The following is a 93,213-nucleotide window of genomic DNA, read 5'->3' on the forward strand; positions in this document are numbered from 1 at the left end:
CCGGTTGCCGGAATTTCAAATTTGGAAATTGAGATTTGGGATTTTTCTCCCGGCTCCCGGCTCCCGGCTCCCGGCTCCCGGCTCCCGGCTCCCGTTTTATCTTTGCGGGTCGAAGATGCCTTGTGGTTCAGGGATCGCCTGCTGTCTCGATTTTTGGATCTGCGCTTCGATCGTCTCTGCGTCCAGGCGACGCTCCGCTTCCGCGAGCGGGGTCTCGATGAACTTGAACAGGAAACCGTACCGCGACATCCGCACGTCGACGGTATTGTCCTCGGGTGCGATCACTGCATCGGTGCTGATGTCGTTGAAGTTGCTCTCCACTTCCATGTCATCGACGCTTGCCGCCAGGCTCCCATCGCGGGTGTCGATCGCGAGCAGGTCCATGCGTTTTACCGGCTTGCCGGCGTTCGGGTACGAGCGAGCGGCTCGAGTCAGGACCAGCAGCGGACCACCGCTCGGCTGCGAGCGGGTAACGCCCCACGCTCCGTCCAGCTCGTAACTCCAACGCAGCGAGCCATCCTCGAGCGAGATCGAGTGGATCGGACCGTCGGTCTCCACATGTTGTTCGCCCCAACCGTAATCCATGTTCGCTGCGTTGTTCGGATCGACCGTGCGATCGTCGCGGCGGGTGGCGGTGATCAGCAGTTGATCGCCCCACAGCAATGCGTTGATCCCCGAAAGCCGTCCGCCAGTCTCGACGGTGGTGTCGGCGATCTGAAGGCCTCGATACAGATCCCAGACGAGCACGCGTCCCTGGTCGGTCATTACCGCCATGATCCGGCCATCCAGGATCCGGGCAAACGCGGGAGCTGGCTGCGGTTCCGCGGCGGGACGTGGCGTAAACTCCGGGGCATCCCCCTCGGCCGCCCCGGACCTCGCTGCCTCCGACTCTGGCTCATTCGACTCCGGTTCGATCTTTGCGGTCAGGACATCGCGGCCGGTGATCGGGTCGTGGAGCCGAATGACCCGTTCGGTCGGCGGCTGGTCGGCAGCCGTCTGGCGCAAGTGGCTGGTCAGCAAATGCGGGCCAGCGGCAAGATGGATCCGGTGATTCGAGTCCCACGGTTCGCTCCGCACGAGCTGCCCATCCTCGCTGCGGAGCACCTGGACACCGTCGCGGAGGGAGACGACGGCGACATGTTCGGCGTCGGCGACGACGTGGGCGTCATCGGCGTAACCGCTCGACCGCCAAAGTTCCTCATTCGTCAACGCGTCGATGGCAATCAGCTCGTTGCCTTGCAGCAAGAAGAACCGCTCCCCGACGATCGGGCCGAGCCGCATCACGCCAATCATCCCCGCTCCGCGCTGGCCCGTCAGATAGACATAGTTCTTGCGATTGTCACCGAGGAAGTCGGGAGCGCTGCGGCTGCGAACGGTGTCGTTGCCGGTCTGCGACCTCCAGGGACGCCGCCAGAGGACCGCATCGATCCCGTTTTGGCCGAGCGAGAAGAGGTCGATCGCGACCAATTCCTGGGGCATGAGCAAGATCATCAGCCCACCGTCGACCGTGGCTTGTTTGAGATCCTTGTCGATCTGCCCGCCGTCGAATGCGATCGCATGGTCTTTGCCTTGGGGGTCGCGAAGCACGATCGAGCCTGTCGCGTCGATCTGCGGTACCCAGCCCGCCATGGTGGCTCCGCGGCGGGAAACCACTTCGATCGGTTCGGGGCGGTTGCGGGCGAGCTGCTGGCGATTCAGTTCATCGCGGGCGGTCACCCGCACGCCCGCCGGCCACGAGTGCGGCGCGGTCAACTCGGCGATCCGCCGTTGCAACTCCCGCAGTTCGCCAGTCGCGGCACCCGCGGACTCCGCTTCCTCGCTGGCTCCCGTTTCCGGTGCGGCGTTCGGACGGCTGGCCGCCACAGCGCGGGCGGCCAGGAGGTGAGCGTCTTCGGCAAATCCGGTGCGGACATACAGTTCCGCTAGCCGCCGGCTCCACTCGATCGTTCGCGCACGATCCGACTCGGCAGGCTCTCCGCCCCCCGGATTTGCTTGGCGGCTGGCTTCGAGAGCGGTGAGGGCGTCGAGAGCCAAGCGTTCGGCTTGGACCGGCAGCCCCTCTTCGAGAGCGGCGTCGAACAGCCCGCGTCGGATCGGATCGGTCGCCGCCGACCGGCCGAACTGGTCGAGCAGGCGGCGGCGGACGATCGGCGTGTCGTTGGTCAGCGGTTCGACATGCGCGACAATCTGCTGCTCGATCGTCGTTTGCTGGGCGGGATCGGCGAGCTCGAGAGAGACGCGCAGTTGGGCAGCGATCCAGCCGTCGAGCGAGGTTCGGGAAGCGGGACCGGTGTCGATCTGTCGCGGTGCCCGAGCCCGCATCGTCTGTTCTTCTCGCAGCACGACCGAGGACAGAGCGACCAGATGCTCGACCGCCGCGACCGGTTGCTCGGCGGCGATCGCCCCACCGGCCTGCAGCCGCAGCAACTCGATTCGCTGGGGAGTCAATTCAATCAGTCCTTCGAGCAGCTCAGCGGCTTCCGGATTCGGCGTCTCGCCTTCGCGGATCGTGGCGAGCATCGCATCGATCAGCAGCACGCGGACTTCCTCATCCTGGGGGTCTTGGCGACGCGCCTTGAGCAGCCACTCGATCGCCTCGCTCCGCTCGCCTTGCTGAAGGAGCAACTCGCCGCGGCGGATCATGGCCCAGTGGTCGTTCTCGTTCGCCGCCAACCGGGCTTCGACGATCGGCAACAACGGTTCTTCGGCGTAGGCGACCGCCAGCGTCGTCGCATCCTGGGAAACGATGCTGTCGGCAGTTGCCAAAAGGTTGCCGACGGGGAACTCGGTTTCGCGGCGGCGGAGCACTTTGCCACTCTCCAAGTCGATTTCGAGGATCGCATTGGCGGTGGTCGGCAGCAGGTACACGCCGTCCCCGAACACGCCAGTCCCAGCGACCACTTCTTCGATCGGCAGGCTGACGGGGGTGGACCAGGTCGCGAGCCCCGTGCTGAGGCTGTAGGCCTGGACCCGATTGGTCGAGACCAGCAGGAACTGGCCGTCGCGGATCCCGGCGACGTATCGGTAGTCCTTCCGCGCGATCGGCGGCCACAGCGGTTCACCCGTCAGCAGATCGAAGCCGTACAGCGAATCAGACTCGACTGGGCTGACCAGCACGCGGCCGTCGGCGATCATCGGCGTCCCGTCGAGCCAGCGGCGGAGCAGCATCGTTTGCTCGGGAACTCCGCGGCGACGGCCGCGGATCATCTCCATCGCATCGCTCCGCTGAAACTGGGTTCCCCAGAGCAGCGTGCGGCTAGCGAGATCGAAGGCCACGATGGCACCGGCCGAGGTGGGGCAGATCAGAACCCCGTCGCTGTAGGCGGGCATCGCTCCGCCGACCCGGCGAACCGGGTCGTTCACGATGCCTCCCCCTTCGTTGGCGAGCAATTGCTGTCGCCACAACTCGCGGCCGGTCAACGGATCGAGGCTCAGGAGATAGATGTCGCCGGAGAGCTCGACCATCTGGTAGAGCGCGCCGTCGACCGGCAGCGGGGGCCCGAGGAAAAAGGCTTCGGCCAGACTGTTCTCTTCCGGCTCCTGCCCCTCCTTGCCACGCATCCAGAGAAGCTTTCCTTCGGTCGCGAGATCGAGAGCGACGAGCGTGTTCGACCCTCCGCCGTGGGGTTCGGCCATTCGAAATCCAGGCACACCCAGCGGACCGATGCTCGACATCTCCAGCTCGCCGAGGTCCGAGAGCAGAAAGACGCGGCTGCCATCGCTACTGATCCGGCCATACGGCAGATCGTTCCAGACCCGCTGGACCAGCAGGTCGCGGGCGGCGCTGTCGTTGCCCATCTGGTCGACTTCGATCTCGTCCGCCTCGAGGCTGTCGGCGGCACTGAACCAGGGGTACTCCCAAATCCGTTTGCCGGTCGCGAAATCGACGGCCACCATCCGCTCGGTGGTTCGCATCAGCAGCTGACCGTCGACGACGATCGGCTGCCAGCTCGGCGCCGGTACGTCGCTGCTGTGAGCGGCTGCCTCGATGAATTCATCGAGCGTTCGTTGCTGCCGTTGGCTGCTAGTCGTCGGAAGGAGCCAGCGGATGCTGCTCAGCGGCAAATGTCCGCCGCCGGCACCGCGACGAGCCGGCCCTCCGGAAGCGATCCTCGTCTGCTCGGCAGTGGCGGCCCGTCGATGGCTGAGGCTGCCGAACATCTGCTGAAACCAGGCTGCGTCGGGGCCACCCCGAGGGACATCGACTCCGCGGCCCCCGACGTTCACCGCGGTGCTGCCGAGCCCGGGACCATCGGCCGCCGGTTCGAGGCCGGCGAGATACTCGGCTTCGGCCAGAGCAACCTGCGGTGCGTTGCCAAGGCTGGCGGTGGCCCGGGGCTGCGCCGTCAGACGCCGCAGGATGGCGACCGCCGCCACCGGTCGCCCCTCGGTCAGCTCCAAGTAACCGAGCAGCAGTGTCGCTTCGTAGCCAGCGGTGGTGTGGAAATAGCGCCGCGAGACCTCCCGCAGGCCCGCTCGATCCCGTGCCCCGCCGGCTTCGTCCACTAACCGCCGCGCCTGAGGGCCGTACCGCGCCTCGTAGATGTCGAGTCCTTCGGGAGGAAGTTGCCCGAGCATCGCTTCGGCTTTTCGAAGCAGGCTTTGCCGCGTTCGTGGATTGCCCTGATCGGCGTCGAGGAAAAAATCCTGCCCCGTTAGGTCGGCGTCATCTCCGTCGACCGGTTCGCGGGCGAGCAGATCTCCGAGGGCCACGACCGCATCGCTGTACCGCTGCGTCGCGACCGCCCGCTCGGCTCTGGAGAGCGTTTGGGCGATCGAACGCGGCGGCTCGATGAACCGTCCGGGAGGCGTGCCGACGCTCATCCCAAAATTCTGAGCCGCCGCTTGGCCGACAAACGCTTCGGGGACGAGGGCTGCTCCCACCAGGAGGCTCAGCGCGACCGCGCCCCCCGCGACGGAACCCGCTGCAACGGAGCCCGCTGCAACCGGGAGCTGCAGCGCTAGCAACATCTGGACGCAGCCGAGAAGCGACGAACGGGGCGACCAACAAATGGTCGGGCGGGTTTTACACATAAGGCAGACAGTATCCTGAGCCGCAATCCGAGCGGGAGCCGGTGCCCGAGGTGAAGGAGCACCAGAGGATGCGAAGAAGCTTCATGCTAACGATTGTAGAGGCTGTGCGCGGGAGCAAACAATCGCCGACCGCCGATCGGCCGAGTCGCCCCGGGGAAATGGATCGGGACTCGCCGGTCGCGAGCGGCGGGGCGAGCCGACGAAAAATTCTCCGAGCACGACACTTTGGCACGGCACCTTGGCTTTCCATGTCGCGACTTGCGTTCCGGCTGTCGAGTGCTTGCCATTGTCCGAGTGAATCGGCAGGCCCCGCGTCTTGGTGGCGACGTTCCGGCCGCTTGGGGAGTTGTGACGGCAAGCACCTCGGGGCGGGGTTGCGGTCGATTGTCGCGACCCGCGGCATGCCCTTGCGATGATCACGGGGTGAGGGCGATACTGCCCGAACGGCGAACGTTCATCACTCCTGGTCGTGCTTCCCACAGCGGATGCAGAGTCCTAACCGCTCGATCCCCACAGTCGCAATGGATCGCTTTCTCTTTCCACGTTGGGTCAACCGTTTCCTGGTGCTGCTCGGCGGCTTCGTTGTCGCTGGGGCAGTCTATGCCGGAGCTCTAGGCGGTTTTTTGACCGATCCTCAGACGCTGAATGTCGGCTACCAGCCGGAGCAGCCCGTGCCGTTCAGTCACGCGATTCACGCCGGCGAGCTCCGGATGGATTGTCGGTACTGTCACAACACGGTGTTCGATGCGGCTCATGCGGCGGTTCCGCCGACGGCCACGTGCGTGAATTGTCACAGCCCCTACGGCGAGGACAACCAAGCGGCGCTGGCGGCGGTGCGGCCGGACAGTGTCGATCTGCGGCCGATCCACGAGAGTTGGGAGTCGGGGCGGAGCGTGGCATGGAAGCGGGTGCATAACCTCCCCGAGTTCGTCTATTTCAACCATGCCGCGCACGTCAACTCGGGTGTCAGTTGTGTGAGCTGTCACGGCCGCGTCGACAAGATGGAAGTCGTGCATCAGGACAAGGAGCTCTCGATGGCGTGGTGCCTCGATTGCCACCGCAATCCTGCCCCGCACATTCGGCCGGTTGAGTTTGTTACCAAGCTAGATTGGCAGCCCGAGGAGGGTGTTGACCCGGTTGAGTTGGGTGAGCAGCTAGTCGAAGAAAAAGATATCACTCCGCTAACCCACTGTGCCGTTTGTCACCGATGACACACATGAAAACTCAGTCGCAGCGGCGTTACTGGCGCAGTCTCGACGAGCTGCGGCAGACGCCCGAGTTCGAGCAGTTTCTGCACCGCGAGTTTCCGGTTGCCGCTTCGGAATATCCCGAGGGGGTCTCCCGTCGCCGTTGGTTGCAGTTGATGGGTGCTTCTTTGGCGATGGCCGGCACGATTGGGTGTCGCTATCCCGAAGAAACGATCGCCCCGTTCGTGATTCGGCCCGAGGGGCGGGTTCCGGGTGAGCCCTACTTGCGGGCGACGAACTTCGAGTTGGCCGATCGCGTTCATCACTTGCTTGTCTCTTGCGTGGACGGCCGTCCGTTGAAGATCGAGGGGAATCCCGATCATCCAGCGTCGGGCGGCGGTACCGATCTGTTTGCTCAGGCCTCGATTTTGGGGCTTTATGACCCGGATCGGGCGAGCGAGGTCGTGCGGCGGGTTGGCGGAAAGCGGGAGGCTAGCGAGTGGGGTGCCTTCGAGGCGTACGCGCGGCCGCTCGTTGCCGGTCAGTCGGCTGGCCGGGTGGCGGTGTTGATGCCGCCGACGCAGTCTCCTTCGTTGGTGCGGATGGTCGCCGAGTTGCGGCGGGCGGTTCCCGATCTCAGTCTCTGTGTTTACGACTCGGTTCGCGGCGGCGCGGATCGCCAAGCGATGCAGGCTGCTTTCGGTCAGCCGGTGCGGCCATTGTTGGAGCTCGACAAGACGCGAGTGATTTTTGCCCTCGAGTCCGATCTGGTTGGCCAGCACCCGGGCTTTGTGCGGAATGCTCGCCGGTTCTCGGCTGGGCGAAACACTGACGGCGAGGAGATGAATCGGCTCTATGTGGCCGAGGCTGGCTTCTCGGCGACCGGAATGTCGGCCGACGCCCGGTTGGCGCTGCGGCCCTCGCAAATGCCGGCTTTCCTGGCCGCTCTCGAGGAGCGGGTTGAGGGTATCGCGGGTGGTGCGGCGGAGGCGGTCGTCGAGAACGAGTTGCCGTTCGATGAGCTCGATCCGCAGGAGAAGCTCGAGCGATTCCTCGATGTGCTTGCCCGGGATTTGGTCGGTGCTCGCGGCGAGTCGCTGGTGGTCGTGGGTGAGCACCTCGGGCCCGAAGCGGTCGCGGCTGGCGTCCGCTTGAACAGCAAGCTGGAGAACATCGGTCGGACGCTGTTGTTTCTCGAGTCGGCCGATGCCGGCTTGGGTGAGACGGTGGATCTCACAGAGTTGGTCGCGGGTATTCAGAGCGGCGAGGTCGGCACGCTGTTGGTGCTCGGCGGCAACCCGGTATTCACGGCGCCGGCTGACGTGCCTTTGGCGGAAGCGATCGCGCGGGTCGAGAACTCGATCTATCTCGGTGAGTATGACGACGAGACCGGCTTCCTTTGCCAGTGGTCGCTGCCGGCGGCTCACCCGCTCGAGAGTTGGGGGGACTGTTTTGGCGACGAGGGGCACTACGGGGTTTGTCAGCCCCATATTCTGCCGCTGCTCAACGGTCGCACGGCGCTGGAGGTCATTGCTGGGATGCTCGGAGCGGATGAGCGGACCGGAGAGGCCATTGTTCGGCGGACCGCCGATCAGGTCGCTGGCGGTTCGTTGAGCGACCGCGAGTGGCGTCAGTTGTTGCACGACGGTTACCGCGAGGGGCTGGGTGTGTCGCCCGTCGAGGTGACGTTCAGCGGCGGCGATGAGCCGATTGCCGAGCCGACGCCCGTGGCGACCGATGCGATCGACATCGACAGTCTGGAACTGGTTTTCGTCCCCGCCGACGGCGTTTACGACGGCCGGTTTGCCAATAACGGCTGGCTGCAGGAAATGCCTCAGCGAGTCACCAAGCTGACTTGGGACAACGCGGCGATCATGAGCCCGCGCACTGCCCGGGAGTTGGGTGTTCACCATGGTGTGATGGCGGCTTTTGGGGACGACGCGCTTGAGCTGCCGGTGTATGAGATTCCCGGTGTCGCTCCCGGTGTGGTGGTGGTGCCCTACGGGTACGGCCGGACCCGCGCCGGTGTGATCGGCGGGTTTCGGGAGCTGGATATCGAGCCGGTCGGTTTTGATGTTCAGCCGCTTCGCACGACCGAGACGATGCAGATCGCGACCGGAGTTCGGGGTCGTCCGCGGCGGCACGAATATGTGTTGGCGACGACGCAGGATCACTGGGCAATCGACCCGCTCGGCCGCGAGGAGGCGGAGGACCGCAGTTACCAGCTCGTTCGCGAGGGGACCAAGGACCTGTACCGGCTGGTCGAGGACTTTGCTCAGTACCTCGGTGTGCACAAGCCCGAAGGGGTCGGTTCGCTCTGGAAGGAGCCGATCGACACGATCGAGGAGGAGCGTCCCGAGTTGCCGCAGTGGGGGATGTCGATCGATCTGACGAAGTGCCTCGGCTGCAATGCCTGTGTGATCGCCTGTCAGTCGGAGAATAACGTTCCGATCGTCGGCAAGGAGCAGGTGGCGATGGGCCGCGAGATGCACTGGCTTCGCATCGACCGCTACTTCCAGGGCGACGAGGACCACGCCGATGTGGTTCAGCAGCCGATGCTCTGCCAGCACTGTGAGACAGCGCCGTGCGAATCGGTTTGTCCGGTCGCCGCGACGATGCACACCGACGACGGCATCAATGCGATGGCCTATAACCGCTGCATCGGCACGCGGTACTGTGCCAACAACTGCCCCTATAAGGTTCGCCGGTTCAACTACTTCAACTGGAATGAAGACGTTGGTGTTGGGTACGGGATCGATGCCTTCCCGAGCAACATCGAGAAGGCCAATCGCAAGTTGAAGCAGTTGGTCCTGAACCCCGAGGTCACGGTTCGCGGCCGCGGTGTGATGGAGAAGTGCACCTTCTGTATCCAACGCGTCGAAGCGGGCAAGATCGAAGCGATCAAGGATGGTCGTCGCGGGATTCGAGACGGCGACGTCCAGACCGCCTGCCAGCAGGCTTGCCCGAGTGGTGCGATCCAGTTTGGGAACATCGCCGACGAGAATTCGGCAGTCTCCAAGCAGCACCACAATCCTCGGGCCTATGCGATGCTCGACCAGTTGAACACCAAGCCTCGCAACCTATATCTGGCTCGGATCCGCAATACCCCGCCGCGGCTGATGACTTCCACGCAGTTGCTGGACCTGAAGCGGTTGCCGGAAATCGCCGCTCACCACCATGCCGGCCATGGCGATGGTGGCCACGGAGAGGAAGGGCACGGCGAAGGTCATGGGGAAGGCGGGCACGGCGAGGAATCGCATGACGCGTCCGCTCCGGCGCATGAAGAACACTCCTGAGCAACGCATTTGTGAGTTGGGTGCCTGCGGTGCCCATCTTTTGAAACACATTCAAAACCAGTCGCGTCTTCGGACGCCAGCCATTTCAGCCATTCAGTCGATTCGGTAATTCCATGGCAATCGCCGCAACCACAGGTCTGGACAACACGGTCGAGCGACCGGGCGAACGCGCCCCGTTGGTCCTGGGTAATACGACGTACCATACGATCACCGAGTCGGTCTCGAGCATTGCCGAACAGCCGCCTTCGAAGCTGTGGGTGTTGGGTTTTTTGGTCTCGGCCAGCTTGGCCAGCATGTTCGGGCTGCTGATTGCGTATTTGATTTACAACGGGGTCGGCGTCTGGGGAAACCGGGACCCGGTCTTCTGGGGATGGCCGATCGTCAACTTCGTGTTTTGGGTCGGTATTGGACACGCGGGAACGTTGATTAGCGCAATTCTGTTCCTGTTCCGTCAGGAGTGGCGGACGAGCATCAACCGCGCGGCTGAGGCGATGACGATTTTCGCGGTCGTCTGTGCGGGAACGTTTCCAGGGATCCACGTCGGTCGCGCCTGGTTGGCGTACTGGCTGGCCCCCTACCCCAGCTTGAACCTGTGGATGTGGCCGCAGTTCCGCAGCCCGCTGCTGTGGGACGTGTTTGCGGTCAGCACGTACGGGACCGTGTCGCTGTTGTTCTGGTACATGGGGATGGTGCCCGACCTGGCGACATTCCGCGACCGCTCGAAGAATAAGTGGCGGCGGATGGCCTACGGGATCTTGGCCCTCGGATGGTGTGGGTCGAGCCGGCACTGGATGCGGTATGAAAAGGCGTATGCGTTGTTGGCCGCTTTGGCCGCTCCGCTGGTTCTCAGCGTGCATACGATCGTGTCGTTCGACTTCGCGGTCAGTCAGGTGCCCGGTTGGCATACGACGATCTTCCCGCCGTACTTTGTCGCCGGGGCGATCTTCAGCGGTTTCGCGATGGTGCTCACGCTGATGATCCCGTCGCGGAGCATTTTTAAGCTCGAACATCTGATCACGGTCCGGCACTTGGAAAATATGTGCAAGATCATTCTGGCGACCGGTTCGATCGTCGGTTTGGCCTACGGCACTGAATTTTTCATCGCTTGGTACGGCCAGGTTCCGGCGGAGCAGTTTGCGTTCATCAACCGTGCCTTCGGACCCTACTGGTGGGCCTACTGGACGATGATTACCTGCAATGTGATCAGCCCGCAGTTGTTCTGGTTCAAGCGGATGCGAACCGACCCGGTATTGATTTTCATCGTCACGATTTTCGTCAATATCGGGATGTGGTTCGAGCGGTTTGTGATCGTGATCACCTCGCTGTCTCGCGATTATCTGCCCAGTGCCTGGGGTTACTTCAGCCCCACGTGGGTCGACTGGGGCATGTTGATAGGCTCGTTCGGCTTGTTCTTCACCCTCTTCATGTTGTTCTGTCGGTTCATGCCGATCATCAACATGGCTGAGACCAAGGCGACGCTCGCCCACCAGTTGCGTCACGCGTCCCATCACGTCACCGAACATTGATTATCCATATCCACCGGACGAACCACCCTCGCTAACGATGTCCGATTCCAACAATCAAAGCACGCACGGAATGATGGCCGAGTTTGATTCGGTCGATTCATTGCTCGCCGCTGCCCGCCGGATCCGCGATGCCGGCTACACGAAGATCGACGCGTACACGCCGTTCGCCGTCCATGGGATCGACGATGCGTTGGGTATCAAGCCGACGAAGCTCCCCTGGATCACGCTCACCGGCGGCGTCATCGGCGCATTGACCGCGCTGGCGATGCAGATCTGGATGAACTCGATCAATTACCCGTACATCATTTCGGGCAAACCCTACATCAGCCTTCCGGCGTTCATTCCAGTGGCGTTCGAGTTGACGATTCTGTTCGCCAGCTTCGGATCGTTCTTCGGCATGCTGGCGCTCAACCGGCTGCCGCGGTTCAGCAACCCGGTGTTCACCAACCCGCGGTTCGACCTGGCCACGGACGATAAGTTCTTCCTGTATGTCGATGCCAAGGACGCACGGTACGACGGGGAAGGCGTCGCTCGCTTGCTCGGCGACTCCGGCGCGGCATCGGTCGACCCCGTCGTAGAGGATGAGACCCCGACCGAGGTCCCGAAGATCTTCTTCACGCTCGCCGGCGTGTTGGCGATGGTAGCGATCATCCCGGTGCTCGTGGTTGCCATGATGCGGGTCACCACCAGTTCACAGCCGCGGTTCCACGTCTTCTACGACATGGACTTTTCGCCGGCCAAGGATGCCCAGCAGGTCACGACGCTGTTCGCCGACGGCCGGGTGATGCGTCCCGACGTTCCGGGAACCGTCATTCGCAGCGAAGATGGTTTCGACATCGATTTCCAGACCGGCGTCGACATGGAAGCGCTGGCCGCGATGGACCCGGCTCGGGCCGAGCATCTGGTGCGACTGGTCGCACAGGCTCCGGCGGATGAGGCGGCTCCAGCGGACGAGGCGGCGGGCGATCAGGTGGCAGACGCTCAGGCGGCGGGTGGAGCGAGCGAGCCGGTCGACAATACGCCCTGGCTGCAGGACAACCCGCTCGAAGTCGATGCCGAGCTGCTCGCGACGGGGCAGGAGAAATTCAACATCTACTGTGCGGTCTGCCATGGAGTCAGCGGCCGGGGGACCGGGCTTGTGCATCTGCGAGCCCAGCGAATTCAGTCGCCGACGTGGGTCCAGCCGTCGTCGCTGCACCAAGACATCTTGTATGCAAACAATTACGCCGACGGCAAATTGTTCAGCGTGATAACCAACGGCATCCGCAAGATGCCCGGCTACGGAGCGCAGATTTCGGCTTCGGATCGCTGGGCCATCGTGGCCTATGTGCGGGCCCTGCAGTTGAGCCAGAACGCCGAAGAGTCGGACGTGCCGGCGGGCCAGCGAGCGGCCGTCGCCCAAGCCGAATGATTAGCCCCGCGAGTCTCCAATTTACTTTGTGATGCGGTCCCACCCCGTCAGCTTACTACGAACATGAATATTGAACCGGAAAACCCGACACTGCGACTGCCTTCGCCCGTGGCGCGGCTCGCGATGCCGATGATGGGTGTTGGCGCCGTGTTGCTGCTCGTCGGCGTCTTGCTCGGCGCGATCTTCAGCTCCGTTGAGATGCGGTTCGCGATGGGCGCTTACCTGACGGCCTATACGTACTGCCTCACGATCAGCCTCGGGGCCCTGTTCTTCGTCATCATCCAGCATCTCTGCCGGGCCGGTTGGAGCGTCACGGTCCGGCGGGTCGCCGAGCTGTTGATGTCGGTGCTGCCGGTGATGGCGGTCCTGTTCCTGCCGATTCTGGCCACGCTCTGGATCGGTGAGGGAACGCTCTATCGGTGGGACAGCGAAGAGTGGGTTGCCGCTCACCATCCCGACTGGCTGAACCCCGAGAGTCCGCAGCGGAGCAAGGGGATCTATCTGAGCGACTGGTTCTTCACGCTGCGTGCAATTCTCTACTTGTCGATTTGGGCGGGGCTTGCGCTGTACTTCTTTCGGCTCAGCCGTCGCCAGGACGATACGGCGGAGATTCGCCTGACCGAGCGGATGCAGGCCTTCAGCGGACCGGCGGTGATCCTGTTCTCGTTGTCGGTCACGTTCGCCGCCTTTGACTGGGTGATGTCGCTCGAGCCGATCTGGTTCAGCACGATGTTCGGGGTCTACATTTTCGCCGGGGGAATGCTGTCGGCGATCTGCGCGATCACCGTTGGGGTGTATCTGGTGCAGGCTGCCGGGTCGCTGCGTCAACAAGTCACAGTCGAACACTATCACGATCTTGCTAAACTGATATTTGGCTTCGTCACCTTTTGGACCTACATCGCGTTCAGCCAATACCTGCTGATTTGGTACGGCAACATTCCGGAAGAGACCTTCTGGTTTGGCGACCGCCAGGAGCACGGGTGGGCCATCGTCTCGCTGATCCTGGTCTTCTTCCACTGGCTGCTGCCGTTCTTGGCCCTGCTCAATCGCAACCTTCGTCGCCGGCCGGCGTATGTCTGCGGGTGGGCCGCCTACGTGCTGCTGATGCACTTCGTCGACATCTACTGGCTGGTGATGCCTTCGGTCACCGAGTCGCCGACCGGCGGTGTGATGGGGGTCGTGACGACCGTGTTGTGCAGCCTGGGAATGGTCGGTTTGTTTATTGGGGCGGTGCTGCGAGCAGGCGATGGAGCTCCTTTGATTCCGGTGCGAGATCCGCGTCTTCAGGAATCGCTGGCGTTCCACAACATCTGATCCAATTCCATCCTTTCTTGCCTTCGGCGCGAGTCCTCACATGGCTCAATACGACGACCTTAACGCACGCCAGATTTGGGTGGTGGGCATCGTTTCAGCGGCTTTGACCGCGGTCACGATCCTGGCTGTCCAAGTGCTCTACTACGCTTTGCTGAGCCGGCACAACGACGTCAAGCTGGCCGGCAGCGAGTACAGCATCAGCAACGCCTATCTGGCCGCCGAGGCCGAGCAGATCCGCAGCTACGGCCGCGACGCGGAAACCGGTGCGGTGCATATCCCGATCGAGCGGGCCATGACCTTGATCGTCCAGCGGAAGGCGGAATCGAGCGAAGGCCAAGCGTCCAGCGAGACCCCGGTCGAAGAGCCCGCCCAAAAGCCTGCGGCTGAGGAAATGAAGGAAGAGCCGGCCCCCGAGGCGGCAGAGCCCGCTGAGCAGGAAGCGGCTCCGGCGGAAACGCCGGCAGAGACGTCGGCGGAAGCGGCGGAAGAAACGCCCGCGGAAGAGGACACCCAAGCACCTGCGGACGACGTCGAAGAGGCGGCGGACGTCGAGGCAGTGTCGGCGGAGCAGGATGAGGCTCCGGCGGCGGAGGAAGCGGCAGAAGCCCCGGCTGAGGAGAAGGAAGAGCCGGCGAGCGAGCCGAGCCCCGAATCCGACGAACCGGCTACCGGTGATGATGAATCCTAAGCAAACCCTGTCGACCGCCGCCGCGCTGGCGCTCGCCTTCTGCTGGGCGGTTCCAGGGCACGCTCAGTTGAATGAGAGCGTGCCGCGGGAAGTCCGCGACGTGGGGGTCGATCAGCAACTTGGGGCGGAGCTGCCGCTGAGCCTCTCGGCGGTCGATTCGCAGGGCCGCAAGGTCCGCTTGGCCCAGTACTTCGACGGCCGGCGACCGGTGCTGGTGACGTTGAACTACAGCGACTGTCCGATGCTGTGCACGGTTCAGCTTTCGCAACTGGTCGTGTCGCTCGACAAGCTGGATCTGCAGATCGGTGACGACTTCCAAATCGTCACCGTGAGTATCGATCCGAAGGAGCCGCTGGCGCGAAGCCGGGAGACCAAAGCCAAGTATGTCGCTCAACTGCCAAACCAGCCGAAGGCGAGCGAGGGCTGGCATTTTTTGACGATGTCGGAGCCTTCGATCGAGGCGTTGTCGGAGCGGATGGGCTTTCGATATCGGTACGACGAACTGACTAAAGAGTATTACCATCCGGCGATGTTGGCCTTTGTGTCGCCCGACGGAGTGATCACCCGCTACTCGCTGGACGTGGCCTTCCCGCCCGACCAAGTCAAGATGGCGCTGGTCGAGGCTTCGAAGGGGACGATCGGTTCGGCGGTCGATCAACTGTTGCTGCTCTGTTTCAGCTACGACGCCGAGCGGAATCGCTACACGGCGAGCGCTTGGCGGCTGATGCGGATCGGTGCGGTGCTGACCGTGGGCGTGTTGCTGGTGACGATGACTCCGTTCTGGATTGGCCGCCGCCGCAGTGCGCAAGGCGACGATTCGCACGGCAGTCACGGCAGTCACGGCAGTCACGGCAGTCACGGCGACGGCGAGATGAGCGGCGGCGACGATGGAACTGGGACCGCTCCTCCCGCGGCCGGTGGCCAACAAGTCTAAGTAAGCAAATCCAATCGCGTTTTCCTGTTCGAGGATGATTCAGCAGATGTTCGGGCCATTTCTCAGTCCCCTTTGGGGCGACGTCAACGACGGCCTCTGGTTCCCGCAGGACGCGTCGACTTTTGCCGGTGAGGTCGATAGTACCTTCAACATGATCCTGTGGATCTGTATCGCGTTCTTCATTCCGATCGTGATTGCGCTCGCTTGGTTTGCGATTAAGTACCATCAGCCCAAGGGGGGCAAAGCGACCAGCCGCGTGCGGCACAATAACGTGCTCGAGATCAGCTGGTCTGTCTTTCCCGCGTTTGTCCTCGTGATCATGTTCGTCCGCGGCAGCTGGGGCTACCTCGATCAGCGCGAGCCGCCGACCGGTGCGGCCGAAGTGAACGTGCAGGCGTTCAAGTGGGACTGGTCGATGGATTACGGCAATGGCATCGTGAGCCCCGAACTGCACGCGGTGGTCAATCAGCCCACCCGCTTGGTGATGCGGTCGACCGATGTCATCCACAGCCTGTATGTCCCCGCGTTTCGCATTAAGCGGGACGTCGTTCCGGGACGTTACAATGTGATTTGGTTCGAAGCGACCGTGGCCAGCGAGAAGGTGTCGCAGGCAGAGCTCGACGAGGCGCTGAAGGATGCCGAGGAGAACCACGGCGGCGACTTCGACCCCGAGCGGTACGGTTTCACCCGTCAGGGCTATACCTACTTTGACCTGTACTGCGCCGAGTACTGCGGCCGCGATCACTCGCAGATGCAAACGGTCGTGGTGGTCCACGAGACGCAGGAAGATTTCGAAGCGTGGCTCGCGGCGGCCAACGTCAAGCCGGAGGGAATGACGGACGAAGAGTACGGCCGCCAACTGTATCAGACTCGCGGCTGCCAATCGTGCCACTCGATTGACGGGACGCGGTTGGTCGGTCCCTCTTTTGCCGGACTGTTCGGAACCACCCACGCCCTTGAGTCGGGCGAGCAGGTCACGGTCGACGAAAATTACGTGCGCGAGTCGATCCTCGATCCGCGGGCCAAGATCGTGGCCGGATACCAGGCGGTGATGCCGTCTTATAAAGGCCAGTTGACCGACGAGCAGATCAACAGCTTGGTCGCCTTCATCAAAAGTCTCAATGGCGACTGATCTCGCCACCCACCACTGCACAACGACCCCTGCACAACAACCACCGACGCCGCGGCATCGGAACGCATCATTTATTTCGAGGACTGACGATGGCTACATCGGCGACTCATGCCGGATACGCTGCCGACAACTATCTAAATCATTCCCGCGGTTTGGCGAGCTGGTTGTTCACCCTCGACCATAAACGAATTGGGGTGATGTACCTGATCGGTATTCTGACCAGCTTCCTGGTCGGTGGCTTGCTGGCGATGGCGATTCGGGCGCACCTAATGGCTCCCGATGGGGCGCTGCCCCTGACGAACGACCAGTACAACCAAGTGTTCACGCTTCACGGCGCGATCATGGTCTTCCTGTTCATCATTCCGAGCGTCCCCGCGGCGCTTGGAAACTTCCTGGTCCCGGTCATGCTCGGAGCCAAGGATGTTGCTTTCCCGCGAATGAACCTGGGAAGCTTCTACCTGTGGTGCTTCGGCGCGCTGTTCCTCGTCGGCGCTTTGCTGTCGAGCGGTCTCGACACCGGCTGGACGTTCTATACGCCCTATAGCACGACGACCGACACCTCCGTGGTGCTGGCAACTTTTGGTGCTTTTGTGCTCGGCTTCAGCTCGATCTTCACTGGGCTGAACTTCATCGTGACGATCAACACCATGCGGCCGCCGGGGATGACCTGGTTCCGGATGCCGCTGTTCCTGTGGGCGACCTACGCGACCAGCATTATTCAGGTTCTGGCGACTCCGGTGCTCGGGATCACGCTGTTGTTGCTGATCGCCGAACGGACGATGCACATCGGGATTTTTGACCCCGAGTACAACGGCGACCCGGTGACCTACCAGCACTTCTTCTGGTTCTACAGCCATCCGGCCGTGTACATCATGATTTTGCCGGGCTTCGGCATCATCAGCGAATTGATCAGCGTGCACAGCCATAAGGGCATCTTCGGCTACCGCTTCATCGCTTACAGCTCGATCGCCATCGCGCTGCTCGGCTTCCTCGTCTGGGGACACCACATGTTCACCAGCGGGATGAGCAACCTGACGACGATTGTCTTTAGCGCCTTGACGTTCAGCGTCTCGATTCCGTCGGCGATCAAGGTCTTCAACTGGTTGGCGACGATGTATAAGGGCTCGATCAGCCTGACGACGCCGATGTGTTACGCCTTGTCGTTCTTGTTCCTGTTCACGATCGGCGGTCTGACCGGATTGTTCCTGGGAACGCTCAACACCGACCTGCACTTGCACGACACGTACTTCATCGTCTCCCACTTTCACTATGTGATGATGGGCGGAACGGTGGTGGCGTTTGTCGGTGGCCTGTTCCACTGGTGGCCAAAAATGTTCGGCCGGATGTACAACGAGTTCTGGGGCCGCATCAGCGCCGCGATCGTCTTTATCGGCTTTAACTTGACCTTCTTCCCGCAGTTCATCCTGGGCAGCCGTGGAATGCCGCGGCGATATGCGACGTACGACGTCGAGTTCCAGGGACTGCATCAGATGTCGTCGATCGGCGCGTTCTTGCTTGGGTTCGGTCTGTTGGTCGCCGGGTTGACGCTGTTGCACGCGTTGTTCAAGGGCAAGCTGGCTCCGTCGAACCCTTGGGGTGGAGCAACGCTCGAGTGGCATTGCAGCAGCCCGCCGCCGCATTACAACTTTGCCCACGCTCCGGTGGTCGGCGATCCGTATGAATTCGATCACATCGACTACGACCGGAGCATCGACGGGTACGTGTTCACCTCGCCCCCGCGGGAGGTGCTGCCGAAGACGCCGCAGGCCGAGCCAGCGACGGCGAAGGACAGCCACAGCTGAACCATTACTCGGGACTTTGGTTCCTGATCCTACCGATTCCTGCAACCGCTCAACCTGAACCAGTTCGCCCCCATGGCAACCACCGAAGCACTCCCGCACGATGCCACCGCCGAGGATCACGATCACGGCGATCATCCGGCGTTCCTCGCCCACCACTTCGATACCCCCGAGCAGCAATTCGATTCCGGGAAGCTCGGAATCTGGCTGTTCCTGGTGACCGAAGTGATGATGTTCAGCGGGCTCTTTTGTGCCTACGCCATCTATCGGGCGATGCGGCCAGAGGTATTCGTTGGCAGCAGCGTGTTCTTGAACACCCAGCTCGGAGCGGTGAACACGGGCGTGCTCCTGTTCAGCTCTCTGACAATGGCGTGGGCGGTGCGTTGTGCTCAGCTCGAGCAGCACCGGATGCTGGTCGGGATGCTCGGTGCGACCCTCGGGTGCGCTTCGTTGTTCTTGGGCGTTAAGTCGATCGAGTACTCGCACAAGATGGACCTGGGGCTGCTCCCGGCAGGCTTCTACAGCTACGACCCCCATGCGGTCCATCACCACGAGGGGCTTTCTCCCTTCCTGATTTGGATGGCCGCCCCGTTCGCCATCGCGACCATTGGGTTGCTGGTTTGGTATGTGATCGCCAAGGTTCGCAAGAACGCTTTCCAGTCGCTGGTTGCCGGTCCGCTGCTCGCAGCGGGGCTGAGCTTTTTTGCCGGTGTCGGGCTGGGGATGCTGCTCGAATCGGGCGAGTCGACTGAAGGCGTTGAGCACGTTTCCGAGAGTGCCGAGGAGAGTCTCGCGGAGATTGGCCCGTTGGTGGGCGAAGAGGAAGGGATCCACCGGCAGGATCCGGTCGAGCCGACCGGCGTCGAACCGATCGACGCGGCCGATGCTGAGAACGAGCCGGCCGTTGCCCGAGCGACGGGCGTGGTCGGGCAATTGGCGCAGCAGGAAACCAACAGCGGCGTGCGGCAGCAGTTGTTGGCCGAGGAGCGGCAGGCGGAGATGGCGAGCGGCCGGATCACCACGTCGGCTGAAGATGTGACCGGTCCGGTGGGTGAGCTCGTGCAAGCGATCGACACGCCGCGGCTCGGCGGAGTCTTCTTCAGTATCTACTACTGCATCACTGGACTGCACGCGTTTCACATTCTGGTCGGCATGGGCTTTCTCACCTGGTTGATCGTGCGGGCGGCTCGCCGGGAATTCGAGTCGAACTATTTCGGACCGGTCGACTACGTGGGGCTGTACTGGCACATCGTCGACTTGATTTGGATTTATGTGTTCCCCTTGCTGTACCTGATTCGCTAGTCCGCCGATTTCAGCCCCCTCTCGCATTATTTCTCGCAGGTTTTCACGTCCGATGTCCAATCACGCCACTCCTCAAGAGACCACGGTCGCTCACGATCACGCGGCAGGCGACCACGGCCACGGCGCTCATGGTCATGGCGCTCATGGTCATGGTGCCCATGGGCACGGAGGACGACCCGGTTGGGATTTCGCCCACCCTTTCCCTGTTTGGGGGCTGGTGGCCGTCTTCATCTCGCTGCTCTTTTTGACTGTGATCACGGTGGCCCAGGCGAGTCTCGAGCTGGGCGGCTGGGACGTGCTCCTCAGCATGTTGATCGCGACGATCAAAGCCTCGCTCGTGGTGCTGTTTTTCATGCACTTGGCGTTCGACAAACCGTTCAACGCGATCGTGTTTGTCTCCGCGCTGTTCTTCGTCGCGCTGTTCATCGGTGGCACGCTCTCCGACTCGCGGCTCTACTCCGACGTGCTCGAACCGCAGTACGACGAAGCGCCGGCTGAGCTCACCGAGTAGCCCACTCGTCCTCACACTCGCGCGGAGCGACGCGTTGGCTCGCATCCTGATCACTTCCGGGCCAACCCGTCAGTATCTCGACCCGGTCCGCTACCTGACCAACGCCAGTAGCGGGCGAATGGGAGCCGCGCTGGCCGCTGCGGCACTGCGGCTCGGCCACCAAGTGGTCATTGTCAGCGGTCCGGTGGCGGTCGATTATCCGGCCGGTGCGGAAGTCGTTGACGTGGAGACGACCGAGCAGATGTTGGCGGTGGCGGGAGAGCTTTTTGCCGGCTGTCAGGGGGCGATCGGCGCCGCTGCCCCTTGCGATTATCGGCCGCGACAGGTGAACGTGCAGAAGATCGCCAAGACGGGCGGTCCGCTCGTGGTGGAGTTCATCGAGACGCCCGACGTCGTCGCCACGCTCGGCCAGCAGAAACGGGCGGACCAGTGGGTCGTGGGGTTCGCTCTCGAAACCGAAGACCATCACTTCCGAGCGATCGTCAAGCTCGAACGCAAGCACTGCGATCTGATGGTCAGCAACGGAGCCGAGGCAATCAACGCCGCGGAAACGCAGGTCGCGCTGCTCGCTCCCGATGGGGAAGTGCTCGCTGAATTGGCCGGCAGCAAGGAAGCAGTCGCCGACGGTCTGCTGCGAGAGATCGACGTGCGGCTGTGCCAACCGCTGAAGTAGTTCGGGCCGCTGAGGTAGTGGGGGCCGCTGAGGTAGTGCGGGCCGCCGTCAAAAACGTCTGAGCCGACGGCGCTAGCCGCGGGCGGTGCATTGGAAATCCGGGGCGCGCGGAGGCCCGAGGCTAGCGCCTACGGCTCAAAAGAGTAAACTCTCTCTGGTCACGTTTCGCATTTCAACCCACTCGCTCCCCATGCCCGATCTCTCGGTTCACCTCGGACGCCTGACGCTCGCCAACCCCATCCTGGTCGCTTCCGGAACGTTTGGTTACGCCCGCGAGATGGAGCGGATCGTCGACTGCAGCCGGCTTGGGGGAATCTTGCCCAAGACGATCACGGCCGAGCCGCGAACGGGCAATGCTCCCTGGCGGACGGTGGAGACGGCGGCGGGGCTGCTCAACTCGATCGGTCTCGATAACGATGGAGTCGACGCGTTCCTCGAGAATCACCTGCCCTACCTGGCGGGGATCGGCACCGCAATCGTCGTCAGCATTGCCGGAAAGACGCGGGACGAGTTTGTACGGATGGCGGCGCAGGTCGCCGGGGAGCCGGGCGTCGCAGCGCTGGAGCTGAACCTCTCCTGCCCGAACGTCTCGGGAGGCGTCGACTATGCGACCAGTCCTGAAGCGTGCCGCGAGGTTGTTGCCGGAGTTCGCGCGGTGAGCGACGTGCCGGTGCTGGCCAAGCTGACGCCGAACGTGACGCGGATCGTCGACATCGCAGCGGCGGCCGCCGAGGGTGGAGCCGATGCGGTCTGTCTCGTCAACACGCTGCTGGGCATGGCGATCGATTGGCGCGCCCGGCGTCCGCTGCTCGGGAACGTCATGGGAGGCTTGAGTGGACCAGCGATCAAGCCGGTGGCGCTGCGATGCGTGCATCAAGTGCGGCAAGCGGTCGACGTGCCGATCGTGGGAATCGGTGGAATCCAAAGCATCGACGACGTCATGGAGTTTCTCGTCGCCGGAGCCTCCGCCGTCCAGATCGGGACGGCCAATTACTACGACCCGACCATCTCGACGCGGATGATCGACGCCCTGCCGGCAGCCCTGGCGGAGCTCGGTGCCGAGAGCGTCAGCGAGATCGTGGGAACGCTCCAGACGAGCCCCCCGCCGCAGCCCGCCTCGGCATTTCCGACGCCGGACAGGTGAGTTGCAGGGGACCCGCTCCCCTGAGCCGTAGGCGCTAGCCTCGGGCCCAAGCCTCGGGCCCAATCCGCTCCGCGCCGCGGAGAATGGTAACGTTGTAGCGGCGGCCAGTCGCAAGCTCAGACCGTTCGACAGCGCGACGGAACCCGCGGCTAGCGCCTTGCGGCTCATGCCGACCGAGAATCTTCGCCGCGGGGTTTGGGCGCGAGCTGGACGAGCGGTTTGGCTTTGGGGCCTTCACTGCCGCCGATGTTTTGGGGGCAACTGCTGCAGCCGCCGCTGGCTTCGCCGGGCCGACTGCCCCCCCGCGCCGCCCGCTGAACGGTCCGCCACGTCCGCCGCAGCACCCAGGCTGCCGCCAAGGCGATCAGCAGATAGGCGATCAGGGGCTGCCAAGCGATCTCGCCCCACAGCGTCGCGTCCAGGTGGAGAGGAGTGAAGTGGGCCATCCGCGAGACTCAGCCGATGCGGCTACCGACTTGGTAAACGACCAATGCTGCGACATAGGCGAGCACGGTCATGTAGGTGAACGAGAAGATCGGCCACCGCCAGGAATTGGTCTCGCGGCGGATCACCAGCAGCGTGCTGACGCATTGAGCACAAAGCGCGAAGAAGACCATGATCGAGAGGGCGACCGGCACGGTGTAGACCGGGCTTCCGTCGGGCCAGCGGGCGGAGCGAAGGGCGCTGACGAGACCCTCGTCCTCCTCGTCGACTTCGCCCCCCAGGCTGTAGACGGTTCCCAGGGTGGCGATGATGACTTCGCGGGCCGGAAAGCTGGCCAAGGCTCCCACGCCGATCTTCCAGTCCCAGCCGAGCGGACGGACCACCGGCTCGATGAAGTGACCGGTGCGGCCAAGGAAGCTGGTCTCCAGCAAGCGGCTGCTCTCTCGGTTATGAGCCGCCTGAGCCGCTTCGAGTTCCGCCACCAGTTCGGAAACCGCCAATCCTTCGGGAGCCGCGGGCCTTTCGGCAGTTGCGGCTTCTTCGGCAGCTGGTCTCTCAGGGGTCGCGGCCGCCAGGTCGGTTTCGAGCTGCTCGATCTGAGCCTGCAGAGCGAACTGCTGGGAATGATCGCCGGGCAAAAAACCGGCGGCCCAGATCAGCACCGAAGCGGCGAAGATCAGCGTTCCGGCTCGCAGCACAAACGCTTTGCACGACTGGTACACCCGTTCGACCAGCACCGGAATCGAGGGCCATTTGTATTCGGGCAATTCGAGCACGAACGGGGCCGGCTCGCCGCGGAGGACCGTTTTCTTCAGCAGGAAGGCGACCGGAATCGCGACCACGACGCCGAGCAGGTACATCCCCATCAGGACCAGCCCCTGCAGCGTGACGAGTCCGCCGAGGTAGGCTTGGGCGGGGATGAAGGCCGCGATCAGCAACAGGTACACCGGGAGCCGTGCCGAACAGCTCATCAGCGGCGCCACCATCATCGTCGTCAGCCGGTCGCGACGGTTTTCAATCACCCGCGTCGCCATCACTCCGGGAATCGCACAGGCAAATGAGCTCATCAACGGCAGAAAGGCTTTGCCGCTGAGCCCAAAGGCGCTCATCACCCGGTCGACCAGAAAAGCAGCCCGGGACATGTAGCCGCAGTCTTCGAGAATCGCGATGAACAAAAACAGCAGCGCAATCTGGGGGAGAAAAATCAGCACGCCGCCGACCCCAGCGATGACGCCATCGACGACCAGGCTCCGCAGCATCCCCGGTTCCAGAGCGCCGGTGACCGCGTCAGCGACCCAGCCTTGGGTCGTCTCAAAAATCTCCATCGGCCACTGGGCGAAGGTGTAGATCGCTTGAAAGACCGTGAACATCAGCGCGAAGAAGATCACCAGACCAAAGACGCGGTGGGTCAGCAGAGCGTCGAGCCGGTCGGTCCAAGAGGTACCCGTCGTGCTCGATTGGCTGATTATCCCTTGCAGCTTTTCGCGAGCCCAAGCGTACCTTGCGTTGCATTCGACGTCGGCGGGAAGCCCTTCGGCCTCGGTCAACTGGCGGCGAGCCGCATCGATCGCATCCGCCGTCTCGGGGCCGAAGCGGCGGAGCAGCCGACGCTCCGCCTCCCCTCCCTGGTCCAGCAGCGCTCGCTCGAAAACGTAGTCATCCGGGAGCGACTCGCCAGCCGCGGAACGCCCGGCGAGAGAGGCTTTAAGCCCGTCGCGAGCCTGGTAGAAAGCGGGCGGCAGCGGGCAAGCCGGAGCCGGGCCCTCGGTCGCGTTAGCCGCTGCGACCATCGTCGCTCGGAGCTGATCGATGCCGACCCGCCGCGAGGCGGAAGTCAACACGACCGGCACCCCCAGCGACTGGCTCAGCCGCTCTGCGTCGATCCGTTGCCCGCGCGCTTCGGCGGCGTCGACCATATTGACCGCGACCACCACCGGCTTGCCCAGCTCGAGGACTTGGCTGAGCAGAAACAAGTTCCGCTGCAGGAGCGTGGCATTGACGACGCAGAGGATCGCGTCGACCGGTTCGCTGACCGCGGCGTCGCCAGTCAGAACATCGACGGCGACGAGTTCGTCGGGGGACCGAGGAGCGAGGCTGTAGGTTCCCGGCAGGTCGACGAGCTCGATGAGCTGCTCACCCGCGCGGAACCGCCCCAGCTTCTTCTCGATCGTAACGCCCGGGTAGTTGCCGGTCCGGGCATTCATTCCCGCGAGGGCGTTGAAGACCGTGCTCTTACCCGTGTTGGGATTGCCGACCAGAGCGACGCGGCGGAGGGCGGGAGGGGCGGCGGTGGGGACGGCTTGAGCAGCCACAGTGGCCACGCTAACCCTCGGCCTGAATGCTGATGCGTCTCGCTTCGCCGCTCCGCAGCGCGATTCGGCACCCGTGGATCAAGCACGCCAGCGGATCGCCAAAAGGTGCCGGAGACATGGCCCGGACGTCCGCCCCGGGGATGAACCCCATCTCGCGGAGCCGCGAGGCGATGCCGTCAGCCCCATCGATACTGAGAATCCGTCCCGATTTGCCGGGAGGCAGTTGATCCAACGTCGTCATGCAAGTTTTCCCTCGGCCGCTCGTGCCGCCAGCGCGCTCTGCGGTCGGCGCTGCACCGGCCCCCTGAATCGGCCTGATAGCGCCGTTGAGACACAATCTCATTAGCTCCATCATTCCCGCTTCGCAGCCGCTTGTCAACGGCCAGTCCAAGCGGCCGGCGGTGGCTCCCGTCCGTTGATTGGCCGCCGGTCCCGATATGTCCATCAGCCGCCACGCGCTAGCGTCCGGTTCTGGAGAACGGCGCGGAAACCGGACGCTAGCGCGTGGCGGCTGATTCAGCGCTCAGCGATCGAAGAACTTCTTGATCGTGTAGACGGTGGTCGAGCGACCGGCGCGGGCGATCGAGGTCGTCAGCGGGATCTCTTTGGGGCAAACCGCCACGCAGTTCTGGGCGTTGCCGCAGGTGGTGACGCCTCCCGGGCCGGCCAGCGCTTCGAGCCGCTCGTCGGCGATGCTTTCGCCGATCGGATGGTCGTTGAACCGCACCGCCTGGCTGATCGCGTGGGCTCCCATGAAGGCTTCATCGTAGGCCGCAATCTTCCGCTGCTCGAACGCCTCGTCCGACTCGCCTTCGAGCCGCTCGAGTTCCACCCGTTGGTACTGCGGGCAGGCCTCGAGGCAGCAGCCGCAGGTCATGCATTTGCTGAGCGGGTAGTTGCGTTCCTGGTTGTCGCGGCTTTGGCGGGGACCGGCGCCCATGTCGTAGTAATTGTCGACCGGCACCCAGCCCTTGATCCGCTGCAGGTCGCGGAACATCCGCGAGCGGTCGACCAGCAGATCGCGGATCACCGGGAACTTCGACATCGGCTCGAGCACGATCTCGTCGGCTTCCTCTTCGAGCAGCCGATCGACCAAGGCGCTGCAGCTCTGGCGGACGCGGCCGTTGATGACCATCGTGCAGGAGCCGCAGACCTCTTCGAGGCAGCCGCAGTCCCAGGCGACCGGGGTGACCCGTTTGCCGTCGACCGTGGTCGCTTGCGCGGCGATCCGCTGCAGAACGCTGATCACGTTCATTTCTCGCTCGTAAGCGATCCGGTGCAGCTCCCAGTACGGCGCTTCCCCCGGACGATCCTGCCGCTTGACGCGGACGTTGATGTGCGTGGGACGCTTGGTGGAGGTCGGTTCGGGGGCAATCATAGTTTTAAGGTTTATCGTGAGGGGGAGACTTCCCGGAAATTCAAGTTAAAGGTCGGCCTTGACCCTCACCCTCCCGCAAGCGGGAGGATGGTGTGGAGCGACCGGTTCTTCTGGGCTCTGCTCTCACTTGGCCGCTTCGAGCGACGCCGATTTTTTCTTCGAGCGTTCCGCCCACACCTCTTCGATCTCCTCGGCCCCGACCAAGCCGTACAGTCGTGGCCGTGGCGGGATCAGCGAGGTGTCGACGTCTTCGTAGGTGATCGTCGGGTCGTTGCCGTCCCAGGTGGCGATCGTGCTCTTCAGGTACTTGCGGTTGTTCTCCTCGAACTCGTCGCACCACTGTTCGGCTTGCCGCCGCCGCTCGGCCGGTTCATCGGAGGTCAAGCTCGGTTTGGCGAAGTCGGGTTTGAAGTGGGCACCGCGGCACTCGTCGCGGAGCAGTGCGCCTTTGAGGATCATCTTGGCCAGTGGGAACATGTCCTGAACGGCTTTGGCGAAAATCACGTTCTGATTCGTCCAGGAGCCACTGTCGGAGAGCGAGACCCGCAGGGCACGCTGGTGCAGATCGTCGACTTTGGCGTAGCCCTCTTCGAGCTGCTTGTTGTGGCGGACGACCGTGGCCACGCGGGTCATCACGTCGCCCAGTTCCTGGTGGATCAGGTAGGGATTTTCGTCGCTGCCGCTCTTTCCCTTGACGCTGCCCTGCCCCTTGAGGAGCGCGTCGTGCCGTGCTCGTTGGGCTCCAATCGCCGATTCGAGCAACCCGGCTGGGACATCGGCATGCGAGCCCTTCTGGCTGGCGGCATAGGCGATCACCGAGGGGCCGATAAATAGACCGCTGAAAATGCAGCTCAGCAACGAGTTTGCACCGAGCCGATTGCCCCCGTGGTAGTGGTAATCGCACTCGCCGATCGCGTACAGACCGTCGATGTTGGTCATGTGGTTCCGCGGCGCACCCGGCTCGAGTCCGCCATCGGACGATTTGACGTAATCGGCCCACAGCCCGCCCATGCTGTAGTGCACCGCCGGGAAGATCTTCATCGGTTCGACGCGGGGGTCGACCCCTTGGAACTTTTCGTAGATCTCCAGGATCCCGCCCAGCTTGCGGTCGAGTTCGGTTTTCGGGATGTGGGTCAAGTCGAGGTAGACGCACATCCGGTCGGGTTCGACGCTGAGCCCTTCGGTGACGCAGATGTTGAAGATCTCGCGAGTTGCGATGTCGCGGGGGACGAGGTTGCCGTACGCCGGGTAGCGTTCTTCGAGGAAGTAATAGCGGTCGGAGGCGGGGATTTCTCGCGGGTCGCGGGTGTCCTGAGGAGTCCGCGGAACCCACACGCGGCCCCCTTCGCCGCGGGCCGACTCGCTCATCAGCCGCAGCTTGTCCGCCCCGGGGATCGCCGTGGGGTGGACCTGGATGAACTCGCCGTTGCCGTACTTGGCTCCGGCTTGCACGCAGCGGCTGGCGGCGCTGCCGTTGCAGAAGACGCTCATCGTGCTCCGGCCGTAGATCAATCCACAGCCGCCGGTGGCGACGATCACCGCGTCGGCCGGAAAGGCCCGGATCTCCATCGAGACCATGTCCTGGGCGATCGCCCCGCGGCACCGCCCCGAGTCGTCCAGGATCGGACCCAAAAAGTCCCAGAACTCGAACTTCCGCACGCGGCCTTCGCTCTCCTGCCAGCGGACCTGCTCGTCGAGCGCGTAGAGCAGCTGCTGCCCGGTGGTCGCTCCGGCAAAGGCGGTCCGTTTGTAGAGCGTGCCACCAAACCGGCGGCGGTCGATGAAGCCTTCGCCGGTGCGGTTGAAGGGAACCCCGAGGCGATCCATCAGGTCGATCACCTTGGGAGCCCAGTAGGCCATCTCCTTGACCGGCGGCTGGTGGTTCAGGAAGTCTCCGCCGTAGACCGTGTCGTCAAAGTGCTTCCACTCGTTGTCGCCCAACTGCCGCGTGGCGTCGTTGCAGGAGTTGATGCCCCCTTGCGCGCACACGCTGTGCGACCGCTTGACCGGGGTCAGGCTGACCAGATCGACGCTGACGCCGAGCTCCGTCAGCTTCATCGTCGCCGCGAGGCCGGCTAGACCGCCTCCGATGACGACTACGCGATGATCGGCCATAGTTCACTTACTCCGTAACGAATTGAATTTCAGCTGGAAGGGGGGGGGACACACGAAGCGTGGTCGCTGACGCGAGACGCCGCCCGAACAGCGGGGCGGCGCCCGGTAAAGGAATGCAATGGCCACTACTCGGCCGCGACCGGCAGTGCTCCTGCGGGGGGAATCGCCGCGGCGGGGGGAAGCGCCGCGTCAGGCTCGCTGGCGGCTTGCAGCCCTGCCGATGGTTCGGCTGATTCGGGGGCGACGAGCGGCGGGGCGCGACGTTTGGCCGGGTCGTCCGGGACGAGCAGTCCCTTGACCGCTTCGTCGAACATCTGGTCTTCAAGCTCGACCGCTTTGGCCGCGTCGGTCGAGATCGCAGCCCACCAGGCGCCGGCACCGACCAGAGCCAGGAGCACTCCAAACACGCTGCAGACTTTCAGCGCCCGCCGCTGCGCTTCCGGCGTGAGCCACAGCCCCCAGGTGATCCCGGCGGTCCACAAGCCGTTGGCCAAGTGGAACACGCAGGCCATCACGCCGATGAAGTAGAACGTCGGCCAGAGAAAGCCGTCCATCGCTTCGGCCAGCGTCGAGGCGGCGCTATAGGCTCGGAAGCGGTGCCCGCCGAACGGCGTCGCGACGTAGTCGAGCCAGATCTTGGTGTGGAACCAGCCGTGCATGTGAAACACGTGGACCAGCAAAAACACCAGGGCGATCATCCCGGTCCAGCGCTGCCAGGTGTACCGCTTGTTGGCCGCGTACTGGTAATGGTTGCTGTTGATCTTCGCCGTGCGGACGATCCACACCCCGATCAACCCGTGAAACAACAGCGGCAAGAAAATGAACGTCCACTCGATAAGCGGCAGCACGACGCCGAACGAGTGGATTTGGTAAACCGCTCGCTGGAAGGTGGGGACGCCGTTCAACAGACTGGCGTTGGTGACCAGGTGGACCACCATGTAGACGCCGAGCGGGACGATCCCGGTCAGCGAGTGCAGTCGGCGAATTGCGAACTCATGACGGAGAAAGAACGAAGGAGCGGTGGGTTCGGACACAGATGGAAGATCCTTCGCGCCGCAGTGGCCAGGCAGCTGCCCGCGGCCCGGTAAAATGCCGGAATGAAATGGAAAGCCCTACGCTGGAGGTTGAGTTTAAACGGCTTGGGGTTGATGGCAAAGCGGCATCCGGGGGGCCAGCAGCGAATTTCGCCTAGTCGCGGCGGATGTCCCCACGCTCGATGGCATTCCGGTTGCATTTAGAGGGCAATTGGCGGTTTTTCATGTCATAATGACAGAGATACGCCTTCCTTTCGGGAACGCCCTGCTTTTTGGGAACGCCCCGCTTTTTGGGAACGCCCCGCTTTTCGTGAACGGATGAGACCGGGATGTTAGCCTGTCCTCGCCTGCTGATCACCGACGACGATCTCGCCTTCCGCGAGTCGCTCGGTGAAGCTTTTGCACGGCGGGGTTTCGAAGTCACGCTGGCCGAGGATGGAGAGCGGGGGCTCGACGTGGCCCGTCGCGGCAAATTCCATCTGGCATTGGTCGATTACCAAATGCCCCGCTTGAGCGGATTGCAGATGCTCGAGCAGTTGCGGATCGAGTGCCCCGAGCTGCCCTTCATCCTGATGAGCGGAGCGATGGACGAGTCGCTTCGGGCTGAGGCCGAACGGATGCGGGCCTACCGCGTGATGAGCAAACCGCTGCGGCTTCGCCAAGTCGACAGCCTCGTCCGCGAGGCCCTCGCCGAAGTCTACGGCTGGGCCGGCTAAAAGCAGCCACTCTTCGCTTAGCCGCGCCACCATCAGCCGCCGGGCGCTAGCCCACGGTTCCCATTCACGGAAACCGGACGCTAGCGCGTGGCGGCTGATGACATCATTCATGCGTCCCTGGCACGGCGGAACAACACCACCCTCCTCCGTTACGCCTCTCCGCCGCCGAAGCTCGACCAGACGGCGTCGAGGTCGGCGGTCCCCTTCTCGCTCGACGCGTCTCGCTGCCGGGCGAGTTCGTCGAGCAGGGTGTCCAGGCGATCGTCGTCCAGCTCGCCGACCTGGCTGAAGTCCCAGTCAAGCTCCAGCGAGCTGCTCGGGGCCGGAACGGTTTCTGGGGCATCGATCCGCACGATGGGCTCGGCGGCTGCATTGCTGCTGTGGCCGGCGAACGGCGTCGCTGCACCCCCCTCCCCTTCACCACCCGAGATATTGGCGCGGTTCAGAGCGTTGATCACCTGCAGGGCATCGAGCGGCGAGATCACTCCGTTGCCGTCGACATCGTAGTACGGCGGCGTGGGCTGGGTGGGATCGATCGCTCCCGAATCATTGCGATTCAGGTAGTTGATGATCACCAGTGCGTCGATCGGAGAGACTTCACCCGAGTCGTTAACGTCGAGCGGGTTGTCGGGGTTCTGCTGAACGCTCGCCAGTACCCGGACGCTGACGGTCGCGACGTTGCTTGGAGCTCCGTCGTCGTCGAGCACCTGGTAGGTGAACGAATCGCTCCCCACGTAGTCGGTCGCCGGGACGTAGGTAATCCTTCCGTCGACGTGGACGATCGTCTGTCCGTGGGTCGGCCCGCTGAGGATCTCCACCGTCGCCGGATCGATCGTGCCGTCGCTATCGCTGTCGTTGGCGAGCACGTCGAAGGTCCGCGATTCGTTGCGGTAGACGAGGACCGAATCGTTGCCGGCGGTCGGCGGATGGTTCACCCCGATCTGGATTTCGACCGGCTGGCTGAGCATTCCCTGGTCATCGCGAACCGCATAGCGGATCCGATCGCTGCCCTGGAACGTCGGCGACGGGGTGTAGGTGAACGCCCCCGAGGAGCTGACGTCGAGCGTTCCGAAGGCTGGCTGCAGGGTGATCACCACCGACGACGGGTTGATCGTGCCGTCGACATCGGTGTCGTTGCTCAGCGGATAGAACGTCGTGGGATTGGTGGGATGCACGATCGGCGCGTCGGGACGAGCGACCGGAGCGTCGTTGACCCCGGTGAGCGTGATCGTGACCGTCGCTACCGTGCTCGGGACTCCCGCCTCGTCGACTGCCTGGTAGGTGAAGACGTCGGTCACCGGGAGCTGGCCAGCCCGCAGGGCCTGGATCGCCATGGAGCCGGTCGGATTGTAGGTGATCGTCGATCCGTCGGCCGAAAGCGTTAGCGTCGCTCCGAGTTGACTGGTGCTGGGCAACCCCGTCACCGAGAGCACGTCTTGCGGGTCCGCATCCTGATCGTTGCTCAGCAGACTGGCTGCCGAGATCGTCAGGACCGAATCCTCGTTGGTCGTGTAGTTGTCGTCGACCGCGACCGGAGCATCGTTGATCGGCGTGATTGTCAACGAGAGCGTGATCGGCTGAGGAGCCACCGCACCGCCGGTGTCGCGAGCGGTGATCAGGATGTCGACATCTCCCGAAGCGTTCGGAGCCGGGGTGAATTGCAGCAGACCGTCGTCGGAGAGCGTCGGCAGGCTGGAGAACTTGGCCCGGTCGGCCGCCGCGACGCTGACGTCGAACATCACCGCTTGGCCCTCGGCCACCTCGTCGGCCGGACCGGGGGAGATGTTGGTCGCCCACAGCCGGTTGTAGGGACCACTGTCTTCGAGCAGCGTGATGTCACCGCCGGCGGTGAACGTCGGCGGATCGTTGACCCCCGTAACCTGGAGGGCGAACGTCCGCGAAAGCGACTCGAACTGGTGCTCCGGACGCGACGGATCACCGCCCAAGTGACCCTGCGGGCCGTTGTCTCGAGCGATGACCTGGAAGACGGTGCGGCCGTTCGCGTTGGCGGCGGTCCGGAAGCGAAGTTCCCCGGTCACCGGATCGACGGTCGGCAGCTCGGCAAACAGGTCGTTCGCATTGGTGCCCGAGATCGGAGTCACGATGAACGTCAAGTCCTGGGCGGTCGGTCCCTCGATTTCGTCCGCCGCCGTCACCGGGCCGGCCAGCACATTGGTCGCCCAGTTGGGGATCACCGACAAACCGGCCGTGCCATTGGTCGAAGCGTCCTCGGCGACGGTCACGTCGGCCGCACCGCCGAACTCGGGGCGGTCGTTGACGGCGTTGATCGTCAGCGAAACGGTGGCGTACGAGCCGCGCGAGTCGTCCACCATCTGACCGCTCGTCAGGTTGAACGTCTGCCCGTCGTCGACCACTCCGAACACGAACGAGTCGGTGCCGTTGAAGTTCGGGTGGGGAGTGTACCGCAGCCCAGCAAACTCGCCGCCGACGGTGTAAGCGACGAGGCTTCCGTGCGGCGTGGTCGGCGAGAAGAAGAACTCGTCGGTGCTGAGCGTCTGATTGCCACCGGGGGTTCCATCGGCCTCGTTGGCCGGTCCGACACGGAAGATGTCGTACAGCCCGGTTGCTTCGAGGGTGTGGATCGGCAGATCGATCGTGCCATCCTCGTCGAGCGAGAGATGGAGCACCGAGGGGGTTGCGATCGGCGGATCGTTGACCGGAGCTAGCGTCAGCGTCAGCAGGACCGACTCGGAGAAACTCTCGTCGCCGCGACCGGTTTCGCTGCCAGCGCCACCGTCGTCCGCGGTCACTTGGACCACGATCGTGCCGACCGCATTGGCCGCCGTCGTGTAGGTCAAGGTGCCATTGCTCGAGATCGCCGGAGCCACCGAGAACATCGCCGCCATGTCGGCCGCCGTGTAGCCGGCTGCCGGGACGACGTCGAAAGTGACCGTTTGGCCGGTGAGGGGGTCGGTTTCGTCGATCGCCGTTTCCGGACCGGCGACGATATTGGTTGCCCAGCCGGGGACCGTCACCCGACCGCTATCCTCGAGCCGCACGATCGAGCTAGCGCCGGGCGTGAAGCTCGGTGCATCGTTCACCGGCTCGACCCGCAGATCGATCATGAACTCGCTGGTCAGCGGATCGGAGGCTTCCGAACCGGTGGTGAAGTTGAAGGTCACCCCGTCGTCGGTGACGGTGTAGAAGAACGTGTCGAGGTCGCTTCCGTCGGCACCGCTATTGAAGTCGGCGTCGGGTCGATACAGCAGCGCGATCACACGTCCGTTGGCGTCGTGGACCGGTTCGACCGTTCCGTGCAGCGTCCGCATCGGGGCGAAGTCGACCACCGCGAGCGACTGGTTGCCGCCGGGCGTGGTGGGATCGGCTTCGTTGTCCGGGCCGACCGAGAACTGGTCGAGCAGACCGGCCGGCTCGCCGGGGCCGGACGCATAGAGCGGAATCAGCAGCGTGTGATCTTCGAGCAGCGAGTACTCGGCCGCTTCGCCGACGGTGACTCGCGGCGCATCGTTCTTCGGACGCACGTGGATCGTCAGCGTCTGCTGCGTGAAGTTCACATCGCCCCGCGTCGAATCCAGATCGCCGCTGTCGGTCGCGGTGATGACGAACACACCGCTGCCGACTGCATCGACCGCCGGCGTGAAGGAGATCATGCCGTTGTCGTCGATCGTGACGCCCGCGGCTCCCCCGACGAACAGATCGCCCGGGAAACTCGAGGCGGGATCCGGAGCGATCGTGAACGTCACGGTCTGGGCCTGCGAATCGCTGTCGCCATTGAGCTCATCGCCCGCGACGCTCGGACCCGACCGGATGAAGTCCGCCCAATCGATCGTGTGGCTGCCCGAGTCCTCCTGGACCTGCAGTTCGGCAGGACCGCCAAACTCGGGTGCGTCGTTGACCGCTTCGACGTTGAGGGTCAGCGTGAAAGTCTTCGTGCGGGGATCGGCCTCAAGCCCCGCCGGATCCTCGTCGGACCAGGTGGTGCCGTTGTCGGTCGCGGTGATGATGAATGTGACCGAGCCGTTTTGGTGGAGCGCCGGACGGAAAGTCAGCTCACCGCCGGTGTTATCGGCGGCCAGGAACGAAGACAGCTGCGGCTGGACCTCGAAAATCCGGGCCGCTTCGGCTTCGTGTCCCGCGAGCGGAGCGATCGTAAAGGTCACGTTCTCCACTTCCGCGTCGCCAAACAAACCACCCAGGTCGGGCAGGTTGCCGAACTCGTCGAGCGCGACTTCCGGACCGGGCCGGACGTAGGTCGCCCAATCGATCGCGACGTCGCCGGCATCCTCGAGCACGTTGACCGTCGCCGGTCCGTCGAACTCCGGAGCGTCATTGACCGAGTCGATGGCGATCGTGACGTAGACCGGCTCGGAGATCGGGTCGTCGCCGATGGCGTCGGGATCGTTGTTCGGCCCGTTGTCGGTGCCGACGATCATGAACACCGCCGCACCGACCTGGTGGGCCGCCGGGGTGTAAGTCAATCGTCCGCTCGAATCGACCGCCGGAGCGACCTCGAACAGGTTGGGATTGTTGGTGTCGACTTGGGTGACGGTGAAGGTGACGACCTGTCCCTCTTCATCGGTCGCTTCGACCGGACCTGGGCGAAGCGAGTCGGTCCACTGGATGTCGACCGGTCCGCTGTCCTCGAGCGACCGCACCAAGTCCGCTCCATCGAACTCCGGAGCATCGTTGACCGCACCCACGGTCAAAGTCAGCGTGAAGGTCGTGGAACGAGGATCGGCCTCAAGCCCCGCCGGATCCTCATAGGACCAGCTCGAGCCGTTGTCGGTCGCCGTGATGACGAACACCGCCGAACCGTTCTGATGCAGCGCCGGACGGAAAGTCAGTTCGCCTCCGGTGTTGTCGGCGGCCAGGAACGAGGACAGCTGCGGCTGGACCTCGAAGATCCGGGCCGCTTCCGCTTCGTGCCCTGCGAGCGGAGCGATCGTGAAGGTCACGTTCTCCAGCTCCGCGTCGCCAAACAGCCCACCCAGGTCGGGCAAGTTGCCGAACTCGTCGAGCGCCACTTCCGGACCGGGCCGGACGTAGGTCGCCCAGTCGATCACGACGTCGCCGGCGTCCTCGAGCACATCGACCGTCGCCGGTCCATCGAACTCCGGAGCGTCGTTGACCGAGTCGATGGCGATCGTGACGTAGACCGGCTCGGAGACCGGCTTGTCGCCGATTGCGTCCGGATCATTGTTCGGCCCGTTGTCGGTGCCGACGATCATGAACACCGCCGCACCGACCTGGTGGGCCGCCGGGGTGTAGGTCAGTCGTCCGCTCGAATCGACCGCCGGAGCGACTTCGAACAGGCTGGGGTTATTGGTGTCGACCTGCGTGACGGTGAAGGTGACGACCTGTCCCTCTTCATCGTTCGCTTCGACCGGTCCCGGGCGGAGCGTGTCGGTCCACTGGACGTCGACCGGCCCGCTGTCCTCGAGCGACCGCACCAAATCGGCTCCGCCAAACTCCGGAGCGTCGTTGACCGGCAGTACGTCGATCGTGAACTCGAGCGGCGCGGAGGTATTGATGTTCGGCGAGCTGAACGGCCCATCGTCGACAGCGACGACCTCGAAAGTCGCCGAGCCGATACGGTGCCGCAGAGTTTGGAACCGCAGCGTTCCGTCATCGTCGACGGTGACGTAATCGCCGTTGGCATCGGGGACGAACAATTCCGCTGGATCGCTTCCACCGGTGAAGGTGACGATGAACGAGACGGCTTGGCCGGTGAGCGGATCGTTTTCATCAGTCGCCGTCGGCGGACCGGCAAGGATGTTATAGGCCCAGCCCGGAATCACGGTCCGGCCGACGTCGGCCGGATCGACTGGAGGTGCAGCGAACTCGCCCCGATCCTCGTAGACTTCGACGTCGCCTTGAGCATCGAACTGCGGCGGATCGTTGACCGACGCGACTTGCAATCGCATCTGGAATTCGCTGACCAGCGGATCGTCAACGCTCGCCCCTTCGTCGAAGGCGTATTCAGGACCCGAGCCGGCAACCGGATTGGCGAACTCCCACGTCCGACCGTTGTCGACGACCGAGTAGGTGAACGAGTCGTCGCCGTTGAAGTCGGCCGGCGGGAGGTATTCCAGACCGATGATCCGAGTCGGGTCGTCTTGGTCATAGACCGCCGTGATCGTTCCTCCAGCGGCCGTCGTGATCGGGAACACCGCGTTGCCAAGCGAATCGACTTCGGAGATCCGCAGCGTTTGGCTGCCCCCCTCGGTCGCGTCGGCTTCATTGTCGGGACCGACGACGAACTGGTCGAGCAAGCCGGCGGTATCGGTCGGCAGGGCCCGAGTCACCGGAATGAACAGTGGCTGACCCGCTTGATCGGGATCGGCGCTGTCGTTGTCTTCGAGCAGGAAGTACGTCGCCGGTTCACTCGGATCGACATCGGGAGCCAGTGCCGGAGCGTCGTTGACCGGACGGATCGAAAGCGTGATCTGGATCGCGTCGGCGACCGGATCATCGCCGATCGACGCGTCGGCCGGACCATCGTCGCTGGCCACAATCGTCAGCACGGCGTAGCCCACCGCGTTGTCGGCGGCGGTGAAAGTGATCGTGCCCGAATTGTCGATCGATGGGGCCACGGCGAACAAGCCCGCGACGTTGGCGGCGACGTCAGTGATCTCCAGCGAAACGTCCTGCGTCAACTCATCGAAGGCGTTGAGCGGGCCCGAGCGGATGTAGTCGGCCCAAGCGACCGTGACAGCCCCCGCATCTTCGAGGACTTCGATCGTCGCCGGTCCAGCGACCTCGGGCGGATCGTTGACCGGGTTGACGCGGATAAACGCGGTGCGGACCGTCGACTGTTCTGGTTCGGTCGTCTCGGTGAGGAAACCACCGGAACCGTCGTCCGGCCCCAGACCTTCGGGGAAGACCGTCAGTCCATCGTCGGTGACGGTAAACGTGAAGGAGTCGAGCGTGTCGCCCGCGGGGCTCGGCGGGTTCTGGCGGTTGTAGTTGTCGGTCGGCTCGAAGGTCAGGTCGACGAGCGCCCCGGCGGAGAAGCGAGCGGTGACGAGCGACCCCTCGGCGGTCGAGGCGGTGAGCGTCTCGTCGGCCTGTCCGGCTGCGGCGAGCGTCGTGCCGGCAACCGTAATCGCGCTGATCCGCAGCGTCTGAGCTTGCTCGTTCCAGGGAGCATCGGGCGTGAGCGGGAAGCCGGCAAAATCGCCCGGCTCGGCTCCGGCCAACAGATCCGCGGCGGTGATCGTCAGGATCGGCGAGCCGGTGCCGTTGTCTTCGAGCGCCGCAAAGTTCTTGTCCTCGGCCGCTGGAACATCGTTGACCGGATTGACCGTGATCGTGACGGTGCCGACATCGGCCGAGCGGACCGGCAGGACGCCCAGTCCGGGGACTCCCGGCACGAGCTCCCGCGTGGCCAAAATCCGATAGGTGAAGACGTCGGTGCCGTAGAAGTTGTCGCTCGGCGTGTAGCTGAAGCTGCCATCCTCATTGAGGGTGACGGTGCCAAACAGCGGCGAGTCGTCGATCACCGCGCGGACGTCGTCGAGGCCGGCGTAGGTATCCGCGCCAGCGCCGAGCAGCACGCCCGAGCCGGCGTCGACCGTCAGCCCGTTATCTTCATCGATGTCGTAGGCGTCATCCTCGAGCGTCGGCGGCGTCAGCGAGACGACGCGGACCTGGAAATCTTCGACTTCACCACCGATCGAGACCCCGCCGGGCAGCTGGTTGCCGGTCGGAGAGAGCCGGAAGCGAGCCCAGGTGAGACCTTCTTTCGCGTTAGCCGGAACGGGCAGCTGCAGGCGGTTGTCGCCGTCGAGCACCAGCGCGTTGGTGAGGACCTGTTCGCCAATGTCGTCCCAGTCACCGTCCTGGTTGTAGTCGACCCAAGCGTCGAGCAGACCGCTGCCAGTGACGAACACCGAAGCTTCGGCGAATCCGTCGAGCGGGTTGAGGAAGCTCAGGAATTCGCCGTCTTGAGTGACCAGCAGCCCTTCGACCGCCGGCTGTCCGTCGGCTTGGAACGCTCCGACTCCGACCCCGTCTTCATCGTCCACATCGAAGTGCACGGTTTGCCCATCGACCGGGTCGACGACGGCGTCGGCGATCGGCCAAGTCTGGTCGTTGATCGCGGCGGCCAGCGAGGCGGCGAGCGACTCGCGAGTGACCGTCAGCGGATCGAAGGTCACGCCGACATTGCCCGCACCGACACCTGCATCGGTCGTCAGTTCGAACGTCACCGAACGCGAGCCGACAGTGATCGTGATCGTGTCCCCTTCGGTGGCTTCGAAGGTATCGCTCAGCGGATCGAAGCCGACACCGCCGAAGACCAGCGAGCCCTGCGAGGGATTCGCCCCGGCGACGTATTCGACGAGCGTGGCCGCGCCACTGGCGACGATCTCCACCGACGGCAGCGGAGTCTGATCGTCGCTGCTGCCCGGGGCTCCGTTGCCTTCGACATCGACCAGCGAGCCGAGCCGCGGCAGGGCCAGGTCGCCGAGCACATGCTGGGCGCCGTTCTGGCTGAGCAGCGAATCGAACGGAGCGTCACCGAAGTCGAGTTCGACGCCCGGCATCAGAATCGTGAAGCGGGTTTCGCCGCTGGCCCGGTTCGGCTGCAGGAGGTTGCCCGCCAAGTCGCGGATCGGCTGCGTCTGCACCACGCTCCAGTCGCCGCCGGAGGGCAGTCCGGTGACGCTGGTCGTGTTCTCCAGCCACACGCTGCCGCCACCCGGAGTAAACGCATTGCTGAGCAGCGCGGGGCTGAGCTCGCTCCGAGCCCGGCTGATCGCGGCGACCAGCTGGCCGGCGACGACGTCCTGGTTGAGCAGCGCCGAGGGAATCATTGGCACGGCGATGGCCCCTTCGGAAACGCCCGGGGTGCCTTCGACCAGCGGCGTCGAGCCTTCGAATTCGAGCGTGTCTCCGGCGCGGCCGCCGATGTAGACGCGGCCCCCTTCGATCGCTCGGGCCGCTTCCAGCCCTTGCTCCAGATCGCGGAGTGCTTCGGCCAGTTTGCTCGCGAGGACTTCGGGCGTATCGCTCGCGGAGAAGTCGACCAAGATGCTGCTGTTGGCCAGCGGCGTCCGCGTGGTTCCTTCCTCGACCCACTCGATCCGGCGGATCCGGTTCTGCGAGGTGTAGATCAGACGGTCGCCGTCGATCACTCCGGCCGCAGGTACCGTGAGCACGAAACCGGTGTCGAATTCGAGCGTCGCGGTTTGGCTCGCCACATCGGTGATCACGACTTGGTCGCCATCGCTGATCCGATCCCCAGTCGGGACGGTCAGCACTTGGCGGTCGCGGTTGTTGAGGGTGATTTCGTAAGCCGCGTTGGGCTTCCAGACGTTCGACTTCGGCGTCAGGCGGATCGCGTTCGTCGAGCTGTTGAAGCCAAACTCGTAGTCGGCACCCGCGACCAGCCGGCGTCCGTTCTCGGTCACGATCACCGCGTCGGCCGTGATCGTCTCCGGGTTGGGCCCGTTGCCGACCGGGTCGACCAGCTTGATCTCAAAGTAGCTCTGCGGACCTTCGACCAAGCGGACGAAGCTGTTGCCCGCGTCGGCGTCGCTACCATCGGGCGCGTTGTCGAGCGGCTGGACCAGCTCGGCGACCGGTCCGACCAGGTCCGAGCGGTCGATCGCTCCGCGGTCGATGAACACGTTCGACCCGGTGCCTCCGCCGACCGCCGTGTCGTTCGAGCGGAGTTGGCCGGTCATGTCGCGTTCGGGCGCCAGGATCGGTGACTGGCGAATACCGAGCGCTTCGCGGAGGCTGGCCAAGTTCAGCCGATCGGCGGTGAACTCGATCGAGCTGTCGATCAGCGGCGAGCCTGCTGCGGGGATGAAGTTACGGCCTGCCGCATCGACGAACAGCGAGCTGCTGCTGCTGACGGTGATCGCGTTGCTGCCGAGTCCCACGTTGGAGTTCGTGGAGTTGCCGGCGTAGAGCGTGCCGCTCAGCTCGACCGTGCTGCCGCTGGTCACTTGCACGCCGGTCGTCTGATCGATGATGGCGTTGTTGACCAGCGTCGGATTGGCGTTGGTCTCGACGCGAATCCCAAAGTCGTTGCTGCGTCCGCTGCCGACGATCGTGTTGTTGATCACCCGAGCGAACGGAATCGGGCCGCTCCCCTGGCTGGCAATCACCGGATCGCCCGAGATCTCGATCCCGCCGGTGACGTTGCCGACCAGCACGTTGTTGACGACCACGACGCTCGGAGCGAGCCGGTCAGCGTTGGGCGTCGGGAAGTTGATCGGGCTGCCCGGGCGAGGCAGTTGCGTGCTCGCCCCCGGGCCGACGATGTCGCCGCTGCTGCGATTGCGGCGGCCGGCGTCGAGATGGATTCCGACGATCGAGCTGTCGGAGATCACGTTGTTGGCCAGGATCACCTGACCTTGCTCGCGAACCCGATTGCGGTCGCCGGTCTCGGTTCCGGCGGTCGTCCCCCAGTGGATCGACTGGAGGAAGAACAGTCCGAAACTGGTCTCACCGCGACGTCCGACGGCGATGTCTCCATGCAGCACGAGACGACTGGAGGTTTGAGCATCGCTCGCCTCGCCGCTCGGCGAAGCGGCAATCACGTCGATCCGGTTGCGGACCGCCGGACTGTTGATTGCTTCGCGGATCGCTGCGGCCACTTCCGCTCGGCTCATCGAACCTCGGAAGCCGATGGAAATCGAACCCGAGCTGACACCCTTCTTCGGGAGCCAGTTGGCGATATCAAGGTCTTCAAATTCGAAGCGGACGATGTCCACCCCATCGCTGAGGGTGAACGAGTCGCCGTCGCGAATCACGCTGCCGTCACGAGTGACCTCGAGCCCGAACGCTTCGCCGATCACGTCGTTCGTGTCGAACGAGCGGTACGGCACGTTGCGAGGATTGTCGGGAGGACCGGCGGCGTATTCAGCCGAGCTGCGGATCTCAACCTGGTAGCGTCCGGTGGTGACTTCCAGCAGCGGGTCGCTGCCGGGAACGATTGGTTGGAATTGGGGGTTGGCCGTCCGGCTGGCTGCTCCCGGATTGAATCCAGTGACCATTTCGCCCCGCTCGGCGAAGCCAATGATGATGTCGTCGAGGAAGACACCCTGCCCCGAATTGTTCTGGGCACGCGTTCCGGCGACCCGCAGCCGGTCGAGGTCATTGCCGCTGTAATTCTGTTCGTTCGAGGCCAGGTAGACACCCGACCGGCTGCCGGGCAACGCGTTGCCGCCGTCCTGCGATCCGATCGAGGGGAGCGGGCCTGCATAGTCGATGCTGCCGCCGAAGATCCGCACCGAATCGCCGTAGACCGGATAGATATCGACGTTGCTTTCCTGCCCCGGTTCGTTCAGCTCCGCAGCGAGTGCGACGCGGATCGCATCGCGAACCTCGGCCGCCGTCATGCCGATATCAACTGTGACCGGTGCGGCGCCGAACACCGTGCCGGGGGTGTCGAGAATCACGCCCGAGACCGCCAACGTGCCGGTCACGTTCCAGTCACTTGTAGCGGCGGGAAAGTTGAGCCAGGAGGGTTGGTCGGTGGAGCGAACGATCGGGCCGACGCCGAGGGCTTCCAGGGCTGTCTGCACACGATCGGCGACCTGCTCGGCCGTAAGGCTCGCACTGATCTGAACCTCTCCGGGGCCAGCCGGACCGTTGACAAACGTCACAGTCTGACCATCGACTCGGATCGAATCGCCCACTGAGAGTGCGGCACCGCTGGGAAGATCCAGCACCAGCCCATGATCGAACTCAAATGCCTGCTGCGTACCGTTCCCGCCGGTGACCTGGAAGAACTGGCTGTTGACCAATTGGTAGCCGGGCAAACCTCGGAGTTCGACCACGTCGCGATCGGGCTCGCCAGCGGAGCTGAACTCGACGCGGAGCCGCACGTCGGAACTCCCCGCAAACGGAGCCAATGGGATCCGCGCCTGCCGCCATTCGCTCGTGTTGAACAGCTTCTGGACGAATTGGTACTTGCCGTTGGCGTCGACAAAATTGCTTTCGAATTCGTCGAATTCGTCGGCCTGATTGTGGTCGGAACCGCGGCTGAAGTCCGAGTCAAAACCGGCCAGGTTGTTGGTCGCCACCAGCTGCCAATCGCCGTTGTCGGCGGCCGCATAGACGCGGAGCGAATCCCGCATCTGCTGCGAACCGGAATTGATCAGCGCGCTGGAAGTCTCGGCGTTGAGGAAGTAGTTGAAGTACAGCATCGGCTGGTCTTCGAGCGAGTACTCCGAGAGATCGATCGCGTCGCTCTCGATCGTTCCCTTCGCTCCACCAGCAAAGTTGTAGGAGTCGTCCGAACGCGGGCCTGGGTCTTCCCCCGCGGTCCAGGTGCGGGCCCGCACGTCGCCGCCTTGGCGGTCGGTGAATCCGAAGTGCAGGCTGTTGCCTCCTTCGGTGGTGATGTGGCGGGTCCGCGTGGGCGTCGGGACGATACCGTGCCCGGCATCTCCCCGCCGCTCGTCGGTCACACCCCAGAGGTTGACGTCGAGGTTCGAGAAATCGAGGTCGGTCGGGCTGGTGACGCCCGTCGCGATCTGCGTCTTACCACCCGCGAAAATGGGCTGCAACTCGCCGTACTCGGAGCCTTGCGTGCCGAGGGCATACAGATTGCCCTCGTCGTCCGTCGCGAACAGCATATTCGCGTACTTCCCGCCCTCGATCGATTTGGGGCCAACCGTCAGGCCCGTGAAATTGATCGGGGCCCCGTCCTCATCGAGAACGGTCGTGATCTTGTTACCCGCGACGCTCGAGAGCAGGTGGTTCGTTCCATTGGGATTGATGTTCGTATCGGGAACGCTCGTCAGCTCGAACAGTTCGCCGTCGTCGGTGACCGCGTACATCGTCGTGCCGATGAACGCCATCCCGGTTACATCCCCGGTGATGTCGCCATTCGGAGTTTGCAGATAGCCGACTTCGACGCCGTTGGTTCCAGCTCCCAAAGCACGCAGGTTCCCGGAGCGTGGGGTGTTGTTCGAATTCGCATTGATCACCGCTCCGGTATCGGGATTGAAGCGATACAGAATGTTCTTGGCAGGGGCCGCAGCGGCTTGAATGCCGGTAACGTTGCCGTTGGAGAAATCGATCACGGGACGTCGGAACGTCGCAGTATTATTGCCTCGGCTAGCAACGCCATAGAATCGGTTCTGCGACTGATCTCCAGTGTTGATCCGAAAACCGAGCCCGTTGACGATCATCCCGTCGCCGTTGCGGGTCGTGCCGGTCCCGATCGGCTTGTCGACAACGTCCGTGCCCCCGGTATTGGTATAGGCCTCAAACGTCTCCAGCCCGTGGCTGCCGATCGTGCTGAAGCTGCCGTAGGTGACGCCGTCGTCGAGCAGCAAGAAGCCTTGCGCGTTCGCGTCGGTCACATCATCCGGCGGCGCGACGAAGCCGACCAGGCGGCCGCGGGGATCCATCGCGATCGAACCGACGCGAGTGAAGTCGTTGCCGATCACCGCCTCGCGATAGCCGAGCTGTGGGTTGTTCATGCTCAGCCGCGACCGCGTGTCGAGGTCTCCCTGGCCGGTGATGAACAGCGTCACGTCGCCGAGGGCGAACGGCACCGAGTTCTGCTGGCCCCGGAAGGCGACCTGCTTGGCCGCTTCCGCGGTCGTCAGCGGACCGGTGGTGCCATCGAAGTTGCGGTCCTCAGCGATCCGCACGACCGAATCGTTCGGCTGCAGGCGGATGCCAGGATTGCTCGGATTGGCCGAGTGGTATTGGCCGTAGATCTGGCTGTCGAGGACCGAGTTGTTGGTGATCACCAGTTCGTAATCGCCAGCCAACAGATCGACCGTGCCGATGAACGCATCGCGTGAGCCGGCCGAGCCGCGAGACAAGTCACCGACGTCGGTTCCGCTCCGCGGCGTCGCCCGGTCGCTGCCGATGCTCGAATCGGTGCCGATCATCACCAGTTCCCGGTTGCTACCGTTGAGCCGGTAGAGCCAGGCAGTGGTATCGGGACGCGAGAAGCCGTCGGCGTAATCGACGTCGATCGTGACGGTCGAATACAAGCCGGTCGAGGCATTACCAATGTTCTGCGTCGAGTCTCGATTGATCGAGAACTGCAGGACGTTGTACTGGCTCTGGCTGTTGATCTGCCCGGCTACCGAGATCGCGCTGCGGTCGCTGTTGAAGATGTTGCCGAGGTTGATCGCGGTCGTCGGCGAGGAGGGAATCACCGAGGCTTCGCCAGTTAGCAGCGAATGGGCGGGCATCCCGCGGGTGGCGATCCCGGTCTCCGCGTAGTGGATGCTGGCGAACTGGACCGTCGAGCCTGCGAACTCATCCGCTTCGCGAAGTCGCAATTGCAGCTGGTACACACCGGTCGTGCCGTCGGCGCCGGTGACTCGGACAAAATACTCATCTTCTTGCCCGGTGACTCCCGGCAGCACCACGCGCATCGCCGCATCGAGCGGGTTGAGCGAATGGAAGTCGCGATAGGTGCCATTGGAATTCAGCGGAGCGAAGGGGCTCAGCCGCATCGGCATCGCGTGGCCAGTGGGAAGCTCGGCGGAGTTGACGAAGTCGAGCGCTCCGGCGGCGTCTTCGGCGTGCGAGTTGTCGCTGCGAGCCAGCACGTCACCGTTGGAGTTGATCAACTCCAGCACCGAATCGAGTCCCGATCCGGTGCGGTCCAGATCGATCCAGACCAGCGTCCCGGCGGTCCCGCGGAACGAGTAGACGTCGGTGTCGCCCGGATCGGCAATCGTACCGTGCACGGTGGCGCCGAGTCGCAAGTTCTCGTCCCCGGAATTTTCACGCGGGGCCAGCGCGGCGACAAACTGTGAGGTTCCGGGGATCGAGTTCGAATCCCCGGCTCCACCGATTCGGCCTTCCAGCTCGCTGACCGTGGCTACGTTCCGGTCGTGGCTGAACTCGTTGAGCTCAATTCCTTGCCAGCCGCCGGGGGCGCCGACCGAGGGGCCGTTGCCGTTGGTGTCGGTATAGGGCTGGCCGAGCGGGCCGAACCCGGCACCGACCGAGTCGTCCGAAAGGCTGGTCATCACCACCGGGAATCCAGGGGCTCCGAGCACGTGGATCCGTCCGCCGATGCGGTCTTCAATATCGACCGGTCGCCCGTCGGCGGTCAGTGCGGCGCCCGGGCCGAACTTGGCCACCAGACTCTCGTCCGGACGGCTCTGCAGCCGCAGCCCGCCGTAGGTGTGGAAGTCGGGGACCAATATCGCGCCCCGTAGGACGTGCACGATGTCGGTGTCGTCCCAAACCGTCTCGGTCGTCAGCGTCCCGCCGCGGACTCGCAGCCCACCGATCGCTGCGGTGCCGATCGCGTTGCCGCGGACCAGCGGCCCGAGGTTGCCCGGCGGATGATCGATCGGATCGGAGAAGCCCGTCTGGCGTCCGAAGTCGTCCAGCGGCGTCGCCGTCAACGAATTGGCGTCGATGCTGATCATCGCCGTGTTGGCCGCATTGTTGTGGCGGAACACGTTCTCGACGATCACCGGCTGAGCGCCCGACACATGGATCACGGCAGCCTCGTTGGGGCCGAGTCCCTGCCGCGTTCCCTGGCCGGCGATGACTCCGGAAGCGTTGAATTCAAAGAGGCTGTGGGCGACGCGGCCCCGAGCCTGCCGCAGTTCGAGCGCGTTGAATCCGACGTTCGTCCCGGCCACTCCCGCATCACCACCGGCGTAGGCGACCACCGCATAGTCGAGGCTGACGGTGCTGAACGGCGAAGCGTAGATCCCCGCCCAGTCGCCCGCCTGTCCCGAGCTCGAGCTGTTCGAGTTGTTCGTGTTGAAGGTCCCGCCGGCACCGTAGCGATCGTCCGACCGCGAGGTCATCACGACCGGACGCCCCTCGACCCCTTCGGCGATCAGATCGGCGCCGAAGCCCGTCTGGATGCGAACGCCGCTGCTCTTGAGGATGATTCCCGGATCGATCGTTAAACGTGCGTCGAGTCGAGGGCGGGCAACGGTTCCGCTGAGCGGCTGCAGATCCGGGTTGGCCACGAAGCCACGATCGACCAGCGTCTGCTGACTGCGGTTCAGATCGGCAATGAATTCGAAAGCGGAACCGTTCCGCGAGCGATAGATTCTGCGAGCCACAAAGTCACCCGTCGCGACCGGCAGACCACTCAAGGTAATCTGCCCAGCCGCAGCGAGCGTGACGGAGGTTGTTGCGGCCGAGGCAGCGGTCTCGTTTCCGCTCGCGTCAACGAAGCTGACCCGATACCGGTACTGTCCGGGGGCGAGCGCGCCCGAACCGAATTGCGGCGTGACTGAGACGAGGTCCAATCCGGGCAGACTGGCGTCGCGAATTGCCCCACCGGGATTGCCGCGGATCAGCAGGTTCTCGCCGAGGACGTGGACGATTTCGGTGTTGGCAAACCGTCCCGGAACTTCCAGCTGACGGAGCGTGCCAAAGGCGTCGGTGTCGATGCGAACGAACAACCCGTTGATCGAGTTGTCGGTCAGCGTATTGCCGTAGATCTGCGGACCGACCCGGGTGTAGTCGGGAACGAACTGCTCGAACCGCTGGTACCGCGGCTCGGTAAAGGTGGTCTCTTCGAAGCTGGCCGGATCGGCCGAGATCGCTGCCGAGTTCGAATCGGTGATCGTGTTGTGCAGCAGGGTCGGCCGTGCGGCCGTGACATCGATCGGAGCGATGGTCTGAAACTGGTTGTTGATCCGCACCTGCCCGCCGCCGTACCGCAGATGGGCACCAGCGACGTAGTTCAGGAAGATCCCCTGCCGCTCCAGGTCGCGACGCCCCTGCCCGCGGTCGATGTCGTTGCGGAACTGGATTCCGCCCCAGTCACCCAGATCGGGCGTGTTGTCGAGGCTGTTGGTGTTGATCCCGATCGAGGCATCGTTGTAGCTGGTGAACTGGACCGGCGAATGGGGAGTCCCCAGCACCTGGAAGGCGCCGAGGCTGGCGTCGATTCCGCCGGCGCCGCTGCCGACCGCGATCCGGCTTTGCCGCATCTTGAGGATCACCCCCGCGTCGACCATCACGGTCACGCCCGCCGGGACGACCAGGTTCGAGCCGTCGGCCAGAGCCTGGTTGAGGCTGTTCTGGCCGATCTCGTAGGCCCGGTTGTCGGCGAGTGTGTCAAAATCGCCATCGAGTCCGGCGCTCGGGAGCAGGCGGATGATTTCGCCTGAGGAGATCCCGTTGATCGCTTGCGGAATCGTGCGGAAGGGGCTGGCGAGCGAGCCGTCGCCGCCGTCGGCCGCGCTCGGATCGACGAATCGCGTCAGCGCCGGATCATTGGCCTTGAACCAGAAATTGAACGCGCCACCCGCTTCACCGTCGCCATCGCCATCGATCGCGGTCCCGCGAGTGTCGACGATCGTCGAAGCGTTCGCCGAGCGGAACTCGACGCGAAGTTCGTACGAGCCTTGGCTGGTTCCGCCGGAGCCGGTGTTGGATTTATTGGGATCGAAGTCTTCGTTGCCCTGAGCCGTCACTGCGACGAAGTACTGGCCCTCCTCGAGATCGACGCTCATCCGCGAATCGTTGCCGAAGGCGTCGTCGTTCGTCGCGATTTTTTCCAGACCCTCGGCGGTCTGCCGGAAGAGCGTCAGATGCGTGTCGAGGTTGCTGCTGCTGGGAAGCCGCTCAGCCAGCGTCTCAATCGTCACCTCGCCGCGCTCACCGGCCGGGACGACGAAGCTGTACATGTCGACGTCGCGGCTGTCGGGCCGATACAGGTACTGGCCGTGAACGACGTCGTTGTCGCCCGGGAAAACCCACTCGGGGTTGGGACCCAGCAGCGGCTGGCTCCCCATCACCGTCCCTTCGGGCAAATCGTAGGAGTGACCGATGCCCAGCAGGTGGCCGATCTCGTGCATGGCCACATGGAAGAAGGATCCTCCATGGGAATCGTCCCAGGCTTCCGCTCCGTCCATGATGGCCAGAACGCCTGGATTCTGTGCGATCCCGGCGATGCCCCCCGGGCCGCTTTGGGTCTGGCCGAGCGGGAACATGTCGCCGACGACGACAACGTGGTTGGCACTATCGCCATCGACTTCGATGAAATCGATGCCGAGCAGCTCGCCGTAGTAGTCAAAGATTTCCCGCACCCGCTGCTGCTGGTCGGGATTGATGTCGCTGTAGAGGGGCTGGCCAGCCGAGTTGTTGCCGTACTCGATACCGTTGCGGATCGTAAATGTCCGCGTCGCGACGGTGCCACTGCCGGAGCCGAGGTGGCTTTCGTCCTGAATCTGGCGGTGCCCCGGTTCGTTATTCGCCCCCGGATAATCGAACGGCAGACTTCCGCCGAAGATGCTCTGGTTCTTGACGGTCAGAATCCTGCGGTTGCCGAACGTTCCCAGGTCGTTTGCCGTGTCGACCGTCTCTCCTGCCTCGCCCATCGGGCCGGCCGACTCCAGCGGCGGGGCGACCTGTTCCGAGGTGCCGACGCGGAGCCGGAACGAGCCCAGCGTGGCCGGGAGGCCTGGCAGGGCGTGCAGATCGCTTGCAAAGTGCAACTCGACCCGCTTGAGCTCTGCGTCGTAGGTGACTTGGTCGGGAACGAACTCCAGATCGTCGCTGGTCCCGACCGTATCGCCGGTGTGGATCAATTTGTAGAACGCCGGATCGGTCAGCGTCGGATCGGGACCGTTGGAGCCTTCGAACAGATCGGGATCGTCGAAGTAGACGTGGACTTCCTTGCTCAGCTGCTCGCGGACGCCGCCGACGACGACCACGGGCTGGGGGACGACACCGACGACGCGTGCCCCGAGTTCGAGGTCGAAGTACAGGCTCTCGCGAGTGGCGTTCGGATCGCTCGGCTGGAACGCGTTGCCGTCGACATCTCGCAGCGCAACGGTCCCCGAACCGTCTTCGGCAAAGATGTCGATCTGGAACAGGTCGTCCGGGAGGGCTTCGGCGAATCGAGCCACGACGACGCGATTGGTCTCGCCGAACCCGATGTAGCCCGGCTCGACCACGACGTCGTCGGCGTCACCGAGTTGTCCATTGCCGCCGGCCCGGGTGATCCGGATCCCGTCGAGCGTCGACGGATCAAGGTCTTCGGTGCCGCCGAAGCGGAAGGTCAGCTCGGTCGGACGAACGCTCAGAGGATTGGTTTGCTGGGGAGCAAAAATCTCCTCCGCGTTCGGGTTCACACTGATCAAGCGAGGTCCGGCGTCACCGGCCAACAGCTCGCGGCGTTCAAGCTGTTGGTGCAGCAACTGTCGGCGGCTCAAGCGTTGCTTACGGCGGAGCGCAGTGTGCTTTTTCGCGTCGGTGCGATTGGCCATCGGGGCAGACCTTCGGCAGGATCAGGATGTAGATAAAAGTACTTATAGTAGCTCCAGCTGACCGCCACGGGTGGTATTTTCCCCCCATGGCGGTCGGTCGAGCTGTAAGGTCCATCGAATCAGTTCGAAAGCAGGTCGCTGTCGAGCTCGGACCAGAGATCCGAGAGAGCCGCGTCGGTCGATTCCGGATCGTGTCCAGAGCTCGAGCCGTCGCTGGCGAGCAACGCGTCGACCGCACCGGCCAGGCGGCCGTCGATGACGCTTAGCTCGGCGAACAGATCCCCGGACGGCGAGGCGTTCGCGCCGCTGGATTGCAGCTCGCCGGCCAGTTCGTCGCTCGGCCGCCGATCCTCGTCCGCGGTGCTGGCGACGAACCCGCTCTGCGGCAGGTTCCAAGTCCCGGCAGCGACCCAAGCGGTCGAAGTCCCGGTGCGGAGATCGACCGAGCTTTCTCCTTCCGCTTGCAGGCCCCCTTCCGCTTGCAGGCTTTCACCTTCGCTAGCGGCCGGGTTGCGGTTGAGGTGGTTGATCACCACCAACGCATCGAGCGGAGTCACCAAGCCGTCGCCGTTGACGTCGTAGTAGTCGGGCGGTGCGGGCAGATCGCGAACCGCCGGCGAGCCGTTCTGGCGATTCAGCAGGTTGATCACTCGCAGCGCGTCGATCGGCGAGACCGAACCGTCGGCATTGGTGTCGAGACGGTCGACCGGGTTTTGGTGCGTCGACCGGGTCATCGTGATGGTCACCTGGACCGGAACGCTTCGCCCGTCTTTGTCGATCAAGCGGTAGCTGAACGTGTCGGTTTCCCCGGCACTTTCGTTCCGCAGGTTCGTGTAGCTAAAGGTGCCGTCGGCATTGACGTCGACCGTCCCGTGCAGCGGATCCGAGACCGAGGCGACGTCGACGGTGAACGCGTCCCCGTCGGCTTCGCTGTCGTTCGCTAGCAGACCGTTCCGCGGATCGATGATCGCGAGCCGTCCCCGAACCGGAACGGTGTAGTGATCGGCACCACCGGTCGGCACGTCGGCCTGCGGGGCCACCGACAAGGTGAACGTTTCAAACACCTGGTACTGGCCGTCGGTCGCCCGGATCGTGATCTCGGTGCTCCCCGAGGCGTTCGGGACCAGGACGATGTTCATCCGCCCGTTCACGAACGTGATCTCTTCGACCAGGCTGCGGTCGAACGGATCGACCTGGCCAGCCGGAGTGACCACCGAGTAACCGAGCGGTCCGCCATCGGGATCCGAGAAGATCGTCGAGAGATCTTCCGAGATCACCGCGTCCTCGTTCACCATGAGCGGATCGAGCGTGCCGATCACTCGCGGTGCGTCGGGCGTATTGGTGACCGTCACCGGGATCGTCACCTGCGTCGGCAGGGATCCGCCGGGGTTGGTGGCGGTGATCGTCAGGTTCGTGTTTCCGTTTTGGAACGGCGGCAGGGTGAGTGTCAGCGTTCCGCCGGAGACGCTGCTCTGGACGAGCGAGCCGTTGCCCGAGATGACGCTGAAGCTGAGGGCATCGCCTTCTGGATCGGTGAACCAGGTGTTCAGGTCGATCGTGTAGGTCTTCGCCGTGTCCTTGCTCTCGATGTAGCTCAGCGCGTTCGGTCCGGCGTAGATCGCGGCGTCGTTGACCGCCGAGACGTTGATCGAGACCGTGCCGACCGCGGTGCGAGGATTGCTCCCGTCGCTGTCGACAATCTGGTACTCGAACGAATCGGTGCCGGCAAAATTGGCTCGCGGCGTGTAGATCAGCGAGTTGCCATCGCCCGAGAGGGTGACCGTGCCGCCGCGGAGTGTCGTCCGGGGGAACTGGCCGGGGACCAGCGAGATCGTCTGCCCTTCGGCGACTTCGTCCTGCGGACCCGGTGCATCGTTGGTCAAGATGCCGTTGCCGCCTCGCAGCGGGATCGTCACCGGGTTGTCTTCGACGCCGCTGTAGGTGTCCGCACCGGCCGAAGGCGGATCGTTCGCCGGAACGAACGAGATGACCACCGTTCCCGGCTGGGCCGCTTCTCGCGGAGTCAGCGCTCCGCCGGGGACGTCGACGACGCGGTAGACGAATTCGTCGGGCTCCGGACCGGTGTAGTTGGCCGGCGGCGTGTAGATCAGCTGGCCCGAGGAAGTGATCTCGAGCGAGCCGCCGCGGCGGGTCACGTTGGCCGTTCCGCCGTAGCCCGCCGAGAGGATCCGCAGCTCCTGGTCGCTCTCATTGGCCGGGCCTGGCGAGAAGCGTCCCTCAATCAAGTCGGCCGCGGTCAGCACGATCGGCTGGTCTTCGGCCAAGTCGTTGATCTGGAGGGTGAGCGGTCCGACGACGGTCGGAGCATCGTTGACCGCGTCGACGCTGATCGTCACCGTCACCGGATCGGCGTTGACCAATTCTTGGTCTTGCTCGCCCGCCGGTTTGGCGTCGGTGACGCGGAACTTGAAGACGAGGTCGCCGAAGAAGTCGGGCAACGGATTGAAGGTGAACCGTCCATCGGGATTGATCGTGATGTACCCGCCGATGGTTCCATCTCGCTCGCCGTTGGTCGTCACCGGGAACGTTCCGACGCCGAGGATGTACTCGTCGCTCGCCGGATCGCTCGGGGTGGCGTAGACCTCGATCACGTCCCCATCGGGATCGGTGATTCCAGCCAGCAACCCGTCGTCGACCATCGAAGGCGTGGTCGTGCCGTCGGCATCGAGCCCCACCAAGGTCAGGTCTTCGTTGACGTGGTACTCGAGGTTCGGGTTGTTGGGTACCGGCGGACGACCCGGGACGACCCGCACCGCGTAATCCTCGACTTCGCCGTCGATCGCAAGCCCCGACGGAGAGAGTCCGCCGGTGCTGCTGACGCGGAAGCGGGCGAAGGTATCGAGCGGGCCATTGGGGACTGGCGTGCTCGCCGGCACCGTCACGGCAAACGTCTGCGTGGGCTCCGAGCCATCGAAGAACACGTCTTTGAAGATTTGCTCGCCGGGATCGCTCCAGTCGCCGTCGCCATTGAAGTCGACCCAGCCGTCGACGAACCCGACGCCCGTCACCGTGACCGTCACTTCGGTCGTGATGTTGGGGTTGAACACGCCGAACGGATTGATTGCCGAATCGAAGCGAACACCGTCCTCGTCATCGCTGACGATGCGGACCGTAGCGCCGTCGACGACGACGTCGGCTGGTCGCAGGGGGCTGGCGAGGATCGCCTGGCGAACCGCTTCGGCGATCTGTGCGGGCGAATCGCCGGGAGCGATTTCGATCGCGTAGTTGTCCTCGTCGAAGATGCCATCGCTGTCGAGCTCGAGGGTCGCTTGATCGAGTCCGGTGCTGATCGTGATCGTGCCGCCGTCGGTCGGGAAGCTCGCGCCGACGCGGATCACCAGGTCGAGCGCGTCGCTGCCGGGGAGCGTTTCGCGGCTGACCGTGAACAGGCTGTCGTAGCTTCCCACGACTTCGATCGCCACGTCGTCGCCGTCGGCCACCGGGCCGGGGCGGCCGTTGGGATCGGCATCGACCAGCGAGCCGAGCCGCGGTCCGTTCGGCGTGACCACGTGCCGGGCTCCATCGTGATCGAATCGCGTCGGGTAGCGTCCGGGGATCGTGGTGACCGGATCGGGAGCATCGCCGAAGTCGAGTCCGACGGTCGGGAGCAGCAACGTGAACTGCGTCGAGCCGTCTTCGCGGTTCGCCTTGAGCGGATTGCCTTCGAGGTCGCGGATTGCCGGGAGGAAGAAGTTCTCCATCGCCGCGTTGACCGAGACCGCGTTCTCCAGGAACAGGGTATCGCCACCGCGATCGCCAGCGGTCAGCGAGCTGACGAAACCGCCACCTCGAGAATTGACGCTGTTGATCGCCTCGATCAACGCCAGCTTCATGTCCTCGGCGGTGAACGAGGGGGTCGGGACGAAGTGGACCGGAACCGCCCCGCCGGGAGCGCCCGAGAGGCTCAGCGTCGAAGCGGCGGTCAGATCGATCTGCGTTTGCGGCGAATCGGTCAACCGCACTTGGCCTTCGCCGACGTGCGTGGCATTGAGCCCGAAGCTGCCGGCCCGGACGCGAATCGCGTCGGCCAGCGCCTCGGCGATCTGATCGGTCGTCCCGTTGGCCGGGAACAGCACCGGCGTGGCTCCGGCTTGCACACCGCCGCCAGCGTTGGCTTCCTCGAACTCGAAGACGAACGTTTGCCCGCCGTGGGTGATGCGAACCGTTTCTCCGTCGCCGACGATTCCGCGACGGGTGGTCAGCGACGTACCGGTCAGATCGACCGCTGTGACGGGGATATCGCCGAGCGAAACTTCGCCGGTCGGCAGCGGGGCGGCGACGACTCCCAGCGTCGAGCCGTTGATCGCCGTGGCGATCTTCGACGCCAGCACGCTGGGGGAATCAAAGAAGTTGTAGGTGATCCGGGTGGCCCCGTTGGCCGGTGCCGGAGTGTTCTCGAGGTTGAACATGAACAGCTCGGTAGCGCCCGTGCTGTCGGCAACCGTGAAGGTGGTGTTGTCCCCGATACCGCTGCCACCATTGACCGGAGTCCGCAGGTACAGAGGTCCGCGGACGCCAATCGTCGAACTCGGAGTGACGCCGGGAGTGCTGATGATCGAGAGCTCGTCGGCGCCGGCGAGCGTCAACTCGCCGGTAGCGTCGGCACCGAGTGAAATCAGTCCGCTTCCCGGAGCCGTCGGGTTCAGCCCGAGCGGAGTCGCGGTGCGGATCGCCGCGGCGATTCGAGCGGCGATTTCGTCAGCGCTGTCGGTCCGGCTGAACGCGATCGGTGTGTTGCCCGTCGCGACGCCATCATCGCCACCGGCTTCGTCGGCCCGGTTCAGCTCGAACGTCCACGGCGTGCCGTCGGCGGCTGTGAGCGTGATCGTTCCCGCGTCGTCGAGCGTGCGGGCGTAGCTGACCGCAGCCAGTTGGCCCCGGGTGACCGTGGCCGTGCCCGATTCGGGCAGTCCCAGGTACAGCAGTTCGTCGGACACCTTGGACGCCCGAACGCGAAGCTCGGTCGCGTCGAGCGCGGTCGCCAGAGCCTGGACCACTTCGGCCGGATCGGTGCGCCCCGAGATGCTGACCGGTTGGCGGCCGCTGGCGACGCTTCCATTGGTATCGAACTCGAAGGTCACGGTTTGCCAGCCGTCGTCGATCACGAACGTATCGCCATCGGCGATGCCGCCGGGAGCCGCCCCGAGGGTGGGCACTCGCAGGGCCAGGGTTCGAGCCGACTGGAGCAGACCGCTGCCCGAGGCGTCGACCAGGCCACCCGCTTCCATCCCGATCCGCAGGTCCCCCGAGACCGGGTCGCGGAGCAGGCTCACCGTGGAAACCGAACCGACGTTTTCGATCGTCGTGGAGAAGGTCCCGTCGTCGATCTTGGCCTGGATCGCCGCTTCGAGCGAGTCGAGCAGTTGCTCGGCCGAATCGCCGAGGGAGAACAGCACCGGCAGGTTGCCCGGGACGATATTGCCCGCTTCGGTCGTGTATTCGAACGTCCGCTGGCGGAACCCGTCGTGGATCACCACGCGGTCCCCGTCGGCGATCCCGCCGGCTCCGGTCAGCGCCGCCGGCGCGGCCAGCGAGATGACTTCGGGCACTTCGATTTGATAACCGGCTTCGAACTCGAACGTCACCCGACCGCCATCGCTGTCGACGACCGTGAACTGCTCGCCGTCGGAGACCTGTTGGCTCTCGGGCGCAGTGGCGATGAAGCGATCGCGGTTGTTCAGCGCGATCTCGTACACCGACTCCGATCGCCAGATGCCGGCGAGCGGCCGGAGCGTGATCAGGTTCTTGGTCTCGTCGTAGCTGAAGGTGTAATCGACCCCTTCGATCAACAACTTGCCGTCTTCGAACAGCGTCAGCACGCCGCCCACGCGATCGTTCGCGGCGGTCTGCGGGACCAGCACGCTGCTGTCGTCGATGCCCGTCCCGAGGAACGGATCGGAGGCATCGCCCGCGTCGCGAAGCAGAATCCGGAACTCGTTGTAGATGCCCCCGGCCAGCTGCACGAAGCTGACGGCCGGGTCGAGGTCGAGGTTGCTCGAATCGTTGTCGAGCGGGGCGTCGAGGATCGCGATCGGACCGACAAAGTCAGCCCGGTCAAAAGCACCCCGGTCCTTGAAGATGTTCGAACCAAGACCGCTCGGCGTCGAAACCTGCGGATCGTCCGCACGCAGCTGGCCGGTCAAATCGCGGTTCGGCGAGAGCAGCGGCGAAACCGCCAGCCCGATCGACTGCTTGAGCGAAGCGAAGTCATTCCGCTCGGCGAGCGAGTCGACCGACGAGTCGATCACGATCGAGCCCGCCGCCGGATAGAACTGGTTGCCCGCCGGGTTGACCAGCAGCGTCGTGCCGTTGCCGACATCGAAGTTGAAGTCGTCGCTGCCGCCGTTGACGTTGCTCGGCCCAACCGCGGCGTCGGTCGTGATCCCCGCGTCGCGTCCTCGTTCGAAGATGATCCGCTGGCGGAACAGCATGTTCTCGGTTTCGGTGTACTGGAACACCGAGCCGACGACGATCACTTCACCCTTCTTCGGATGGAGATCAACAATGCCGCGGGAGTTTGGATCCCCAAACCCGTCTATGCGGGTCTCTTCGTTCACCACCGCCGCTTGGGTGTTGATGATGATGTTGTTCAGCAGCGTGGGGCTCGCGCCCTGGCTGGCCAACACGCCGATCTCAGGCAGCAACTGGTCGGTGTTCATGCCCGGCCGCGGATCGCGTCCGAGGCCTGCTGCCGCCGCTTGCGGGCTGATCGTGACGTTCGCGGCATTTTTGATCAGCACGTACAGCTCGCTGGTCCCATCGCCAGCGGTGGTCGTGCCTGCGAAGCCGCTCGAGCCGACCTGCGCGGTGCGGTCGTGACCGAAGCCGCGTTGCAGGTCCTCGATGTTCCCGAAGGTAAAGATGTGATACCGGTTGAGCCCCGGACCGTCGAAGACTTGCAGTCCGTTGTCATAGCCGCTGATCCCGCCGAGGGCGGTCGCCTCGACGCGGGTGATCGGACCGTTGACGCCGAAGGGACCGTTGTTGAGCTCGTGGTTCGGCAACGGCAGCGGGCTGGTGCCGGGACCGTTAATCGCGCCGGCGATCGCCCGCATGATGTCGGGAACGACGAACGAGCCGCCCGGGCCGTAATCGCGGATCGGGATCGGCACGGCACCGGGCGTGGTCGGTGCACCGCCGCCGGTGAATTCGAACACGACTTCGTTGGCGGTTTGGCCGGGCAGATCGGCGATCTGCTCGATCGTGAAGGTCGTTCCGATCAGCGAGGTGCCGGTCGGGTCGAGGCTGAAGACGAACTGCCGCGGAGCGAGCACGCGCATCGCCAGCTCGTATTCGCCGGTTCCTCCTACGCCGCTGGTCCGCTGGGCCAAGCTCAGCGGATCGAACGACTCGTTGCCCGCGCTGCTGACCGAGACGAAATAGGTGTCGGTCTCGGTCGCGGTGAAGTCGATGTAGGGGTCCTGGTTCGACGGTCCACCGGCGACCGGCGGCACGTCGTCGTCCGAGAGGGCGGCGTGGCTGGCCGTGACCCACTGACCGTTCTGGAGGAAGGCCTGGACCGCACCTCGGCTGTTGAACAGCCGCAGCGTCGTGTCGGGACCGTCCGGGAGCGTATCGATGTCGATCTGCACGCGATCGCCCACGGTCAGCTCGAAGCGGTACAGGTCGACGTCGGTCGTCGGGTCGGAAGCTCCGCTGTCGCCGATATTGGCGATCGTGACGTAGCCGTTCTCGTCGTGCGAGCGGCCTTGGCGGGTGTCGACGGCCGTCTCGAGCGTGTCATTCGACTCGTCGGTCCCTTGTCCCGGGTACAGCGACGCAGTGCCGTCGGCGCCGTAGATCGTGTTGTTGACGATCCGGGCGAACGGCTGCGGAGCGTCGGCCACCGGAATTTGCCGGGTGAAGAACGGTCCGGACGAGCCCCCCTTGGCGAACACACCGGTGAAGTCGATGTGCGTCGCCCCTTGGATAAAGATCGCCGAGGTCGGGAAGTCCTGTTCCTGGCTGTACGACTGCTCGCGAGCCAGATCGCGACGGAAGTACGACGGGCCCTGATGCACCTCGACCAGCGGGATCAAGTCGTTGGTCACCAGGATGCTGCCCAGGATCGCGTCGTAGATCGCGTTCATCACCTCCTGGCGACTCGAGGCGTAGTTGCGGAACGGCGTCGGGCCGTTCGGGTTGTAGAGCGCGCCGCCACCCTTGCGGTAGTAGACCGGCACGTGCCCATCGGTGAACCCGTCGCCGCCGACTTGACCGGAGCCGAGCTCGTTGGTCGGGTCGCCGCCGATGTCCTCGAATTCGAAGACCACGCGGGTTCCCGCGGCGTCGATGGCAAACGTCACACCATCGGCGATCAGAGAGCCGAAGGCGGGGCTGCCGTCGATGTCGTAGTCATCCTCGATAATGGCCGCATCGACGATCGAGTTGGAGTCGATCGTGAACGGTTGCATTTCGCCTTCGATATGGATGCCGACGTAGCCGGCTTGGTCGATCACGTTGTTGCGGATCACCGGACCGGCGGCGAGTCCGCCTTCGACGCTGTCGTTGGCTGCTGGCAGATTGCGCACCGCTCCCGGCGAGTTCGAGAACATCGGGATCGGGTTGACCCACGGATTGTCCAAGATGCTCGAGCCGGGCAGGGAGCGCTGGTCTTCCGGATCGATCATCCGGTCGCCCGACTCGCTCCAAATGCCGTACACCCGAGCGTCGCTGATCCGCGTGTTTTCGATGATCACCATCGACTGGGCCCGGGCGAGGTTCGAATCGCCGAAGCCCTGGTGGATGATGGCCGGCAGCGACAGCCGCAGGCTCTCCCCGCCGCCGCCCGTGGTCTCCGCCGGCGGCGCGGTCGCCACCGATCCGGAGCGGATGAAGAGGGCCGAGTCGAACTCGTCGGCAGTCGAATCGCCGACGACGATCCGCAGCCGATACGTCTCGCCGGGCAGCAGCGGCGAGCCGCCGCCGGCGAGGTTCTCGGTCGAGAAGGTCAGCGGAACGGTGAACCCGTCCATCCCGATCTGACGCAGCAGATCCCCGCCCCGCGATAGATCGTTGTCGACGTACAGGTGGGACCGCGTGCTGGAGTTGATCGTCTGGCTGTTGACCGCCGTGCCTCCGGGGAGGACCGCCAACTGGCTCACCGTCGGAGTCGGGCTGTCGGGATTGGCGATCAAGTAGACCGCCACCTCGTCGAAGCCGGCAGGCGTGTCGCCGCGATACTCTTCGGAGGCGAAGACCGCTTCCAAATACAGGTGCTGGGCGGTCGTGCCGGCCAGTTGGAAATCGAACTCGGTGGCACTCGAGTCGACACTCGCCAACTGCGGGTCGGCCATGCCGCTCGCGGTGCCCGAGGTCCGGCCGCTGCGGTTGGGGCCTTCGAGCGTATCGAGTTGGCCGTTGGTGACCACGATTCCGTCGGACAGTCCGAGGTTCGATTGGCCACCGCTGAAGCGACCGACCTGGCCGACCGGATCGATCACCGGAGTGCCGACCAGCGACAGTCCCCCGCCGAGCAACTCGCCAGCGACGTCGGCGTTGGAGAGCGGAGTGGCGTCGATCTGGAGATTCGAGACGCTGATCTCGGCGAAGTCGCCCGTGACCGCGCCGACCAAATCGATGCGGTTGTCGCTCAGGGCGGTGGTGTCATTGCCGTCGGCTCCGGCCGCGTCGATCTTCAGCGAGCCCTGCACCGAGGGATGGTTGATCGCGTTGCGAATCGCGGTCGCGACTTGGGCTGCGGTGTCGGTGGCGGCGAACGGGATGCGGATCCGGCCGAGCGTCACGCCCGACGCGCTGCCCGCCCGGTCGAACTCGAACGTGACCGATTTCGCTCCGTCGCTGAGCGTGAAGAAGTTGCCATCGCTCAGCTCGCGCCCGCTGGGAGCGAGCAGGGTCACCGCTTCGGTGTGGCGATCGTTGGTGTCGAAGCTGGAGACCAAGTCCAGCACGCCGTTGGTGCCCGTTTGGAAGTACTCGGTGCCCTCACGAATTTCGACCTGGTACTCGCCGCTGCTGATCGCCCCGGCCGTGCCGATGGTGTAGGAATCGTCACCCGGCGTGGCATTGGTGACGATCTCTCCACGCTCGGCGAACCCGACGATGAAGTCGTCCAAGAACAGATCGCCGCCGCCACCGGTACCCGGAGTGTAATCGAATCGCAGCTGGATTCCGGTATGGCCGGCAAACGCATCGAGCGCGATCCGGGCCTGATAGAAACGACCGTTGCGGATCAGATTGACGCCGCTGTTCCCGGTGCTGGCGATGACGGTGCCGCTCGGGTTCTGATCGCTGACGGCCGTGACCCGAACGGAGTCGGCGGAATCTTCGATCAGATAGTTGAAGTACGCGTAGGGCTTATCCTCGGCCGAGTAGCCCGCCAGGCTAAACCCGTTCGAGAGCAGCGATCCGCTGCCGGAGGAGCCGTTGAACTTGAGGCTTTGGTTGCTCGGCGAACCGCCGCCGAAGGCCGGGTGGCCTTCGAGCGAGACGTGCAGCGTGTACTGCCCGGCCTGGATGACCGCATCGTCGTCGAAAGTGAAGGGGGTTCCGCCGGCGAACTGGGCATCATCGTAATCGGCCGACTCCTGGACGACGGCGATGTAGTAGTCACCCGGATTGGCGACGACCACATCGAGGAACGGATCGTTGATCGTCGCGCTGCCGCCGGCACCGCTGAACGTCGAGGAGATCGAGCTCTGGGCGACGATCGTCCCGTCGGCCTCGAGCAGGAACAGCTTGGTGTTCAGCCCCGAGGTCCCGTCGATGTCGACGATCAGCCGTTCGCCACCGACCGGCACGTTCAGCTCGTAGACGTCGGCCGCGTCGGTGAGCAACCCGTTGACGGTCGTATGGGGAATCGTCAGCGACGTGTTGCTGAAGGTGTCGCCGATGTTGCCGTCGTAGAACATCGTCCACTGAGGAGATGTGTCCAGGCTGTCGGAGGCGTTGCGGTTGTTGTTCGGTTCCGATTCTTGCCGCGTGAAGTTGCCCAGGTCGACCCCGCCGCGGCTGCCGTCAAAGACGCGGCTCGCGCCGTGCCCTGCGTCGGTTGCCCGCTCGTTGGTGACGCTCCAGCCCGGCGGCAGCGAATCGCGAGAGAACATCTGGGGGACGACCGGCGGGGTCGCCACGTAGCTCGGCTGCGACTCGACCGTGTCGTCGATGATCCGCGTCACCGAGTTGATCGGTTCGAGACGGACCTGCGGGTTGTTGGCAATCTGGTTGGGAACGGCCGAGCCGTTGCTGATCCCGACGTAGTAGTACCCCTCGGGGAGCGCGACCGGTCCGAGGAACGGGTCGCCCGACTCGTAGCTGCCCCGGGCGAGGATTTCCGAAGCGAGCGACGTCAGCGGGCTCGGGCGGTCTTCGGCGATGTTGCTGTCGCGGCCGAACAGCACCAGTTGGGGCTGCGCCGGACGGGTCGGACCATCGGGATCGTAGTACACCGCGATGTTCGTGTCGGGCCGGCTCAAGCCGTCGGCGTAATCGACGTCGAACACAGCGCTTTGATGCAGCAGCCCGGTCGAGCTGCGGATGTTGTTGTGATCGACCACCATCTCGTAGAAGTCGATGTCCGACTGGTGGGCCAGCGCTCCGCCGATGCTGATCGTGTTGCGGCTGGTCTCGAGCAGATTGCCGACGTACTGCGCTCGCCGGCCCGGGGCGCTCGGATCCGAAGTGATGCTGCCGTTGTTCGAGGCCGTCTGGTCCTGTCCCTCGTTCTCTTGGAATTCGCCGATCAGCGGCGACGTCCCGGGCAGACCCCGCAGATGAACGCCGTGATTGGCGTAGCGAATATCGGCGTACAGCACCGAGCTGCCAGCGAACTCTTGCTCTTCCTGGATCCGCACCTGGGCGCGGTAGCCGCCGGAGGTCACCCCACCGGCCGCATCGGTGGGATTCACCGAGCCGCTGCGGATGCGGAAGTGGTAGACGCTGCGGGTGCCGCTGACGCCCGGCAGAGCCACACGCATCCCGGCGTCCCGCGGATTGGTCGACTCGAAGTCGCGGTACAAACCGCCGCTGCCGATGTCGTGGAACTGGGCCGGGCCGTTGGCCAGCGGACCGACGCGTCCGTCGACCAGCGAGGACTGCACGCCGATGCCATTGGGCGAGGCGACTTCGGCAAAGCTGTTGTCGCTCGTTGCGAGCACGTTGCCCGAAGCGTCGAGCAGCTCGAGCACCGTATCGAGCGAGAAGGTGGTCCGGTCGATGTCGATCCAGACGTCGGTTCCGGCGATCCCAGTGAAGGCATAGGTATCGACGTCGGTCGGTTCGCTGAGGTGCCCTTCGATAGCGAATCCGAGCCGCAAGTTTTCATCGCTCTGGTAGATCGAACCGGCCAAGTCGCCGAGGACTTGCGCGGTCAGCGCCGTGCCGTTGGGGCCGGGGGCGACCTGGTTGGGCGACTCGAGTTCGAGCACCGTCGCGACGTTGCGGTCGTTGCTCCACTGGTCGAGCAGCACGCTTCGCCAATCGCCAGCCGTCGGCCGCGTGCGGTAGCGGTCGTTGTTGGTGTCGGTTTGCTGCGAGCCGTCGGGGCGGCGACCGGCGCCGACCGTGTCGTCGTAGAGGCTGGTCATGATCACCGGGTAGCCGGGCTGGCCGATGATCTGCACCGTGCCGCCGATCCGGTCGCTGACGTCGCCCTGGGTTCCGGTGGCGGTGATCCCGGTGCCCCAGTCTCTGTGGTAGGGGCTGCTGTCGCCGACGAGCTTGACCACCAGCGATTCGTCCGGACGGCTGCGGAGGCGGAGCCCACCGGAGCTGTGGAAGTTCCCCACGGTGATCGTGTCGTAGAGCACGTGGACGATGTCGGTATCGTCCCACATGCTCTCGGTCGTCAGCGTCGCCCCGCGGATCTCCATGCCGTTGAGGCCGTTGTTCTCCAGCAGGTTGCGGCGGACGAGCGGACCGCGGTTGTCGTCGAGGCCCACCAGGCGACCGAGGCTGCCGCTCTGCCGCCCCTTGTCGGTCATGTAATCGCCGTCGAGTGAGTTGGCGTCGATGTCGATGACGCTGCCGCCGTTGTCGATGAACGTGTTGCCGACCAGGATCGGATCGGCCCCGCGGACGAAGACCGTCGCCGGCGTGTTGGCCAAGCGGCCAAACCGCCCGGTGGGGCCCTGCCCGCCCTGGCCGTTGGCGTTCGATTCAAACGAGCTGTTGGTGACCCGCGCGGTCGCCTGATGCAGCTCCAGCGGGTTGAAGGCTTTGACCGTTCCTTCGATCCGCGTCAGACCCCCACCGAATGCGATCACGCTGTGGTCGAGGCTGACGTGGGCTCCCGGAGCAGCGTAGATCCCGCCCCAGTCCCCGGGTTGCGGAGCATTGTTGCCGGTGACCGTGCCGACGTCGTTGTTGGTGTCGAACGTTCCGCCGGTGCCGTAGCGATCGTCGAGCTTACTGGTGAAGACGACTTCCTGGCCGGCCACACCTTCGGCGAGCAACTGCGTGCCGATCCCCAATTCGATGCGGGCTCCTTCGAGCTTGAGGACCGCACCGGGATCGATGATCAGGCTCGCATCGGAGCGTCCGCGGACGCCGTTGCGGGTCAGGTCGAGTTTGCCCTCGGTCGTGCTTCCCGAATCGAAGAAACCGGTGTCGGTCGAGTTCAGGTCGGCGACCAGCCGGTACTCGCTGGTGGCCGGATCCAAGCGGTACAGCCGGCGGAAAACGTAGTTCTCGGGAGTCGGGGGGAGCCCCTCGATCATCACCGCGCCGTTGTTGTTGGCGACCGTGACCGAAGCCGAAGCGTCGCTCGGCAAGCTCTCGAAACCGTCCGCATCGACGAACGTCATCCGATAATCGTAAGTCCCGGCCGCCAGCGTTCCGCCGCCGGAGGAGACGGCGGTGGTGATCAGATCGACCGTGGGTGCCACACCGTCGGCGATCGGCCCGCCGGGGGTCCCGGCCAGGACCAAGTTCTCGCTGAGCGCGTGGACGATGTCGATGTCGTCAAAGCGTCCGGGAACGGTCAGCTGCCGCGGCGCCGCCCCGGGGCGTGTCTCGATGCGGATGAAGAGCGCGTTGAGGCTGTTGTCGACCAGCTGGTTGTGGTGGATATCCGGTCCGACGCGGTCGTAGTCGGCGGTGAACGCACCGGCCTGCTGGAATCGAGGGGCGGCGTAGGAGGTTTCTTCAAAACTGTTCGGCGCGGCACTCATCGCCGCGTCGGCGCTCTTGGTGATCCGGTTGAACGTGACCGTCGGCCGCATGTCGACGATCTGGATCGGATTGACGATCTGCTGGACCGCGTCGATCAGAATGTTGCCGCCACCGCCGTAGCGAATGTCGGCGTGGTTGACGTACTGCAGGAAGATCCCCTGATCCTCCAGATCGGCGCGTCCTTCGGCTTGGTCCAGATCGCGGCGGTAGACCAAGCCACCCCAGTTGCCCGCAGCCGGGGCTTGGCTGTTCTCGGGCGTCGGCTGAGCGATGGTCTTGTCGCGCGAGCTGGTGAAGACCACGTCACCGGAAATCGCCTCGCCGTTCCGCATCACCAGATCGCCGGCGGCGTCGACCAATCGCGGCGTGCCGAGCACCTGCAGGGCTCCCCCGCTGCGGTCGACCAGCAGCGTCGAGCTGCCCACGCCGATCCGCGACGAGCGGAGTTTGAAGACCGCACCGGCATCGACCATCACGGTCACGCCGCCGGGGACTTCCATCGTCGAACCGTCCTCGAGGATCCCGGACGACTCGGCAAAACCGATTTTGTAGGCGAAGTTGTCGAGCTGCGTTTCCAGCTTCTGGTCTTGGCCGCCGTTGCCGACGATCCGCACGATGTCCCCCGGCATGGCCGCATCGAAAGCGTTGGGGACGCTCGGATTGCTGATGTTATTGAACGGACGGGCCGCGGAGCCATCGGCGTTGGGACCGGCGGTCTTGTCGACGAAGATGGTCCGCCCGTAGATCTCGGCGCCGCGGAAATTGCTGCTGACGTCGATCGACCGCTCGCCGGTGAACGAGAGCGTTGCCGGATTGCTCGGGTCGCTCGAGAGCTGGACGCCGGTCGAGGCGGACTGGGCGTTCACAGCCGTGCGGAGTTTGAGCGCCAGGGCGGCCGGCGTGTCGCTGGCCAAGTAGGAGACGGGCGTCGCTCCGGCAATCGTGGTTCCGCCGCTGCCGACCTGCGTGAACTGGTAAGTCCGCACCGCACCGGTGGCGCCGGTGATCGTGATCGCTTGTCCGTGGCTGAGCACGTTCCCGCTGGCGTTGAAGTGCAGCTGCCGATGTTCGGGGCGGGCCTGGAACCAGAAGTTGAATTCGCCCCCCGGGACGCCATCGCCGTCGCCATCGATGGGAGTTCCCGGCAGCCCGGCGCGGGGCGCGTCGCGGTCGCGAAGGACGTTGACTTTGTCGACCTGCGGCTCGAACTTCAGCTGCAGCTCGTAAGCCCCTTCGGTGCGCCCGCCGAATCCGGTGCCACTGATCGTGGGGTCGTACTGGGCGTTGCCGGAGGCGGCGACGCCGATGTAGTAGGTGCCGCTGGTGAGACTGGCTCGCAGCAACGAGTCTTCGCTGAAGTAGTCATCGTTGCGGGCGAGTTCCTCGGTGCCGCCACCGGAGAGCAGGAGCGGCGTGTAGCTCAGATCGCCGACGTTGATGTTCGTCGCGCCGTCGCCAAACACGATCTCGGCGGTCACGATCGGAGTCGAGAGCGAATTGACCGCGTCGACCAGTTGCTGGGCCGTGACGGCCTGGCCGCGCGGCAAATCGATGCGGATCCCGTTCACGCCGCTTTCGACGACCTTGACCGCGTTGTCGCTGCCGCTGCGGTCGGTGCGGATGAAGTCGATTCGCGTGCGGTTGCCGAGACGCCCTTCGGCGGTCGCCTGGAAGCGAACGGTCAGCGTCTCCGAGGCGTTCAAATTGGTTTCGATCGCCGCTTTGACTTCGCGGAACAACCGCAGGTCGGTGTCGAGCAGACTGCTGTCGCTGAGCCGTTCGGCAAACGTCTCGGCCGTCAGATCGCCGACCGTCGTGTCATCCCCCAGATCGACCGTGAACCGATACATGTCGATGTCGACGCTGTCTGCGCGGTGCAGATGCTGGCCGTGCAGGATGTCGTAGGCGCCCGGGAAAATCGGTTCGAGCGGTCGCGAGTTCGGTTGGGTGAAGTCCGCGTTGAGGTTCTGGTTGATCGGGCCGTTGATGAACGAAGTCGAAAGCGCCATCAACGTCGAGATCGGCAAATCGCCGGTGTACTCCAGCCCCAGCAGCGTGCCGACGCCGGTCATCACGGTGCGGAAGAAGTTTTCACCGTAGGCGTCGGCCCACTGCTGCTGGCTGCTGAGCACCATCAGCGAATCGGCGAAGGTCGGATCGACCCGGACGGCGGTTGCCAAACTCGGAAGCCGAACCGTTCCGTCCCCGGTGACCTCGTTGGGATTGCCGACGGCGAACGTCACTCCCTGATCGGTCGTCTCGGTGAACTGAACGCCGAGGTAGTTGCTCCAGAGCGAAAGCGCCTCGCGGACCCGTTGCTGCATCCGCCCGGTGATCGCGTTGACCAGCGGAACGCCATTCGAGGAGGTCGTATAGAACTGCTGGAAGTTATAGGAGATCGTCGTGACGCCGGCCGTCACGTCGGCGCCGAACAGGCTGTTGACATGCTGCTCGAAGCTGTTGCCGACCGACTCATCCAGCTCGCGGTGACCCGGGTCGCTGTTGCCACCGGGCAGCTCGACGAGGTACTGCTGCGAGCCGGCTTCGATCCGCCCGCTGATCACGAGGTTGCTCAGCGTGGAGCCGTCGCCGAGCAGACCGACATCGTAGGCGCTGCCAAACGTGTCGCCCGGTTCGGCACCGCTGGGATTGATGCGGTTCGGCTGGATGATCAGCTCGGCGCGGTCATCGATCGCCGTCCCGATCCGCAACCGGAAGGTGCCGCCCCCGGCCTGGAGCGTGGTGCCCGACGCGTCGAGTGCCAGCTTGTCGATATCGTCGGCGAAGGTCAGCGTCGCGGTGTGCGTCGTCGCGTCGTACTCGACCGATTCGGGCAGGACGAAGTAGTCGTCGGTCGTGCGGACCGATTCCTGGGTGTGCAGCAGTTGGTAGAACCGCGGGTTGTCCGCCGACCGCGCGGTCGGATTGCCCGACGCGTCGTGTTCGACGAACAGTTCGTCTTCGTTGAAGTAGACGACGATTTGATCGCGACGCTGCTGGAGTGAGCCATCGGACAACCGCACGACCGGCTGCGGCACGACCGCCTCGACCAGCGCTCCGAGCCGCAGATCGAACTCGATCGATTCCTTGCGGGATGCGGCGTCGCGGGGCTGCAGCAACAGCCCGGGCGAACCATCGGCGGCCGTGTTGCGAAGCCCGACGATGCCTTGGTTCGCATCGTCGTAGCCAAACACTTCGATCCGGTACCGGTCGTCGGGCAGCGCGTCGGCAAATCGCACCAGGACTTCGTTACCCGCCGGAGAACCGACCGAGATCGTTCCCGGCTCGACCGCCACGTCGTCGCCGGTGTCGAACACGCCGTCGTTACCGGCCCGGGTGATCTGGATCGCGTCGAGCGTCCCCGGATGGATCTGCTGTCCCTGATCGAAGCGGAACGTCAGGACCCGCGGGGCGATATTGCGGGTGACGCCGTCTTCGATCAGCGCGCCGTCGTTCGGTTGGATTCCGATCAACTGGGGACCGGCGGCGAGGAGTTGTCGTTGCTCGAGCGTTTCCACCAACGAGCGACGGAGCCGCTGACGGCTCTCCTGACGCGAATCAGACGATTGGGAAGCGAATGGGCGACGTTTACGCGTTGCCATGAAGCCAACCTTCGAAGACGTGAATTCGCGGCCAGCCGAGGCTGACGGCAGAGTTGTGAGAACAGGGAGAGGGGCGCGAGGGGGTGCCTGCGAATCGCCGCCGAGGAGCACGCGGAACGGTCGCGAAAAAGAGCGAGGTTCCGGCGGCTTTCACTGCGGTCGAGAGGGATGAGCCATAGAGCACTGGGTGGGGCTGAACCGCCTGTCCAACTTGAGAGGCGAGTATAGTCCGCCTCTCGAGGGGCTCAAATTTTTGTCGCGTTTTAAATGTCCATCCGAGGTGCGGCGGCATGAGCCTCCGCCCTGTTGTTCCGGTCGTACCGGTCATGCTGAGGGAATCGGCCACAGGCGGTGCCATTCCAGGTTCGCTCCGCTTCGGTTCTTCCGGGGGGTGAACGTTTTAACGCGCTTTGGCCGACCCGCCAGTGGGTCCTGCGGCGGGCAAAGTGACCCTTCCGGGGTGGGCGGTTTGGGCGGGCGGTGAGGCCTGTCGCGGACACCCCGAGAGCCATTTTCCCGATTTGGGAAGAATGGCTGGACCCTTGGACTCCACATCCAGGGGGAAGTTCCCATTCCCCAACAGATTCCTCTTGCCCCCTCTCAGGGAGCGTTAGAATGGGAGCCAGCGGAGATGCGGCGCGGGGAACTCAAAACTCGGATGGGGTGGGTCATGATCAGCGAATACAACACTCCTCGAGTCCTGCAGCGGCAACGGATTCGCGAGGCGGAGGGACTCCTCGAGCTGGCGACCGGACCGGCGGCCCGGCTCGGGCTGCGGCCCGCCCTTCGCCGGCGGTTGGCCCGCCGCGCCCTGGCGTTGGTCGTCCGCCACCGCGTCGGCGGCGACGACGCTTGGCGGCGGGATCTGGTGATCGGCCAAGCGCTGCGGCTGTGCCGCAACTACACCGCGGCGATTGGACCGCTGTGGTCGGCGGTCAGCCGCAATCCCGATTCTCGCGAGGCGTGGATCGCCCTCGGCTGGTGTCTCAAGCGGATGGGGGAGATCGATCGGGCAGCCGCGGTGCTCGCCCAAGCGGTCGAGATGATCCCGGACGACGCCCTGCTGCACTTCAATTTCGCCTGCTACCTGGGGCGGCTCGGCCAGGCGGAGATGGCGGTCAGCGAACTGCTCTGGGCGTTCGACTTGAATCCCGACCTCCGTGCGCGTATCGACGGCGAGCCCGATTTCGACCCGATCCGCCTGCACGCCTCCTTCCGGGCCCTCACCCAGCTTCCGGTCTGAGTACTGATTACTGAGTACTGAGAGTACTGAGTACTGGTCGCAGCGTTTTTGCTGATCGTGTCGGGCCGCGAGCGAAAGTTCGCTGCGGCCGCGGCAGCAAATCGCGTTGCCCCCCGGTGAACGAATCGGCCCTGGCGGCTAAAACGGTTGCTCTGTCCACCGTTGCCGTCCCGCTTACCCCGAGTGCTTCACCGATGCGTCCGATTCGTAAACTGCTGGTCGCCAACCGCAGCGAAATCGCCACTCGTGTCTTTCGCAGTGCGACTGAATTGGGGATCCGCACGGTCGCGATCTATTCCCACGAAGACCGCTACGCCCTGCACCGCTTCAAGGCGGATGAGGCCTACCAGATCGGCCGCCCCGGGGAGCCGATCCGCTCCTATCTCGACATCCACGGGATCGTCTCGCTGTGCAAGCAGTACGACATCGATGCGGTCCACCCCGGTTACGGCTTCCTCAGCGAAAACCCGGAACTGGCCCATGCTCTGGATGCGGCCGGGGTGTTGTTCGTCGGTCCCAGCGCTCGCTCGCTGGAGGTGCTCGGGGATAAGACGTCCGCGCGGCGGCTGGCGGCCGAAGCGAACGTCCCGGTCTTGGGAGGGACGAACGAGGCCTTGCGGGATCTCGATCACGCTCGCCAAGCGGCCGAGGAGCTCGGCTACCCGGTGATCCTCAAAGCGGCCAAAGGGGGCGGCGGCCGCGGGATGCGGGTGATCCAGTCGGCTGACGAATTGGAGGCGGGTTTTGAGCAGGCGCGTCGCGAATCGCTGTCGGCTTTCGGGAGCGACGAAGTTTTTGTCGAGCGATTTGTCCGCCGGGCCCGGCACTTGGAAGTCCAGCTGCTCGGCGACCAGCACGGCGGTTTGCTGCATTTGTACGAACGCGACTGCAGCGTGCAGCGGCGGCACCAGAAAGTCGTGGAGGTTGCTCCGGCGCCGAATCTCCCCAAACAGGCCCGCCAGGAGCTGTGCGACGCGGCGCTTCGGATCGGCCGTGCGGTCGGCTACGAGAACGCCGGAACGGTCGAGTTCCTCTACGACGTCGATACCGACCAGTCGTATTTCATCGAGGTCAACCCGCGGATCCAGGTGGAGCATACCGTCACCGAGGAGGTGACCGGGATCGACCTCGTGCGATCGCAGATCCTGATCGCCCAGGGGCACCGCTTGAGCGACGACGCCGTCGGACTGCCGCCGCAGGAGCAGATTCAGACGAGCGGGTTTGCGATCCAGTGCCGGGTGACGACCGAAGATCCGGAAAACCAGTTCCGGCCCGATTACGGGCGGATCAGCCATTACCGCTCGGCCGGCGGGATGGGAATTCGGCTCGATGCCGGAAGCGCGTTTTCCGGAGCGGTCGTCAATCCATTTTACGACTCGATGCTGGTCAAATGCACCGTTCGCGGGCGGACCCTCCGCGAAGCCTCGCGGCGGATGGATCGCTGTCTGCAGGAGTTTCGGATCCGCGGGGTGAAGACCAACATCCCGTTCCTGATTCGCCTGGTCGGCCACGAGACGTTCCTCCGCGGCGAAGCGACGACGCGGTTGATCGACCAGACGCCCGAGCTGTTTCAGTTGCCTCGCCGCCGCGACCGAGCCAGCAAGCTGCTGACGTTCCTCGGCGAGACGATCGTCAACGGCAATGAACTCGTGGTCGATCGTCCCGTCGCCACACGCCGCACTCCGGCTCCGCTGCCCGAGCTCGATCTGGCCCAGCCGCTTCCTCGCGGAAGCCGTGACGTGTTCCTCGAGTCGGGTGCCAAGGGGCTTGTGGAGTGGATTCGCTCGCGGCCCGGATTGCTGCTGACCGACACCACGATGCGGGACGCCCACCAGTCGTTGCTGGCCACCCGGCTGCGGACCTTCGACATGCTGCAGATCGGGCCGGCTTACGCGCGGCTCGCTCCCGAACTGTTTTCGCTCGAGATGTGGGGAGGCGCGACCTTCGACACCTCGATGCGGTTCCTCAAAGAGAGCCCCTGGGATCGCCTGACCGACCTCCGAGCAGCGGTTCCGAACATCCTCTTTCAGATGTTGCTGCGGGCCTCGAGCGCCGTCGGCTACGCGAACTATCCCGACAACGTGGTGCAGCTGTTCGTCCGCGAAGCCGCTTCGGCTGGGCTCGACGTCTTCCGCGTCTTCGATGCCCTCAACTGGGTGCCGAACATGCGGGTGGCGATGGACGCGGTGCTCGAAGCGGGTGCGATCTGCGAAGCCTGCGTCTGCTACACCGGCGATCTGCAGGATCCCGAACGCACGAAGTACAACCTCAAGTACTACGTCGAGCTCGCCAAGGAACTGGAAGCGGCCGGGGCGCAGATCTTGGCAATCAAGGACATGGCGGGATTGGCCAAACCGGCTGCCGCCCGGCAGCTCGTCCGAGCGCTCCGCCAGGAAATCGGTATCCCGATCCACTTCCACACCCACGACACGGCGGGCATCCAAGCCGCTTCGATCTTGGCCGCGGCCGACGAAGGGCTGGAGATCGCCGACGGGGCGCTGGCGCCCCTCTCCGGCGGCACTTCGCAGGTCAACCTCAACACGCTCGTCGAAGCCCTTCGCAATACGCCCCGCGAGAGCGAGCTGCGGACCGAGGCGCTGACGCAGCTGGCCGTGTACTGGCAAGCGGCCCGCGAGTTCTACCTGCCGTTCGAAAGCACCGTGCTGCCGGCGACCGGTGACCTCTACGAACACGAGATGCCGGGCGGCCAGTACACGAACCTGTTCCAGCAAGCCCGCGCCCTTGGTTTGGCTGACTCATGGGCGGAAGTTTGCAAGACCTACGCGCAGGTCAACGAGATGCTCGGCGACATCGTCAAAGTCACGCCCACCAGCAAGGCGGTCGGTGACATGGCGCTGTTCATGGTCGCCGGTGAACTGACTCCCGAGGATGTGCTCAGCGGCGATCGCCAGCTCGCCTTCCCCGCTTCGGTGATCGATCTCGTGGCGGGCCGGATGGGGCAGCCGCCGGGAGGATTTCCTGAGCGAGTCAAGGAAGTGGTGCTGCAGGATGTGGAAGCGGTCGAGGGACGACCGGGCGAATCGCTCCCGCCGGCCGATATCGAGGCGGCTCGCAACGAAGCGGCCAAGCTCAGCGGTCGCCCGGCGAACGACCGCGACGCCGCTTCGATCCTGCTGTATCCCAAGGTCTTCAAGGATTACGCGGCGCATTGCCGCAAGTACGGCGAAGTCGACGTGATCCCCACGCCGAACTTCCTCTACGGCCAAGAGCCTGGGGAAGAAATTGCCGTGGAGATCGAGCCCGGCAAGCGGCTGATCGTTCGCTACCTGGCGACCGGCGAACCGCACCCCGATGGAACGCGGACCGTCTTCTTTGAGCTCAACGGCCAGCCGCGGGAAGTGACGGTCACCGACCGCTCGCTCGAGCCCGAAGGCAAGGCGGCGGTCAAAGCCGATCCGGAAGACCCCAGCCAGGTCGGCGCGAGCATGCCCGGGATGGTGATCAACGTCGCCGTCTCGGTCGGCGCCCGCGTCAAAGCGGGGCAGAAGCTGATGGTGCTCGAAGCGATGAAGATGGAGACGACGATCAACGCCCCGGTCGCCGGCACCATCGGCTCGATCGCCGCGACCGCCGGAACCCAAGTCGAAGCGGGCGATCTGCTCCTGACGATCGTCGGATCGTAGGGTTTTTCGCCCCCTCTCCCTCGAAGAGGATCGCGGCTCTCGCTCAGCCTTTACCCCCGAAGAATTTCGCGATTCTCTTTGGGGGAGAGGGCTGGGGTGAGGGGGTCTAAGCGGCCGGCTACGGCCCCCTCACCCTAACCCTCTCCCCCACGACTTGGCTGCGGAACTTTCGTTCGCAGCCAAGCCGCGGGGGAGAGGGAACTCATCACTTCAGCTTGTCCCCAAAAACTTCCTTCACCTTTTCCACTTTCGGCCGCACCACCGCTTGGCAGTAACCGGCGAACGGGTTCTTGGCGTAGTAGTCCTGGTGGTATTCTTCCGCCTGGTAGAAGACTTTGGTCGGCTCAACGTCGGTGACGACGCGGCGACGACCGAATTCGCCCGAATCGTCTAACTTCTTGATGAACGCTTCGGCTTGCTGCTTTTGCGTTTCGTCGTGGTAGAAGATCACGCTCCGGTACTGCGGACCTTCGTCGGCCCCTTGGCGATTTTTGCTGGTCGGGTCGTGCGTCTTGAAAAAGATCTTGAGCAGCTCTTCGTAGCTGACGACGCTCGGATCGAAGTGGATCTGGCAGACTTCGACATGACCGGTGCGTTTGCCGCAGACCTGTTCATAGGTTGGGTTCTCGACGTGCCCACCCTCGTAGCCCGAAACGACGTCGGTGACGCCGGCCACCGGCTCGAACACCGCTTCGACGCACCAAAAACATCCACCGCCGAACGTCGCCACCGCCATCTTCTTGCCGTCCTGTTGAGTTGCTGACTTCTTCGTCTCTGCGCCTGCCGCTGCCGCCAGGGTCCCTCCGAGGATCCAATAGCCACCGAGGCTGCCAGCGAGCAGCGCCGTAAATAATCGTCGGTTCACTTTTTCCATGGATCCTCTCCGCGGATGGGGTGGGGGATATCGTTGGACTGAGCTTCAGTTATACCGCCCGGAAAACGGTTCAGTTCACTCCCGGCCGCTCGCAGCCAGCCGGTGCGTGGGCTCGGGGCGTCCCGGGCGGAGAGCGTGCGAGCTGACGTCGCTGACCGAGCCGAGGAGGCTCGCCGCGGCGCCCTCGACGCTTCGGCGACAGATCGTTTCAAGTTTTTGCGGATCGATCGCGACGCGGGCATTGACGACGACGCGGACCGGACCGGCGACCGGTTGGGAGACCGAGAGGGCATGATCGACTTTTCCGCCGGTGTGCACCAGATTGGCGACCGACTGCAGCCCATCGGCCATCGCGACGCATTTGAGGTGTGCGATCTCGGCGGTTTCACCAGCGAGATGCTCGCCACACGCCTGGGCGATCCGTTCGGTCAGCACGTCCAGGTCGAGCGTGCCGTTTGGACGCTCGACGGTCGCGGTCAAGTTCACCCAGCCGAGTTCGGCTTCGCCCGCGGCGTAGATGTCGTAGTCGATCTCCAGAACTCGTCGCCCGCCTCCCTCGGATTCGATTTCCGCAAGGACCGCCTCGAGCCCTGCTCCGGTCTTCGGGCTGACCGCCAGGACCGGGACGTCCGGGGCCAACGGGGCGAGCACCTGACGAAGCTGGTCGAGCTCGGTCGAGGACAGCTCGTCGGCGCGGCCGATCATCAGATAATCGGCCTCTTCCAACTGCTTGCGGAAGATGTATTCCGCTTGCGGAGAAAATCCACTGCGTCGACGCTCGCCGGAGACGCCGAGAATTCGCCGACCGTGCGACGGTTTGAGCAGCACGCCGAACGGGGCGGGGGAAAACCGCTGGCCGTAGAGCTGTTCGAGCGGCAGGATCACAGTTGCGACCAGATCGGTGCAGCTTCCAACCGGCTCGGCGAGAATCACATCCGGAGGGCTTTCCCTGCCGAGTTCACCGGCGGTCTGCAGGAGGTTATCGAAGCTGCAACAGAAGCAAGCCCCAGCGACTTCTCCCACCTCAAAGCCCTGTCCGCGGAGCGTCTGGGTGTCGACCAAATCGGCGGCCTGGTCGTTCGTCACGATCCCGACGCGGAGTCCCTGGGCCATGTAATGTGCAGCGAGCCGCGAAACGAGCGTCGTTTTGCCTGCGCCGAGGAATCCCCCGATGAGCACAAAGCGAATTCCTGCCACAGCATAATTCTCCACGGTTGTCATGGTCGCACCACTCGTCGCCACCGTCCATTCTAAGCAGGGAACTCCGGAAATGTCGGCGCCGTACTTCACCCTCCCCCCGGGGCATTGGTCTCTACACAAGTCGCACGACCTACCAACACCCTCCCCCCGGGAGGGTCGAGCGTCAGCGAGGGGAGGGAGAGCAACCCCTAACGATAGCCCCAAGTGAAACGCACCGTTGCGGAAACCCTCCCCGCTCGTTCCTCGCGACCCTCCCGGGGGGAGGGTGATGGTGGTACTTGCGTCGCCGCTGCGACTGGCTTCCGGGGAAGCACCGGCTCTATAATCAGAGATCCCGCCGGGCGCCGCTGAGAGCGGTTCGCCCCACCCTGCCCCACCCTGCTGCGAGTCACTCGCCATGACCCATCCTGCCGCTTTCCGGGATCGAAGTCTGCGCCGGATGCTCGGGACGCTCGCCCTCTGCGGTTTGGTCGCTGCGTTGTTGCCCCGCTGGGGCGTCGCCGCCGAGCCGGCATCAAACGCGGAACCGGAAGCTGAGACGCTCACTTTCGAAGAGCACGTTCGGCCGATTTTTCGCAAGTACTGTTTCGACTGCCACGGAGCGACCGAGGAGTACAAGGGAGGGCTCGACCTGCGGCTGGTGCGGTTGATGCTCGACGGGGGCGATTCGGGCGAAGTGCTCGTGCCGGGTGACGCCGAGGGAAGCTATCTGCTGCAGCGCGTCCGCTCGGGTGAGATGCCGCCTGGGGATCACCGGGTCGAAGACGCGGAGGTGGAGTTGCTTGCCCGCTGGATCGCCGCGGGAGCGCCGACGGCGCGTCCAGAGCCCGCCGAGATCGATCCAGGGATTGGGATCACGCCGGAAGAGCGCGAGTTCTGGTTCTTCCAGCCGATCGTCCTGCCCGAGGTGCCGACGTTCGCGGCCGAGCGGCGGGTGCGGACGCCGATCGACGCTCTGGTGCTCGCGGCGATGCAGCCCGAGGGACTCGGCTTTTCTCCCGATGCGGATCGCTTGACGCTGATCCGGCGTGCGAGTCTGGACCTCCGCGGGCTCCCGCCGACGCCCGAGGAAGTCCAACGCTTCGTCGAGGATCCGGCCCCCGATGCCTACGAGCGACTGGTCGAACGCTTGCTCGCTTCGCCCGAGTATGGCGAGCGGTGGGGGCGGCACTGGCTCGACGTCGCCGGCTATGCCGACTCCGAAGGCTACGACAACCAAGATGCGGTGCGTCCGTACGCCTACAAGTACCGCGATTACGTGATTCGCTCGTTCAACGTCGACAAGCCGCTCGACGCATTCATCGCGGAGCAGCTGGCCGGAGACGAGTTAGTCGAAGGGTCGCTCGAGAACCTGTCCGCCGCGGACATCGAGCGTTTGGTGGCGACTGGATTCTTGCGGATGGCAGCCGATGGAACGGGAGGGGGCGGAGTCGATCCGGTGGCCGCTCGCAATCAGGTGATCGCCGACACGGTCAAGATTGTCGGCTCTGGACTGCTCGGGCTGTCGGTCGCTTGCGCCCAGTGCCACGACCACCGCTACGATCCAATCTCCCACGAAGACTATTTTCGGCTGCGAGCGATCCTCGAGCCGGCTTACGATCCGGCCCATTGGCGAAACCCGGATCAAAGAAGGATCAGCCTGTACTCCGACGCCGACCGTGCCCGGGCCGCGGAGGTCGAAGCCGAAGCGGCGGTGGTCGTTGCCGAGCGGACCCAAAAGCAACAGGAGTACATGGCGGCCGCTCTCGAACAGGAGTTGGCCAAGCATCCGGAAGAACTCCGCGAGCCTTTGCGGAACGCGTACCAAACTGCCGCGGCCGAGCGGAGCGAAGCGCAGCAACAGTTGCTCAAGATGTATCCGAGCGTGAACATCTCTCCCGGAGTGCTCTACCAGTACAACCCCGAGGCGGCTGAGGACCTGAAGAAGTACGACGCTCGAATCGTCGAGATCCGAGCCAAAAAGCCCGTCGAGGATTTCGTCCGGGCGCTGACCGAGATTCCCGGCCAAGTCCCCACGACTCGGCTGTTCCATCGCGGCGATCCCCAGCAGCCACGCCAGGAGGTGTCGCCTGGGGACCTGACGGTTGCCGCCCCGGCCGGTGAACCCTTCGCCATCGCCGCCAACGACCCGGAGCGACCGACCACCGGCCGGCGGCTGGCTTTCGCTCGACGGCTGACCGGGCCCGATCACCCGCTATTTCCCCGCGTGCTGGCCAACCGGATCTGGATGCATCACTTCGGCCGGGGGCTGGTCGATACGCCGGGCGATTTTGGGATCCTCGGCGGCCGCCCTTCGCATCCGCAAGTGCTCGACTGGCTTGCCGCCACGCTCCGTCGCGAAGGCTGGAGTCTCAAGCAACTGCACCGGCTGATCATGACCTCCACCGTCTACCGCCAATCGTCGGTCCGCACCGAAAAGCTCGCCGCGGTCGATCCCGATAACCGCTGGTACGCTCGTCAGAATGTGCAGCGGCTCGATGCCGAAGTGATCCGCGACAGTATTCTTGCCGCCAGCGGCCGACTGCAGCGCACGATGGGCGGCCCGCCGGTCCCGATCGAGGCGGACCCGACGGGACAAATTGTGGTCAACGCCGCTCCCCGCCGCAGCGTTTACGTGCAGGTTCGGCGGACGCAGCCGGTGGCGATGCTGACCGCTTTCGACGCTCCGGTGATGGAGACCAACTGCGAAGTCCGCCCCTCGTCAACCGTGGCCACGCAGGCGCTGATGATGATGAACAGCGACTTCCTCCTAGAGCAAGCCGCCGAGATGGCTCGCCGCGTGGCGGAGACTCCGCCGATGACTTGGGCGGAGCCGAACGATCCCCAGGCGGCCGCCGCAGCGCTTGCCCCGCAAGTCGCAACCGCGTGGCAGCTGGCCTATTCGCGGCCGATCGAAGCCGAAGAATTGCAGCTTTCGCTCGCGTTTCTCGCCGCCCAGTGGCCACATCTTCCCCGCGATGGCAACGTTCCTCCGGAGCGGCAGGCGATGATCAATCTCTGCCAAACGCTGCTCAGCAGCAACGAGTTCCTCTACAGCCCCTGATTTTCCGACAGGCACGGATTTCCCCGCCACCCCCATTCCCCCCTGTTTCCGCCATGTTCGCTTCCCGCCGCCGCACCGCCGAAGCTACCTGCGATCCTCGAGCGCCCCAGTTGCCTGGGGCCGGGCCGCGGATGGCGGGATCGCGCCGTCAGTTTTTGGCTCACAACGCGATGGGGATCGGCGGCGTCGCGCTGGCCTGGATGCTCCAGCAGGAACGATTGCTGGGAACGCCTCCCGACGTGCCGCGGGGCGAAGTCCGGCACGACCTGAAGCCGCGTCAGGGAGACTTTGCTCCTCGGGCGACGGCGATGATTTCGCTGTTCATGCACGGCGGTCCGTCGCACATCGATCTGACCGATCCCAAACCCGAACTGACTCGCCGCGATGGCCAAGAGTTTGAAGGCGACATCCAGTTCAGCTTCGTCAATCGAGCCAGCAAGAAGCTGCTCGCCAGCCCCTGGAAGTTCGCTCCGCGTGGCCAGTGCGGAACCGAGATCAGCGAGTTGCTGCCACACTTGGGTGAAATTGTCGACGACATCTGCTTGATCCGTTCGATGCATACCGGAGCGAACGGCCACGAGGTTTCGATCCGCTACTTCAACGCGGGGATTCCGGGGGTCACGGGGCGACCCTCGCTCGGCTCGTGGGTCACCTATGCGCTCGGCTCCGAAAGCCAGAATTTGCCCGCCTACATGGTGCTGACCGATCCCGGGGGGCTGCCGGTCGACGGCGTTTCGAACTGGTCGAACGGCTGGATGCCGCCGCTATTTCAAGGGACGGTTCTGAGGCCCACCGAGCCGCGGATTCTCAACCTAGAACCGCCGGCTCATCTTCGCGGGCCGTTGCAGGCGGAGAACCTCGCGTTCCTCGACCGTTTGAACGAGCGTCACTTGGCGCGGCATCCGGGCGAAGCGGATCTCGAAGCCCGGATCGCCAGCTACGAGTTGGCTGCCGGGATGCAGACCGCAGCCAAAGAGGCGCTCGACATCTCCCAGGAAACCGCCGCCACCCATGCCCTCTACGGACTCGACGACCCGGCGACGCGAGACTACGGCACACGGTGTTTGATCGCCCGGCGGTTGGTCGAGCGTGGGGTGCGGTTCGTCCAACTGTTCCTCGGCGGCCAACCGTGGGACAACCACAGCAGTTTGCGGACGGGGCTGACCAACATTTGCAAGCGGACTGATCGTCCGGCAGCGGCGCTGGTCAAGGATCTCAAGCAGCGCGGGTTGCTCGACACGACGCTCGTCCACTGGGGCGGCGAAATCGGCCGCTTGCCGGTGACCGAAGGGGAGGGAGGAGCCGACAAAGCGGGGCGCGACCATAACGGCCAGGGCTTCAGCATGTGGCTGGCCGGAGGCGGGATCCGCGGCGGCATGGTTCACGGAGCGACCGACGAGTTCGGGCACCGGGCGGTGGTCGATCCGGTCTCCCCGAACGATTACCAGGCCACGCTGCTCCATCTGCTGGGGATCGATCACAACTCGCTGATCTACCATCACAGCGGTCGCGCTCAGCAATTGACCGACGGCCGACCGGCGAAAATCGTGCAACCGATCTTCGCCTGAGCCATGCCCGCCGTCACCCTCCTCCCGGGAGGGTCGGGCTCTCAGGCCCGGGGAGGGAGAGCGATCCCAACGATTGCGATGAAAGTGAACTTCCCTCTACGGAAGCCCTCCCCGCTCGTTCCTCGCGACCCTCCCGGGGTGAGGGTGTCAGGGATTCTTTTCTTTGCCCAGCCCCAATTTCCCATGAATCGTCGTCACCTTGAGCCGTCGATCCCTTCGAACAGCCGCGAGCCGATTCGCACGATCGTCGCTCCGGCTGCGATCGCCTCGGCAAAGTCGCCACTCATCCCCATCGACAGCTCGCCGAGCGAGATGTTTTGGGGAAGCCCCCGCTCGGCCAACCGGTCGCGAAGCAGGCGGAGGTCTTCAAAGTTTCGCTGCGCCGCGGCCAGGTCTCCCCGCTCGGCGGCCATCGCCATCAGCCCTTGAATCTGCAGGTGCGGCAGTCGACTGATTTGTTCGAGCGCCTCGAGAACCGCCTCGGGCGCGAATCCGTGCTTGGCTTCGTCGCCCGAGATGTTGACCTCCACCAGCCCTCGTACGACGCGGCCGCTCGCTTCCGCTTCGGCGTGGACGGCGTCGGCCAGCCGCACGCTGTCGATCGAATGGATCAGCGTCACGACCGGTAGCGTGCGGCGAACCTTGTTCCGCTGCAGGTGCCCGATCAGGTGCCACCGCAGGTGCGGCTCGCGGATCTCGGCGGCCTTTGACCACAGCGACTGGGGACGGCTCTCGCCCAGATCGCGGCAGCCGGCGGCGACCAGCAGGCGCGTGGTCGCCGCATCGACGTACTTCGAAACGCCCACGATCGTGATGCTCGACGGATCGCGACCCGCTGCGATCGCCGCGTCACCGACGGCGTCGACCACGCGACGCCAATTCTCGGCGACCCGATCGGCGGCCGTTTCGGGAGATGGAGAGGCTTCTTGGGGTGGCATCGGAAGGGGGCTGCTTTCAACTCGGTTGATCATCGACGGCAATCAGCTCTTCCACAAACCCATCGGACGCTGTGAACCGGCCGCAGAAGAAATCGGAAACGAGATTCTTGCCCAGTAGCGTGCGATTCTTCTGCCCGCTGAGCGAGCGGTAGATCAGCCACTGATCGTCGCCCGCTTGAACCCGATAGCCGGCTGCTTCGTTCGGCTGCAATAACCGTAGGCTCTCGGCGATCGTCAGCTGCCGCCACGTCCGGTCGCGGCTCATCCGTTTGCGATCGAAGTCAAACCAGAGAGCCGAGTAGAGCCGTCCGATGCCTCGCATCCGCGACTCGAGCAACAGCCCTCGGGGCTCGTGGGATTCGGTTTCGCCCGAGACGTCCGCGTCGACCGCTCGCAGCGCGCCGGGAGCTGCTCCGACTCGCCATTCGTTGAGCCCCAGCGGGTAGACCACCGCTCGTGGTTTGCCAGCGATGACGGTGAGCTCGCGGGTTTCGCGTTCTTCTTCAATGTGGGCGGTGGCGACGAGCGGCAATTGGCCGGCGTACTCCAGCGGCGCGGCGTACTCCAGCGGCGCGGCGGGATCGCTGCCGATCACCGCATCGGCCAGCAGCAGACAAGCGTCGTCGCGGAGCAGCAAAATTTGCCGCTGGAACTTGAGGCCGTCGGTATAGCTCTGTTCGAGTTCCAGGTAGTGCACGTCGTCATCCGAGTGCCAGCAGACTTCGCTCCACGCGCTCGACGGTTCCAGGAGCTGGCCGTTCTGAAGGACGTCGGCCTTCCACTCCCCCGAAACGAAAGGATGTTTGCCGTTGCTGATTTCGATCCGCGTTGTGGGCCCCGAGTAATCGACGACCACTCGACCTCGGCGCACGTCCCACTCGGGCAACATCACCGCCAGCTTTGCCTGTTCGTCCGACCAGCCGGGCTCGGGCAGTTCCACTTTCCAAGCCAGCCGGCCGCGAGACTTTTCTCGGCCGCAGATGGCCGCCGCGGCGGTATGCAGCGCCGGCTCGCCCACTTCGACCGCTGCGATCGCGAGCAACCCGCTCCGCGAAAGGTCGTCGCTGGCAGCGGGCCGCTTCGCCGCGACATCCTGCAGGCTCGATGATCCGTCGGGCCGCGTCAGCGCGGTGACCCGCGTCGCCAGCTCGAACGCCGCGTTGTTTCGCTTCGTCCCCACGCGACGACTCTGTCGGGCCGCCAACCGCTTGGAACGCAGCGCCGAGGCCAGGGCGAATCGGGCGAATCTCGCTCCTCCGCTGAGCGCGGCCGCCACGGCGTAGGGGCCGGCGTCGTACCAATCGGCGATCGCTTCGAGGGCGGCGACGCGGAGCGCATCGCACGAGGGGATGTCCGCTAAGCGCCAGGACAGAACGGCACCGATTTCCCCGGCGGCGAGCAAGCGGTCGAGCGACTCGGCAGCCGCTTGCTCCGAGGCGGCCCGGTGCAGCGACTGCAGCTCGCCGAGCACCATCCACCACAGCCGCTCCGGGAGCTCCGCCGTTTCGGCCACGACCAGCTCCGGAAGGGCGTAGCTCCAGGCGATCGCTTCGGGCAGCAGTTCCGTCGCCGCAAAGTTCGCCGCAAAGTTCGCCGCCGAGGGAGCGGTCGCCGTGGCCCGCACCGCCGCGACGAACTGTTCGGCCGCTCCGCTCAGATCGCAGCTCCGCGGTGGCTTGCGGCCAGCGGCAATGCGTGCCAAAGCGTCGATCGTCGAAGGCAGCTGTCCGCCGCAAGCGACTGCCGCTCCCCAGCGGAGCGGAGCACCGTCGGCAGCGCATTCCGGCCAGAGCGTCGCCAGATTCCGCCGCCCGACGCGCCGCGCGACCCTCTGCCGCAGCTCCGGCCACCGCAGCTCCGCGTGTCCATTGGCAACGCCGTTCTGTTCTGCGACTGACATAAAAAGGATTCTCTTCAGCGCCTGCAAACTGATAAGGTACGGTGTTCTCCGCGGTCTTATTCTTTCCGCCCATGCGACGAACGCAATGACCCTCGCCCAGCGACATTCCCTATGAAGATTCTCCAGTCGCAGCTGTTGGGCTGCCACCGCATACCGCTGCTGGCCCCCCTTTGCCTGCAGATCGGCCTTTGCCTGCTGGTCGCTTGCTCGCTCAGCGGGTGTTCGCCCGACCGATCCGAGGCTCCCGAGGAGCCCGCGGTCTCGCAGGCACCCGTGCCGTCCGCGCCCGAGCGGACGAGGGGGCCCGCCAACGAGCCGACGGCCGAAGCGCCCGCGGCCGATCGTCAGCCGGAGCAGGCGCCGGACCCGCTGGGGCCGGATCAGGTAGGAAAGAGCGAGCCGCTGCGGCCGGAGTTGCCCAGGGAGTCGGGGCCCAGTGAGTCAATGCTTAGGGAGTCGGTGGCTGCGGACGGTTCCGCCGACCCGGCGATGGAGAGCGATTCGGCGGTCGACCCGCGGCCGCTGCAGCGACCGACCGGTTCCGCTGCAGCCGACTCGCCAGCCGAGGAGCCCGTGGTGGAGGATCTCGATTCGGGGCGGACTCCGGCCGAGATCGCGGCTGCGAAAGCCTTTGCCGAGCCCGAGGGAGCGCGGCGGCTGAGCCCTGACGCGCAGCTGTGGATCGATCCCAAGCGGGGGCGGCTGATCGTCGACGGCTACGTCACGCTGCGGGAAGGGCCGCTGGAAATGTTCGCCTGCCCGGTGGGAACCAAGGAGCACGAATCGGTGGTCTCGGTGCTGTCGCCGGCCCGCTACGTCCACGCGGGGTTGCTGGCGATCGATGCAAAACCGGGAACGCCGGTCAGCTTCAGCCCCGAGTATCGTCCGGCGACCGGACAGCGAATCGCGATCTGGGTGATGTGGCGGAACGCCGAGGGCGACGTGGAGAAAGCACCGGCTCAGCAGTGGGTTCAGCTGACTGGCACCGACCAGACGCTCGACAGCGACTGGGTCTTTGCCGGGAGCAGTTTCTGGCGCGACCCGTCGACCGGCCGCGAGTTTTATCAGGCCGACTCCGGGGACCTCGTCTGCGTCTCGAACTTCTCCACCGCCATGCTCGATTTGCCGGTCGAGAGCAGCCAGTCGAACGCGGCGCTCCAGTACTCGGCGTTCACCTCCCACATCCCGCCGCAGGGAACGCCGGTGCGGCTGGTGTTCGTCCCGATCCCGCTTCCAACCGATGAGCCTTCTGCAGGCGACGAGCCGGAAACGGGAGATGAGCCGGAAACGGAAGATGAGCCGGAAGCGGGAGCCGCGACGCGGGTCGATCCCCGCCAGCCTCCAGAGGACGCTCTGCTCAAGGAACCGGCGGCGAAGTCGGAGTGACTTCGGCATCTGGTTTGCCAGTCCCGAAAGCCGCTGTGCCAACGGCCGGACCGGCGGTTCGCTCAGAGTTAGAATTGAGAGACCGAACCGTCACGACTTGAACGCATGCCCTACTCCAATGAGGAAAGACGATGGCAGCCGCTGAACGCACGACCGATCACGACACTATTCGCCAATGGGTCGAAGCTCGCAAAGCCGTTCCCGCGACGGTGAAAGGAACCGCTGAAGGGGACGAAGAGGCGGGCTTGCTGCGGATCGACTTTCCCGACGCCACCCCCGACCCGAATTTGGAGCCGATCTCCTGGGAGGACTTTTTTGAGAAATTCGAAGAGAGCCGATTGGCGTTTCTATATCAGGAAAAGACCGACGACGGATCGCTGAGCCGGTTCTGCAAATTCGTCAGCCGCGAGGAGTAAGGCGGTTATCAGCCGCCGGGTGCGAGCTCGCTATGTTGATCAGCCGCCGGGCGCTAGCCCCCGGTTCTCCAAAACACGGTTCGAACCGGACGCTAGCGCGTGGCGGCTGATGGGATGAATGCTTGCGACGCAGCGGAGCGTTTACGCCCTCGCTTCGAGCGCTTCCCACTGTTCGAACGCCGCCGTGAGGTCTTGCTCGAGTTGCTCGAGCTGTTGGCGGTCGGAGGCGATTGCAGCCCCATCGCGGCGATAGTAGTCGGGATCGGCCATCGCTTCGTGCAGTTCGGCGATCTTGGCTTCGAGCGTCTCAATCCGTCCCGGAAGCGCTTTGAGTTCTTTCTGCTCTTTGAAGCTCAGCCGGTCGCCCGCAGCGGACTTCGCTGGCGGAGTGGTTTTCGATCCCGAGTCGTCGACGGGTGACTTCGCTTTCTTGCCGCCCGAACTGGACTTTTCTTCGCGCGACTCGGTCGCTTGCCGCCGTTCGACGCTCTCCCGCCACGCGTCGTAGCCGCCGACATACTCGTTCAGACCGTCCGGCTCGAAGACGATCGTGCTGGTCACGACGTTGTTCAGGAAGGTTCGGTCGTGGCTGACGAGCAGCAGCGTGCCCGAAAAATTGACGAGCTGTTCCTCGAGCAGATCGAGCGTTTCGCTGTCGAGGTCGTTGGTCGGTTCGTCGAGGACGATGACGTTCGCCGGGCGAGTCATCAGCTTGGCCAACAGGACCCGATTGCGTTCACCGCCGGAGAGGAAACGGACGGGGGTGCGGGCTCGTTCGGGCGTGAAGAGAAAATCCTGCAGGTAGCCGATGATGTGCTTGGTCGTTCCGCCGATTTGGACGCGGTCACTCCCTTCGGCCACATTGTCTTGGACGCTTTTGTCGTCGTCGAGCTGGCCGCGGAGCTGGTCGAAGTAGGCGATTTCGAGGTTCGTGCCGAGCCGGATCGAGCCTTCGTCGGGCTCCAGGCCGCCGAGCATCAAACGCAGGAGGGTCGTTTTGCCGGCACCGTTGCGACCGATGATCCCGACTTTGTCTCCCCGCATGATCGTGGTGGAAAAGTCGTGGATGATCTGATTGTCGCCGCGGGCGAAGGAGACGTTCTTGAGTTCGGCGACGAGCGCCCCGCTCCGCGATCCCTCTTGGACTTGAAGTTTGGCGGTTCCCTCGGTTTTGCGTCGGGCCTGACGCTGCTCGCGCATTTGCTTGAGGGCTCGAACGCGGCCTTCGTTGCGGGTCCGCCGGGCCTTGATGCCCTGGCGGATCCAGACCTCTTCTTGAGCCAGTTTCTTATCGAATAACGCGTTTTCCTTCTCTTCAGCCGCCAGCGCGTCTTCCTTGCGGCGGAGGAACGTTTGGTAGTCGCAGGACCAATCGAACAGCCGCCCGCGATCGATTTCCCAGATCCGGCTCGCCAGCTTCTGCAGGAACGAACGGTCGTGGGTGATGAACAGCAGCGTCCCGGTCCACCTTGAGAGGAAGCCTTCGAGCCACAGAATCGAATCAATGTCGAGGTGGTTCGTCGGTTCGTCGAGCAGCAGCAGTTGGGGGTCGGCGACGAGCGCCCCGGCGAGCAGCACGCGGCGTTTGAGGCCGCTCGAGAGAGTTTCGAAGGCGGCTTCCCCATCGAGCTCCATCCGCGAGAGGGTCGTCTCCACCTGGTGTTCCGCCTGCCAGGGCGATTCCGCGTGCTCGTCAGCGACGCCGCCGGCAACGATCTCGCGGACGCTACCGTGGAGGTCGGCAGGAACCTCTTGGACCAGCCTGGCCACGCGCGTTCCTGGAGCCATCACGATTCTTCCCGAATCGGGCTCGACGTCGCCGCTGATCATCTTCAGCAGCGTCGTCTTCCCCGCTCCGTTGCGCCCGAGCAAGCCGATCCGCTGCCCGGGTTCGATGACCGCCGAGACATCGTCGAGCAAGGCGGGGCCACGAAATCGAATACTGAGGTTCTCGAGCGTCAGCAGCGGCATGGGGGGAGCGTTACGGGCGGGATTGCGGCTGGGGAGCGGAAGGGAGCAGCGGGAAAGCGGCGGGGCTCAGTGATCGTGGTCGTGATCGCCCGAGAGGGGAGCTTTGAGCGTTGCGTCCGCCGTCTCGACGACCAGCGTCACGCGAGCGGTCGTGCCATCGCTCATCGCGATATGGGTCAGCAGGTTCGGACTTTGCAGCTGGTAGCCGCCGGCTCCAAGCGACTCGTCGGCCGCTTGCAGTTCGTACGTGACCGGCTCTTTCCCTTCGAGCTCCGCGACGAACTGGACCTTCTCGGCCGATTTGCCGAGCTCTCCGAGGTAGACCTCGACGGTGTTCTCTTCGTCCAGATGGACCCACTCGGCGTGATAGTGGCCGGGGTCGAGCACGATGATGTGCCCGCCGTGGGGGCCGAGTTCATCGTGGCTGTGCCCCTCGTGGTCGTGCCCCTCGTGACCATGATCGTGGTCGTCGTGGAGGCCGGGCGTATCTTGAGGCGGGGTATCCGGAAGCGTCGATTCGCTGCTACATCCGACGACACAAAGCAGCCCCAGAAGGGTGCCAAGCGGCAAGAGCGCGGCGAGCGGGCCGGGAATGGAGCTGCTGGAAAAAAGTGAGGCAAGGCAGCGGGTCATGGTCAAAGGCTCCACGGCGGTGGCGAAGGAAAACAGAAGACGAGTCCGACCAACGACCAGCATACGCGCAATGCAGCCACAGGGGGAATGGCTCCGGGGGATTGATTGATTCAAGTGGTACGACCGAAACAGCCGAACCCAACAGAAAGACCCGCGCTTTTGGGGGCACGGCTAAGCTTTGCCGCTGGCCCCGTTTCAACCACGATCTATCGGACCGAGAGATCGAGATGCGTAGTGCACTGCTGATCGCCGTCATTCTGCTGACTGCCACCTCGGCCCAAGCGGAAATCGCCTGGCGAGCGAATCTCAAGTCCGCTCACGGAGAGGCAACCGCCACCGGAAAGCCGATCCTGGTCCACTTCTACTCCGACAATTGCGTTTGGTGCGATCGCCTGGAGCAAGGGACTTTCCAAGATCCCACTGTCGCCGCCGCGATCGAAGCCCAATTCATCCCGGTGAAAGTCAATGGACCGCGCGAACCTAAATTCACCAGCGCGTTCAGCATCACGCGGTATCCCACCGACGTGATCGTCGCCAGCGACGGCAGCGTGTTGGCACACCAGCTCAGCCCCCAGGAGCCCTCGGGCTTCCTGGCAATGCTGAATGCTCCCGAAGTCAGCGGGCGAATCGCCGCTTCAGGGGCTGTGCCCCCGCAGAACACGGCCTCTCCGCAGCCGGCCATCGCGAGCGGATTGGCTGTGCCGCCAGCAGCGAGAAAGCAGAATCCGCAAGTTGCCGGACCCGGACCTGAGATGGCGGGATTCGCTATGCCTCCGGGAATCAGCGCGGGCAATTTCGACATGCAGACCTTCGCCGGAACCCCCGCCTTTGCCGGGACCCCCGCCTTCGCCGCGTCCCACCGCCAGGGTGGTTCTCCGACCTCGCTCGGACTCGCCCCTCCGGCCAATTCCGCCCGCCCCGCCGAGAATGCTCGCCCCGCCGAGAATACCCGCCCCGCCGAGGATTCCCGCCCTGCCGAGGGTCCCCGGGTCGCCGAGGGTCCCCGGGTCGCCGAGAACCCACACGCCGCGGCGAAATCAGACCAGCCACTGCCGCCCGAAGCGATGGACGGCTACTGCCCGGTCACGATGATCAGCGAAATCCGCTGGGAGCAGGGCAAACCGGAGTTTGGAGTGATCCACCTCGGCCAGCTCTACCTGTTCGCCTCCGCGGAAGCCAAGCGGAAATTCCAGGCCTCGCCCGAACCCTACACCCCGGTCCTCAATGGGATCGACGTGGTGAAATTTTTCGACGACCACAAGGTTGTCCCCGGGAGTCGCGAATGGGGATATACCGACCCGGTGTACGGGCGGATGTTCTTCTTCGCTGACGAAGCGTCGATGAATCACTTCTACACTCATCACCAGCAGTACGTCGAACCGGCGATCGAGCTATCCAAGCGGGCCGCTGCGGACGCGAATCGCCGCCGCTAGGCTCTGTCAGGAAACCCGGCGATTTCTCTCTTTTGAGCCGTAGGCGCTAGCCTCGGGTGAGCCGTAGGCGCTAGCCTCGGGCCTCGCCGCCCCGGGATTTCCGCTGCAGCACCCGCGGCTAGCGCCGTCGGCTCACCCGCGGCTAGCGCCGTCGGCTCACCCGCGGCTAGCGCCGTCGGCTCAGGGGTTTCTGACAAAGCCTAGCCCTGGGCTGTTCTGTTTGAGCCCTTCGGGCTGAGGGGGGAGTGCCGGGGCTCGGCTGGAGGCGAGCTGCTCTTGCCTGGGTTCTCTATCTTTCCTGATTCGACTTGATATGGCCCTACTGCAGCTCATGAGAGGGCGGGATTTATGGGTTTTGCCATCCATGCAACCAAAACGGGGTGAATAATCCGCAGTTGACGCGCCGATACTACCCGCACAACCGGTTCAGGTGCGCTTCGCTGAGAAGGGCCTGCGACCGATGTTTAATGGTGAGTGGCCGGCGGGGGGCGTCCCGCGTCACGTATACGAACAACGGTGGAAAAAGTCATGTCGGTACGGAAGCTGACGATCGGTCTGCTGGCCGCTGCCGCCCTGCTGGCTGGGCCACGGGGGGTGGAGGCACAAGAGCACATACCTGAGCACATGCCTGTTGCCGACCCTTTGTACTTCGAGCCCGATTTCCGGTGGTTCGAACCGGTGACCGACGTGGACCTCTTGGACATGAAGCCCGAGAAGCGGGCCAGTGTCGGATGGTTTGGAACCTTTGACCGGCTGATGCTGTACACCAGCCGGCCGGAGATTTTCCGCGAGCCGGGCACCGGTGAAATCTACTCGGATTTCGATCGCGGGTGGGGAAACCGGGTCGACATCGGGTACATGACCGACGATGACCACGGCTGGTTAGCCACCTTCACCCACATGGCCGGGCCGAACGCCTACGAGACGCTGCTCGTCGAACGGTTGAACCGGATCAATGAAGAAGAGGCGGCCGGGGACGATGACCTGCTGACCGACGAGTTCGGCCAGCTGCTCCCGCCGGCCGACCGCAACAACCCGGTCTTCGGGTATCGCGTCTACGAGCTGCAAGACAGCCTCAACGTGATGGACCTGCGAGCCTTTGAGCTGAACAAGACTTGGCGGCTCGAGCCGTACCACTACGGCGGCATCCTCGAGCCGATGGTCGGTTTCCGTTACATGGGGCTCCAGGATCGCTTCCAGCGGCAGGCGTACGAAGAGGGCATCGCCCTCGACATCGACGGCAACGTGATTCCGATCGAGACGCTGACCACGCAGAGCAGCGACACCGACAATAACATGTTCGGCGGCCAGCTCGGCTTCCGCTACTACAAGAGTTTTGTCCGCACGACCTACTCGGCCGAACTGCGGGCTTTTGGGATGGCAAACTTCCAGACGCATCGCTCGGCGATCGACGAGGTGGTCACCGGCTACGACGACGCTTTGGATGAAGTGGTGCTCGAAGACCGCACCCGCAGCCCGGTGGTGTATGTCGACAACGACGAGTTTGTGTTCGGCTTCGAAGTTCGCGGGGAAGTCGCCTACCAGCTCACGCGGCACTTCCAACTCCGTGCCGGCTTCCAGGTGGTCGACTTGGCTCAAGGGCTGTGGCGTGGGCAGATCAACGATCTGACCGACCAGCAGATGGTGATGGCCGGGGGGACGTTCGGGATCGCCCTGAACCGCTAACGGCCGAAGCGCCGCGAGAGACGCCCCAGCTCCACAAAAAAAGGCGGCTCGGAACCAGTTCCGAGCCGCCTTTTTTTCGTCACGTCGCGAGCGAATCCAGCTCAGGCCTGCGACAGGTTTCGCAATTCTTCCAACTCCTGCGACAAGCGGTGCCGCAGCGGACTCTCTGGACGCAGCTCTTCGAGCAGATCTTCCGCCTTCTCGAACGTCGCTTCGTCCTGGTTCGGGGTGCTGAAGAGCTTGCGAAAACTCTTCTCAACAGTGGCCTCGGTCAGCAAGGGAACTCTCCTTCGTGGGGCAATCAATTGGGCTCCTGTAGTGTAGGCACTGGACCCTGCACCGCAACCCAAATCGTGGCCCCCAGTCGGGGCTCCAGAGGAGGTGGAAAGGAGGGGCGGGCGGCACCCGGCGATCGCCTCCTTCCGCGACTTAGCCGACGTTGGCTGCCGACCGGTCGGCGCTCGAACGGTCTTGCGAGACGAGCCCCAGATCGGCGCCATGCCGGGCCAACGCGGCGATCGTCTTGTCGATTTGTTTAGCGGTATGCGTGGCGGTGATGAAGAACCGCAACCGAGCCGCAGCTTCCTCGACCGCCGGATAGAGGATCGGTTGGACGTTGATCCCCTCCTGGAACAGACGGTGCGAAAGCCGCAGGGCGAGCAACGAATTGCCGGTGATGATCGGGATCACCGGCGTGCCGCCGCTCTCGCCGGTATCGAATCCGGCCGCCTTGGCTTTCCGCAAGAACTGCTCACTCCGCTCGCGAAGCCTCTGGACTCGTTCGGGCTCCTGGCGAAGCTGGCGGAACGCAGCCAGAGCGGCAGCCGCGGCGCTGGGCGGCATCCCCACGCTGAAAACAAAGCCGGGGGCCGTGTACCGCAGCAGCTCCACCAGCGCCGCTGAGCCGGCAATGTAGCCACCGCAGCTTGCAAAGGACTTGCTGAGCGTTCCCATCCAGATGTCGACGTCGCGGGGGTTCACGCCAAACTGCTCGGCAATTCCTCGCCCGGTCGCCCCGAGCGTTCCGATGCTGTGCGCTTCATCGACCATCAAGAAGCATTTGTGTTGCTGCTTGACGCGGACGAACTCGGGCAGCTGCGGGAAATCGCCGTCCATGCTGTACGTCCCTTCGACGATGATCAGCACGCGGCGATACTGGCCCCGGACTTCGCTCAGCAGTGCGTCGAGGGCTCGGAAGTCGTTGTGCGGAAACGGGCGTCGCCGCGCTCCGGAGAGCACCGCGCCTTGCACGATGCTGTTGTGCGAGAGCGAATCGTGGACGATCAAATCACCCGGACCCACCAAGTGGCCGATCGTCGTCTCGTTGGTGCTGTGGCCGCCGACAAACACGAGTGCCTGATCGACTCCCACGAAGTCGGCGATCTCTCGCTCGAGCTCCCCGTGCAGCGGTTTTTCGCCCGAGACGAGACGGCTCGCCGAGACGCTTGTCCCGTACTGGGCGATTGCCGCCTGGGCCGCTGCGACGACGACCGGATCGCCGGAAAAGCCGAGGTAGTTGTAGCTGGCGAAGCTGATCAGCTCGCGTCCGCCGATCCGCGTCGTATCGCGGACCGTCCCTTCGTGAACGGTGAAGTACGGGTTGGGGAGACCGGTGAGCTCGACCTGCGCCATCGTCTGTTTCAGCCGCCGGTACTCGGGCAAGTGCTCGAATTGGAACTCCTCGGGCGAGATTTCCCGCGCTGCCGACGCGGACGGCGTGCCGTTGACGCCGCTGCTGAGCCGAGCCTCAGCCGAGGCTCCCGCACCGCTGCGAAATTCCCCGCCGCCGCTTCCTGGGCCACGATTCTCCGCAGCGGCGATCACCCGCTGGACCTGTTGCGGGTCCATGTGCCGCTCGATGGCCGCGGCGACTTCGTTGACCGTCTCGATCTCCAGCAAAATATCTTCGGGAAAGCGGCCTCCGAAGGTTTGCTCAAGCGCGTGGGCGATTTCCAGGCGTTCGAGGCTGTCGAGAGCCAGGTCGAGCATGATGTTGGTTTCGGGGCTCAGGTCGCCCGCCCGCTCGCGAGCGATCTCGCGCACGTGCTGCATGACCGCGGCGACCACTTGCGGGTGCGGCGCGGAACTGTCGGCGGAGCCCGCGGACGCTTTTTGCGCAGCCGCTTGCATCACGCCGCCGCCGAACCGCCCACCAGTCCGGTCCGGCTCGATTCGCAACTGCTCGCTGCGAGACCACGAAGCGATGATGCGGAGGTCGTTCTCCAGGATCGCTTGATGGCAGGCGTGACGCTGAATTTTGCCGCTGCTGGTCTTGGGGACCGAGCTGTTGCGGACGAGGTAGACCGCGTCGGGGGGGAGATCGTGCTCGGCGGCGACGGCCCGGCGGATCGAGGTGATCTCGGCATCCCAGTCGAGGTCGCGGCGACGAATCGTCTCGGCCACGATCACCAGCTGCTCGCCGTGCGCGTCGTCCTGCATCGAGACGGCGGCCACCGAGCCGGTTTGCACCGCAGCCGAAGCCCGTTCGACGGTCTGTTCGATGTCCTGCGGATAGCGGTTGACGCCTCGGACAATGATCATGTCCTTGAGCCGCCCCGTCACGAACAATTGGCCTTCATGCAAAAAACCCAAATCGCCGGTTCGCAGGAAGGGCCCGTCACCATCGGCCGTGACGGCTTCGAAAGTGGCGTGCGTCGCTTCGGGGTTCCGCCAGTAGCCGCGGCCCACGCAGGGGCTTTGGACCCAGATCTCGCCGATCTCCCCCCCTGGCATCGGAGCTCGCGTCGTCGGATCGACGATCCGCACCGTCTCGCCCGGCAGCACCGCGCCGCAGCCGACCAGCGTCCGCGCTTCTTGCGCCCGTTCACCCTCAGCCCCACTGGACTTACTCTCGCCGCTGGTCTCACTCTCGCCGCTGGGCCCACTCGCACCGATCGGGACGGCGGTTCCCTGGTCGAGCTGGTACTTGTCGAAATCGCGGAGCACCGGCCGCGTTTCGCTCGGGCCGCCGGTCACGATCAGCGTCGTTTCGGCCATTCCATAGCAGGGCAAAAATGCTTTGGCGTCAAACCCGCAAGGGGCAAAGCGTTCGGCGAACGCCCGCAGCGTCCGTTCGCGGATCGGTTCCGCACCGTTGAAGGCGATCTTCCACGACGACAAATCGAGCTGGGCAATCTCCGAGGGCTCGATTTTGTCGACGCACAGCTGGTACCCGAAGTTGGGACCGCCACTGATCACCACTTTGTACTGGGTGATCGCCTGCAGCCAGCGGATCGGCTTCTGCAGAAACGTCATCGGGCTCATCAACACGTTGGTCGTGCCGAGGAACAGCGGATTGAGCACGCCCCCGACCAGCCCCATGTCGTGGTAGGTGGGGAGCCAGGTCAGCCCGATTTCATTATGGCGGGTTTCAAAACCGTAATTGATCAGCTCGCAGTTGCGAACCAAATTTTCGTGCGTCAGGATCACTCCCTTGGGCGAGCCGGTCGAGCCCGAGGTGTACTGCAGCAGCGCGATGTCGGAGGACTGCAAACGGACGGGGCGGTAGGCCGAGCGGTCGAAAGCTTCAGGGCGATCGGTCGCTAGCAACCGCACGCTCTCGAGCTCTTCGGATTGCTGGGCGTTGGCTTGGATCTGTTCGACGACGCTGGCCACCGACAGTCCGAAGCGAGCTTCGGCGTCTTGAGCGATCGAGCGGATCCGAGTCGACTTGCGGTTCTTCCGCGGCGGGAAGGCGGGGACGGCGATCGCGCCAGCCGCATGGCAAGCATAGAAACCGACGACAAAATCGAGCCCGGGCGGGTAAAACAGCAACACCCGCTCGCCGCCGACCCCCTCGCGCTGCAGGTACCCGGCCAGCCCCTCGACGCGGTGGAGCAGTTCGCTGTACGACAGTTGCTCGTGGCGCGTTTCAGCGTCGGTGAAGCGATAGGCGAAGTCGTTAGGCCGCTGCTCCGCCCAGTAGCGGAGAATCTCCACGAAGTTCGTGCGGGGCGGATCGTAGGGGCCAAGGGAACGTTCGAGGTTCACTCTCGCGGGGTCCACAATGGAGTGTGTCGTTTTTAACGGTTCTACCGTAGCAACTGGAACGCCGTTCTTCCATGGATCGACACGCTCCCGCCTGTGGAGCCAATGGTTCGCCAGTCCTTCGGGCTGGGAGAAGTTTAACGGATCAGCGGGCCTCCGGCTTATTTTCGCGGAGCGCCAGGCTCTCGAAGAAAACCTGAAACGACACCCTCCCCCCGGGAGCGTCGCGAGGAACGAGCGGGGAGGGGTATGCGCGACGTAGAGCCTCCCCACGGCTGACTTAAGCAGTCCCTCCCCGGGCCTGAGAGCCCGACCCTCCCGAGGAGGTCGTGCAGTTTTTAGCCCCCTCTCCCCCGAAGGGAATCGCGGCAATCGCTTGACCTTCACCCCCAAACATTTTCGCGATTCTCTTTGGG

At 64.4% G+C, this 93,213-nt stretch carries 39 protein-coding genes; 22 read left to right on the forward strand and 17 right to left on the reverse strand.

What is annotated here, in order from left to right; translation table 11 throughout:
- Window positions 1–96: 96 nt before the first annotated feature.
- The gene (locus GNK13_RS06055) at window positions 97–4,884 is read right to left on the reverse strand and encodes a PQQ-binding-like beta-propeller repeat protein (protein WP_164101613.1); all 4,788 of its coding nucleotides are present in this window, start codon (window positions 4,882–4,884) and stop codon (window positions 97–99) included.
- Between the two features lie 671 nt (window positions 4,885–5,555).
- Between GNK13_RS06055 and GNK13_RS06060 the strand changes: the two genes are divergently transcribed.
- The 13 genes from GNK13_RS06060 to GNK13_RS06120 all read left to right on the forward strand — a co-directional run bounded on the left by GNK13_RS06060 (window position 5,556) and on the right by GNK13_RS06120 (window position 21,951).
- The gene (locus tag GNK13_RS06060; protein WP_164101614.1) at window positions 5,556–6,245 is read left to right on the forward strand and encodes a cytochrome c3 family protein; all 690 of its coding nucleotides are present in this window, start codon (window positions 5,556–5,558) and stop codon (window positions 6,243–6,245) included.
- A gap of 5 nt (window positions 6,246–6,250) precedes the next feature.
- The gene (locus GNK13_RS06065; RefSeq protein WP_164101615.1) at window positions 6,251–9,517 is read left to right on the forward strand and encodes a TAT-variant-translocated molybdopterin oxidoreductase; all 3,267 of its coding nucleotides are present in this window, start codon (window positions 6,251–6,253) and stop codon (window positions 9,515–9,517) included.
- Window positions 9,518–9,630: 113 nt separating this feature from the next.
- Entirely contained in the window at window positions 9,631–11,043 is a 1,413-nt protein-coding gene (nrfD, locus tag GNK13_RS06070) for an NrfD/PsrC family molybdoenzyme membrane anchor subunit (protein WP_164101616.1), read from the forward strand.
- 37 nt (window positions 11,044–11,080) lie between these two features.
- Window positions 11,081–12,454 carry a quinol:electron acceptor oxidoreductase subunit ActD gene (locus GNK13_RS06075; protein WP_164101617.1) on the forward strand — a complete coding sequence of 458 codons (1,374 nt, stop codon included), beginning with the start codon at window positions 11,081–11,083 and terminating at the stop codon, window positions 12,452–12,454.
- Window positions 12,455–12,517: 63 nt separating this feature from the next.
- Entirely contained in the window at window positions 12,518–13,768 is a 1,251-nt protein-coding gene (locus GNK13_RS06080) for a hypothetical protein (RefSeq protein WP_164101618.1), read from the forward strand.
- A gap of 40 nt (window positions 13,769–13,808) precedes the next feature.
- Window positions 13,809–14,456, forward strand: coding sequence for a hypothetical protein (locus GNK13_RS21430; RefSeq protein WP_203328948.1), 648 nt, complete (start codon window positions 13,809–13,811; stop codon window positions 14,454–14,456).
- Complete coding sequence (locus GNK13_RS06090) at window positions 14,443–15,390, forward strand: SCO family protein (protein ID WP_203545342.1); 948 nt, start codon at window positions 14,443–14,445, stop codon at window positions 15,388–15,390. The genes GNK13_RS21430 and GNK13_RS06090 overlap by 14 nt, the downstream gene beginning before the upstream one ends.
- 46 nt (window positions 15,391–15,436) lie before the next feature.
- Window positions 15,437–16,522: a cytochrome c oxidase subunit II gene (locus tag GNK13_RS06095; protein ID WP_235934817.1), complete on the forward strand. Its 1,086-nt coding sequence runs from the start codon at window positions 15,437–15,439 to the stop codon at window positions 16,520–16,522.
- Window positions 16,523–16,611: 89 nt separating this feature from the next.
- Window positions 16,612–18,324: a cytochrome c oxidase subunit I gene (locus GNK13_RS06100; RefSeq protein WP_164101621.1), complete on the forward strand. Its 1,713-nt coding sequence runs from the start codon at window positions 16,612–16,614 to the stop codon at window positions 18,322–18,324.
- Window positions 18,325–18,396: 72 nt separating this feature from the next.
- Window positions 18,397–19,623, forward strand: a complete 1,227-nt coding sequence (locus GNK13_RS06105; protein ID WP_164101622.1) for a cytochrome c oxidase subunit 3 — start codon at window positions 18,397–18,399, stop codon at window positions 19,621–19,623.
- Window positions 19,624–19,675: 52 nt separating this feature from the next.
- Window positions 19,676–20,134, forward strand: a complete 459-nt coding sequence (locus GNK13_RS06110) for a cytochrome C oxidase subunit IV family protein (RefSeq protein ID WP_164101623.1) — start codon at window positions 19,676–19,678, stop codon at window positions 20,132–20,134.
- A 34-nt stretch (window positions 20,135–20,168) separates the two neighbouring features.
- Window positions 20,169–20,807, forward strand: a complete 639-nt coding sequence (locus tag GNK13_RS06115; protein ID WP_235934818.1) for a phosphopantothenoylcysteine decarboxylase — start codon at window positions 20,169–20,171, stop codon at window positions 20,805–20,807.
- A gap of 190 nt (window positions 20,808–20,997) precedes the next feature.
- Window positions 20,998–21,951: a dihydroorotate dehydrogenase gene (locus GNK13_RS06120; protein ID WP_164101624.1), complete on the forward strand. Its 954-nt coding sequence runs from the start codon at window positions 20,998–21,000 to the stop codon at window positions 21,949–21,951.
- A gap of 164 nt (window positions 21,952–22,115) precedes the next feature.
- On the opposite strand, the gene GNK13_RS06125 is transcribed toward GNK13_RS06120, so the two are convergent.
- The 6 genes from GNK13_RS06125 to GNK13_RS06150 all read right to left on the reverse strand — a co-directional run bounded on the left by GNK13_RS06125 (window position 22,116) and on the right by GNK13_RS06150 (window position 29,234).
- Window positions 22,116–22,397, reverse strand: coding sequence for a hypothetical protein (locus GNK13_RS06125; RefSeq protein WP_164101625.1), 282 nt, complete (start codon window positions 22,395–22,397; stop codon window positions 22,116–22,118).
- Window positions 22,398–22,406: 9 nt separating this feature from the next.
- Window positions 22,407–24,716, reverse strand: a complete 2,310-nt coding sequence (gene feoB / locus GNK13_RS06130) for a ferrous iron transport protein B (RefSeq protein WP_235934820.1) — start codon at window positions 24,714–24,716, stop codon at window positions 22,407–22,409.
- 1 nt (window position 24,717) lies between these two features.
- On the reverse strand, window positions 24,718–24,948 hold the full coding sequence (locus tag GNK13_RS06135) for a FeoA family protein (protein ID WP_164101626.1): 231 nt from the start codon (window positions 24,946–24,948) through the stop codon (window positions 24,718–24,720).
- A gap of 282 nt (window positions 24,949–25,230) precedes the next feature.
- Entirely contained in the window at window positions 25,231–26,085 is an 855-nt protein-coding gene (sdhB, locus tag GNK13_RS06140; protein WP_164101627.1) for a succinate dehydrogenase iron-sulfur subunit, read from the reverse strand.
- 123 nt (window positions 26,086–26,208) lie between these two features.
- Window positions 26,209–28,200: a succinate dehydrogenase flavoprotein subunit gene (sdhA, locus tag GNK13_RS06145; protein WP_164101628.1), complete on the reverse strand. Its 1,992-nt coding sequence runs from the start codon at window positions 28,198–28,200 to the stop codon at window positions 26,209–26,211.
- A 125-nt stretch (window positions 28,201–28,325) separates the two neighbouring features.
- Window positions 28,326–29,234, reverse strand: coding sequence for a succinate dehydrogenase cytochrome b558 subunit (locus GNK13_RS06150; RefSeq protein ID WP_203328949.1), 909 nt, complete (start codon window positions 29,232–29,234; stop codon window positions 28,326–28,328).
- A gap of 329 nt (window positions 29,235–29,563) precedes the next feature.
- Here GNK13_RS06150 and GNK13_RS06155 point away from each other — a divergent pair, with 329 nt between their 5' ends.
- Complete coding sequence (locus tag GNK13_RS06155; RefSeq protein ID WP_164101629.1) at window positions 29,564–29,950, forward strand: response regulator; 387 nt, start codon at window positions 29,564–29,566, stop codon at window positions 29,948–29,950.
- Between the two features lie 149 nt (window positions 29,951–30,099).
- Here the strand turns inward: GNK13_RS06155 and GNK13_RS06160 are convergent, their stop codons facing one another.
- Window positions 30,100–49,122, reverse strand: coding sequence for a tandem-95 repeat protein (locus tag GNK13_RS06160; protein WP_164101630.1), 19,023 nt, complete (start codon window positions 49,120–49,122; stop codon window positions 30,100–30,102).
- Between the two features lie 119 nt (window positions 49,123–49,241).
- A complete protein-coding gene (locus GNK13_RS06165; protein ID WP_164101631.1) occupies window positions 49,242–66,875 on the reverse strand; it encodes a tandem-95 repeat protein in 17,634 nt (5,877 codons plus the stop codon).
- A gap of 631 nt (window positions 66,876–67,506) precedes the next feature.
- Here GNK13_RS06165 and GNK13_RS06170 point away from each other — a divergent pair.
- Window positions 67,507–68,118 (forward strand): TPR end-of-group domain-containing protein, encoded by a 612-nt coding sequence (locus GNK13_RS06170; RefSeq protein WP_164101632.1) that lies wholly within the window; start codon window positions 67,507–67,509, stop codon window positions 68,116–68,118.
- A gap of 194 nt (window positions 68,119–68,312) precedes the next feature.
- Window positions 68,313–71,762, forward strand: a complete 3,450-nt coding sequence (locus GNK13_RS06175) for a pyruvate carboxylase (protein ID WP_164101633.1) — start codon at window positions 68,313–68,315, stop codon at window positions 71,760–71,762.
- 205 nt (window positions 71,763–71,967) lie between these two features.
- Here GNK13_RS06175 and msrA read toward each other — a convergent pair whose 3' ends face one another.
- Both msrA and GNK13_RS06185 read right to left on the reverse strand, forming a co-directional pair.
- The gene (gene msrA, locus GNK13_RS06180; RefSeq protein WP_164101634.1) at window positions 71,968–72,636 is read right to left on the reverse strand and encodes a peptide-methionine (S)-S-oxide reductase MsrA; all 669 of its coding nucleotides are present in this window, start codon (window positions 72,634–72,636) and stop codon (window positions 71,968–71,970) included.
- 75 nt (window positions 72,637–72,711) lie between these two features.
- Window positions 72,712–73,857, reverse strand: a complete 1,146-nt coding sequence (locus tag GNK13_RS06185) for a CobW-like GTP-binding protein (protein ID WP_235934822.1) — start codon at window positions 73,855–73,857, stop codon at window positions 72,712–72,714.
- A gap of 376 nt (window positions 73,858–74,233) precedes the next feature.
- Between GNK13_RS06185 and GNK13_RS06190 the strand changes: the two genes are divergently transcribed.
- Together GNK13_RS06190 and GNK13_RS06195 are read left to right on the forward strand one after the other, a co-directional pair.
- The gene (locus tag GNK13_RS06190; protein ID WP_235934824.1) at window positions 74,234–76,879 is read left to right on the forward strand and encodes a DUF1553 domain-containing protein; all 2,646 of its coding nucleotides are present in this window, start codon (window positions 74,234–74,236) and stop codon (window positions 76,877–76,879) included.
- Between the two features lie 53 nt (window positions 76,880–76,932).
- Window positions 76,933–78,447: a DUF1501 domain-containing protein gene (locus GNK13_RS06195; protein ID WP_235934826.1), complete on the forward strand. Its 1,515-nt coding sequence runs from the start codon at window positions 76,933–76,935 to the stop codon at window positions 78,445–78,447.
- A gap of 194 nt (window positions 78,448–78,641) precedes the next feature.
- On the opposite strand, the gene GNK13_RS06200 is transcribed toward GNK13_RS06195, so the two are convergent.
- Window positions 78,642–79,418, reverse strand: coding sequence for a YggS family pyridoxal phosphate-dependent enzyme (locus GNK13_RS06200; protein WP_235934834.1), 777 nt, complete (start codon window positions 79,416–79,418; stop codon window positions 78,642–78,644).
- Complete coding sequence (locus GNK13_RS06205) at window positions 79,402–81,285, reverse strand: hypothetical protein (protein WP_164101636.1); 1,884 nt, start codon at window positions 81,283–81,285, stop codon at window positions 79,402–79,404. The genes GNK13_RS06200 and GNK13_RS06205 overlap by 17 nt, the downstream gene beginning before the upstream one ends.
- A 111-nt stretch (window positions 81,286–81,396) precedes the next feature.
- On the opposite strand from GNK13_RS06205, the gene GNK13_RS06210 reads away from it, so the two are divergent.
- Window positions 81,397–82,671, forward strand: a complete 1,275-nt coding sequence (locus GNK13_RS06210) for a YdjY domain-containing protein (RefSeq protein WP_164101637.1) — start codon at window positions 81,397–81,399, stop codon at window positions 82,669–82,671.
- 131 nt (window positions 82,672–82,802) lie between these two features.
- Entirely contained in the window at window positions 82,803–83,087 is a 285-nt protein-coding gene (locus tag GNK13_RS06215) for a hypothetical protein (RefSeq protein ID WP_164101638.1), read from the forward strand.
- A gap of 141 nt (window positions 83,088–83,228) precedes the next feature.
- On the opposite strand, the gene GNK13_RS06220 is transcribed toward GNK13_RS06215, so the two are convergent.
- Together GNK13_RS06220 and GNK13_RS06225 are read right to left on the reverse strand one after the other, a co-directional pair.
- A complete protein-coding gene (locus GNK13_RS06220) occupies window positions 83,229–85,052 on the reverse strand; it encodes an ATP-binding cassette domain-containing protein (protein ID WP_164101647.1) in 1,824 nt (607 codons plus the stop codon).
- 72 nt (window positions 85,053–85,124) lie between these two features.
- Entirely contained in the window at window positions 85,125–85,691 is a 567-nt protein-coding gene (locus GNK13_RS06225; RefSeq protein ID WP_164101639.1) for a hypothetical protein, read from the reverse strand.
- 227 nt (window positions 85,692–85,918) lie between these two features.
- On the opposite strand from GNK13_RS06225, the gene GNK13_RS06230 reads away from it, so the two are divergent.
- Together GNK13_RS06230 and GNK13_RS06235 are read left to right on the forward strand one after the other, a co-directional pair.
- Window positions 85,919–87,124, forward strand: a complete 1,206-nt coding sequence (locus GNK13_RS06230) for a DUF255 domain-containing protein (RefSeq protein WP_164101640.1) — start codon at window positions 85,919–85,921, stop codon at window positions 87,122–87,124.
- A 528-nt stretch (window positions 87,125–87,652) separates the two neighbouring features.
- The gene (locus GNK13_RS06235; protein WP_164101641.1) at window positions 87,653–88,810 is read left to right on the forward strand and encodes a BBP7 family outer membrane beta-barrel protein; all 1,158 of its coding nucleotides are present in this window, start codon (window positions 87,653–87,655) and stop codon (window positions 88,808–88,810) included.
- Between the two features lie 101 nt (window positions 88,811–88,911).
- Here GNK13_RS06235 and GNK13_RS21435 read toward each other — a convergent pair whose 3' ends face one another.
- Together GNK13_RS21435 and GNK13_RS06240 are read right to left on the reverse strand one after the other, a co-directional pair.
- Window positions 88,912–89,088, reverse strand: a complete 177-nt coding sequence (locus GNK13_RS21435) for a hypothetical protein (protein WP_203328951.1) — start codon at window positions 89,086–89,088, stop codon at window positions 88,912–88,914.
- A gap of 151 nt (window positions 89,089–89,239) precedes the next feature.
- Window positions 89,240–92,800 (reverse strand): aminotransferase class I/II-fold pyridoxal phosphate-dependent enzyme, encoded by a 3,561-nt coding sequence (locus GNK13_RS06240; protein ID WP_235934842.1) that lies wholly within the window; start codon window positions 92,798–92,800, stop codon window positions 89,240–89,242.
- Window positions 92,801–93,213: the final 413 nt, after the last annotated feature.

The organism is Candidatus Laterigemmans baculatus (genome assembly GCF_010367455.1).
GTDB lineage: Bacteria > Planctomycetota > Planctomycetia > Pirellulales > Pirellulaceae > Laterigemmans > Laterigemmans baculatus.

What these genes read in the sequence shown, in the direction of transcription:
- GNK13_RS06060 (WP_164101614.1), top strand. Translation starts at nt 5,556, where the DNA reads ATGGATCGCTTTCTCTTTCCACGTTGGGTCAACCGTTTCCTGGTGCTG.
- GNK13_RS06065 (WP_164101615.1), top strand. Translation starts at nt 6,251, where the DNA reads ATGAAAACTCAGTCGCAGCGGCGTTACTGGCGCAGTCTCGACGAGCTG.
- nrfD (WP_164101616.1), top strand. Translation starts at nt 9,631, where the DNA reads ATGGCAATCGCCGCAACCACAGGTCTGGACAACACGGTCGAGCGACCG.
- GNK13_RS06075 (WP_164101617.1), top strand. Translation starts at nt 11,081, where the DNA reads ATGTCCGATTCCAACAATCAAAGCACGCACGGAATGATGGCCGAGTTT.
- GNK13_RS06080 (WP_164101618.1), top strand. Translation starts at nt 12,518, where the DNA reads ATGAATATTGAACCGGAAAACCCGACACTGCGACTGCCTTCGCCCGTG.
- GNK13_RS21430 (WP_203328948.1), top strand. Translation starts at nt 13,809, where the DNA reads ATGGCTCAATACGACGACCTTAACGCACGCCAGATTTGGGTGGTGGGC.
- GNK13_RS06090 (WP_203545342.1), top strand. Translation starts at nt 14,443, where the DNA reads ATGATGAATCCTAAGCAAACCCTGTCGACCGCCGCCGCGCTGGCGCTC.
- GNK13_RS06095 (WP_235934817.1), top strand. Translation starts at nt 15,437, where the DNA reads ATGTTCGGGCCATTTCTCAGTCCCCTTTGGGGCGACGTCAACGACGGC.
- GNK13_RS06100 (WP_164101621.1), top strand. Translation starts at nt 16,612, where the DNA reads ATGGCTACATCGGCGACTCATGCCGGATACGCTGCCGACAACTATCTA.
- GNK13_RS06105 (WP_164101622.1), top strand. Translation starts at nt 18,397, where the DNA reads ATGGCAACCACCGAAGCACTCCCGCACGATGCCACCGCCGAGGATCAC.
- GNK13_RS06110 (WP_164101623.1), top strand. Translation starts at nt 19,676, where the DNA reads ATGTCCAATCACGCCACTCCTCAAGAGACCACGGTCGCTCACGATCAC.
- GNK13_RS06120 (WP_164101624.1), top strand. Translation starts at nt 20,998, where the DNA reads ATGCCCGATCTCTCGGTTCACCTCGGACGCCTGACGCTCGCCAACCCC.
- GNK13_RS06125 (WP_164101625.1), bottom strand. Translation starts at nt 22,397, where the DNA reads ATGGCCCACTTCACTCCTCTCCACCTGGACGCGACGCTGTGGGGCGAG.
- GNK13_RS06135 (WP_164101626.1), bottom strand. Translation starts at nt 24,948, where the DNA reads ATGACGACGTTGGATCAACTGCCTCCCGGCAAATCGGGACGGATTCTC.
- sdhB (WP_164101627.1), bottom strand. Translation starts at nt 26,085, where the DNA reads ATGATTGCCCCCGAACCGACCTCCACCAAGCGTCCCACGCACATCAAC.
- sdhA (WP_164101628.1), bottom strand. Translation starts at nt 28,200, where the DNA reads ATGGCCGATCATCGCGTAGTCGTCATCGGAGGCGGTCTAGCCGGCCTC.
- GNK13_RS06155 (WP_164101629.1), top strand. Translation starts at nt 29,564, where the DNA reads ATGTTAGCCTGTCCTCGCCTGCTGATCACCGACGACGATCTCGCCTTC.
- GNK13_RS06160 (WP_164101630.1), bottom strand. Translation starts at nt 49,122, where the DNA reads ATGGCCAATCGCACCGACGCGAAAAAGCACACTGCGCTCCGCCGTAAG.
- GNK13_RS06165 (WP_164101631.1), bottom strand. Translation starts at nt 66,875, where the DNA reads ATGGCAACGCGTAAACGTCGCCCATTCGCTTCCCAATCGTCTGATTCG.
- GNK13_RS06170 (WP_164101632.1), top strand. Translation starts at nt 67,507, where the DNA reads ATGCGGCGCGGGGAACTCAAAACTCGGATGGGGTGGGTCATGATCAGC.
- GNK13_RS06175 (WP_164101633.1), top strand. Translation starts at nt 68,313, where the DNA reads ATGCGTCCGATTCGTAAACTGCTGGTCGCCAACCGCAGCGAAATCGCC.
- msrA (WP_164101634.1), bottom strand. Translation starts at nt 72,636, where the DNA reads ATGGAAAAAGTGAACCGACGATTATTTACGGCGCTGCTCGCTGGCAGC.
- GNK13_RS06185 (WP_235934822.1), bottom strand. Translation starts at nt 73,857, where the DNA reads ATGACAACCGTGGAGAATTATGCTGTGGCAGGAATTCGCTTTGTGCTC.
- GNK13_RS06190 (WP_235934824.1), top strand. Translation starts at nt 74,234, where the DNA reads ATGACCCATCCTGCCGCTTTCCGGGATCGAAGTCTGCGCCGGATGCTC.
- GNK13_RS06195 (WP_235934826.1), top strand. Translation starts at nt 76,933, where the DNA reads ATGTTCGCTTCCCGCCGCCGCACCGCCGAAGCTACCTGCGATCCTCGA.
- GNK13_RS06200 (WP_235934834.1), bottom strand. Translation starts at nt 79,418, where the DNA reads ATGATCAACCGAGTTGAAAGCAGCCCCCTTCCGATGCCACCCCAAGAA.
- GNK13_RS06205 (WP_164101636.1), bottom strand. Translation starts at nt 81,285, where the DNA reads ATGTCAGTCGCAGAACAGAACGGCGTTGCCAATGGACACGCGGAGCTG.
- GNK13_RS06210 (WP_164101637.1), top strand. Translation starts at nt 81,397, where the DNA reads ATGAAGATTCTCCAGTCGCAGCTGTTGGGCTGCCACCGCATACCGCTG.
- GNK13_RS06215 (WP_164101638.1), top strand. Translation starts at nt 82,803, where the DNA reads ATGGCAGCCGCTGAACGCACGACCGATCACGACACTATTCGCCAATGG.
- GNK13_RS06225 (WP_164101639.1), bottom strand. Translation starts at nt 85,691, where the DNA reads ATGACCCGCTGCCTTGCCTCACTTTTTTCCAGCAGCTCCATTCCCGGC.
- GNK13_RS06230 (WP_164101640.1), top strand. Translation starts at nt 85,919, where the DNA reads ATGCGTAGTGCACTGCTGATCGCCGTCATTCTGCTGACTGCCACCTCG.
- GNK13_RS06235 (WP_164101641.1), top strand. Translation starts at nt 87,653, where the DNA reads ATGTCGGTACGGAAGCTGACGATCGGTCTGCTGGCCGCTGCCGCCCTG.